Origin of the sequence: Tunturibacter gelidoferens (assembly GCF_040358255.1) — a bacterium.
In the GTDB taxonomy this organism is placed as follows: domain Bacteria; phylum Acidobacteriota; class Terriglobia; order Terriglobales; family Acidobacteriaceae; genus Edaphobacter; species Edaphobacter gelidiferens.
This window is the reverse complement of the sequence record NZ_CP132938.1, coordinates 2,421,133-2,536,475: the sequence shown is the minus strand read 5'-3', so window position 1 is coordinate 2,536,475 and position 115,343 is coordinate 2,421,133. Positions and strand designations below refer to the sequence as shown.

Genomic DNA, 115,343 nt, shown 5'->3' with positions numbered 1-115,343 from the left:
CGAGAGCGATCGGATCGTCGCCAGCCCGCCCGATTATCTGGTGAACGGAATGCATGTCACTATCCAACCAGCCTCTGGCGGCGAGAAGAGCTAAGGGGAGACCATGCGAAAACTAAGACACCGACACAAGTACGTCAGACGCTTGACGTCATTCGCATTGACAGGAGCGATGACCGTAATGATCGCGGGATGTATGGTTGGGCCTAACTATCACGTGCCATCCGCGCCGGTCCCACCAGCATTCAATGGGAGTACTACTGGAACATCCTCTGAGACCATCCCACCGGCTGCCATCTCATATAGCGATTGGTGGAAGGTCTTTCACGACCCGGTGCTCGACGATTTCGAGATCCAAAGCGACTCAGCAAATCGAGACATAAAAATTGCCATCGCGCATGTAGATGAAGCGACAGCCCTCACCGCTTCCGCGCGTTCTTATTTGCTCCCGACCGTGGGCGCTGCGCCTGGAGTCTCTCGTACACGCGAGGCGCAGAATCGTCCGAATAACGGAAATACCAACGGACATGCCGCAACTTATAACGATATTGTGATGCCCTTGGTTGCAAGTTATGAAGTCGACGCATGGGGACGCCTGAGGCGATCGCTTCAGGCCGCGCGTGCCACACAACAGGCATCGGAGGCCGACCTAAGATTCGTTCGCCTGGAGACCGAGACAACCATAGCCATCGATTACTACAGTCTTCGTGAGAGCGATCAGGAACTCCGGATTCTCGATCGGACGCTGGCTGACCTTCAGCAAGGATTCGATCTCACCACGAGCCGCTTTCAACATGGTCTGAGCAGTGACCTGGAGGTAGCGCAGGCAAAGACGCTTCTCGATCAGACAGCCGCCGAGAAGCAAGCGCTCGAGATTCAGCGCGCGCAGCTGGAACATGCACTTGCCGTCTTGCTGGGGCGCACAGTGGAGAGCCTGTCTGTTCCGATCCTGCCCGACAACCCTACGCCGCCAGAGATTCCAGTTGGATTGCCGGCTGATCTACTTACGAGACGACCCGACATCGCGGAGTCGGATCGCAATGTTGCTGCTGCGACTGCCCGCATCGGCGTTGCAAAGGCTGCATACTTTCCCCAGATCTCGCTTACAGGTCTGGTCGGCTACGAAAGCACCAACGCCGTCAGTCTGCTGAATTGGCAAAACACCATCGCATCTCTCGCCGCCTCTGCGACTGCTCCCATATTTACGGGAGGGAGGCTGCGAGCGGGAGTCGATCAAGCACAGGCAGCCTATCGCGAGTCACTCGCCCAATACGAGAAAACAGTCCTTGTCTCTTATCAGGAGGTCGAGGACCAGCTATCGGCGCTCCAGTACCTCTCTAACCAATCCCGTTCGCAGGCGCTGGCAGTGGCCGATTCCGAGCGCACAGAACAGATTGCGATGCAACGCTACAAGGCCGGACTCGTCAGCTATCTTGATGTCGTCTTTGCGCAGCAGAGCGTCTTGTCCAATGAGCGAACTTCTTCCCAGATCGCCGGCCAGCGAATGACTGCCTCCGTGGTCCTCATCAAATCTCTTGGCGGAGGATGGACCGGATCCAAAACACCCTAACCTTGTACCAAGGAAAGAGTCCAAACTCGGCAGTGATCGTCCGAAGCTGCTTGGTCACTGTTCCTCTCTCCGCGGACACATCAAAGTTTTCATCCCTGCTCCCCTATTTTCTCGATCGCGTCATCTTGTAGCCCTTGATCGGAGTGGGAGTTCCATAGGCTCGTAGAAAGACCTTTAAAACTCCAGCGACATGCTCCTGTTGTTTGTCTTTGGTTCGGGTTCCAGTCTGAAGGCCCAGAATACGCCAACGGACAAGGCCACCAGAGAGCAGACTAATCAAATGTTCTGCCATGGTCCATGGATCATCTCTCACCAGATGTCCCAACTTGATCTGCTCCTGAAAATAGCCCGCCAGAAATGTCTGCCCTCGCTTTGGGCCCAGTTCATAAAAGCGCTCACCCAACTCAGGGAAGCGTACGGACTCCATGGAGATGATCCGCAACAGGGTGATCTGCTCGTCTGAAAGAGCGAACCGTAGAAACCGGGTGCCATATTCTTTCAAAGCAACATCGATCGGCGATTCGGCCGGAAGAGGAGCTGTCACTTCTCCCAGCACAGTCTCCATTCGTCGTTCCATCACAGCGATGAAGAGCTTCTCTTTCGTAGGGAAGCGAGAGTAAAAGGTCGTCTTTGAAGAGTTCGAGAGTCTCGCGATTTCGTTCATACTGGCGCTGGCAAAGCCGTTCTCGAGAAAGACCTGGGAAGCAATGTCCAGCAGTTCTGCGACACGGCTGTCTTCAAGGCGCAAATCGGATCGAGATCCTGGGGGCGGTACTCTGCTGTTTGCTGGGTACTTTGCCACTGTCTTCTTCATGCTTCCATTCTAGTTTTTTCCTGAATCCTTATGGCTGATTGGCGATCCAATATATTTGTACGATACCATACGGTACTGTACTAATACGATGACTGAGGATGTTGAATGAACGCAACCGTAGGATACAAGCCAAAACATAACCCCTGGATCATCGCCGTGACCGTGACTTTGGCGACCATCATGGAGGTTCTGGATACGTCCATCGCCAACGTAGCCTTGCCTCATATCGCCGGATCACTCGGAGCATCGCAGGACGAGTCAACCTGGGTGATTACCTCTTACCTTGTGGCGAATGCAGTCGTACTTCCTGTAGGGGCCTACCTGGGCACCATCATCGGGCGCAAACGCTTCTACATGACCTGCGTCGCCGTCTTCGGTATTAGCTCATTCCTGTGCGGGCTGGCTCCGTCGCTTCCTCTCCTCTTGTTCTTCCGAGTCATCCAGCGTCTAGGTGGCGGAGGTCTGCAGCCGTCGGAGCAGTCAATCCTTGCCGACACGTTTCCGCCAGAGAAACGGGGACAGGCCTTCGCCGTCTACGGACTCGCCGTCATCACAGCACCCATCGTCGGCCCGACCTTGGGAGGTTGGATAACCGACAACTATGACTGGCGTTGGATCTTCTTCATCAACATCCCCGTCGCCATCTTGTCTCTCTTTCTCACCCATCGCCTCATTGAAGATCCTCCCGCGATCAAAGAAGAAGTAAAGGCGGCGCGCAGAGGAGGATTCAAGCTCGACTACGTCGGCTTCGGTCTGATCGCCCTGACATTCGGCTCGCTGGAGGTCGTGCTCGACAAAGGCCAGCAGGACGATTGGTTCTCATCGCATTTCATCGTCTCCTTCCTCGCGGTCACCGTAATCGGCCTCGCCTGTCTGGTGATCTGGGAGCTTCGACAGGAACGAGTTGAGAGCAAGCCGATTCTCGATCTCCGGCTCTTCACCCGAAGAAACTTCTCCGTCTCATTCCTGATGATGTTCGTTCTCGGCTTTACTCTCTACGCCACTACGGTCCTGCTGCCGCAACTGCTCCAATCGTTGATGGGATACACCGCCGAGAGCGCTGGGATGGCAATGTCCTCGGGTGGTCTGGCGACGATCATCTGCATGCCAATCGTCGGCATCCTGATCTCTCGCATCGATGGCCGCTACCTGATTATGTTTGGATTCGCCAGCATCGCCGTTGCGCTCTTTCACATGACCAGTCTCGATCTGCAGATGAGCTTTAGTTACGCCGCCGTCCTGCGCTTCTATCAATCCATTGGCTTAGCGTTTCTATTTGTGCCCATCAATTCAATGATCTATCTGGGAATAGATCCTCGTAAGAACAACGATGTCTCCGGGCTATCAAATCTCGCGCGCAATATCGGCGGCTCAGCCGGAACATCATTCTTCACCACCGTGCTCGCTCGTCATCAGCAGGTCCACCAGACGTACCTGGTACAGAATGTCGTCGGCAGCAGCCAGCAATGGATGAGTTCCGTACACGCACTCACGTCCAGCCTGCAACATGGCTCGGCCGCGCTCTCCGATGCGCAGAGAGGCGCCTGTCTGCGCATCTATCAAAGTCTGGAGGCACAAGCGAGCGTGCTCTCCTATATCGATGTTCTTAGTATGTTGGCCGTCTTCTGCGCATGCATGATCCCGATGGCACTCCTGATGCAGAAACCTCCCAAAGGAATGCAGGCGTCCGCTCACTAGCTCTATACATGTCGGCATTGCTGCGCGAGAGGAACGACATAATCGCGGAGCAAATAGCAAACGGGCAGTTGATATGGCGCATCTCGTGCGTTGCGGGCTAAACAGACTCTGGTTCCACACAATCTAAAAGCGACGCAAACCGCATCCGCTTCTAGCTCTATCCTCGCAACCCGCAAATCCAAACCAACCCATCCTCATCCCTCACTCGATATCGAAACGCATCCGACAAATGTGTAACGGTATCGGTTGCAAGTACAGTATGCTCATCCATCGCATGCGCTGCATAGTCCGCAGCCAGACCGTGCAGGTACACCGCTGTCTCCACGGCGCGAGCCACATCATTCGGAAACTGAGCAAGCATCGCGGCCACAATCCCCGTCAGAATATCCCCACTCCCGCCCTTCGCCATCGCCGGATTCCCACTCGTGTTCACGGCAATCGAACCATCCGGATGCGCAATAAGGGTTCGCCACCCCTTCAGCACCAGCGTCAGCTTGTGCTTCGTCGCAAACCTCCGTGCCAGCCCCACGCGATCCGCCTCCACCTCTTTCACCGTCATCCCAGCCAACCGCGCCATCTCCCCTGGATGCGGCGTCAGAACCATCACCCGTCCCTCCCCATTCAGCAAATCCGTCTTTCCCTCAAAAGCATTCAGCGCATCCGCATCGATCACCACCGGTACCGTGGTCTTCTCCACGATCTGTCGCGCAAATGCAGGAGCATCCCCCTCGGTCGACAGCCCAGGACCCACTGCCACAACCGAAATCCTCTTCACCAGCGCATCCAGCTTCGCCCCATCCAGATTCTTGAACGAAACCGCGCCCTTGGTCCCCTCCGCCAGCGGCACCATCATCAACTCCGGCGCAATCCGCGTCACAGAATCCAGGATGCTCTTCGGCACCGCAGCCGTCACCAGCCCTGCCCCCGCCCGCAAACACGCCAACGACGCCATCGCCGGAGCCCCCGCCTTCCCATAGCTTCCCCCCACCACCAACACGTGCCCGAACTTGCCTTTATTCGAATTCACATCCCGCGGCCTCTCTGCCAGCGCCTTCGAAGCACCCGCCCACGTCAACCCACTCGCCGAAACCACGGCATCCTCAGGAGACCCGATCGCCGCAACCACTACCGGCCCAAACGCCCCGCCGCTCTTTTCACTCCGCGTCAGGTGCCCAAACACATGCGCTATCTTCGGCGCCGTAAAGGTCACCACAGCGTCGGCCCGAAACGAGCCCTCTGCGGTCTGCTCCACCGAATTCGCATCCCACCCCGAAGGCAGATCCACGGCCACCACCGGAGTCTCCAGCTTCTCCACCATCTCCCGCAACAAAACCGCAAGCCCACGCAGCGGCGGCTTGAATCCAGTCCCAACCAACGCATCCAGCAACAACTCCGCCTCCCCCACAGCATTTGCGCAGGCCGTCAGCCCGGCCTCATCCCCCACCTCATCCACCTCAACAGACGAAAACTCCTTCATCAGCCGCTTCAGCGCCGTAGCCGCCTCTCCCCTGACCTCATCCACCCGTCCCAGCAAAACTACCCGCACCAATCGCCCCGCCTGCGCCAGCACCCGCGCCGCAACAAAACCATCCCCGCCGTTGTTGCCCTTCCCACACAACACCACCACCCGCATCGCCACCGGATACTGCCGCAGACAGAACTGAGCCACCGCCTCGCCAGCCGCCTCCATCAACTTATCCAGGGATACCCCAAACTCCTCCGCAGTCCACCGATCCACCGCCTGCATCTCTGTCGCCGTAAGAATCTTCATCTTTCCCTTCTACGCGATTCCCCCGCCGAAGCCAAGACGACGACCACCGCACCTTCACCGGGTCCAAATAGAAGTTTATTCCGCCCCCAACAAAGAAGATGTACGTGGGGCACACCGGCCCCGTCTCCACCGGTCGCCTCAGCGAATGGCGGCTCCATGATCACCCGGCTGCCACCGTGCCGCGAATGCTGGAACATCGACTACTACACCGCAGCCACAAAGCGATCAAAAGGAAAAGGCTCCACCTCACCGCGAGGCCGAGCCAGTCGAAATTCAAATCTCAGGAGGGATGAAGAGCAAATTAATTCAAAAAAAGTGGCACTTTTTTAGCAACTCAAAAAGACGCCGCCAGTCACCACGTCTCCACCACCAAAAACCACGCTGCCACCACGTTCTTACCAGCGTTTTCTACCATTCCGAGCCACAACCCTACTCAGAACCGCCCATAACCCCACTGGTTTCAACCGTCGGCTTCTGTAAAAAATAATCCTTGTCCCACAGCGCCCGGTAAAACTCCCCGGTCAACTCAGCCGCTTTTGGACCAAAGGTGGGCCGTCCGCCCTCCAGGAAAAATACAGTCACAATCTGCCCCTTCGGCGTATCCGCAAAAGACCCAAACCACCCGAATCGAGTGCCATTATTGGAGCAGGTACCCGTCTTGCCCATGACTGGAAACTGGCTGAAGTTAGCCCGCAGAGAACGCGCCGTTCCATACTGCACCGCACCTGACATTCCCACGGAAATCTCCGGAATCAGCGGAGCGATGTCCAGCACCCTCTTCACCTTGGGCTCAAACGTAGCCATGTCTGCCGCAGTCTCGGGATGTTGCAGATAATAAAGCGTTCCGCCATTGGCAATCGCCGAAACCAGAGCCCCCAGCTGCAGCGGAGTCATCGAAACGCTCTCGCCGAACGAGCACATTCTCCCCACACCACCCAACGACGCAGGCAATACCTCATCTGGATAAGTCCCGAGCTGCTCGCCCTGAATGTGGTATCCAGCCAGCTCGCCAAGCCCAAATTCATTGGCATAGTGCTTGACGCGCTCAAATCCGAGCTGCCGCCCAAGAGTCTCAAAATAAAGGTTATTCGAGTGAGCCAAAGCCTCGGTCATCGTTAGGTGATAGTGCCCGCCCAGATTCACCGGTGTATCTTTGCGAACGATACCTTCCTCCAGCGCAGCCAGAGCCACCGTCAGCTTGATCGTCGAGCAGGGCTCAGCCCCTCTCGACAGCGCCAGCTTCTGGTTTACCATCGCCAGAATCCGTCCCGTAGAAGGATCAATCGCGATCGCAGTGCCGTTCATATTGCCCAACGCCTCAATCGCCGCCGCCCGAACCAACGGGTCTTCTCCATCGACGATGTCGCCCAATGTGAGATTGTCAGCAAACGAACTTGCAGAAAAGTGTTCCTGATATCGTGTCCGCCGCACAGCCAGAGTCGGCCGGGCTCCTCGATGATGCCCCACAAACCCATGCGTTGCAACGACGTGCGTCGTACCCCTCGCGGCTGAGCGCGAAGCCCCCGAATGAGGTTTCACCGTAGTCGCAACCCGAGCCGTCCCAGCAGAGTGCCGCCTGGCCTTCCCAGTGGTACTCGTCGTTGCGTTAGCACTCACTCCAGCACCAAGGACAAGGCCGAAGAGAAGCGCGCCAAAAACCTTCATTGATCTCGACACAGGCGATCCCTCTTATTGATTTGACTGCAATCGAACTGCCATCGATCCACAATTCATCTAATAAAATACTAATTCAACACAATCCGTCGAGCAGCACCCTTCCCCATCCGTGCTACTCGTACAGAAATCAGTTGTACCATCAGTTCCCACGCCGCAAAAACGCGGGAATATCCAACTCATCCGGCTCCGCTTGATCCGCAGACGCCCCCGATGCACTCCCAAATGCTGGAACACGAACCTGGGAGTCCGCCACCTCGTCCGTCCCACCGCGAACGTCCTCCTGTTGGACGCGCACCGGCGCAGAAAAGTGAGTCACATCTCTAGCCCGGTCAACTTGTCCACCCTCCGGCCGATTTACCTCAGCAGCCCTCTCCCCCCGAGCCCCGGGAGCACGGAAGAAGTCATCATCAAACACCGACGCCGGCACCGGAACCAGCTCAATCGGGCCACTCATCTCCATCTTCCCGACCGGCTCTTTCACTTCGTTCGCCTCGTGCACCGGTCTGGCCGGTTCCATCTCACTCGCAAACCGTGTCGACGCAGGTCGAGGAGTCACCACGCGCGGCTGAATCGGCACGTCATACCGCATCGTAGGCAGCGTCGCCTCCGCCAGCATGCGCTCCCGCCGCTGCGGCATCTCCTGCTGCTTGAAGCCAGTCGCAATCACGGTGATCTTCACCTCATCGCCCATCGACTCGTCCTGCACCGCACCGAAGATGATGTTCGCATCCTCATGCGCCGCATTCTGAATAATGCTCGAAGCCTCGTTCACCTCACTCAGCTTCAAGCTGCTCGAGCCCGTGATGTTGATCAGTATCCCACGTGCCCCATCGATCGCTCCCGCCTCCAGTAGCGGCGAAGCCATCGCAGCCATCGCAGCCTCCACCGCACGATTCGCGCCCGACCGAACGCCCGTTCCCATCACCGCGTAGCCCATCCCCGCCATCGTCGTCTTCACATCGGCGAAGTCACGATTGATCACACCGGGAATCGTGATAATGTCCGAGATCCCCTGCACGCCCTGCCTCAGCACATCATCCGCAATCCGGAAGCTCTCAAAGAATCCAGCATCCTTCGCCACCGCCAGCAGCTTCTCATTCGGAATCACAATCACGGTATCGACCGACTCCAGCAGCTCCTGCATCCCGCGCTCAGCCTGCTGCATCCGCCGCTTGCCTTCAAACGCGAACGGCCGCGTCACCACCGCCACTGTCAGCGCGCCCATCTCACTCGCCAGGCTCGCAATCACGGGAGCAGCTCCAGTCCCCGTACCACCGCCCAGCCCCGCAGTCACAAACACCATATCCGCGCCCTCAAGCGCCTCGATAATCTTGTCCGAATCCTCCAGCGCCGCGCGCCTTCCCACATCCGGGTTTGCACCCGCGCCCAGTCCACTCGTCAGCTTCACTCCAAGCTGCAGCTTCACCGGCGCGTTCGAAACCTGCAGCGCCTGCACATCCGTATTCGCCGCAATAAACTCAACCCCAACCACATTCGCCGCGATCATGCGATTCACGGCATTATTTCCGCCGCCGCCCACGCCGATGACCTTGATCCTCGCTCCATGCGGTATCTCATCGTGATAGTGAATGCGGAGATCGTTCGGATCGTTAGGATCATTGGGCAGATTCGACATAGCAGCAGGACTCCTTGAAAGTTGTTTAATTCTCCCACCTCCTTGCCAAACACACGACCCCCGTTTTCCACCGCCCGTACCACGCATGGTTCCAAACCCTGCAAACTTGCACCGCTTTTGATATGGTGCGGCAGGCAGAGAGTGCCATCACCAATTCCGCGTCAGCGTCTGTCGTCTCGATTGGGGCAAGAACTAAGTCGCACAATCACGCATCCAACCCATCGCTCTTACAATCACAAATGATCCCGATTCAACAAATCAAGTTGCCGACCACAGGAATAGAAGAACTCCACGCCGAGGCAAAGAGAGACGGCTACGACTTCATCGACACGCTCGTTGACGAGTGGGCCAGCGGAGTCAATCGCTTCGAAGCCCCAGGCGAAGTTCTCTGCGGCCACCTCGACCACGGCCAACTCGTCGCAGTCGGCGGACTCACCATCGACCCCTTCACTTCCGAACCGGGAACAGGCCGTATCCGCCGCGTCTACGTTCGCTCCGCATGGCGCAACCAGGGAGTCGGCCGGGCTCTGGTCTCAACCCTCGTACAAGAAGCCCGAAAGAGCTTCCGCTGCGTCCGTCTCCGCGCCGAAAACGCCGGCGCAGCACGCCTCTACGAAAGAATGGGCTTCACTCCCATCGACGACCCAGACGCAACCCACGCTCTGTTCTTCGAAGATCTCGAAGATCGCGCCTGAAGCAGATAGCCCCCGCATCTAAAAAACGGTCCATAAATTCACGAACGAACTCCCTACGCAAAAGTCTGCAACCGTACCTGCGGTATGCTTGCAAACACTTAGGAGAGCCCCACCTCATGATCCTCGAAGCTGAGCTGGACCACGCCAACGCAACCACCGCCATCTTCCGCCTCACCGGACGCATGACCCTCGGCCTGCGCCTGCGCGAGGTCGAATCCAGGATCACCGCCGTCACCGACAAAGGCGTCCCCAAACTCATCCTCGAGCTCTCCGGCGTCGAGTTCCTTGACAGCGCAGGTCTCGGTCTCCTCATGATCCTCTACGGCAAGATGAAGACTCACAGCGGCGAACTACGCCTCGTCGCCCCCACCGACCGCGTCCTCGAGGTCCTCAAGATGACCTGCACCGACGCCATCCTCCCCATCGACCCAACTCTGGACGCCGCACTCGCGGCCTGAAAACACGAACCCTGAACCAGAAACAAAGAGAGCCTCAGCCCTCCCTTCGAACGTGACCAACAACACACTCGTTCCCAGGGAAACCTGAAGCTCATCAGCCGCACCAAACCGAACTAAACCTAAGCGACCAGCTCCGTCAGCCGATCTAGGCTCTGGCACCAACCCTGCGACATCCCCGCAAAGTATTGCGGCGCAGCAGTCGTTGTCTTGATCACACGAGCAACCAGCGATATCTCTGTTCCGCCACGCGCTTCGTTGAAGATCACCGTATTCATAACTTCGAACATAGGCTTGCCGTGCTCATCGATCGAAGCCGTCACAAACACCAGTCTGTGCGGCCGATCGATCGTCACAAACCGTCCCGACATCGGATACACCACACCATCCGGCGATCGCATATCGACTAAAATTGCGCCGCCCACACGCGCATCCACTTGGTACACCCGAGTGGTGAAGCCCTTCGGTCCCCACCACTTCGCCAGCTGCTCCCGATCGATCCACGCCGCAAACACCACCTCTGGCGAGGCTGCGACTCTCCGCGTCAGACAGACCTCAAGCAGCCCCGCCTCCATCACGCCTCCTTCAATGGCCATGCTTCACCTCGCGCAAAAACTCGTCCAGTTTCTCGAAGCTGCTGTTCCAGCCCTTCATATGCCCATCTCGATCTTCTTCAGTTACGAAGAAGGCCTGGTGAAAGTTCATCGTCGTTTTGCCTGCATGCTCTTCAAAGGTGATCGTAATCACGGTGTCGTGCTCCGGAAGCCCGCTGCCCTCTTCCCAGTGAAAGGTGAAGACAAGCCGTTCCGGCTCAATCAGTTCGAGGTATTCGCCACCCTGCCACACGTCGGCCGTCCGCCACTCGCCACTGCTGTCGGTGAATCCATCGCTGTGCAAACAGTCTCGCCACTTGCCGCCCGGTCGAACATCTGCGGTCAGGTTTCGAGCCTCAAACTGGCGTGGCCCGTACCACTGCTTCATCTGTGCAGGATCAGTCCACGCCCTCCAAACCAGCTCGCGTGGCGCATCGAAGACCCGAGTAATCTGCAGCTCATGTTGAGTCCTCACCTTCGGAGATACCGTCGCTGTACCCATCGCATTCCTCCTCGTTTTTTCAACCCCAGTGTCTAAGCCTTCGCTGTCGTCTCCACAAACTGGCCTGCCAGATAGTCCTCTAGCCTCTGGAACGCCTGCTTGGCGCCCTCAATCGAGCCGTAATCGCGCACATTCTGATCCCGAGCCTCAGCCGAGGCAAAGATTAGACGCATCGTGACCCGCGTCCCTCCCGCCTCCTCTTCAAAAGTCGTCGCTTTTTCAAACTGCACCATGGGCCCGCCCTTCCTTCCACCGGTCAACGTGTACACAAGCCGCTCATTTTGCACCACCTCGAGGAACACGCTCTCGTTCAGATAATCGGTGCCGTCGGGCCCGTGCAGCACCTGCTTCCACAAGCCCCCGGGCCTCACATCCATCTCTTCAATCGTCGTCGTAAAGCCTTTCGGCCCCCACCACAGCGCAACCTGTTTCGGATCGGTCCAGGCGTCCCATACCATCTGGCGCGGCGCATCGAACACTCGCGACAACACAATCTCCCGTTCAGCGGCGCTTTTTCCCACTTCCATTTTTGTTTCGGGCATCTTTCTTCTCCTTTATCTGTAGGGTTTTCAGATACTCATCTAATCGATCGAAACTCTCCTCCCAGAACCTGCGGTACTCATCCAGCCAGTCGGCAGCCTGCTTCAGAGGTTCTGCCTTCAGTTTGCAAGGCCGCCACTGCGCCTCCCGTCCGCGCGAGATCAACCCAGCCTTCTCCAGCACCTTCAGGTGTCGTGAGATCGCCGGCATGCTCATCTCGAACGGCGCCGCAATCTCCGTAACTGAGGTCTCTCCCAACGCCAGCCGCGCGAGAATCGCCCGCCGGGTTGGATCAGCCAATGCAGCAAACGTCGAGGTAATCTGATCGCTCATATCTTTATTAACAACTAAGTTAAATAACCATATCGTTAAATACAAAACCTGTAAACAAAAAAAACGATAAAACCAAAAAAAACGAGATCTCCCCTCCAAACAAATAACTTCAGGCTCGAACTTTCCACACCTCTATCGACCCGCGGAAATTTGCGGCCCTAAGAGGAACACCCACGCCCTGCTTCCAGGAACCCGCCTCCACCCGGGCGACGAAACATCAAACGGAATCCCTGTTGCGACAACAGCAACAGCTCCTTGCTCACGGAACTGTTCTAAGACCTCGTCCTGAATTGAAGCATTGTCAAAAAAAAGATGCAGATCCTCTCTCTGGTGCTCCGGGTCGTAGGCGTCGTTGCCGATAGCAGCCACAACATGCACCCGAGACGCATAAGCCCACGCGCATCGTATGTCGTTTCCTCGCGAGACCGAGGCGACCTTATCTCCCGCCTTCAAACCCATCTCCTGCAGGTATTCTGCGACCGCCCATTGCCCTCCGCTCTGCATATCTACTCGACCAACAGCCGATTGAACTGCCCCGGAGAGTTGCTTCGACGAATTGTAGACCGTAGCCACCACCAGAAGGACCAGCGCAGCTGTACGCAGTGCTGACCGCGTAGACCCACTCCATCCATCCAGCGCAAGATAGGGTGCCAGAAACAACACACAGAGAAATCCCGCCACATAACGCCCCTCCATGTGGACCAGCAAAAAGAAGAGAACGCCAAGCACGGAAGGCAAATACAGGACCCACGTACTTACAGATCGCGTCCCCGAGTCGCGATGAGATATGGCATCCCACAACACCAGACAGAAGCAGAGAGCGACCGCAAGAGTGACTGCGAGAGTCTCTCGAAGAACATCCTTCAAGGCGCGGAGATTTTCAAATACAACTCGAATTTCATTTCTGAAACTAAAGAATTGGCGATACCCCTGATACCAATACACCATGTTGAACTGCGGCGGGTAGGTCACATGAAAGGGCTCCCCGAACGCAAAGACCGGCGGATCGGTGCGAAGCAGCCGCACTGGATGAATCGGAGATCCTAACTCCTTCGGACCTCCCTGCCACCCCATCCAATGCTTCAGATGATTCACATGAAATGCATAGTTCAACGCTCCGGCCTCACCCAGCGTCGGTCGTCCAAGCGCCCACGATAGGCCCACGCTATATGAAACGACAAAGAGCAAAAACACTCCCACCGCACGAAGAAGCGAAGCCGAGACTCTGCGCCTGCTGGTCAAGACGATGGCAATCGCAAAAAATGTAGCGGCCAGTGTTAAAAAGATTGCCTTACACAGGAACCCCAAACCAAGCACGACCCCCCATAAGATCGCGTGCCCCGCGGTTCGTCGCGACAAGACCTTCAGCGCAAGCCCGGAAGCAAAGAAAAAGAGACAAGTCACCAATAGATCCGGGCCGACGGTAGATACTCGTCCTATTCCTGTCTGGACGGTGACAAAGATACAACCCGCGCAGACCAGAAGAAATGGCGACAATACAGCCGCTCGCTCTCCTGATAAATCTCCCTTTAGTCTTTGCGACATCAGACCCAGGAACCATAAAAACCCAACCCACGCGATGAAGTAAATCGATAAATTCAGCCAGAAGACAGCTGCCATCTCACCATGCGGCGTTGGCGAAAACAAACGCCGGAAAACCAATAGCAATAAAGGGTATCCGATACTCCAAAGAGGATTAAGTGCAGCTCGCCAATCTCCCTCACGAATCATATTTGCTACATCGAGATAGGAGATGTCATCGCCATATAACTCCGACTTCCCGTATCCACCCTCGATTGCCCCCGCCACCAGCACCGCGATGCTCACTAAAAGGCGCAACCATATGTACCACCCTCGAAGGATGGAACCATCCAGCCTCATCTCTCGCTCGTCGCTGCTGATTGAAGCTCAAGCGCCATATTCGCCGCCAGGAGCCGTCGATCGCGATCGCAGCTTTATCTCAGCTGAAATCTGGCTTCACTTCGAAGGAGTATTACAAGAGATTGGCTCGAAATCCAGATGCACTTATTTGCGCAAGCACTTCCCTGGCACTTAAAAGCGTGAAGCGGAGTTAATCGACACACTCAAAAGGTCTTGATCCTTCAACTCAGGAGTCTAGAAGCTTCCCGCAAAGATCGCCTTTAACTTAGCCCTCAGCCCCTGCTCTTCACTGGCGCGCCGCACCTGCGTCCGATGCGTATATAACAGCATCCCAATCGCCGCCGCAAACTCCGGCACAGCCAGCTCCGCAGGCATTCGCGAAAGCGGCACCGGATATCCAATACGAGCAGGCACCCGCAGCAGACTCTCCGCATTATCCAGCAATCCAGCCATATTCGCGCCGCCACCAGTCACCACGCAGCCCGCGCCCAACGCCTCCAGCACTCCACCCTGCCGCAGATTATCCCGCAGCATCGTAAACAACTCGCGCGCACGCGGCTCCAGAATCTCCGCCAGAAATCTCTGCCGCACCATCCGCGCCGGCTGCCCGCCAGAAAATGCAAGGTTCCCGCCAACTTCGATCTCGTTCAACTGCGGCACCGCCGTCACCACGCAGTGTCCATACATCTTCTTCAGATACTCGGCTTCCTCAACGGTCACATGCAGTCCCACCGCCAGGTCGTTCGTAAAATGATCCCCGCCAATCGGCAGCACAGCCGTATGCGCGATCGAGCCCTCAAAGAACACCGCAAGCTCCGTCGTGCTCGATCCGATATCCGCCATGCAAACGCCCAGCTCTCGCTCATCTGCGCTCAGCACCGCCTCAGCCGCAGCAATTCCTTCATACACCGTATCCATCACCTCGAGCCCGGCACGGTTCGCGCACGTAATCACGCTCTGCGCCACACCACCCGAGCAAGTCGACAGATGCAGATTCACCTCAAGCCTGTTCCCCACCATCCCCACCGGATCATGAATCCCTGGCTGGTCATCCAGGATGAACTCCTGCGGCAGCAGATGCAGCACCTCGCGGTCCGGGGGCAGCGCAACCGACCGCGCACGATCCACCGCAGCACGAACCTCCTCCCGCGTAATCTCCCGCATGCGGCTACCCATGCTGATGCCGCCGCGTGAGTTCACCCCGCGCACATGCGTCCCGCCAATCCCCACAATCGCCGTCTCAATTCCAGCCTTCGCCACGCGCTCTGCCGTAAGCGCCGCACGATTGATCGCCTCCGCTGCCGGCCCCAGCTCCGCAATCAAACCCTTGCGCATTCCACGCGACGGTTCCACGCCATGGCCGCGATACCGCAGCACGCCGTCCTGCAACTCGGCCACGAGCACGCAACTCTTCGTGCTTCCCGCGTCGAGCACGGTGATCAGATTGTCCTGCTTCTGATTCATGGTTGAACCGCCTGGGGAGGATGATACTGCGTCGAACCAGCCGATGGCTTACCAACAACCGGACGGTGCTTCGCAACGACAACATGTTTCTTGGCCTTCGGATCAACCTTCTTCGCCGGAGCCTTTGCCCCAGGTCTCTCCCCTACACCCGCATGTTTCACCGGCGCAGGATGTACCGCAAGCCGAGGCTTTGCAGCCACCTTCGCAACGGGCTTCGTCACTTGCTTCGCCTCAGCGGTCCCCGCATCCTGGGGCGTCGCTGCAGCCGCCTTCGAATCAGCCGCCATCACCGCCGCACCGTTCGGCGATGAAGCCACAGGCACACCCGCGCCCGGCTGCATCTCCAGCACCACCTGCCGTTCATACCGCATATCCACCGACGAAAGTTTTGGATAAACCGTCCGCCACTCCGGCAGATGTTCTTCAAATCTCTTGTACCGATCCAAAAAATCCGCGTCGCCAAAGTGAACAAGCACCTCACTCGACTTATCCGGAATCAGCGCCTTCACGTCCTCGGGGTTCGAAAGGTCCACTTCGCTCAACCCCTGCGAGATCTTCTCTCCCGATCCATCCAGCTCCGTCGTAAACCGCTCATAGATCTTCATCCGCGCCGAACGCGTCGACAAGGGATCGTCCGCCGAGATCCCCGTCACCACCGGAAACGAGTACTTCCCATCCGGCTTGGCCTCCACCGGCATATCCAGCAGCACGCCGTTCCCATCCACCAGACCAATATGATTTCCCTGCCGCACAAACGCCACCGGCGTCCGTTCCACAATCGACACGCGCATCCGGTTCGGCAGCAACCGCATCACCGTCGCATGCGCCACCCAGGGCAGCCGCTCCAGCTCCGCGCGCCTCTGCGCTAGCGACACGGTAAAGATATTCCGCTCCACATCTTCTCCAAAGACGCTCAGCAGCTGCGCCCGCGTCACATGCGCATTCCCCTGAAACTCAATCGATGACGATGCCGGAATCACAAATCGCTCATCGTGCAGCAGAAAGCTCCTCGCCATCGCAAACAACCCGGCGCAAACCCCGAGTAGAACCACCACCCCACAGCCCGCAGCGATCCTTCCCCACTTCGTGGCAGGCACACCGCGAAACCGCACCCGCACCCCAGCCTTGCGTCGTCCCACCGGAGCATCATCGTCCCAGTGCGGATCATCCGCAAAATCCTCGCTAAGATCGCGACGCAGCCTCCGCTCCGGCGAAGCCGACACCCGCCGCGGCCCTCTCGAACCTCGAGACTCCGAGACGTAGTTCTTTTCAGGCGCCTCTAGCACCGTTATTCCACCCCTCGAAACCGCATCGCTTTGTCGCACGCCTGAGCAAGGCCGCGAGAATCGCCATCCTGAGCATAACCCGCACGGTGCCCACCACTCTCAGACATCTTCAGCATGTACCCTTTCAGGAACTCACCCGTTCGTCGCCCCATTTTCAGATAAAGCTTCCAGCAGCGCCGCTCCCGCCTGCGATACGCTCCCCGCCCCCAGCGTCAAAATCACCTCTCCCGCCTTAGCCTCCCGCGCCAGCACGTCAACACCCTCAGCCACCGAAGCCGCATACTCCACCCGCACCCCACCCGTGGCCCGAATCGCCCTCACCAGCGCATGCGCATCCACACCCGCAATGGGAGTTTCACTAGCGGCATAAATATCCAGAACCTCAACCGTATCCGCATCTTCGAAAGCTCCCGCAAACTCCGCCATCAAGTCCCTCGTGCGCGTAAATCGATGCGGCTGAAATAAAACATGCACCCGCGAGTACCCACAATCCTTCGCCGCCCGCAGCGTAGCCAGAATCTCCGTCGGATGATGCCCATAGTCATCCACCACCGTCACACTCCGCACCTCACCCTTGATCTGAAATCGCCGATCCACCCCACGAAACGTCTCCAGCCCCGCAGCAATCTGGTCCGGAGCCACTCCCAACTGAACCCCTACCGCCACCGCAGCCGCAGCGTTCAGCACATTGTGCCGTCCCGGAACATGCAGCCGAAACGTTCCCAGCACCAGTCCCTTGTAGTTCACCGCAAACGCCGAGTGACACTCCGCATCCTTTGGCATCATCTCGACACGAAAATCCGCATCCACACTCTCGCCATACGTATAGACCTTCCGCCTCACCCTCGGCAGCACCGTTCGCAGCAGTGCATTATCAACACAAGCCGTAGTCGCTCCATAGAACGGCAGCTTGTCCATAAACTCCACAAACGCTCCCTCGACATCCTCCATATCGCGATAACAATCCATATGTTCGCGATCCAGATTCGTCACCACTGCCAACACTGGCGACAGCTTCAAAAAACTCCGGTCGCTCTCATCCGCCTCCGCCACCAGGTACTGCGAGTTCCCCAGCCGCGCATTCGACCCCAGTGCATTCACCCGCCCGCCCACCACCACCGTCGGATCCAACCCGCCTCCAGCCAAAACCGCCGCCACCATCGAGGTCGTCGTAGTCTTCCCATGCATCCCTGCCACAGCAATCCCATACTTCAGCCGCATCAACTCCGCCAGCATCTCCGCCCGCTGAATCACCGGAATCTTCCGCTCCCGCGCCTCCATCACCTCGGGATTGTCCTTCGCCACGGCCGAGCTGGTCACCACCACATCACTAGCCGCCGCATTGCTCGCAACATGCCCCTCGAAGATCCGCGCCCCCATCCCCAACAGACGATCCGTCACCGAACTCCGCCGCAAGTCGCTCCCCGAGACCGAATACCCCATCGTCAGCAGAATCTCCGCGATCCCGCTCATCCCAATTCCGCCGATCCCAATAAAATGAATCCGCTGCGACGGCGCAAACAAAAAATGCCCAGGCACAAACATGCTTTCGTAATCTCTACTTTCAAGACATCATTAACGCGAGTAATGATCCTCCAGACTATCAGCGTTCCCAGGCAGAACTGTTGTGAACAAGAGAACGATACGTTCCCGCGAAACGTGGCCGGCTTTCCTTCCGACCAACGGGAGGACCACACCCGAACACATCACGAAACAAGGTACACACGCCACGAAGTGGCCGCACCACGCGCAGTGGGCCCGTCCGGCAGCACAGCTTACAAGCAAGCACTCGTGATATATAAAATCCATGCCCGCCAACCCCGCCCGCCTCGCCGCCCTGGCCACCGCTGCCCTCCTCACCCTACCCGCCGCCGCCCAGCAAACCCAAACCCTCCTGGCCACTCCCACCACCGTAGCCTGGGGCTTCTACTCCGCCAAAGCCACCCCCGCCCTCACCGTCCACTCCGGCGACACGGTCACCATCCAGACCCTCTCCACCTGCGGCTCCCCCGACCGCCTCAAATCCCTCGGCATCGCCGCCTCCGACATTCCCCCCTACGTCGAAGACATCTACAAAAACTATCCCGCCTCCGAAAAAGGTCCCGGCGGCCACATCCTTACCGGCCCCATCGCCATCACCGACGCCGAACCCGGCGACGTCCTCGAAGTCCGCATCCAAAAGATCAACATCGACGTCCCCTGGGCCTGCAACGGCTTCAGCCCCGGCCGCGGCTTCCTCCCCAACGACTTCCCCTACAGCCGCACCCGCATCATCCCCCTCGACCGCGAAAAGATGATCGGCCACTTCGCCCCCGGCATCGACATCCCCCTCCACCCCTTCTTCGGCTCCATGGGCATCGCCCCACCCGAGTCCGCCGGCAAGTACAACTCCGCCCCACCCTGGATGCACGCCGGCAACATCGACAACAAGGAGATGGTCGCCGGCACCACCCTCTACATCCCCGTCAACGCCAAGGGAGCCCTCTTCGAAGCAGGCGACGGTCATGCCGGCCAGGGCAACGGCGAAGTCGACATCACCGCCCTCGAAACCCAGCTCACCGGCACCTTCCAGTTCATCGTCCATAAAGATCAACACCTGTTGTGGCCCCGCGGCGAAACCCCCACCGCCTACATTGCCATGGGCTTCGACGAAGACCTCAAAACCGCCACCGAGATGGCCGTCCGCAACATGATCACCTTCCTGTCAGAGGAGATACCAGACCAGATCCCCGGCCACCCCCCTCTCACCCGCGACGACGCCTACGCCCTCATCTCCACCGCCTGCGATGTCGACATCACCCAACTCGTCGACACCAAAAGCGGCGTCCACGTCCTCTGCCCCAAAAACCTCTTCGTCCGCAGTTCAAATCGTCACTAATTGCACACCAAATCGATCAAATCGCTACAACCTTTTCGCCCTGACTCATAAAGCGACACTATCAATATTTCGCAACAAAGCACCTGGAATCGTGTCTAATCAACTGAGCACTTGACCCGGAACAACCAGCCGGGCTGGAACTCATCCTTGCTCTCCGCGAAGTCCGCCGCACGACGCAACACCCGGATAAACGAAGGCTGAGCAGGAAGGTAGCGCTATGACGTTCACCCGCCTCTTCAGAAACTCCGTTGGAGCAGCAACACTCGCCGGCTTCACACTGGCCATGCCTCTTCTGGCCCAGGTTCAGCTGTACAACCCCAACGACCAGTACGGCTCGCCCGCCGCTCAGCAGGCTCAGCAGGATCCCCAATACGGAGCCGAGCAGAACAATACAGCACCCCCGCAATACGACCAGCAGTACGGTGCGCCGCAGCAATACGGCGACCCAAACCAGGGCGCCCCCCAGCAATACGGCGCACCGCAGCCCGGCCAACCTCAGGGCATCGAGCAGGCCCCACCCCCAATCCCCGACTACGAACAGCCCCCCGCCCCCGGCGACGGCTACATCTGGACCCCCGGCTACTGGGCCTGGACCGCTGACGGCTATCAATGGGTTCAAGGCGCCTGGGTAGCAGCTCCCTACACCGGAGCCCTCTGGACCCCCGGCTACTGGGGCTTTGACGACGGCTACTTCTGGAACGCCGGCTACTGGGGCCCCTACGTCGGCTACTACGGCGGCATCAACTACGGCTTTGGCTACTTCGGCATCGGTTTCTACGGCGGATACTGGGGCGGCGGACGCTTCTACTACAACCGCGCCTACTGCAACGTCGGCCGCGGCTGGCACGGCGGCAACTTCTACAACCACTCCTATAACGGATATTCCGGCCACCCCGGCGGCGCCAGCTTCACCCACGTCAACTCTGTCGCCAACCATGGCGGAGCTTCCAACGCCTACCGTGGCTCCAGCATCAACGGGCGCACCTTCGCTCAGACAAACGCTGGCCGCACCACTGCCCAGGGCTTCGGCGACCACAGCATACGTTCCACCCCCGGTGGCGCCAACACCTCTTATAACGGAGCCCGCGCCTACAACGGAGGCAACACCAACTACAACGCAAATGCAGGCCGTTCCTACACCGGAGGCAACGCCAACTACAACGCAAACGCAGGCCGCGCCTACACCGGAGGCAACGCTAACTACAACGCAAATGCAGGCCGTTCCTACACCGGAGGCAATGCCTACGCGGGAAGCGCCTACAGCGGCGAATCCCGCAGCTACTCGCAGCCGGCTGCCGTTCAAAGCCACAGCAACTACGCCAGTGCTCCCCACGCCTCATACTCTGGTGGAGGAAACTATGGTGGCGGTTCCCACGGCGGAGGCAGCAGCTACAGCGGTGGCGGCGGAGGAGGCTTCCACGGCGGTGGCGGTGGCGGCGGTGGATCACACGGCGGCGGTGGTGGTGGTCATCGCTGAAACCAGGCTGGCAAAATCGAAGGGCTGAGGAGCAAATCCTCAGCCCTCTTCTTTTGCTCGAAATAAATATTTCGTCGTCGCTCGTCATCCCGCTGTGTCTTCTTGTTGTCATCCAGTAGGGATCTGCTTTGTTTTTGCTCGTCATCCCCGGTAGTCCGCTTCCTTCGTTTTGCTCGTCATCCCGCGGCTATCTAATTTCCATCCCCCACCAAATAACCGTCATTTCGACCGAAGCGGACCACAGTTTCATCGTGGTCCGCGTAGTGGAGAACCCCGCATTTGCATTTGGGTTGGCAGTTTCACTTGCTCCTGCATTTGCCACTGCCGGCGTCTTTGCTCGTCATCCCCGGCGATCCGCTTCCTTCGTTTCGCTCGTCATCCCGCGGCTATCTAACTTCCATCCCCTCACCAAATAAACCGTCATTTCGACCGAAGCGGACCACAGTTTCATCGTGGTCCGCGTAGTGGAGAACCCCACATTTGCATTTGGGTTGGCAATTTCACTTGCTCCTGCATTTGCCACTGCCGGCGTCTTTTGGTGTCATCCCGTAGGGATCTGCTTTTGCATTACTAGCCCGAACCACCCTAAAAACCTTGTCAAGCCCTGAATCACCAAAACCCGCACCAATCCAGCACATTCACGTGGCGCATTAGTTATGCCCCAACCGTTATGCTGGATACACAGATCAAGGAAGCCTCGGCCGAAACCGGGGCTTTCCGCATTAAAGCCCGTAACCCCTTTGGTTGGAAGTATTTGGCCGCAACCCATTTAGAATGACTATTTTGCGATTTGACGTTTTTTGTAAGACTTTCATTCAAAGAGGGTTATGCCACGAGATGGGGGGAGGGGGGTACCCCCAAAAGGAGAGGTCGGTTGAGGAAGATCAGACGGAAGAATCAACGCCCTGCAAGTGTCGCCACCATCTGCCCAATCACCCGCACCGCATCCGGATGGGCCAGCCCCCGAACTCTCCGGCCCATCTCCGCCAGTCTCCCGGCATCCAGCAAAAGCCGCGAAAGATCGCTCAATAAAAACGCTTCCATCAGGTCGTCCGCAGCCTGTACTCGCAACTCGGCAGCGCCGACACGTGCGAAGGCCTCTGCATTCTTCATCTGGTGGTCATCCGCTGCTCCCGGAAACGGCACCAGCACCGCCGGTCTTCCCGCCGCGGCAAGCTCCGCGACCGTACTCGCACCGCTGCGGCAAAGAATCAGATCCGCATCGGCGAATCTCCTCGGCATATCGTCAAGATACGTAGCCACCTTCCAGCGAGAGGGGTCCGCGCCACTCGCCCCATACGCCTCCTCCGTCGACTCCGCCTGTCCCTTCCCTGTCTGGTGCAGAATCCTCAGTCCGGGCACCTCTTCGAGCAGCCCCTTTGCGATCCGCGGCATGACCGTATTGAAGACACGCGCCCCCTGGCTTCCGCCAAACACCAGCAGCCGCCGAGTCGATGTCAGTCCATCCTTCGAGATGCTACCTGCAGAAGACGCACGAGCCCTCTCCGCCTCGGGCAGCGGAGCTATCCCAAAAAACTCCCGCCGTACCGGAATACCGGTCACCGTCGCACCACGAAAGTACCTCCGAGTCTCCTCGAAGTTCACCGCGGCAGCCGACACGAACTGCCCTACCAGCCTGTTCGCCAACCCCGGCACCGCGTTCGGCTCGAACGCCAATGTAGGAACCTGCAACAGGATCGCCGCCATCATCGCGGGCCCCGAAGCATACCCTCCCACCCCCACCACGACATCCGGTTTGAAGCTCCGAACCAACTCCACGCACCGCACAACACCAAGCGGAAGATCCGCCAGCGTCCGCACCCGCGTCGCTAAACTTACATTCTTCAACTGCCCCACCCGAATCAACTCCAGCGGAAACCCAGCCTCCGGCACCAGCCGCGTCTCAAGCCCCCGCGCCGTCCCCACAAACCGCATCTCGGCCCCATGCTCATCGCGCAACTCCCGCGCAATCGCCAGCGCCGGAATAACATGCCCTCCGGTCCCACCACCCGCAATCAAAACCCGCAATGGCTGTCCCAATTCGCTCACCGAGCTCTACTCCGACCAACGGGAGGACCGACGCCACTCAACCCACGCAGAAAAGGTATACCCGTCACGAAGTGACCGCGCGAACCGGGGTCCCCGCAAACAGGTCTTCGTTTGCGGGGTGGCCGAGCGAAGTGGGCCCGTCCGGCAGGACACACGATCTGCCTCTCTTCCACCTCAATCGATCTCGCGCGTGATATTCAACAGCACACCGATGCTCGCCAGCGTAATAAAGATCGAAGTGCCCCCCGAAGAGATGAACGGAAGCGGAATACCCTTCGTCGGCAGCAGTGCCAGCACCACGCTCATATTGAAGAAGGCCTGGATCAGAATCGCAGTCGTCAGCCCGAACGCAAGAAACCGCGCAAACGGATCGGTCGAAAGAAACGCCGCCCGCAGCCCACGATACCCGAGCGCAACAAACAATCCAACCACCAGCAGCGCCCCAATCAGTCCCAGCTCTTCGCAGATATTCGCAAAGATAAAGTCCGTCTGAACCTCTGGCAGATAGAACAACTTCTGCCGCCCCTCCATCAACCCGAGCCCGCGAATCCCACCCGTCCCAACCGCAATCAACGACTGAAGAATGTGAAACCCGGTCCCGCGGGGATCAGCCTCAGGATTCACAAACGCCAGCATCCGCGCCCGTCGAAACGCAACATGAAACAGCATGAAGTAAAGAACAGGAGCCGCAAACGCCGCACCGACCGCAAAGTACTTCGTCTTCGCTCCGGCCAGATACAGCATCAACGCCGTAACCGCCATGCAGACCATGCCGGTCCCCAGATCCGGCTCCTTCAAGATCAAAGCCGTAAACGCCAGCGGCACCGCAACCGCCCGCAGAATCGTTCCCCTCCAGTCGTCCATCTGGTGGATTCGAGTCTGCAAAAAATAAGCAAGAAACAACACCAGCACAGGCTTAGCCAGCTCCGAAGGTTGAAACGTAAACAGGTTCCCAAACCGAACCCAGCGATGCGTCGCATGCGAGTCCTTCATCGCAAACACGCCGATCAACATCAGCATTGTCACCGCAACCGCAGGAAACACCACCTTGGGATTGTTATAAGTCCGATAGTCCACCTGCATCAACGCAACCAGCGCAATCAGCCCCAACACGGCCCAGATCGCCTGCTTCATCACATAAGGATAAGGAGACCCGAGACTCGACTGCGCCATCACCGCAGACGCAGAAAACACCATCACCAGCCCAAACAGCACCAGCAGCAGCACCACTCCGAAGAGCCACTTGTCCACCCCAACTCTCTTCGCCATGCATCACTTCCACTTCTTCACTAAATTAGTTCGTTCACCAACTGCCGGAACACGCGGCCGCGATGCTCATAGTTCTCAAACTGGTCAAAGCTCGAACAGGCAGGCGACAGCAGCACTACATCACCAGCCACCGCAGCCTTCGCCGCCTCGGCCACCGCAATCTCCAACGTTCCCGCTGCCACCATCTTCACGACTCCATGCAGCTGGTGCTCAACCTTTTCTGCTGCCGAACCAATCGTATAAACAGCCTTAACTCTCTCTTTCAGCAACTCGGCCATCAACCCATAGTCCGAGTCTTTATCCTTCCCGCCTAGAATCAGGTGAATCCCTTTGCTGAACGAAGCTACAGCCTTCATCGTCGCATCCACATTCGTCGCCTTCGAGTCGTTATAGAACTCCACCCCATTCAGCTTCCTGACCATTTCCAGCCTGTGCTCCACAGCCGTAAATGTCGCCACCGAAGCCCGAATACTCTCCGCCGAAACCTTCGCCAACCGCGCCACGCAAACTGCCGCCAACACATTCTCGATGTTGTGCGCACCCTTCAGATGCACCTCCGAAACCGGCATCACCGGCTCGGTCACTCCGCCCTCCTTCTCCACCCACACAATCACGCCATCCCTTACAAACGCGCCGCGTCGAACTGCCTTCGTCCCACTGAACCAGAACACCTCGCTCTTCGCCCGCGCCGCACACATCTGCGTCACGCGATCATCCCCATTCAACACCAGCGCGTCTCCAGCGCCCTGCCGCTCGAAGATTCGCTCCTTCGCCGCCACATACTTCTCGAAGCTGCCATGTCGATCCAGATGGTCTGGCGTGATGTTCAGGATCACCGCAATCCGCGGATGAAACTCCTCAATGGTCTCCAGTTGGAAGCTCGACACCTCCAGCACATTCACCGTCTCCGGCGTGCTCTTCGCCACCAGATCAATAACCGGCAGACCAATATTCCCACCCACCTGCGTCGGCAAACCTGCATCGCTGAGGATCTTTCCCACCAACGTCGTAGTCGTTGTCTTCCCATTCGACCCGGTAATCGCCACCACCTGCCCCTGCAGATAGCGACTCGCCAGCTCCAGCTCCCCAATCACCGTCAGACCAAACGCAACAACCTGCTTCACCTCAGGCGTATCCATCGGCACACCCGGCGATACCACAATCAGATCCTGCCGCCGAAACGTCAGAAGCCCATGCCCGCCGGACTCAACCATGATCCCCGCCTCCAGCAACGCAGGAATCTCCTGCGCCAGCGCCACCGCACTCCGCGTATCGCTCACCGTCACCCGGGCCCCCAGCCCACGCAGAAACATCGCCGCCGACAAGCCGGATTTCCCCAGCCCCACAACCAATACCCGCTTATTCTTCAAATCCATCATGCCTTCACACTCTCATCGCAGCTTCAAAGTAGTCAACGCGAACAAAGCAAACACCAGCGCCAGAATCCAAAACCGCGCAATCACCTTCGACTCCGACCAGCCCATCAACTCAAAATGATGATGTAGCGGAGCCATCTTGAAGATGCGCTTTCCATTCCTCAGCTTGTAGCTCCCCACCTGCAGCATCACGCTCACCGCCTCAAGAATGAAAACACCGCCAATAAACGGCAGCAACAACTCCTGCTTGATCACAACCGCCACCGTCCCAATTGCCCCACCGAGCGCAAGACTACCAACGTCTCCCATGAAAATCTCAGCCGGATGAGCGTTGTACCAAAGGAACCCAATGCTTGCTCCCACCATCGACCCACAAAATACCGTGAGTTCGCTCACCATCGGCATCCGTTGCAGCTCCAGATAATCCGAAAACACCACATGCCCACTCACGTAGGTCAGAACCGTGAGAGCCCCGGCCGCAATGATCGTACATCCGATCGCCAGCCCATCCAGTCCGTCGGTCAGATTCACCGAATTGCTTGCACCCGCGATCACGATCATCACAAAGACCACGAACGGCAAAAAAACCAGCCAGTGCATGTGCGGAATGTGCCCCATCCACTCCCACACCAGATCCGGCCTGAATCGTTTTGCAAACGGCACCATCAGCCGGGTCGAGTAGCCGCCGCGAATCTCCATCACAACCAGCGTTGCCGCCACTGCGGCGCTCACCACAAATTGCAGACCGAGCTTCGCCCTCGCCGTCAGTCCCTGGTTTTGTCGATGCACAACCTTGATATAGTCATCCGCAAATCCGATCGCCCCAAACGCAAGCGTGGACAACATCACCAGCCAGACATAAGGATTCGAAAGATCAGACCACATCAACGTCGGCACCAAAATCGAGATACAGATCAACACCCCGCCCATCGTCGGCGTCCCGCTCTTCTTTTGGTGCGACTGAGGTCCCTCTTCCCGGATATACTGCCCAATCTGAAACTCGCGCAGCTTCTCGATCACATACGGGCCAATCAGTAAACCGATCAGCAGCGCCGTAAGGCTCGCAAACACTGTACGAAACGTCAGATATCGGAAGATGCGAAACAGCCGAAAGTAAGGGAACAGCTTCTGGTACAGCAACCAATAGAGCAAAACGCCTCCGCCTTTTACTCGCAGCTTATGCCCGTTTTCTGTTGCGAGTCACGGCTATCTTAACAGCACCATCGCCCGGATCCTGTGGTTATCTCATCCGCGAACCAATCCGAATGCCGCCGAATCTCGAAATTCTCCGCTCAGAGCCCGTTCTCTAGCGCAAAGCAGAGCGCATCGGCAGCCATCGCAAGCTCGAACGCAAGATGAGCATCGTGATCCGAGTCCTCTGCCTGCCGCAATAACTCAACAGTCACCGGAAAAAGATCCGTCCCTTTGCCGCGCTCAGCGTGCTCAATCTTCCCCAATCTTTGATCCGCCTCCGCAATAAACCTTTCCAACCAGGCCGGTGAAGGCGACGCGACCTTCTGACGGTGTTTTTCCCGGGCAGCATAGAGCCCCGCCAGCGCTAGATGCTCCGCTGCACGCAAAACCCCGATCGCCCGTAACACAAACTTGTTCCCTTCTTCGCCCTCCGTTGCCCTGCGGTAGAGCTTCACTCCACGCTCCAGCAGATCCCTCAGGTCTTCCCCCGTTCCTTTTTCCATAAGCGAAATCACGACCGTAGCTCTCTGCATATGGTGAAACGCCGTCATAAGTCCATAATCAGTGGCATAAACAGCCCCGGAACCAGAAACCTTTTCTGCAGCTTTCTTCGCCGCTTTTTTAGCAATCTTCTTGGCGTGTTTCGCAGCGTGTTTTTTGGCAGCTTGCTTTTTAGCGGCGTGTTTAATCGCCTTCTTCGCATGCTTCTTCATCGCCGAACTGGAGTTTTTCCTCACCAGTGCATTCCCGTTGCTCGACATATATCTCTGCTCCGTATGATCTCGTTTCGCCAATCAATAAATCATCAGATGCTGTTTGATTTCGATGCGTCACCAGGCTTTCCCGCTAATACTGTCAAAGCTTTCTCCAAACGCACGCCCCGAGAAGCCTTCAACAACACTACGTCGCCCGCGCGCACATTCGCAACCAGCCACTCACCCGCTTCCTCGGGAGTTGTTACAAATAATGTTTCCACGCCGCCTGCCCTGGCCGCCCTTACAATGGATTCGGCCGCACCGCGCACTCCGAGCACAAAATCCACCCCGCGTTCCTTCATCCGCGCACCGCACGCAGCATGTAGCGCAGCCGAATCCGGACCAAGTTCCAACATCTCCCCCGCAACCACAATATGCCTCTCCGCCGGAATCGCCACCAACGCATCGATCATCGCGTTAAGCGCCGTCGGATTGGAGTTATAGCAGTCATTGATCAGCGTCGCCCCGCGCCACTCCAGAACCTCCCCACGCTTATCCCCTGCCCTCAGTTCGCCGACCACCGCCGCGCACTCCGCTAACTCCATCCCGCTTTGCAGGCCTGCAGCAATCGCAGCCAACGCATTAGGGATGTTGTGCCGTCCCAACATCTTCAACTGCACACTCGCGCGCTGCCCCTTCGCCTCCACCGTAAATACCACGCCCTCCGCGCCTACTTCAGCGACGTTGACAGCTCTTACCCCTGCTCCCTCACCAAACCCGTAAAACACCGCGCGTCTATCCAACCCACGGCCAAACGCCGCTACGTAAGCGTCGTCGAAGTTCAGAATCGCTATACCATCTGCAGGCAGCGCCTCAATCAACTCATACTTCGCCCGTGCAATTCCAATCAGCCCCTCCGGAAAGAACTCGAGATGCACCGGCCCCACGTTCGACACAACGGCCCAATCCGGCTCGGCAATCTGTGCCAGCGCAGCAATCTCTCCCGCATGGTTCATACCCATCTCGATCACCGCGACCTCATGCTTCCGCTCCAGCTTCAGAAGCTGCAACGGCAGACCAAACGCGTTGTTCAGGTTGCCGGCTGACTTCAACACCTTGAACTTCGCTCCCAGAACCTGTGCCACAGCCTCCTTGGTCGTAGTCTTCCCGGCCGACCCGGTCACTCCAATCACTCTCCCGCCCCACTCGCTTCGCACCGCATGAGCCAATTGCTGCAGCGCCCGCAACACACAATCGTCGCACTCTGCCACGCGCAGCAGTCGCCTCTCATCCACTTCAGCCGGCACAACCCATCGATTACTCACCACAGCAGCCACCGCTCCATTCGCGAGCGCCGCTTGAACGTACTCATGCCCGTCGAGTCTCTCGCCGCGAACTGCAAAGAAAAGCTCTCCGCCACCAATCGTTCGCGAGTCAATTCCATACCCCACCGCTTCGGACGAGGTATCAAACTCGCCATCCGCATGAATCCAGTCAGCAATCTTCCCCAAGGTCAGCTTCACGCGATCTCCCTCAAAACTCCAGCAGCTACAGCCACATCATCGAACGGCACCGTTCCCTCTCGCAGGATCTGCACCTTCTCATGGCCCTTACCCGCGATCAAAACAATGTCTCCAGCCTTCGCCGCACGAATCGCAATCTCGATCGCCGCGGCTCGATCCTGTTCTACTATGCACCTCGTCGCTGTCTCCCGAACTCCAGCCAGAGCCTCGTTGATAATCTCCATCGGATCTTCACTACGTGGGTTATCGCTCGTAAGCACAACGAGGTCGCTTCCCTCCCCCGCCGCCCGGCCCATCCGCGGGCGTTTCGTCTTATCTCGATCTCCGCCACAACCAAACAGAGTAATCACCCTGCCACTGCGTTCCTTCACTAACTCCCGCGCCAGCGAGATCAAATTCCGCAGAGCATCATCGGTATGCGCATAGTCCACCACCACCGTCATGTCATTGGAAGAAGGCACCACCTCAAAGCGGCCCGGCACCTGCGCTCCCGAAGCCGCTCCTGCCACGACCTCTTCGAGAGTCATTCCTCTGGCCAGCGCAGCACAAGATGCAGCCAGCAGGTTGTATACATTCACCCTTCCCGTCAGCGAAGACCTCATCAGCGCATCCCCATTCGGCGTCTTAAAGATAAACTGCGTCTCGCCCGCCTGCAGCCTGATATCTTCGGCCCGATAGTCTCCGTTCAACGGCTCCAACCCATATCTCATCATCTGAGACTGCCGGTTCTCCGTAATGAGACGCCGTCCATAACCATCGTCGCCATTGATCACAGCCACACGTGGCGCGGGTGATCCAACCCCCTCAAACAGCCTCGCCTTCGCTGCAAAGTACTTCTCCATCGTCCCGTGATAGTCCAGATGATCCTGCGTCAGATTCGTAAACATCGCTACATCTACCGCCAGGCCCCAGACGCGCTCCTGCTCCAGCGCATGAGATGACATCTCCATCACGGCCTCTGTTGCACCGACCTTCACACCATCCGCAAAAATCTCCAGCACATCCCGTGACTCCGGCGTAGTATGCGGCGAAACCCGCACCTCATCTCCAACATGCGTCTCAATAGTCCCAATCAACACGCACGTCCGCCCCACACTCCGAAGCATCGCCTCCAGTAAAAATGCCGTCGTTGTCTTCCCATTCGTTCCGGTCACCCCACTCAACGCAAGACCACGCTCCGGATGTCCCATCACCGCAGCACTGACCTCTGCCAGCGCCCGCCGTCTTCGCTCCACCAAAGCCGCCCCAACGCCTGCATGCTCTCGACGCAGCTTTTCGTAAGCCTCGCGAGAGTCCGTAACCACGGCCATCGCCCCCTTCGCGATAGCGGCCTCTATATAACGATTTCCATCCGTCGCCTCACCCCGCATCGCGACAAACACATCACCGCGCCCCATCCGTCGAGAGTCATACTCCACCCCCGAAACCTCTACCGCAGCACAAAAGCGTTCCACGGCACTAAGGCCGTCGCAAACAGTCTTCCAATTCATAGAGGGATGCTAGCCGAGAACCCGCATCTGTCACAGCACAAAACCATCATCGACTGAACCGCACCACGATCTCAGTCCCAGCCGGCACCATCGTGCCCGCCGCCGGCACCTGCTCTCTAGCCAAACCGCTCCCGACAGCCTGTACCCGCAAACCCGCCGAATCCGCCCGCTCCACTACACCCCGCAGCCCCGATCCCTCGAACGAAGGCACTGGCACACGCAGCCCCGCATCCACAACCACCGCGCCCTTCTCTTTTGCCTCAACGGCAGGCGCAGCCTTCTGCGGCATCGTTTGCGCAGACGCATCAGGTGCCGCCGAGCCAGTACCATCGCCCCCATGAAACGCCGCCACAACCTTCGCCGGCAACATATCCAAAATCCCTGAAGTCTTCCCGTTAGCAGGCGCCTTCTGCGTAACTGCAACCGGTTTCTCGATCGCCGCAACCTCAACAGGCGCAGCGTTCGCCGGCGCGCGCAGCGGATCATCCGCTGGCAAGCTATTCACATCATCGAACATCGCATTCAGATCGGCCGTGTTTTCGCTTGGCGCATCCCCGGCCTCCTCCGTCTTCGCCGCCACCGTCAACTCTTTCTTCGTCTTCAACGGCTGATCGTGCGGAACACCCAGATACTCCAATACCTGTTGCGCCACCTCAGCAAACACCGGCGCACTCGCCGCACCGCCGTAGTGCTGCACCTCGCTACCCGCCGTCGGAGTGTCGATTACGACCGCAACCGAGATCGCAGGATTGCTCACAGGCGCGAAGCCCGCAAAGCTCGCCACCAACTTCGTATGCGAGTAGGTGTGCGTCGCCGGATCAATCTTCTGCGCTGTGCCCGTCTTACCACCCGAGCTATAACCGTTCAGCGCCGCCTGTCGCCCCGTGCCCTCGGTCACAATGCCCTGCATCATCATCCGCATCTTCGCGGACGTCATCTCCGTAATCACCCGGTGCGCACCGTCCGGCAGGGTCGCCGGTAGCCCGTTCGAAGGCCGAAACGCTGCAGGCTTCAACCGCGGATCACCCTTCATCTCATCGGTCGACTGCAGCAGCACATGCGGAGGCATATAAACTCCGCCATTTGCAATTGTGCTCACCATCGTTACAAGCTGCACCGGCGTCACGCCCACCTCCTGCCCAATCGCCATCGACAGAATGCTCGTCGCCCCCCACTTCCTCGGATTCCGCAGCAAGCCGCGCGTCTCACTCGGCAGCTCGATCCCCGAGCGATCCCCAAATCCAAAGGCCCTCATATACTCATAAAACTTCAGATTCCCCAGCTTCAACGCCATCTTCGCCGCGCCGACGTCGCTCGAGTGCTCCAGCGCATATTGCACCGTCACCCGCCCGAAGTGATCGCTCCTGTCGTCATGCAGCGTGCGGCCGTACATCGTCATGGCGCCACCCTGACAATCCACAATGTCCGTAGGCTGCACTCCCGCCGCATCAATCGCCGCAGAATAAGTCACCAGCTTGAACGTCGATCCCGGCTCATACACATCGCTCACCGCAAGGTTCGTCAACACGCTCGAATCCATGTGTCTCTGATCGTTCGGATTGAACCGCGGAGACACCGCCAACGCCAGAACCTGCCCCGTGTGCGGGTCCTGCACCACCACCGTCCCATGCAGAGCCTTCACCTTCTCCACCTGTGCATCGAGCGCCCGCTCCGCCATGTACTGAATATTCGCGTCGATCGACAGCACAAGATTCTCACCCGGCATCGGCTGGCTCTCTTCACTGCCCAACACATGTCGCTTCGCATCAAGCGCAGTCAGCATATGCCCAGGCTCCCCGTGCATATCCTCATCGAACTGCCGCTCCAAACCACCCAGTCCAATATCGTCGGTGCCCACATATCCCAATACCTGCGCAGCCAGGTCGTTATTCGGATAGAACCGTTTGAACTCCTTCTGGAAGTACACGCCCTTCAAATTCAACTCGCGCAAACGGTCGACAATACCGGGATCGACCTTCCTCGCCACCCACGCAAAGTTCTTCGAAGCATTGAATCGAGCCAGCATCTGCTGCTGCGACGTAAAGTTGTCTCTCGGATCCGCGTGCACAATCTCTGCCAGTATCTCCGCCGCGCTCGCACGATTATCCCCAAGCTCCGACGGCACCGCATACACACTATCCACCTGCACCGTCACCGCAAGCTCCCGCAGATTGCGGTCATACAGCATCCCCCGCCGCGGAGCGACCTCGAACGTCCTCTGTTGCTGCAGCGCCGCCCGATGCACAAAGTCCGAGTGCCGCACCACCTGAAGCCATCCCAGCCGTACCGCGATCAGTGACGTCCAGGCGCAAAAAAACAGCGCTACATAAGCGAAACGGATCCTCCGTATTGGAGCGGTCAACGTCTGCCGTGGCGCTTTGTTCATCTCATCCCTGCTTTATCGTTAATGTACTTCCCGATCCCTCACCGTCAGACGTTCTACAAACTCGAACACACTGCCGACAATCCGCTACTGCGCAATCTGCATCGCCGGAGCACTAGCCTGCGCCAGCACTGGAGCATTCGGATCTCCGCCGCCCTCAGGCCGCACCACCTGTCCGGGCTGAGGCTCGCCCAAACCAAGCTGCTTGGCAATCCTGTCGATCCGGCCAGGATCCGTCAACTGCGCCTCATTCAACCGCAGTTGCCTATTCTCCTCCCGCAACTGCTCCACCTGTGCCTTCTGGGCCTCGACGTGATAACCAATCTCAATCGCCGAAAAGTGCTGCCAGACATAAACCATCACCAGCACAAACAACACACTCATCACTGCAGTAAACGTGCGCATCTCACGCCGTCGCTCCGGATCGTCCGCCTTCACAATGCGGCTGTTGTCGATGTGCTTCGTAAAGAAGACCTCGGGCGTAGGCCCACGCCGAGCACGCCGTTGCGTCTCATACAGCTCACGATTCCTCGCCGTCAGCGACTCCGCACGGCTCTGCGCCCGCGACCCTAGCATCTCTAACTGTTGTCCCGCCATCGCCGAAGCTGCCATCCTGCACCTCTCTCAACCCGCCACAAAATCCTGAGCCCAAATTCTTTTGCCACTCTCCTCTACGTACGAACCGGGCCGGGATCGCTATGGAGGAAGGGACTTTTTGTTGCAGAGTTGTCTTTCGCCTGAAAGAAGGTGGGACAACCCCGGCCCGATCACATGTTTTCTCTATCTATAGACTGCACCATTTTTTGTGCAATAGAGAATCTTGTACCTAAATTTTTTCTGCGGCCCTCAACTTCGCACTACGCGACCGCGGATTCCTCATCTGTTCCTGCTCAGCCGCCACAACCGGCTTCTTCGTCAAAACCTCAAATATCTTCGCGTCCTTCGCAGCCTTGAACGCATCCTTCACCAGCCGGTCCTCCAAAGAGTGGAAGCTGATCAACACCAGCCTTCCGCCCGGCTTCAACAGAGACCCCGCGCTCTTCAGCAGCGATTGAATCTCTCCCAACTCGTTATTCACTCGAATCCGGAGTGCTTGAAAGGTCCTGGTAGCCGGATGAATCTTCTCGCCTTTCATTGGTGGGGCCTCGGCCGATACGATTCGAGCCAATTCTGCTGTAGTCGTAATCGGCCGGGCCCTAACAATGGCTCTGGCGATTCTCCGCGACCTCCTTTCCTCTCCGAATTCGTAAATCAGGTCGGCGAGTTCGTTTTCGTCTTCCTGATTTACCACTTGCTCGGCCGTCTCCCCACTGCGCGTATCCATCCGCATGTCTAGTGGTCCGTCGGTCCGAAAACTAAATCCTCTGTGCGCCTCGTCCAGCTGCAGGCTGCTCACGCCAAAGTCAGCGAGCAATCCATCCAGGCTCCCCGCTTCAATCAGGCTCGAAGCCTCCGAAAACGCCCTCGGCTCGAACACCACCTCCGGCATCTCCTCACCAAGCTCAGCCCGTAAAACCTCAAGCCTTGCCTTAGCCATCTCCATCGCCTCCGGGTCACGGTCAAAGCCAATCAACTTGCCTTTTCCGCCCAGCCTCTTCGCTATCTCCGAAGAGTGCCCCGCCAGACCCAACGTCGCGTCAACCACCACGCCGCCCGGCCGCACATTCAAATACTCCAAAACTTCTTCTAAAAGAACCGGCACATGTTGCGGACTCTTCATCTGTCACCCGCCTTCTGTGCTGCCCCTGGGGGCCAACCTGCTACTACTAAGCAACAACCTTGGTCTTCTCTGCGAACGCCATCAGATCCACATCTGTCAGCTCAACAGCTCCACTGGCCTTCTTCATCTCGGCGTCGAACATCTCTGCATTTACAACTTCCAACAGCGTCTGCGACCCCAGAACATTCACCTCGCCCGTCACCTTCGCCAACTCCCGCAGCTTCTGCGGAATCAGCACCCGGCCCTGTGCATCCATCTCGGCCATCTGCCCATAGAAGTTCGTCACATCCTGAAACTTCTTTCGTACCGGATCCATCGGGGACATCTTCGACAGCGACGCCTCGATCTGCTCCCACTCCTTCAGCGGATAAACCTGCGCCCGCTTCCCATCCATGCTTGTTATGTAGAACTGGGGTCCGTACAGCTCATCCACACGGCGCTTGAACTCGGCAGGGAGTTTAAGTCTCCCTTTCTCATCAACGCGTGTTGGGTGATTTCCCCGAAACATAACGACCTCGATACCTCTCTCGCCTCATCTTTGGTTCAAAACCTGCTCCGCATCGTAGAATTTTGTTGCCAGGGAACCTAGTTTGGTCCACTAAACTCCAAAATCTTCTACTTCGCTCCACCAGCATCGCCGAGCTACCCAGCCCTGTAAAGGGCTAATTTGTACAACTTCTGTGCATTTCCCATATTGGAATGTGGAAAACTCAGCTACTTGTGTGTACCGAAGAGGTAACCGCTAGCTGTAGTGTTGGCTCTGGTGATTCATGCCATCTCCGTTACTTGCAGAGCGTGAATCGATCTGATAAGCGAAATAAAAGCGAAAACGCTAGCTCCCACCCAGCAGCTTCTTCCGTCGAAGCAGCCAGATCAGGTACGCAAGCACTGCCAGATTAATGACTAGCAGACTCAGGCGAGACCAATCCGGCTTTCGGACCAGCTCATACAACTCCCACGGCAGAAAAGACACCGTCAGAATCAGCGTCAGATACTCCGCCCACACCTTCTCCAGAAGCAGTCCGATCCCCTCCGTCAAAGCCAATGCGGAGTATCCGAACGTCCCCACACTGATCTGCCTTAACCGATGAGCATCGATCAGGTCAGCCTTGTGCAGCAACAAAGCAACCAGTCGGCTTTCCGGGTCAAACCTCAACTTCAGCGCCAGCCGCGTCACCTCATCACCAACATCTTTATGCAGCAGGTGAACCGCACCCGCACCGATACAGAAGAAGAAGATCGCCTTGGCCAGCTTGAAAAGCCCGATCAGCAACAAACCGCGATCGTGAGCACCGGCCGGGTGATCCCCCTGCTCCGGTGCCTGTATCAACTCGCGGCTACTTATCGGTTCTTTCAGCATCATCAGACCTTCAGTTGACGAGGACTCAATTGAATTGTCAACGCCCCCTTCGTGTGATGCACATCTTCACCGCATCAACATCTTCTCGCTAACCGTTAGGCGCACACAACCGACGTCGCAACGCTCTCTCTTCAGACGGCATATCACGAGCATGATGGAAATTAGACCAATCCAGTCCCCGCAAGCAGACGTAGATGCTTATGAGTGCCCCTGCAGGGAACCAACTTCTAAATGATCTGGAACGATAAAGGATAACGACAGTGAAGAAGACCTTCCTCGCAACCGTTGCAGTCGCCGCTCTGGCCATCACCTCAGTTACCGCACACGCCCAGAAGGACCCTGAAGTCGGCGGAGCTGCGATGTACCCCACCAAGACCATCGTCGAGAACGCCGTCAACTCACCCATCCACAAGACCCTCGTCGCTGCCGTCAAGGCCGGCGGCCTGGTCGATACGCTCAACAGCCCCGGGCCCTTCACCGTCTTCGCACCAACCGATGATGCCTTCGCAAAACTTCCCGCAGGCACCGTCGACACCCTCGTCAAGCCCGAGAGCAAAGACACTCTGGACAAAATCCTCACCTACCACGTAGTAGCCGGCAAGATCTCCTCGAAGGAACTCGCAAAGATGATCCAGAAGGGCGGCGGCAAAGCTACTCTTAAGACCGTTCAGGGCGAAGATCTCACAGCCACCATGTCCGGCGGCAACATCATGCTGACCGATGCCAAGGGCGGCATGGCCACCATCACCACAGCCGATGTCTTCCAGTCGAACGGCGTCATCCACGTCATCGACACCGTCCTCATGCCCAACTAAGTGTTTCCTCCGGTAATCCCTTGAGGCGCCTCATCACGAGGCGCCTTTTTTTCTTATCCCACAAAACACACTATGATTGGCAGCCCCTACACCACTCGCACTTTCTGCTGCAACACGCTATAAACCAACTCAACGATGCGCCACACCTTCCAATCCCAACAGTGGCTCCCCTACCCTGTTGAAGTAGTCTTCGCCTTCTTCTCAAATCCCGACAACCTCCCACGCCTCATGCCCGCGTGGCAGAAAGCCCGCATCGAAGAGATCTCCATCGCACCCCCGCCTCCCCACCCTGTCACATCCTCCAGACCCGGCAGCATCGCCGCAGGTGCCGGAACGAAGCTCACAATCAGCTTTCGCCCATTTCCATATTCCCCCATCAGACTCCGCTGGGACGCAGAGATCTCCGACTTCCTCTGGAACGATCACTTCTGTGACCGGCAACTCCGAGGTCCCTTCGCCTACTGGCACCATTGCCACCATGTAAAGTCAGAAACGCGAACAGAAAACTCCCGAGGCCCTGTCCCCGGCACTCTGCTCGAAGACAAAGTCGACTACGAACTACCGCTGGGAGTATTTGGAAATATCGCCAACAGCCTCTTCGTCGCTTTTCAGCTTCGTAGCACCTTTGCCTATCGTCACGCACGCACCACCCAGTTGCTTGGAGCCCGCATTTAATAATCCCATCACCTAATGCTTGGCGAGGACCTGCTCCATCAGCTTGCTGAGATAAGGTCTCGACCTCTCAAGCGCCGCCTCGGCCGTAAGGCCGTACTTCTCTCGCAGCGACTCCACCTTCCCATGCTCGATGAACGCATCCGGCCAGCCCACCCTCACCACCGGAACCTGCAGCTCAAGTTCGTTCAACGTCTCCATCACGGCAGAACCAAAACCACCCGCAAGAACATGATCTTCCAACGTAATCACCAACCCACAGCGGCCACCGAACTCTCCGACGCAATCACGATCTACCGGTTTCGCAAAACGCGGATTAATCACCGCTGCAGAAAACCCTTCCAGCTTCAACATCTCTGCCAGGCGGACCGCCTCGGGCAGCATCGCTCCTAAACCGAAGATTGCAACATCGGCTCCGTCGCGAATCACCTCAGCCTTGCCGATCTCAAGCGCCACCGGTTGCTCTTTCACAGCAACACCCGGACCAGTCCCACGCGGATATCGAATCGCGCTTGGCCCCTCGTGCAGCATCGCCGTATACATCATGTCGGCCAGTTCATCCTCATTCTTCGGCACCATATGCACCAGGTTCGGCACGCTGCGCAGATAGCTGATATCGAACAGCCCATGATGCGTCGGCCCATCATCACCGCTCAACCCGCCGCGATCCATGCAGAACACCACCGGCAGATTCTGCAGACAGACATCATGCACAATCTGATCGAAGGCACGCTGCAGAAACGTCGAATAGATCGCACAAAACGGCTTATATCCCTTCGTCGCCATTCCAGCGGCAAAGATGACCGCGTGCTCCTCAGCAATCCCCACGTCAAAGTACCTCTTCGGATGATGCGGCCTGAAGAGATCCAACGCGGTCCCATTCGGCATCGCAGCCGTAATCGCGACAACCTTATCGTTCATCGTAGCTAGCTTCGTCAACGATTCCGCAAATATCTCGGAATAAGTCTTCTGCCCCGCAGGCTTGGTCTCACCGGTCTGCGCATCGTAAGGCCCCAGCCCATGAAACTTCTTCTGCTTTTCTATCGCAGGCTGAAAACCTTTGCCTTTTTGTGTGATCGCATGCAGCACCACCGGCTTGTTCTGTTGCTTCAAAAAGTTGAATGTCTCGATCAGCAGTGGCAGATTGTGTCCATCGAGTGGCCCAAAGTAGCTCAGCCCAAACTCTTCGAAGAGCGTGCCCGGCCCAATCAAACCCTTCGCCGCCTCTTCCGCCTTGCGAGCAACATGCCGCACCGTCTTCCCACCAAAGCGCTCCAGCAGATCTGCCGCCCGATCATGCAAACTCGAGATCGTCGGATTCGTCACGATCTTATGAAAGTACTCAGCGATCGCCCCAACGTTCTTATCAATTGACCACGCATTATCGTTCAACACCACGATCAACCGCTTGGTCTGAGCCGCGATATTATTCAGCGCTTCAAACGAGATACCATTCGTAAACGCCGCGTCCCCCGCCAGCGCGACGATATGTTCTTTGCCGCCCGACATGTCGCGGGCAACAGCCATGCCCAGAGCCGCACTCAGCGCCGTTCCTGCGTGTCCCGCACCATAACTGTCATGCTCGCTCTCGGTGCGCAGCATAAACCCATTCAATCCACCCGGCTGCCGAATCGTATGAAACAGCTTCTCTCGCCCCGTCAGCAGCTTGTGTACATAGGCCTGATGGCTCACGTCGAAGACGAAGCTATCCGTCGGTGTGTCGAACACATAGTGCATCGCAAGCGTCAGTTCAACCACGCCGAGATTCGGACCAATATGCCCACCCGTCTTGGCAACCCCCACAATCAGACGCGCCCGAATCTCCTCTGCCAACTGGGTCAGCTCCGCAATCGAAAGCTTCTTGACGTCAGCGGGAGAGTTGATTGTCTCGAGAATATTGCTCATTCAAAACCTGTTCTGCAGTCTCGCTAACCGAGCGTCGCGTCCTGCCCAAAACACAGCTACACCCTCAACCCGGCGAAATGAGGTGACTTTTAAGTATATCAACCCACAACTTCGCGTGTTGCATTTTTCAAACCCGATTCTTAGACGTTCGTTTCCGTCATTCGATGTCTTTTCCGCATCGCGAGTCAGCAGAATGCCAGCGCCGGCAAGCCAAAGCGAACCTGAATTTGCTCCAACCAGCTCAGCCACTGCGATATGCTTTCCCTCACATGGTCCCCGCCGTCACCACCACAGGCCTCACCCGCCGCTTCGGCGAATTCACCGCAGTTCAGGACGTCAACCTTACAGTCGCCCCGGGCCAGTTCTTCGGTTTCCTCGGTCCCAACGGTGCAGGCAAATCCACCACCATCAAGATGCTCACCGGCCTCCTCGCACCGACCTCCGGCTCCATCCAGATCCTCGGCCTCGACGCTATTTCAAATCCTCTGGAGGTCAAGCGCCAGATCGGCGTAGTCCCCGAAGGCCTCGCCCTCTTCGGTCGCCTCACCGCCTCCGAGTACCTCCGATTCGTCGGCCGTATGTATGGCCTCGACGCCGCCACCACCGCCGCCCGCACCACCGAACTTCTCGAGTTCATGAGTCTTGCCGGCGAAACAAAAAAACTCATCACCGACTTCTCCCACGGCATGCAAAAAAAGCTCGCCCTCGCCGCCGCCGTCATCCACGGTCCCCGCATCCTCTTCCTCGACGAGCCCTTCGAAGGCGTCGACGCCATCGCCTCCGGCACACTCAAAGCCATGCTTCAGGGCATGATCGCTCGCGGCGCAACCATCTTCCTCACCTCCCACGTTCTCGAGATCGTCGAGCGCCTCTGCACCCACATCGCCATCATCGATCGCGGCCACCTCATCGCCAATGGCTCGCTCGAAGAGCTTCGCGCTGGTGTTCAGGCCCGAAACCCCGAAGACAACGGCGGCAACCAGATCCTCACCCTCGAGCAGATCTTTCTCAGCATCGTAGGCGGCGATCCCGCCACTACCCATCCCGAGCAGGAACTCTCATGGCTGGGCTAACCGACCCTCCGGGCCATCCTCCAAACCCACCCTGGACCTCAGCCCAAAGCCGAGCCCAGTTCGCCGCCCTCGCTCAACTTCGCTGGTGCATCTTTCGCAATGCCTTCCGCCGCAAAGGTGGGGTCGGCGAACTCATCGCCCGCATCCTGATCTTCCCCGTCCTCGCCCTCATCGCCATCTTCCCCATTCTCGGCGCAGGCTTCGGAGCCTACCTCTTCGTCTCCACGGATCGTCTCGCCATGCTCTCCTCAATCACCTGGGGAGTCTTCTTACTCTGGCAACTCGTCGTCCTCAACATCTCAGCGCCCGGCCTCAGCTTCGACATCAATACGATCATCCGCTTCCCACTCAGCTTTCCCCGCTACCTCACAGCCCGCCTCTTCTTCGGCCTGCTCTCTGCCGCCAATGTCATCGGCACTCTGGCCCTCATCGCCGCCGACATCGGTATCGGCGTAGCCAAGCCGTCGTTAGTTCCCTGCGCCACGCTGACCCTCTTCGTCTTCGCGCTGGCAAACATCTTTTTCACACGCATGGCCATCACCTGGGTCGAGCGCTGGCTCTCCACCCGCCGCGCCAGCGAAATATTCACCGCTCTCATCATCTTCGGCTCCCTCGGTTTCCAATACATCAACCTGAACTTCAACCCAGCCTTCCAAAATGGTCACGTCCACAAATCTCCCATCCTCATCAAAATCTTTAACCGTCTTCGCCCCGTTGCTGAACTCCTTCCCCCGGGTCTGGCCGCCACATCCATCGTCAGCTCTGCACAAGCTCGCCACTTCGACGCCATTGCCTCTCTGCTAGGCCTAGCAACCTTTGGGTGCATCTTCCTGGCTATCTACGCCTACCGTATGCATCGCGAGTTCCGCGGCGAAAATCTAAGTCAGGTCTCCCACCAACCCGCCGCAACCCGCATCCCACCGTCACAACGTATCTCCGGCCTGCAATCAGCAACGGCTCAGTCCACCCGCGGACCCCTCAGCTTAAGCCCCACCCTCTCCGCATGCCTCCACAAAGAGCTCATCTACCTCCGCCGCAACACCAATCAGCTTTACGGCTTCATCGCTCCCGTATTCATGGTCTTCCTCTTCGCCAACCGCATCGGAGCCAGCGGTGTCGGCGGTAGCCTCATCTTTCCTGCCTCCGTCGCCTACTCTCTGCTCGGCGTCTCCATCCTCTCCTATAACGGCCTCGGCATGGACGGCCCAGGCGTCCAGTTCTATTTCATCAGCCCCACGCGCATTCGCGACGTCTTCCTAGCAAAGAACTTGATTGGCTTTCTCCTCAGCCTTATCGAATTCATCCTCATCTTCGGAGTTCTCGCTTTCGGCGCCCGTACTCCGACTCCGCTCACAGCCGTCGCGACCCTCTGCTGGCTCCTCTTCACCACCTTCACCAACGGAGCGATAGGTAATCTCCGATCCCTCAGCGCACCAAAAAAAATCAACCTGTCGAAGATCAACCGCGCACAGACTTCGCAACTGAGCGCCATAATCGCCTTAGGCGTGGTTCTGGCCTGTTTCGCTATCGGCTTTGCAACTGTCCTCTTCTGCCAGCACCTCGGCCAACCTTGGCTTATGATCCCCATTCTCCTGGCCTTCGCCATAGCCGCCCTCATCTTTTACATCCGTGTTCTGAACCGTCTTGACGCAATAGCGCTGAACCATCGAGAAGCAATCGCTGAAGAACTGTGCAAAACCTAGGGCCCTGGTTTCACGCGAAGCCGTGTCATCTAACGAAGCCCGCATTAAGCGGATGCTGTCATTCCGCATTAAGCCTCCGCTGTGAGTCCCGTGTTGAGCCTTGGCTGTCATCCTGAGCGCAGCGAAGGATCCCGAATAACTCCGCCCGCCCAAGCCGCTCCGTCCCTTCCCACCCACCCACTTCACGGATCTGCTGTCTTCCCCAACGATCCACGAAACAGTTCATGACAAATCCCAGACAACACCTGCGCTACACTGGCTTTCTTCGCACACCAGGTCACCCACCGACGTCCAGGCGAACAATGCGTCAAAAACGGTAAGACCACACGAAGTATCGAAAAGGAAAGACAACGAGATGCAGATTAGGTGCCGCAAAACCGTAGTCCTTATCGCATTCGCAATAGCAACCACCTTTGCCTGCCTCCAGGTCACCGCCCAGACGCCCACAGAGCAGCCAGACAAATACCAGTGGCTCGAGGACGTCTCTGGCGACAAAGCCATGGCCTGGGTCAACGAAGAAAATGCCCGCTCGGCCAAAGTCCTCCAGGCAGACCCGCGATACCCCGTACTCGCCGAAACAGCCCTCAAAGTGCTTGAATCGCCCACTCGGCTTCCCTCCCCAGACTTCCGCGTCGGCGAGATATACAACACCTGGCAGGACGCCCAGCACGTCCGCGGCATTCTTCGCAAAACCTCCCTCGACAGCTACCTCACCGACCAGCCCGAATGGCAAACCGTCATCGACTACGACGCCCTCGCCGCAAAAGACAACGAGAAGTGGGTCGAGAAGGGCCTCAATTGCCTCTACCCCGGAGACGGCCTCTGTCTCGTCTCTCTCTCCGCCGGCGGCGAAGACGCCGACACCCTCCGTGAGTTCGACCTCAAAACCGGCAAGTTCGTTGAAGGAGGCTTCGTCCTTCCAAAGTCCAAGCAGGACGTGACCTGGGTCGACAAAGACACCCTCCTCGTCGCCCGCGACTGGGGCGAGGGCACCATGACTCAATCCGGCTATCCCTTCGTCGTCAAACTCTGGAAGCGCGGCCAATCGCTGGCTGAAGCCAAAGAGGTATACCGTGGCACCTCCGCTGACGTAGAAGTCGGCGCAACTGCAATTCACGATAGCCATGGCCACGTTGCCGTGGTGATTGATCGCGGAGTTAATTTTTTTGAGCGCGAAACCTACCTCTACACCGACAGCGGCCCCAAAAAAATCTTTGTGCCCGGCAAGTCCCAACTCCACGGCATGCTCGACGGTATGCTGATCGTCGAACTCAACCAGGACTGGAAGCCCGAAGGCCTCTCCCGAAAATTCCCCCAAGGCTCAGTCGTCGCGCTCGACCTCGAAGCCGTGAAGAAGGACCCCGTCCACCTCAAGCCCACCGTCGTATTCACTCCCACCTCCGAAGAGTTTTTCCAGGAGTCGGCCACCACCAAAGACCACCTCCTCCTCACCACGCTCGACCACGTCCAGGGCCGCGCCTACATCTACACCCACGAAGCCAACAACACGTGGACACGCAAGAAGCTCGACATCCCCGACAACTTCAGCGTCAGTATCGCCACCACCAACACCTCCGACAACAAATTCTTCCTCGAAACCACCGGCTTCCTGACGCCCTCCTCACTCCTCCTCGGCGACGCCCAATCAACAAATCTAAAGTCCGCCAAAACTCTCCCAGCCCAGTTCGACGCCTCCAATCTCATCGTCGAACAGCTCCAGGCCACCTCCAAAGACGGGACCAAAATCCCCTACTTCCTCGTCCGCCACAAAGACATTAAGTACGACAGCTCAAACCCCACTCTCATGAATGCCTACGGCGGCTTTCAAGTCTCCATGACGCCTCTCTACAACCCCATCCTCGGCAAGCTATGGCTCGAGCGCGGCGGCACCTTCGTCCTCGCCAACATACGTGGAGGCGGCGAGTTCGGCCCCGCCTGGCACGACGCCGGCCTCAAGATCCACCGCCAGCGCATCTACGACGACTTCGCCGCAGTAGGCCAGGATCTCTTCACCCGCAAGATCACCTCGCCTCGCCGCCTCGGTATCGTAGGCGGCTCCAACGGCGGCCTCCTCATGGGCGTCGAGTTCACCCAGCACCCCGAGATGTGGAACGCCGTCGTCATCCAGGTCCCCCTCCTCGACATGCTCCGCTACGAGCACATCGCCGCCGGAGCCTCCTGGGTCGGCGAGTACGGTACCGTCACCATCCCCGCCGAGCGAAAGTTCCTCGCATCCATCTCCCCCTACAACCAGCTGAACCCCAACACCAACTACCCCGAGCCGCTCATCTTCACCACCACCAAAGATGACCGCGTCGGCCCCGTCCACGCACGCAAATTCGCCGCACGCCTCGAAGAGCTTCACAAGCCCTTCTTCTACGACGAGATCGTCGAAGGCGGCCACGCCGCCGGAGCCAATCTCAAAGAGCAGGCAAACACCCGCGCCGAACAATACACCTACCTAACCCGAAAGTTGATGGACTAAAGCAGCCACGAGGCGGCGTAACACTCCCGAGCATCAGCGAAGTCGAACAGTGAACGATCACGACAACTGAAACCGTCATCCCAACCTTGAGCGAAGTCGCGCAACAACCGAAGTCGTCACCCTGAACCGAAGTCGCCATTTGAGTTGAGCTGTCATCCTGAACGTAGTGAAGGATCCCAACACATTCCACCTCCCCATACCGTTCGAACCCTCCAGCCCAAACACTCCAGCCGTCGCCTTCTTCGCCAACCCAAAAGTCTCGACCTAAGCAATCGAACCGTTGACTTTCAGAACTACCCAACCACACCCACCACGCTCAACATCCTCCCCGCAACACCCTTCTCCCCACGATGCGAAAAGTACTTCAGCTCCCCCACCGCATCCACCTTGCAAGCGGAACACTCCCCAACCACAGTGATGCGATCCTCGCCCACTCCGGCCTCTAGCAACTGCCTGCGATTTGCCTCCCAAAGATCCAGGTACAACTTCTCCTCCTCCTCACCCACGCCAACCCGGAAGAGCTCCTCACCATACGCAAATCGCTCCCTAAACTCCCTGTGAACCTCCCGGCCCACCGAGTAGCAGCAAGCCCCGATGCTCGGCCCCACCGCCGCCTCCAGGTCCTCCACCCGCGACCCGTACTCAGTCATCATCATCGCCACCCCACGCTCCACGATCTGCGCCACCGTCCCCCGCCATCCGGCATGAAACGCTCCAACCGCCCTCTTCTCCCGATCCACCACCAGCACCGGAACGCAATCCGCAGTCCCCACCCCCACCAGCACTCCCGGCACGTTCGTAATTAACCCGTCGCCCTCCAGCACAGCCCTCCCATCCGCCGTCTGCAACTTCCCATCGAGCGCCCCATCCGCTTCGCGAACGATGTGCACGACATCGGAGTGAATCTGCCGCACTCCCACCAGCACGGAACCACGTTTATCCCCCAAATCACCATCGACATACCGCAAAAAATTACGCCGATTCTCCGCCACCAGCGTTGTTTCATCCTCCTTGGTCCACCCTAGATTCAGCGATTTTCCCCCATAAATCGTAGAAATTCCTCCACCTCGGGTACTAAACCCATGTCTCAGCCACCCAAACCTCCGCCAGGCCCCAACCCGTATCGTTTCAATCCCATCGCTCACACTAACTCCTTTACTTCGAACGTCTACCTTAGCTTGGATCGTAGTGTCTCTCCCTACCAGGAGATTCACCAAACGATTCCGGAATCCGGGTCCGCTCAGTCATGTCATCGCGCATTCTTCCAGTGGAACAGTACCCAGTAACATTCTTCAAGATGCAGAGTCTACTTTTTATAGGTACCGCAACAAGGCTTCGCGCATCCAAAGAGACGGAAACAATTGACGATGCAGGGGCATGAACTAACCCCCTTATATTTCAACAAAAATTTGCATCCTTCCCCGCGGGTCTGTAATATACCGCGATTGTAGACATGAGAGTGAATGTGCCCACCGTAGCCCCCCAATTTCTTCGTTCCCGCATCGGCAAAGTCTGCGTGGCCATCATCGGCGGCACTCCCGTCGAGATGCTTGAAAAAGCCAGCGCCGTTGTCAAAGAGACCCCTTTCCTCGAGTTTCGCCTCGACTACCTGGAAAAGCCTCTCCTCGCCTTGCCTAAACTGAAACACTTCCTTAGCGAAAACACCGCCGTCACCGCTATCGCCACCTGCCGCCGCGCAGCCAACGGCGGTAAGTTTGCCGGCAACCTCGCCGCCCAGATGGAGATTCTTTCCAAGGCAGGAACCTCCGGCTTCCACCTCGTCGATCTTGAGCTCGAATCCGCTGAGAGTCTGAAAAAAGGCGAGATTCAAAAGCTTCGTGAGACAGGCGTCGCGCTGATCGTCAGCCACCACGACTTTACCGCCACCAAGGATCTTGAAAACATCTTCAAACGCATTGAGCCCTTCCAACCTGACTTCATCAAGATAGTCCCAACTGCCAAGACGCTCACCGACAACGTAACCCTCATGCGCTTCATCGAACGCATGGACGATCACTCCAACATCATCGGCATCTGTATGGGCGATGCCGGCATCATCTCGCGTGTCCTCGGCGTCCGCGCCGGCAGCGCCTTTACCTTCGCCGCCGCAACCACCGGCGAAGAGACCGGACCAGGCCAGATCGCAGCCCGCACACTCATCGAAACCTATCGCATCGATCAGGTCGACGCAGCCACCAAGGTCTACGGCGTCGCCGGCAATCCCATCCGAAGCTCGCTCTCGCCCATCATGATGAACACAGCATTCCGCCGCGAGACCGTCAACGCTGTCTATCTCGCGCTTCAGGCCAACAAACTCTCCGACCTCCTCAAGCTCGTCCACGAGATTCCCATCCAGGGCCTCAGCGTCACCATGCCGCTCAAGCAGGAGATCATGGCGCACCTCGAAAAGACCGATCCCCTCTCCGCCAAAATCGGCGCCTGTAACACGGTCCTCCGCCAGGACGGCAAGCTCTACGGGTTCAACACCGACGTCGCCGGCATTACAGGACCTATTGAGAAGCGCCTGTCTCTTCGCGGAGCAAAGGCCCTCGTCCTCGGGGCTGGCGGAGCCGCTCGCGCTGCTGTCTTCGGTATGCGTGACAAGGGAGCCGAGGTCTTCATTCTGAATCGCACCGCCGAAACAGCGCAAAAGCTGGCGAAGCAGTCCGGTTCAAAGACCATCAAGAAGGACGCCCTCTCCAAGACCACCTTCGACGTAATCGTCAATGCGACTCCCATCGGCATGACCGGCATCAAGGGCGCGCAAATCCTCGAAGCTGCAGATCTCAACACCAAGCTGGTCTTTGATCTCGTCTACAACCCACTCGAAACCCCACTCCTGCGCCTCGCACGCCAGCACAGCATCCCCATCATCACGGGCATCGAGATGTTCGTACAACAGGGAGCGCGCCAGTTCGAGATCTTCACCGGAAAACCTGCTCCAGAAGAGGAGATGCTGCGCGTCGTCATCCACGCTCTACGCCAGCAGGCCGAATCTGCCGCGGAGACTCCTGCACCCACAGCCAAGACGAAAAAAGCTTCCTGAAGAAAGTGTCCTGCCAGACGGGCCCACTACGCGTGGGGCGGTCACTTCGTGACTCGTCTACCGGTCTTGGCAACACCAGCACCACAGGTCCTCCCGCTGGTCGGCACCCATCCTCTCCGACCAGCGGGAGGACCAAAGCTTTTAACGCGACACAACAAGGTACACAAGTCACGAAGTGACCGCAGCCCGCGCAGGGCGCCCGTCCGGCAGGGACAAAAGTCGTTGTCAAGCCCCTAAGTCACATATCTCATTCATCACAATGCACTTACGCGTGGCGTATTAGTTATGCCGAATCAACTATGCTTATGAAGTAGAGGAAATAAAAACATCTAATCAGGCCGAAAACTCATAACGCTTTTAGAAAGACGAATTTACCCGCAACCCTTTTGTTTAGACCATTTTGCAAAAACGTAAATTCTTAACTCATTCATTTAAGGGAGCTTGCACGCAGATACCCCCCAGGGGGTACCCCCGGAAAGGGAATCTCTAAAAAGAAAAAAGCCGCCCGCAGGCGGCTTTTGAAGTTCTCGTGTGCTAGCTGCTCTTACCCTGAGCCGAAGCGATCTTCTCTTCAGCCTTCCGAGTAATCGCGTTAGCTTCGTCGTACTTCTCACCGTCGTCGCCAGCCTCGTTCCAGAGCTTCTGCCCCTCTTGAAGCTCCTTCTGAGCCTCGGCGGTGTCAATCTCGTTCGGATGCAGCGCGGTCTCCGCCAGAATCGTGACACGCTCCGGCAGAACCTCCACGAAGCCCCAGGCAACAAAGAACTTCTGATCGCCAGAGCTTCCACCATGCAACCGGACCTCACCAGCACCAAGCTCCGCAAGCAGCGGCGCCGCGCCATACAGCGCTTCGAGATACCCCGACATCGACGGCAACTCCACCGCCTCCGCCGTCGCATCCAGCAGAACACGGTCCGGCGTAACCAGCCGAACCGCTAACAAACCCGAATTGCTCGTCGTCTCTGCCATTGGTTATGCCGTCTGCTTCATCTTCTCTGCGGCAGCCTTCACGTCTTCAATGCCACCCTTCAGATAGAAAGCCTGCTCCGGAATATCATCATGCTTACCTTCGATGATCTCCTTGAAGCTCCGAACAGTATCAGCAACTTTGACATAAGCGCCGGGGATACCGGTAAAGATCTCCGCCACATGGAACGGCTGCGACAGGAACCGCTGCACCTTACGCGCACGCGCCACGGTGATCTTGTCCTCTTCCGAGAGCTCGTCGATACCGAGAATCGCAATGATGTCCTGCAGGTCCTTGTAGCGCTGCAGAATCTTCTTCACACCCTGCGCCACATCGTAGTGATCCTGGCCCACAATACGCGGAGACAGAATGCGCGAGGTCGAAGCCAGCGGATCGACCGCGGGATAGATACCAAGCTCCGACAGCGGACGCGAAAGTACGGTGGTCGCATCAAGGTGAGCAAAGGTCGTCGCCGGTGCGGGGTCAGTCAAGTCATCAGCCGGCACGTACACAGCCTGCACCGAAGTGATCGAGCCCTTCTTCGTCGAAGTAATCCGCTCCTGCAACTCACCCATCTCGGTCGCAAGATTCGGCTGATAGCCTACGGCCGAAGGCATACGGCCAAGCAGCGTCGAAACCTCAGAGCCCGCCTGCGTAAACCGGAAGATGTTGTCGATGAACAGCAGCGTGTCCGCTCCCTCTTCATCACGGAAGTACTCCGCAACCGTGAGCCCGGTTAGCGCCACGCGAAGACGCGCCCCTGGCGGTTCCGTCATCTGGCCATACACCAGCGCGGCTTTGCTCTTCGGCAGGTCTTTCAAATCAATAACGCCGGACTCCTGAAACTCCATCCAGAGGTCGTTGCCTTCACGAGTACGCTCACCAACTCCAGCGAACACGGAGAAGCCGCCATGATGACTCGCAACGTTGTTGATCAGCTCCTGGATGATGACCGTCTTGCCCACACCGGCGCCGCCGAAGAGACCAACCTTACCGCCCTTCATAAACGGCTGGATAAGGTCGATGACCTTGATGCCGGTCTCGAACATCTCTTCGCTGGTGGACTGCTCGTCAAACGCAGGCGCCTGCCGGTGTATAGGCATGTGAACCTTTGCATTGACAGGCCCAAGTTCATCTACTGGCTCACCCAACACGTTAAGCACGCGACCCAGCGTCTCGCGACCCACCGGCACCATAATGCCCGCGCCCGTATCGATCGCCTTCATCCCGCGAACCATGCCCTCCGTCGCAACCATCGCGATGCAGCGCACGCGGCCCTCACCAAGATGCTGCTGCACCTCGACAATGACATCGAGCGGGGTGGGAACGTCGAAGCCTTCGCTGACGATGCGAATCGCCTGAAAGATAGCCGGCATATGCGACTCTTCGAATTGAATGTCAACGGCCGGTCCGCTGATCGAAATTACTCTTCCAATATTCTCTGCCATAGGTCTCTTTCGTTATTGCGGCTCTCTCACTTACAGGGCAGCCGCACCACTCACAATCTCGATAATTTCTTTGGTAATTGCTGCCTGCCTTACGCGGTTCATGGTGAGGCTCAAGCTGTCAATCAGATCGCCCGCATTTTTCGTCGCAGCATCGGTTGCCGTCATGCGCGCTGCGTGTTCCGCAGCAGTAGACTCCAGCAAAGCATGAAAGATCACCGTCGTCACATAACGAGGCATCAGATGCCGGAAGAGTCTCTCCGGCGACTGGTCGAAGATGTAGTCGACATCGGCGGTGCCAAATTTCTTGGCTTCTTCTTCCATCTCGCTGGCTTCGGGCACGTGAACGCTGATGCCTTCCGATTGCGCCGCCCGAACAGCAGCATCGCGCTCCTCCTGGGTAGGCTCCAGGGAAGACTCAACGTTGTGAGCTCCAAGCTCGACAATCGGCAGCAGCTTTTCTACGACGATCCTCTGCTGCAGCACCGACTTGAACTCGTTGTAGACGAGATAAACAGAGTCAATCTCCGACCGTTCGTAACGTTCGATGATCGAGTGCGCCAGCTTGGAGACAGCCTCAAATTCGGTTTTAACCAGCAGGTCCGGATGCTCCGCCGCAACTTCGATCTGTGCTGCACGATGACGGATCGTATCGTAGTGGATTGCGAGATCGTTGTCGTAGTGCTCTTCGGTCTTCTCGTAGTTCGCCGCTGGAAACTTTCTCTTGTAGAAGCCAATCGCCTTCTTGCCAATGGGCTCAAGATCGATGTTCTGTCCTCTCGCTACGCGAGTATCGATGAACTTCTGCGCTGCCTTCCCCACATTGGAGTTGAAACCGCCTGCAAATCCCTTGTCACCGGCAATCACAACGACAAGTACGTTCTTCTCTTCACGCTCAATCAACAAAGGATGAAGAATCTCGCCGGTCTGCTCGTTGTAGATATCGGTGCGGCGTACCAGGGACTCCAGCACGTTGATCAGCATCTGCGCGTAGGGCCGAGCCTGCATGGCACGCTCCTGCGCGCGGCGCAGCTTAGCCGCCGAAACCATCTTCATGGCTTTCGTGATCTGCCGCGTGTTCTTCACACTGCGGATGCGACGCCGTAAATCGAGTACGTTTGCCATGGTTTACTTGGCCGCAGCCGTCTCTTTCTGTTGCTGGTTCTTGTCGGCGCGATCCGCCAGGAAGTTGCCCTTGTACTCTTTGATCGCCGCGGTCAAACGAGCCTTCAAATCGTCGTCCAGAGCCTTCTTCGTAGCGATGTCTGTAAGAATTGAAGCCTGCGCCGACTCGAGGTATGGATAGAATCCGTCCTCGAACGCACGCAGATCGCTCACTTCCACATCGTCCAGAAGTCCGTTCACACCAGCAAAAAGAATCGCAACCTGCTTCTCCGCAGTCAATGGCTGAAACTGAGGCTGCTTTAGCAACTCCGTCAGACGTTGTCCACGGTTGAGCTGCTGCTGCGTTACTTTATCCAGATCCGAACCGAACTGCGAGAACGCAGCCAGCTCGCGATACTGCGCCAGATCAAGCTTCAACGTTGCACCCACCTGCTTGGTCGCCTTGATTGCCGCCGAGAAACCCACGCGCGACACAGACAGACCAACGTTGACGGCAGGACGCACGCCCGAGTTGAACAAGTCTGTCTCAAGGAAGATCTGTCCATCCGTGATCGAGATCACGTTGGTCGGAATGTAAGCCGAAACGTCGCCAGCCTGTGTCTCGATAATCGGAAGTGCTGTCAGCGAACCACCACCCAACTTGTCCGAAACCTTCGACGAGCGCTCCAGAAGACGTGAGTGGAGATAGAACACGTCGCCCGGGTACGCCTCACGTCCAGGAGGACGACGAAGCAACAGAGAAATCTCGCGATAGCTTGCCGCATGCTTAGAAAGATCGTCGTAGATCACCAGCGCATGCTTGCCGCTATCTCGGAAGTACTCGCCCATTGCGGTCGCCGCAAAAGGAGCAAGATACTGCATCGGCGCTGGCTCTGAGGCAGTTGCAGCAACGACGATGGTATAAGCCATCGCACCATGTTCTTCAAGCGTCTGTACCACTTGCGCTACCGAAGAACGCTTCTGTCCAACCGCACAGTAGATGCAGATCAGGTTGTTCTTGGCAGAATTGATGATCGTGTCGAGCGCAATCGCGGTTTTGCCAGTCTGCCGGTCGCCGATCAACAGTTCGCGCTGGCCGCGGCCAATCGGAATCATCGTATCGATCGCCTTGATACCAGTCGCCATCGGCTCACGCACCGACTGACGATCAATGACGCCAGGAGCAAGCCGCTCTACCGGCAGATACTTGTCCGTGTTGATCGGACCTTTATCGTCGATGGGCTGACCCAGCGCATTCACGACGCGGCCGATCAAAGCCTCGCCCACTGGTACCGACATAATCTTCCCGGTCCGCTTTACCTGATCGCCTTCGCTGATCTCCGTGTAGTCGCCCAGCAGCACCGCGCCGACCTGGTCTTCATCGAGGTTCATTGCGAGTCCGGCAACGCCGTGCGGAAACTCAATCAACTCGCCGGCCATAACTTTATCCAGGCCATGTACACGCGCGATGCCGTCCCCCAACGAGATGACCGTTCCAACTTCATCCACCTGGATGCGCTGCTCGAAGTTCTCAATCTGCTGGCGAAGCAGCTCCGTTATCTCATCCGCCTTGATCTGTGCCATGTCTTCCTTCTACTCGATTCGTGTCAAATCTAAAAAAACTTAGCGCCGTCACCGGCAAGACTCTACGCGTTCACAAGCTTCTGCTTCAACTGCTGCAACTGTCCCCGGATCGACCCGTCATAGACGGTGGAACCAAGTCGCACCACAGCCCCACCCAACAAGGTTGCATCCTGGTGATAGGTAGCCCGAACGCGTCCCCCTGCAAGCTTCGCAACCTGAGCCTCGAGCTCCGCACGATCCTGGTCGTTCAGAGGCCGTGCACTCGTAATCTCCGCCTCAGCCATGTTGGATTGCTCGTCGGCAAGGACATGGTACTCACTGAGAATCTCGTTCAACTCATCGAGGCGCTGATGATCCATAATCACGGCAATAAAGTTCCGCACCTGCGGGAACATCCCAATGCGTCCGGCAATCGCATCGAGCACTCTCAACTTTTGCTCATTCGCGATCGAAGGATTCATCAACACTTCCCGCAGATCATGGCTCCCGGCGAGCGTTCCACTGAAATCACCTAGCTGCTGTTGAGCCGCAGCTGCGTTAAGGTGAGCAGAAGCGGCAACCGACGCAAACGCGTGTGCATATCGCAACGAAAGGACAGACATTAGTTTTGCCCTTTCTTTGAATCGTCGCCCGTCAGCCGCTGCGCAAAACTCTGCACCAGCAGACGGTCAGTCTCCGCCGTTACTACCAGCTTGCGTGCTGCCTGTTCGATAGCAAGTTCTGCCGCATACTGCTGAATCTGTCGCTGCGCAAGAGCCGTCGCGGCTGTGATCTCCTGCTCCGCAGCCGCTAAAATCTTCTGCTTCTCCTCTTCCACGCTCGCAGCGATGCGCCGCTCATCAAGCGCTGAATCCTTCTCTGCCTGGGCGCGCATCGCGGCGATTTCACCGTCGAGCTTACTCAGACGACCTTCCACACTGCTCAGCCGGGCATTGGCATCTTCGGTCGCCGAACGCGCGTCAACAAGCTGCTTCTGAATCGACGTGTTCCGATCGCGAAACGTCTTTGGCAAGGTCTTTGCCAGGAACCACCCCACGAGCCCAGCGAGGACCACAAAGTTGGCAACCGTAAACGCCGTGGCCGCCTGCTCAGCGTTCAAGCCAACCTTCGCCCCGAGAGCACGCACCATGGGCGAATGGAGATACTTGTCGTTCTCATCTTCTTCCTGCTGACTCTTCTCCGGCGACTGCGCCTCAGGTGCCTGCTGTCCGGCGTTTGCGCTCGGAACACTTGCATCCTGCGCCTTCACCTGGCAGGTCGGCGCAAATAGAAAACCAATCAAAATAACAACGGGCAAAAGCCTCTTTACAAAGGAAGTCTTCACTGTGCAACCTCCGTCGCATGAACGCCAGCCGGAAGCACCGCGTTGAGAATGCGCGAGCTTAACTCTTCGCTCATTTCTGCAATCTGGAGCCGCGCCTCATGGGCGCTCTGCGCAATCTCCTGCTTAGCTCCATGAACTCGATCCTGTGTATGCTGACGAACCTGCGCAAGTGCCGCCTCACGCTCCGCATTCCACTGCTTCAGTTTCTTATCGCGCATCTGAAAGATCTCGATCCTGGCGTTGCGCAGCCTTTCTTCGTAGGCCGCGGTCTCCGCCTCAGCAGCGGCGATCGACCTTCGAGCCTGTTCGATTGCGCCTGAGGTACGTGCCCGCCGCTCTGCCAGCACCCGATCCAACGGGCGCCGGACAAGCAGCCCATAAGCTGCCACCAACAGAATGAATAGAACAATCGTCGGCACAGAGCCGAGCACAAGTCCACCGAGTTGATTCAGTATCTGATCCATGAATGGGGTCGGCCGGGGCCGCTTGGATGTCCTGTCGTGAGCGGTCTCACACCGCTACTCTGTTCCAGAAACACTGGCTCAGGAGCTGCATGATGGTTCGAGGTACACCTAGTTTTAGCAAAGCGATTACAAGGGTGTCAACCAACCCGCCGATGAATATCGGCCACGCTGAACGATAATCGCACGACCATCGTCGCTCGCTATTACAAGGAATTATTTCCACCTTTCCTTTGACTTCCTGAAGCAAAGGACTAGACTTAAACGTACCACCTGGACCCTAAGCTCTGGGTCACATAGGTCGCGTGATTGAGGACACCACCTCCGCTCCTCGTCAGGCGGCCTATGCTAGTTAATGAGCCTTTTTAGATAATCAGCCCACCCGCTCGTGGAATCTTCTGAACCGGTTCAGCAGAGAAGCTGGCCCTCGCGCCGTAACGTACGCCAGATTTCCCTCGAACCGCTTTCCCTCCACCACCGCACCCGCCTCCAGAGCGGCCATCACAGCTCCCTCCGACTGCGGCAGACGAAACTGCATCTCAATCAGTGGATCCACAACTAATGCAGCATCGATCGCACCCAGCAAATGGTCCAGCCCGAGCTTTTTCAAGCCGGAGACTGCGATGCTTCCCGGCGCTCCCATAGGCATACCACCGTCGCTCCCGACCAGGTCAATCTTGTTCAACACTTCGATCACAGGCTTATTCGAAACATCCAGCTCGGCCAACACCTTCTCAACCTGCATCTTCTGCTCATCCACCATTGGACTCGACGCATCGCGAATATGCAGCAGCAGCTCCGCTCGCTCTACTTCCTCCAGCGTAGCCCGAAAACTCGTAACCAGCGTGTGGGGCAGATTGCGGATAAACCCTACCGTATCTGACAGCAAAATCTTCCTCCGCGAAGGCAGCGTCAACTGCCTTAGCTTGGGATCGAGCGTAGCGAACATTCGCGAAGACTCCAGCACTCCCGCCTCTGTCAGAGCGTTGAAGAGTGTGCTCTTCCCTGCGTTGGTATAGCCGACCAGCGCCACCACCGGCACCGGAACCGCCTCTCTCCTCTGCCTCTGTTGCCGGCGAATTCGCCGCACTGACTCGAGCTGCTCTTTCACATGATCAATTCGCAGATTGATCTTCCTTCGATCCGTCTCCAGTTGTGTCTCACCCGGTCCACGGGTCCCGATACCGCCGCCCAGTTGAGACATCGACTTCCCGCGTCCAGCCAACCGGGGCAGCTGATACTCCAGTTGTGCCAGCTCTACCTGTAGCTGACCTTCCCGCGTCCGCGCATGTCTCGCGAAGATATCCAGAATCAACTGCGTTCGATCGATGACCCGGCAAGGCAGCTTCGCCTCCAGATTCCGCAACTGCGACGGAGAAAGATCATGATCAAACAGCACCAGATCCGCTCCCGTCGAGGCAATCACCCCTTCGATCTCCTCCAGCTTTCCCTGTCCTACAAGTGTCGCTGGATCCGGCCTTGGCCGCCGCTGAATCAGGGTTGCAGCCACTTCGGCCCCGGCACTCCTCGCAAGCTCTTCAAACTCAGCCAAAGAAGAATCGAAATCAAGGTCAACTGTCGCCTTTGGTGTCGCGGACAGATCGACGGTCTCCAGCGCAGTACCAGCCGAAACCGCAGCCGCGGTCCTTGCCAGCCTCGCCGCCGCAGTCAGCTTGCGTCGCTCACCAGTAAATTGCACGGCAACCAGAACCGCGCGTTCCGCCTGGGACAGGACTACCCGCCCATGGTGCATCGCCGCCACTTGCGCTTCCACCAGACTGCGCCTCGTCGGCTTCACTCCATCGATCTTCACACCTTCGGTTGTCAACGGTTAACGGCCTTGTGTCCCTGTCGCCTCTGGTACCGGTGCACTTGTAGCAGGGGCAGAACCTACCGCCGCCCGCACCTCTGGCTTCGCGTCACTTCGCACATCACCATGCGCACCCGCTCGCCCACTCACCACAGTCGAGATCGCATGCTTGAAGATTAGTTGCTCCTGGCTATTGTTCTCCAGCAACACCGAGTATTTATCGAACGACCGAATCTTCCCTGTTAGCTTCACGCCGCTTACCAGGTAAATCGTGATCGGACTCTTGTCTTTTCGCACTGTATTGAGAAAAGTATCCTGAATGTTCTGTGCCGGCTTTGATTCCATGGGGCCGATCTCCTTTGTCAAGTGTTCACACTGCGATGAGGTTTTGCCGTGACCCATCGGCTTCAGAACAAAACTCAGCGTGTTCAACGGCTAAGTCTGAAGCCAAGACTGTCAACAATACGAGCATCCACGGCAATAATCAACCTGCGCCCTCAAATTGTAACGACGAACGCAATACTTCGTTAGACGCATTGCAAGACAGAACGAGAGTCTACCGCAGTCTCCACAGCTATATACCAGCGATATACCATGGCAGATGTGACCATCCGCGATCCGCAACCCGTTCCAATGCTTGACTTCTCCCGCCAGTTTGCCATCCTCCGACAGGAGATCCTCGACTCCATCGAAGCAGTCTGTGCCTCGCAACACTTTATCCTCGGACCCCAGGTCACCAGCTTCGAGCACGCCGCCGCCCTCGCCTGCGCTGTCCCTCACGCCATTGGCTGCGCGAGCGGTACCGACGCCATCTGGCTCGCCCTCGCAGCCGCGAACATCGGCCCCGGCGACGCAGTCATCACAACCCCCTTCAGCTTCTTCGCCACGGTCAGCGCGATCCTCCGCTGCGGCGCCACACCTCTGCTGGCCGACATCGACCCCGCCACCTTCAATCTCTCTGCCGCCTCGGTCGAAGAGGTGCTCCGCTCCACCGTGGGCAAAAACGTCAAAGCTGTCCTCCCTGTTCACCTCTACGGCCAGTGCGCCGACTGGGACGCGTTCGCCGCACTGAAACGAAACCACAACCTCCTGCTCATCGAAGACGCCGCCCAGGCCTTCGGAGCCACATGGAACAGCGTCCCAGCTGGAGCACTAGGAGACGCAGCCGCCTTCAGCTTTTACCCCACAAAGAATCTAAGCGCCATGGGAGACGCCGGCCTCGTCACCACCACGTCCGCCGCAATCGACGACCACGCCCGCGTCCTTCGCGCCCACGGTATGCGCCGCCGTTACTATCACGACGAGATCGGCTGGAACTCCCGCCTCGACTCCATTCAAGCCGCCGTCCTCGAGGTCAAGCTCCGCTACCTACCCAAATGGAACCAACAGCGCCGCGACCACGCCGCCCGCTACGACCAGCTTTTCCATGCAGCGAACCTCACCGCATCCAACGTCAGCGAAGGCATCGTTCTACCGATCACCGACCCGCGCGCCGGCCACGTCTTCCACCAGTACGTCATCCGCACCTCTCGTCGCGACGAACTCCGCCAATATCTCGCAGAGCGCAAGATCGGCAGCGAAATTTACTACCCCGTCCCGCTTCACCTGCAAACCAGCCTCTCTCAACTCGGCTACAAGCAGGGTGACTTCCCCATCAGCGAAGCCGCCGCCCACGAGGTCCTCGCACTTCCTATGTACCCCGAGCTACGCGAAGACGAGCAGCAGACTGTAGTCGACACCATCGCCACCTTCTACGCCTGAGCAACCCGCACTGGTTCCTTTCCATATATCGCGGCTCCTGGGTCGTCGTGACCTGTCTGTCTTTTGGTTGTCAACCTCTCACGCTGCGATCGATCAAGCCCATATCCATCACAAAGCGGCGTAGTCGCAAGCCGTCCGTGGCAGGTTCTCCACCAAAGGTCTGCGCCGCATAAGCCACGTCCCACAGAACGGATCTTGGCCCACTCCTATCCCAATCGATGAAGACTCACGATCTCCGCCGCGCACCAGATTCCAAAGAGAGGTTCCAGAAGCGATCCGACGCTGCGAGTCACCGGAAGTCACAGGCTTGCGAACCGTCGGCCCGCCACGGACCACCGAAGCCGCTACATTGCCACCGTAAAGCCGTTGCTCAATCGCTCATTGTCACTTTGACTCACGCGCGGAATCGGTATCAGGCCGCCCTACCGCTTCTTCTTTCCTTTGCCACCCTTCGCAGCGGCAGCCTTCTTTTTGTCCGACACCGGCTGTGGATGGGCCTCTCCCGCCGCAGTCGTCCCCGGCTGAATGACCCGCCGCACCAAGTTGCCCTCCAGCCGATAAGTCTTCACCACTGTCTTCCCCGGCACAATCGCTCCGGTCACAGGATCCGGAACGACCGGCCCCGCCTCATCCGACAGCACTCGATACGAGAAGGTGGGCGCCGGCGTAGTAGCCGTAGGCGACTTCCCATAAGGATCTGTCGCCATCGTCACCGTAACCGGCAGATACCCCTCGATATTTCTGTCGCGAAAGCCAGTCTCGTAGCGATGCTTCTTTATATTCCAAGTAAAGACTCGAACCTGATCGAAGTCATAGGTTAGCCCTGCTTTATATGGGCTCAACACCGTCACATAGATCGGAATGTTCTTGTCATCCTGCTCCGCCTCCGGGTCATTAACTTTAGTCAGAACATACGAACCGACGATCCGCTGCCCTTCGGAGTACCGCGTGATTGCATCGGGAGCATCCACATCCATCATCCTGCTAAAGAGCCAACCCGTGTCGCCCTTCGAGTCACGAACCAGCCACCAATCTTCCATCGCCGGTGGCGCAGGTTCTTCCGGAATGGTCGGAGCAGCAGTCGCAAGAGCCTTTTCCCCAGAACCGGTCGTCGTGGCAACTGGACTTGGAACAGGTGCAGCCTTCGCCACCCGCGTTCCCGGCGGCAAAGGCTTGGCCAACGTAGCTCGAGCCAGCAGTTTCAGCTTTTCGCCTTCCGCCAGCCGGAAGAATCTCTCCGTGTCGCGGCCAGGCTTCGCATGCATATAAACCTCGTCCCGCACCACCGCAGACGCAACCACTGGATCAGCCTTGTGATCCTGCTTCAGCTTTTCAAACTGGTCGAAAATATCCTGGGTCGCAACGACTTTCTCATCGATCCAACCCTGCTCCCCCTTGGCTGTTTGTACCTTCACAAACCGCCGCCCGCGGTCCAGTACCTCGAGCCGATCCCCATTCTCCACCGTAGCTGTGCGGTTCGACACTGCCGCCACGCGGTCACGCAGAAACGTCTGCTTCGCCGTCACATACACATACTGTGCCGCGGGCTTAGGCCGCAGCCGCGAGCACCCGCTCACCCCAGCCACCAAAAGCACCGAAACCGCCACTACGCTGCAAATCCGCGAAAAGCGCCGCACAAAACCGAATTGTCCAGATGAAGAAACGATAGCCTTGAAACTCCGCGTCACAGCACACCACTTACTCCATACTAACGGCGGCCTCGCCAAATCCATAACATGTCGGCATCAACTCGAACACCTCTACCCAGGTCAGGAAACGAACTAGTGAGTCAGCGCGATCGCGATAGCCCCAGCAGGATCAGCATCTGTAGCAATACTGGTTGCCGGATCGAGTTTGCCCGGAGTCGTAATGTCGAAGCTGTACATCGTTAGATCCGGACTGCCCCCTTGCGACGCCCCCAGCAGATACTTCCCGGTTCGATCAATCCCCAGCGACTGCACCGACGTCCCGCTCTTATAGGGCGATCCGCTCAGCGGTGTCAACGACAAAGCCGCCGGCGTAGTCCCCGCTGCAATCGTATATCCAGAGATCGTGCCATCGGTACGGTTTGCCGCGTAAGCATAGGTTCCGGTACCGTCCAACACCACCGAAAAGGTTCCGCTCCCCGCTGCGAACGGCGACCCCGTGACCGCATTCAGGGCACCTCCCGATCCAATGGAGTACACTCCGACTCCCCCGCTGGTCCCACTCCGCGCGATATAGAGATAGGCAGTCTTCGGGTCCACCGCCAGCCCATAATCACCAGTGCTCGCATTCACGTTGGCTAGACTCTGGCTCTGAACAGCCGCGCCGGTCGTTGTGTTAAACGTAAACACGACATCTCCCGCAGTTCCAAGCGCAGCAAAGATCAGCGTCCCATCCGGCGACACCCGCACCATCGATGGCTGCCACGTTCCCGCTCCCGAATGAAGCGAATAAGCCGCAGGCGACTCAGCCGCAGCCGTCAGCGCACCCGTCGTGGCGTTGATCTCGAAGAGATCAAGCTGCTGCGTAAAACTGTCCAGCGCAATTAACCATTGGCCGTCCGGTGAAACAGCCAGTGAATTCGCAGTCACCGCAACCTGCACAGCGCCGCCGCTCGGAGCGCTCAACGATCCGTTGGCATTGATCAGGTACAAGCTGATTGACCCTTGCCCTGCAATATAAAGAAACGCATCGTTTGGGGATACAACCTCTGCAAATGGCGATATCGCAAGCGCCACCGGCGAGCTATTCACCGCAGTCAAGGTCCCCGTACCCACCACGAAGCCACTTACAGACTTCGTCGTCTGATTCAGCACATACACCTGGTTTCCGGTCGCTCCGGTACCGCCACCAGAGTTATTGATCGGAGGAAAGAATCCCGAACACCCCGTAAAGCCCAGCAACATCATCGCAGCGCCCGCCATCGTCCATCGCCGCAAGCTTCCCCGTCGTTCCATCGTCACCAAAGCCTCTTCTCTATCTTGCAGCAGCCAAAGCCAACGCAGAATAACTCAATTGGCGTTCCTCTATAATTTTCTCAATGTATTCCTCGAAGCTCTTATATTTTCTGCCCTGGGCCGCGATTCTGTTGACACAAACTCTTCCCTCCACATCACAAGCACAGCAGTCTCACTCCTTCGACGCAGCAGCCCGGCAAACAGTATCGCTCTCTACCACGCTGCAACAGGAAGTTCACGCAGATATGAACTTTCTCGCCGACGATGAACTTCACGGCCGCGGCTCAGCCACGCGCGACGAGCACATCGCCGCCCTCTTCGTCGCCTCACAGCTTCAATCCCTCGGCCTCGAACCCGGCGGAGATAATGGAACCTTCCTCCAGAAATCCGCCCTTCCCGATCCTCTGCCCGCAAGAACCCAGCAACGTATAGCAAAATTTCAGGACGTCCCACGCAAAGAGACTTGGAACGCCGTCGCCGTCCTTCGCGGCACTACCTCACCCAACGAGGTCATCCTTCTCACAGCGCATCTCGACCATCTGGGCATAGGTCCCGCCAACAGCTCCGGCGACACCAACTACAACGGAGCCGATGACGACGCATCCGGCACCACCGCCGTGCTGACCCTGGCCCACATTCTCGCCACAGGTCCACGCCCGAAGCGCACTATCGTCTTCGCACTCTTCGGCTCCGAGGAACTCGGCGGCTTCGGCAACCGCGCCTTCCTTGCCCATCCGCCGGTACCGCTCACCAGCATCGTCGCCAACCTCGAGTTCGAGATGATCGGTCGACCCGACCCGGCAGTACCCGCTGGAACCCTCTGGCTCACCGGCTTCGACCGCTCCAACCTTGGCCCCGAGCTTGCAAAACACGGTGCCCATCTGGTCAACGACCCTCACCCCAAAGAAAACTTCTTCCGCCGTTCCGATAACTACGCGCTCGCCCAGCAAGGCATCATCGCCCAAACCGTCTCCAGTTACGGCCTGCACAAGGATTACCACCAGCCCAGCGACGAGATCCGCACCATCGACTTCACCCACATGACCAACGCCATCGCCTCCATGGTCAATCCCATCCGCTGGCTGGCCGACTCCACCTGGAGACCCGAATGGAACCCAGGCCGCAGACCCGAAGCCAATCCCACGGGCCCAACACCTTAAAAGTCCTGCCGGACGGGCTCGCTGCGCGCGAGGCGGCCACTTCGTGGCGCGTATACCCTGTGATGGCGAGTGAAGGACAGTCGTCCTCCCGTTGGTCGGAAAGAGAGGTGATGCCGACCAACGGGAGGCCCTAATGCAGATCATCCCGCCGAGAAAAGGTACACGAGTCACGAAGTGACCGCCTCGCGCGCAGCGAGCCCGTCCGGCAGGACGTATCCTCTAAAAGAAAAAGGGCAACCGGTAAGGATCGCCCTTATTCTGTAACTGAATCGATTACTTATGCACCAACCAGCTCTTCCTTCTTCACAATCTCTTCGATCTTGCGTCCGATAGCCTTGGCAACGCCTTCGCCGTACTTCGGATCGCACTTGTAGAAGTGATTGATCTGCAGGTCCTGGATCCGTGTCTCAACCTGACCCAGCCCGGCCGCGATATTCCCGCACAGCCGCTCCTGCGCATCCGGCGTCATCAGACGGAACAGGTTCCCCGGCTGCGTGTAGTAGTCGCCATCATGCTCGCGATGGTCGTAACGTCCCACGGTCGCCGTGTTGTACGTCACCGGACGCTCAAGATACTTCTTGTCCTGCGTGGGTCCGCCGAAGCTGTTCGGCTCGTAGTTCGGGCCGTTGCCGCCGTTCTCACCAAAGCGCATGCTGCCATCACGGTTGTACGTGCTGTACGGGCACTTCGGCTCATTGATCGGAAGCAGGTTGTAGTTCACCCCGATGCGATACCGGTGTGCATCCGGATAGCTGATCAAACGGCCCTGCAGCATCTTGTCCGGCGAGAAGCCCATGCCCGGAACAACGTTCTTCGGATCAAACGCCGCCTGCTCAACTTCAGCAAAGTAGTTCACGGGGTTGCGGTTCAACTCCAGTTCGCCGATCTCGATCACAGGGTAGTCCGAGTGCGGCCAAACCTTCGTCAGGTCGAACGGATTGATGTGATAAGTCTCCGCTTCAGCCTCCGGCATGATCTGGATCTGCACCGTCCACTTTGGAAAGTCACCCTTCTCGATCGCTTTGAACAGGTCACTCTGCGAGTGGTCCATGTCCACCGACTTCATATGGTCGGCCTCTTCGCGAGTGAAGTTCTTGATCCCCTGCTTCGTCTTGAAGTGATACTTCACATAGAACAGCTCATTCTTCGCGTTGATCAGCGAAAACGTGTGGCTGCCGTATCCATTCATGTGGCGATAGCCATCCGGAGTACCGCGATCCGAAAACAGAATCGTCACCTGGTGCAGGCTCTCCGGCGAAAGCGACCAGAAATCCCACATCATCTTCGGCGACTTCAGGTTTGTCTCCGGATCGCGCTTCTGAGTATGGATGAAGTCCGAAAACTTCAAAGGATCACGAATGAAGAACACCGGCGTATTGTTGCCCACCAGGTCCCAGTTGCCCTCTTCCGTGTAGAACTTCAGCGCAAACCCACGCGGATCGCGCTCAGAGTCAGCAGAACCTTTTTCACCGCCAACGGTGGACATGCGCAGGAAAGTCGGTGTCTTCTTACCCTTCTCAAACACCTTCGCGGTCGTGTACTTCGCCATATCAGGATGGGTACAGGTAAAGGTGCCATGCGCTGCCGAACCCTTCGCATGAACCACGCGCTCAGGAACACGCTCACGGTTGAAGTGCGCCATCTTCTCAAACAGCAAATAATCTTCAAACACGATCGGTCCACGATTACCCACCGTGATGGAGTTCTGGTTATCGCCAACCGGTCGCCCGGCATCCGTAGTCATCTGCTTGCTCTTCAAGTCTTCTGCCATAAATCACCTCTTACACTCGTTAGGAAAATCGCCCTAAGCTTGCTGGCACTTCGCACAAATGCCAATCACATCCACTGCATACCGCTCCACCAGAAATCCGCCGGGCAGTTTGTCCTGTTTCGACAACAGCCCAAGCTCTTTTTCTCCAATGTCGGTAATCGCCTTACACTTCGAGCACACCATGTGGTGATGCGATTCATCGTTCATCTCCACGCGCAGCGAGCCGTGATGCATGCTCACTTCGCGGAAGACACCGCTCTCCACAAACAGATGTATGTTTTTGTAAACGGTAGCCAGCGAGATAGCCGGCACCTTCTTCTTGACCTGCGCATAGACCTCTTCCGGACTCGGATGGCCATGCATTGTCTTCATCACTTCGTACAAGACCTGCCGTTGGTGCGTCACCGCAATGCCGTTCTCCTGGCAAAGCTCACGAAACGATCTGGCCTCATTCACCAACATGAGAGAAGTATAAACGATAAATATTATCGTTCAATAAATTTAGTTATCCACAGCAGAGTAATCGGCCACCGCGACCTAATTCAATCGTTCTGTCTTGCCAAACCGCGAGTCCAGAGGCTTTCTGCCGTCGAAGCCTTCTTCCTCGGTATGCCAGTGAGTAATCGCCGGCTCGCCCAGCTTCCAGCAAAGCAGCACCGTTCTCCCATCCATCACGTAAGGAAAGTCCAGCAGGCCCTCCTCGAGATCTTTCACCTGAACTCCGATCGAGTCGATCTCAGCCAGAGTATCCTTGGCCAACTGCACCGCTTTATCCCGTTCCGCCCGGCGCCGAGCAGCAACACTCACATCCACATGCATCCCACCAGACAGAAAGATCCTGTGACTCAACTGCTGCATCTCGTACTCAAACTCCGCGGCCCGAGCCTGTCCCTCCCGAGCCTTTCTTAGCAGAGCCTCTACCACTGGCAACAGTGTCTGTGCCTCGCCCAACGTAAACGTCTTACTCAAATCCTGATCTCCAGCATCCTGTCGAGCGCAACGCGCGCCCACTGCTTCACATCATCGTCCACCTTGATGCGATTCACAACCCGTCCCTCAATTAGATTTTCCAGAGCCCACGCCAGATGCTGCGGAGAGATCCGGTACATCGTTGTGCACAAGCAGCCCGAGTCATCGAGCGTAATCACCCGTTTGCCCAGCGGCGCAAACCGCTTCGCCAGCCGGTTCACCAGGTGAATCTCCGTCCCAACCGCAAAGCTCGAGCCCTCCGGCGCCCGCTCAATTGCCTGAATAATATGTTCGGTCGAACCCACATCATCCGCCTTCTGGCAAACCTCCCAGCGGCACTCCGGGTGCACAATCACCTGCATCCCAGGCTCCTCCCGGCGCACGCGATCGACATGCTCCGGCAGAAACCGCTGATGCACCGAGCAGTGTCCCTTCCACAAAATCACCTTAGCCGCCTTCAACCGATCCGGACTAACCCCACCATTAATCTGATAAGGATCCCAGACCACCATCTCGTTCAGCGGTATCCCCATCGCAAACGCGGTGTTCCGTCCCAGATGTTGATCCGGCAAAAACAAGATCTTCCCCGCACGTGCAAACGCCCACTCAAACGCCCCGCGAGCGTTCGAAGACGTACACACCAAGCCGCCCCTCTCGCCGCAGAAAGCCTTGATCGCAGCAGCCGAGTTCATATAGGTCAGCGGAATCAATCCACCCGAAGCCTCATCAGTAATCCCCGCGCGCTCCAGCGAATCCCAGCAGTCTTCCACCTGCCCGATCTCCGCCATATCGGCCATCGAACAGCCTGCGTTCAAATCGGGCAGAATTACCTGCTGCCACGGACGCCCCAGCACATCCGCCGTCTCCGCCATAAAGTGCACGCCGCAAAACAGCATGTACTTTGCATCCGTCTCTGCCGCCACCTTCGAAAGCTTGTAGCTGTCGCCGGTAAAATCAGCAAATCGAATCACCTCATCCCGCTGATAATGATGACCCAGCAGAACAACGTCTTTGCCGAGCTTTTCGCGAGCAGCAGCGATCCGGGCATCCATCGTATGGTCCGGCTGCGCAAGGTAGTTGTCTAAGGAACACGAATCTGCAACGTTCTCCGCCACGGCCTCAGCCGGTGCGATATCCAATAGTCCGTTCAAAGTACTCCGCCTTCAGTCTCGCAAGGTCGTCTGGCAGCGGCTTAGCCGATACCGTCTTTTCGCCTCTGAGACGGGGATGTTGAAAGCATGCACTGCTTGAGTTGCAGTGGATTCACTGTGTCGACTCTTGCAAGTCGACACCCAACCCACGGGGGTGTTGCAACTCCTACCACTTCTCTACTCGCGACCCGTTAGATCGCTCGTTCACAATTAGACGCAGTCTGTAATCAGACGATGCGCCTTTCTTCAAACGATCCTGCTGCCCTACACCAGAAATTTTACAACAGCATCAATGCCCTCCATCCATTTGTTCCGTCAACTCGTAAGCCGTATCATGGGACTGACTTATGCCTAGCTTTCAGGACAGCGCCGTCATCTTCTTCCTTGCCCTGCTTCTCTTCGGCCCGAAGAAGCTGCCCGAACTCGCCCGTCAACTGGGCAAGCTCATGGCCGAGTTCCGGCGTGCCTCCAACGAGTTCCGTATGCAGATGGAAGACGAGCTCCGTGTTGCTGACCAGGAAGAGCAGCGCAAGAAGATCGCCGCCATGGAGGCAGCCGCCCCCGTCAAACCCGCCATTACCTCTGGTGAAGACACCATCGCACCGCCCGCACTCACCGAGGCCTCCACCTCAGACGTAACCCCCGAACGCATCGCCCAGCTCACCCATGAGCTGGTAGAAGACCACCCCCACATGCCGCCCCCACCCTCCGCGCCTATTCCCATCGCAACCTCCGGTGAACTCAACCTCATGCCCCCGTCCACCGGCCTTCCTGTCAGCAACTCGGCCCTCTCGCCCATCCTCGACGCCATCCCTCACACACCTGAATCTGAATCGACGGCCGAAGTAACCGCCAGCGAGGCCACCCAACATGGCTGACCTCGTCGACAGCGTCCGCGCAGCCGTTACCGACCGCGCCGAGCTCCCAGGCATGAGCCTGATGGAGCATCTCACCGAGCTCCGCAAGCGCCTCATCCATGCCACCGTTTATCTGCTCATTGGATTTGCCGTCGCCTACGCCTTTCACGAGCGCCTCTATGGCTTCGTCCAGAAACCCCTCGACGACCTCCATATCGCCCTCAACTTCACCCATCCCACCGATGGCCTCAACCTCTACCTCAAGACCGCCCTGCTCGGTGGAGCGATCCTCGCATCTCCCTTCATCCTCTACCAGCTGTGGCTATTCATCTCGCCCGGCATGTATGCCAACGAGAAGCGTTATGTTGTCCCGTTCATGGCTGCAACCATCGGGCTCTTCCTCGCTGGAGCATGGTTCGGCTACCACTGGGTCCTTCCCGGCGCCATCAAAGTCCTCGTCCTCGACTTCGGCAAAAAATTCAATCCTATCCTCACCATCGAGGACTACACCCAGTTCTTTCTTGCCGTAATCCTCGGCCTGGGCATCTGCTTCGAACTGCCGATCCTCATATTTTTTCTCTCCCTCTTCGGCATCGTCGACGCCAAATTCCTGCTCAAACACATCCGATACGCGATCCTCGTCATCTTCCTCATATCGGCCATCATCTGCCCGCTGCCCGATCCCTTCAGCATGATCCTCTTCGCCAGTCCCATGCTCGTGCTCTACTTCCTCGGCGTGGGTGTCGCCTATTTCGTTCACCCCTCGCGTCGCAAAGCCAAAGAGGCCAATAAAGCCGCATGACAAAAAGCCTGAAGACCTCCTCGCTCCGTGCCTACCTGCATTCGTCTTCCCTTTTCTGGTTGTCATTCCGTAGCGAAGCGCAGGAATCTGCTTTTCTCTCACCAAACCAAATGAAGTGTCCTCCTGAGCGAAGTGGTTCGCGCACTTTGCGAACCACGAAGTCGAAGGACCTGCATTGGCTTTTGCTTTTGCTCGTCCTCCTCATCCCAATCACCGCGCTCCAGGCCCAAACGCCATCCGCCCACTTCAGCGGACAAGCCGCCTTCACCCTCACCAAGCAACTCCTCGACGTAGCCCCCAAGCGCTTCAACGGCTCCCCCGGCCACGCCAAAGCCGAAGAATTCCTCAAACAGCACTTCGCCCCCGAAACCGCCAAAGGCAACTTCGTCGCCGACACCTTCACTGCCACAACCCCCGCCGGTCTCCAGACGATGACCAACTACATCGTCAAATATCCTGGCAAAAAAGACGGCATCATCGTCCTGGCCTCTCACTACGAGACGAACTACCCCCTCCGCGATATCAACTTCTACGGAGCCAACGACGGCGCCGCCACCTCCGCCCTGCTCATCGAGATCGGCACCATCCTCCGCGCCCATCCCCCCGAAGGCTACTCCGTCTGGCTCGTCTTCGATGACGGCGAAGAGGCCGTCAAAAGCTGGAGCCCTTCCGACTCTCTCTATGGCACCCGCCACCTTGCCGCCAAGTGGTCGCAGGACGGCACCCTCGCCAAAATCAAGGCCTTCCTCGTCGCCGACATGATCGCCGACAAGGACCTCAATATCGACTACGTAGAAAACTCCACCCCATGGCTGCTCGACCTGCTAAAAGTCGCCGCCAAAAACACCGGCCACTCCGCCTACATCTTCAAGTATCGCGAAGCCGAAGAAGACGATCATCTACCTTTTGCAGCGCGCGGCATCCCCGTCCTCGATCTGATCGACGCCCACTACGGCCCCGTCACCGACGCCATGCCCGACGGCTACCACCACACCGACAAGGACACCCTCGACAAGATCAGTGCCCACTCCCTCCAGATCTCCGGCGACATCTTCCTCGAGATGATCCGTTTAATCAACCAGCGCCCGTAAACGATAATGTCCTGCCGGACGGCCTCCTGCGCGGAAGCGCGGTCACTTCGTGACTTGTATACCTTGCGTCGCTAAATCGGAAGGCATGCGTTCTCACGCTGGTCGAATGAGAATTTTTCCCCCGACCAGCGGGAGGACCCATGCAGCCCTACTCGGCAAGCAAAGATATACGCGTCACGAAGTGACCGCTCCGCGCGAAGCGGGCCCGTCCGGCAGGACCGTCTTTACTTGGTGCAGCTCTTTCCGTGGTCCCCGTGCGCGCCTTTAGCCTTCGCATCGGCCTCGGACATGTAAGCCCCTTCCTTCGTCTTCCCGTAAAAATCCGTCCCGTAGCAGTGGTAGACGTTGCTCGACGTATTCACCCACACCAGGCCGGGACCACCGCCCGCAGCCTGCGTACGAGCCGCCGCCTTCTGCGATGGAGACATCTTCCCTGATGTCCCGCCCGACGAAGCCGGAGCAGAAGCCGCAGCAGCAGGTGCGGTGGACGCGGCAGCAGCAGGCGCAGAAGCCGCAGTAGCTGGAGCCGTCTTAGCCGCAGCAGCAGGTGCCGTAGCAGCCGCAGTAGCCGGTGCCGTCGCCGCATACCACTCCTTCACTCCTTGGTGGCCTCGACATGCCCCCTGTTTACTCGCGGCCGTCGAATAGGTTCCGTCCTTGCACATCCCCGTAGATCCCGCCGGTGGCGCTGCCTGGGCCACAGCCAAATGTGTACCGACCAGCCCTGCCGCAACCGCCATCAAACAGATTGCAATCTTCATAAATACTCCCGATGATTTAAATTTAGGTGGCCCGAATACCGCCAAATCCTACCCCATCCGGCCTACCCTGTCATCAAAAACCCCGAAAAACGGTATCACCCCCCCCAAAACAGGCCCAATTGTGACCCAAACGAGTTACAAACTACTGCATTCGAGGGATGGCACCTGGCTAATGCTCCCCCTAGTCTTGGCCGATAGGAGGGACCATGCAGACACCATCGTACGCAGACATACACAACCGATACAGAGAACTAACCACCCGCACCGCTCGTCAGAACAATGCAGACGGCTTCCTCGAGACCCATCACATAGTCGATATCGCGCGCAGCCTGTTCCTGTCCTCCCTCCTGTGGATGGCGCTCGCAATTATCGTCTACACGGTCTATTCGATGGTCGCTGGCGCACGCTAGCCAGTCGTCCATCATGGCAAGGCCGTAAGCTGCGGCTGCCGAAAGCTCCGTCAAACCCTCCCCAGACGAGCCCCGGCAACACCGACGACCCCCCGATCAGCCCCGCACTGTAGCATCCAAAAGAGATGCTCGACGCGACCCCCATCAGCCACTGGATAGGTTTTCACCTCTTCATCCTCATCCTCCTCGGGGCCGAACTACTCTACGTGCGCCACCGGGGCCCCTCCAAAACTCAATCCACCTCGGTCGCCGCCACCATCCTCTGGATCGCCGCCGCCCTCGCCTTCGCCCTCTTCCTCTTCCGCTCCATGGGCGGCCAATCCGCCACGCAATACCTCGCCGGCTACGCCATCGAAGAGTCGCTCTCCATCGACAACCTCTTCCTCTTTCTCCTCCTCTTCCGTGTCTTCAAGATCGAGCCCGCCAATCAGCCCAAAGCCCTCTTCTGGGGCGTCCTCGGCGCCATCCTCATGCGCGGAGCCTTCATCGCCGCCGGTCTCGGTCTCCTGGCCCGTTTCGAGTGGGTCAGCTACGTCTTCGCCGCGATCCTGCTCGTCGCCGCCATCCGCCTCGTACTCCCAGGCGCGGAAAAGCCAAAAACCGAAACGCCCCGCTGGATCGCCTGGCTCTCCCGCCTCCATCCCGTCAGCCTCCGTCAGGACAAGTTCTTCGTCTTCGAGAGCGGCCAACGCATGATCACCGTCCTCTTTCTGGCCTTAATCGCCATCGAACTCACAGACGTCATCTTCGCCCTCGACTCCATTCCCGCCGTCCTCTCCATCACTCGCCACCCGTTCCTCGCTTACACCTCGAACATCATGGCCGTCATGGGTCTCCGATCGCTCTACTTCCTTCTCGCTCACCTGCTCGCCAAGCTGCGTTTTCTCCACTTCGGCCTCGCCGGAGTCCTCGCCTTCGCCGCCTTCAAGATGCTCGCCGTCCACTGGATTGAGATCGGCCCTCTGCTCTCGCTTGCCACGATCGTTACCATCCTGGGAATCACCATCGTTCTGTCGCTTCTCTCGAAAGCGACCAACCAGCAATCCTGAACCGTTCGCTTTAATCTGCCCGCAAATCCATCCTAGGAACTCAAACGGTATCGATCGCAGGAGAAGCCGACAAATGAGGCAACATTTGCCTATCTCGTATGGAAAAAGAGTTCCTCTCCTTTGGAGCAGAAGGTCGAAACCTCGAGTTAATTCATAAACTTTGAATCCATCTTCAATGCGAACTCCTTATCGGGGATCCGGAAACTCCCCCTAAAAAATGCCGGAAGAGTCCCACCTCTCAAATTCTTCTACAAAGTGCTGAGCAATATACGAAGCGCACGAAAGCCTAACTAGGACTGAAGTTATCGGATATCAATTTATTGTGTAAAAAAGACTTAATGTCCTCTTCCCATACCCTTTTGAAGTACACCAGGCTCGTTCACCTCTATCTCGGTGTCTTCATTGCACCTGCCCTGCTCTTCTTCGCCTTCACCGGAGCGCTCCAGACCTTCAGCCTCCACGAAACCGCTCGCGGCAGCAGCTACAAGCCACCCGCCTGGGCCGTCACGCTGGGCCAGGTCCACAAGAAGCAGACCACAATCGTTCCAGCAAGAAAATTTCCGCCGCCGGACAGGTCTCCAGACAGATCACCAGACAGGCCTTCAAACAAAAGCGGCGACACTCAGCCTGAAAAATCCCCATCTGCCGCCACAGAGCCGGCGCAAAGCCTGTCGCCCCAATCATCGGACACACCCGCGCCAAAGCCGCACAACGCGCTGCCCCTCAAGATCTTCTTCCTTCTCGTCTCCATAGGTCTGTTCATCTCGACCATCTCAGGCATCTACATATCCTACAAATACATCCGCCGCAGAGGTCTGATCACGATCCTCCTGATCGCCGGTGTCGTTCTTCCCGTACTTCTAACCGTTTTTTAGTCACGATCCGTGCTTTACCGAAAAGCTCCAGAGTCGGAGCAGCTCTGGGCTCCAGCTCCCGTTGTTCACGGCCACTCGCCCATCGCAAAAGAAACACCAGCACCATCACCGCAACGATGCCGCCCCCAAATAGTCCGGCCATAGCCGCCGCCAGCGCCACAGGGCCACCATGGAAGAATCCGTTCACCCTGACATCCGCAATCTTGCAGTAGATCGGCACCGCAACCACGCAAAAACTCAACATCGCCCCGACAAGCGATGCAACCAGTTGCTGAAGACCCCGTCCCCGACTCAAGCCCAAACCTCCTTTCACTCCCAATCTGTACCCACAACAACCATCCCCATCTCAAGCAACAAACTCTAGCCTCCCCTCCTGCATCACCGAGTGCTTCGCAACCTCCTCCCGCAGAGGAAAATCATTTCGGAAATGCGCTCCCCGGCTCTCCTCCCGCCCCAGCGCCGAAGCCACGATCAACTCCGCCACGACATGCAGATTCCTCGCCTCTACTGCCCGCCGGGTCAACCCCTTAGGCATAGCCGCCGCCAACGCAACCAGCCCGCGCTTAGCCTGCTCCAAACCATCCTTATCCCGCAACAGCCCGGCATCCTTCCACATCAGATCGCGCAGCTCCTTGATCCATCTCTCCGTCGCAGCCTCAGGCGTCACACCCCCACTCGCAGCCACCACCGAAGCGCTAGCATCAAGCTCGGTCAACGACGTCTCCGCAACCATCGTCTCTGCCGCCAGCGCACCAAACACCAGCCCCTCCAGCAGCGAGTTGCTCGCCAGCCGATTCGCTCCATGCACCCCCGTGCACGCCGCCTCACCGGCCGCATACAATCCCGACAGCGAAGTCCTTCCCTGCACATCCGTCCTTACCCCACCCATCAGGTAATGCGCCGCAGGCCGCACCGGAATCAGATCCCGCCCCAACTCCATTCGATACTTCGCCAGAAACTTCGAGATCCCCGGAAACCGCGTCTGCAAATCTCTTGCAGTCGGACTCGAAGCCACATGCCGCATATCCAGATACACCGGCCCGTCCATCCCCTCCCGTGTAATCGCCCTCGCCACCACATCTCGCGGAGCCAGTTCCAGCAGCGGATGATACCGCTCCATGAACCGCTCCCCCTTCGCATTCACCAGGTAAGCGCCCTCACCCCGCAGCGCCTCACTCAGCAAAAATCGCGGCGCCCCCGGCTCGCTGAAAGCAGTCGGATGAAACTGATAAAACTCCATATCACTCACCGCCGCTCCAGCCCGATAAGCCATTGCGATCCCATCCCCCGTAGCCACCGCCGGGTTCGTCGTATCGCTATAAACCTGTCCCGCCCCACCGCTGGCCAGCAACACCGCCCCGGCCCGCACCACCCTCAGCCCACCCTCTCCATCCAGCAGCGTAGCCCCCACTACGCGCCCACCCTCAACCATCAGATCCACACTCGTAGTCCACTCCATCAACTCTATCGACCCCCCATCGTTGCCAGCCTCCCGCACATGCCGCAGCAGCGACACAGCAATCTCCTTCCCCGTCGCATCGCCATTCGCATGCAGAATCCGAGACAGGCTGTGCGCCCCCTCACGCGTCCGCATCAACTCCCCGCCATGCTCCTTCTCGCCCTCCGGATAACGATCGAACGCCGTCCCCCACTCCAGCAGTTCCTCCACCCGCTTCGGCCCCTCAGTCACCAGCACCGCCGCCGCCTCACGATTCACCAGCCCGTCCCCAGCCGCCATCGTGTCTTCCAAATGCAGCGCGACATCCTCGTCGCCCCCCATCGCCACCGCAATCCCGCCCTGCGCATAAGCCGTATTCGACTCAGCCAGCTCTTCCTTCGTCACCACCAGCACCGTGCCCGTCTCCGCCAACCGAATCGCCGCGCTAAGCCCCGCAATCCCCGCTCCAATTACCAAAAAGTCGAACCGTTCCATACATCGATGCTAGATCATTATTTGATTTGCCGACCAACGAGAGGCCCGCAGACGTCCTTCTACCGACACAAGTTAAAAAGGCGTGCGAACGCCCGCCCCGCGTGTAGCGGGCTCGTCCGGCAGGACATAATCCTAAAAAATACATGCGATACGATGAAGACACAGTGCCCGTCATCCCCGTCAATACGCCCTCCGCAAACTACGACGTCATCATCGCCTCCGGCCTCCTCGGCACCCTTTACCCGCGCCTAAGCAAGCTCAACCCCGGCAAACCCTTCCGCCCCTTTGTCATCACCTCGCCCAACATCTGGGCCCTCTGGTCCAAGCCTTTCCTCGCCAGCTTCAAAAAACCGCCAACCGTCCTCTTCCATCCCGCAGGCGAATCCCACAAGCGCCTCGCCGCTGTCGAATCCCTCGCCCAGCAACTCTCCACCGCCGGAGCCGACCGCGACGCCCTCCTCCTCGCCTTCGGTGGCGGCGTCATCGGCGACATCACAGGCTTCCTCGCCGCCATCTACATGCGCGGCATCCGCTACGTCCAAATCCCCACCACCCTTCTCGCGCAGGTCGACTCCTCCATCGGCGGCAAGACCGGCGTCAACCTCGCCGCAGGCAAAAACCTCATCGGCAGCTTCCACCACCCCCAAGCCGTCCTCGCCGACACCGACCTCCTCCGCACTCTTCCCCCAGCCGAGCTCCGCGCCGGCCTCCAGGAGTCCATCAAAGCCGGAATCATCTACGACGCCAAGCTCTTCCGCTACATGGAACAGAACGCCGAAGCCATCCTCAGCACAAAACGAAACGCCGACACCAAAGCTCTGACGAAAGTAGTAGCCGCCTCAGTCCGCGTCAAAGCCGACGTCGTCAGCAAAGACGAAAAAGAGTCTGGCCTTCGCATGATCCTGAACTTCGGACACACCATCGGCCACGCCGTCGAAGCCGCCACCAACTACCAGCAGCTCCTCCACGGCGAAGCCGTAGCCTGGGGCTCGATCGCCGCGCTCAACGTAGCCATCGCACGCAAAACCATCAAGCCCAAAGAAGCCGAGCGCATCACCAAACTCATCCTCCGCTACGGCCCGCTCCCCACCTTCAAAGCCACCGCCGAAAAACTAGTCGCCCTAACCTCCCGCGACAAGAAAAATCGCAGCGGCATCCGCTCCTTCGTCCTACCCACCGCCATCGGCAAGGTAGAAATAGTCCGCAACGTAACCGAACCCGAACTCCTAGCCGCCACCAACTCCATGCTCACCCTGATGCGCCAACACTCTGTCGCGGCGAGCCCAATGAAGAAACGCAACTCATGAGTGGCCCGGAAATCAAACCCGAACACGAACGCTCCACCGGAGCGCGCCCCGCCGGCATCACCACCGAGCAAGCCGCCGCCACCTCCGTCCAGCAGATGTTCGACACCATCGCCCCCACCTACGACCGCGCCAACCACCTCCTCTCCGTTGGCATCGACCGTTACTGGTGGAACCGCACCGCTCGCCTCTTCCGCCCCATTCTCCAGCATCCCGAAGCCGTCATCCTCGACCTCTGCTGCGGCACCGGCGACATGACGATGGCACTCTACAAACACCGCCCCAAAGGCTCGGGTGTCCCATCCTTCGCAGTCTCACCGCGAAGGGTGGGAGACGAAGGGTCCAACCCCGCCCAAACCCAAATCGTCCCCATCCTCGCCGTAGACTTCTCCCACCAGATGCTCTCCCGCGGCGCAGAAAAGTTCGCCCCCCACAACATCGTTCCCATCGAAGCCGACGCCCTCCACCTCCCCATCGCCGACGCCTCCGTCGACCTCGTCACCTCCGCCTTCGGATTCCGCAACCTCGCCAACTACGAAGAAGGCCTCGCCGAACTCCACCGCATCCTCCGCCCCGGCGGCCAGCTCGGCATCCTCGAAGCCAACCAACCCGAAGGCCTCACCGGCACACTCTACAATCTCTACTTCAAATCCATCCTCCCCCGCCTAGGCGGCCTCATCTCCGGCAAACCCGCCGCCTACAGCTACCTTCCCGCCTCGGTCGCACGCTTCCCCCGCCCTCCACGCATGCTCCAGCTCATCAAAGCCGCCGGCTTCACCAACGCCACCTGGACCAGCTACACCTTCGGCACCGCCGGCCTCTACCACGCCACCAAACCCTGACCACCTACCGCATCGACACAGTCGAAGCCGGCGGAGCCACAGGCACGCGGGTGCTATGCATGAACACAATCTTCCAAGCCCCACCGCGTCTCTCAAGGAACGCCGACTCAAGCCAGCTCTGCGCTCTAGTCCCTGACTCATCCGTCACGGCGCCTTTATTCACATAAGCAATCCACGCCGTGTCGCCGATGACATGTACATCGGGCTCTGTAACATTCCACTCATACCGTCTCCCCTTCGCATGTTCTGCCTTGATCAAGGTCATAATCGCGTCCCCATCAAATCGCGCCCCCGCATCGTAGATGTAAAACCCAGGCACAATCACCGCATGAAACTTCGCAAGGTCATCGTTCGCAGCTGCCGAGAAGATCGCCTTCACCGCATCGACAACCTGCGCCTGATCCGCATTCGAGGCTCTCTGCTGACCGCTGGAGCTATATACGGCGACGAAAAACATAAGCGACAGCAAAGTCGCAGCCAAAATAATTCGAACCTTCAGCGACATCGAAACCTCCAGAGCCTTCACCCAATCAAGCGACCATACAACAAGACACGCACCCCTCAATCCACCTCCGGTGATATATTTCCCTCAGTTCCCCACCCCCTAATCGCACGCTCCACCCGCTCGATGAGATGAAACTCCAATGGCCTCGACTCCGCCCCCGATCCTCGACGGGCCTCTAGTCTCACTTGACGCAGCCATCGGCGCATCCGCGATGCGCAAAGCTACCCTCCATCTGATCCCACTCATCGCCCTCGGCTACGGCGCAGCCTACATGGACCGCGTCAACATCAGCTTTGCCTCACTCCAGATGAACCGCGACCTCCACTTCAGCGCCACAGTCTATGGCTTCGGCGCCGGCCTCTTCTTTCTCAGCTACGCCGCCTGCGAGATTCCCTCAAACCTCCTCCTCTACCGCTTCGGAGCCCGCCGCTGGCTCGCCCGCATCATGGTCACCTGGGGAATCCTTGCCATGGCCATGCTCTTCGTCCGCACTCCCTGGCAGTTCTACACCGCGCGCTTCTTCCTCGGTGTCGCCGAAGCCGGATTCTTTCCCGGCGTCATCTTCTATCTCACGCAGTGGTTTCCGCAGGAGCTGCGCGCCCGCGCCATCAGCCGCTTCTACATCTCCCTGCCGCTCAGCTTCGTCTTCATGGGCCTCATCGCCGGCGCACTCCTCAACCTCGACGGCCACCTCGGCCTCCGCGGCTGGCAATGGCTCTTCCTCGTCGAAGGCATCCCTCCCATCCTGCTAGGCATCGCCTTCCTCTACCTGCTCCCCGACTGCCCCCAGCAGGCCAAGTGGCTCACCGAAGACGAACGCGCATGGATCATCCACCACGTCCACAACGATCCTTCTCTAAGCGGCCAGCGCAGCCACGATCTTAGCGCCGCCCTCCTCGATCCACGCGTCTGGCAGCTCGGCCTCTTCATGTTGCTGATGCTGGCCTCCTCCTACGCCTACACCTTTGTCGCTCCCGACGTCATCCAGCGAGCAACCCATCTCAGCACATCAAAGGTCGGCTACCTCATCGCAACCCTCAGTCTCCTCGGAGCAGCCGCTATGCTGATCAACGGCATCTACTCCGACCGCATCCAGCGCCGCACGCCACACAGCAACCATCCCCGCTACATGCACATCATCCCCTGGGCCTTCCTTATCTCCGCAGGCTTCTTCGCTTGTGGCCTCTCAACAAATCCAATCAACGTCGTCACCGCCATCGGCGCGATCATCATCGCCTACAACGCCATGCAGGGTCCCCTCTGGTCTCTGCCCGGAAGCTTCTTTCAAGGACGATCCGCAGCCGCCGGCATCGCCACCCTCAATATGATCGGCATGATCGGCGGCTTTCTCGGCCCCTACTTCGTCGGCTTCGCCAAAGACCTCACCGGCGACTATCAACGAGGGCTCCTCTTCATGAGCCTCCCCATGCTCCTCGGTGCAGCCATCATGTTCTATCTCCGTGCCGAAACACGCCTCCGAAGCACAGCACTCCGTACGGAAAACCCTGTACCATCGTCCTGATGAGCACTACGGCCCAGCCCGAACAAGCCGCGACCCCTCATAGCGCCAAGCGTTCCGCCGCGCTCTTCTCCGTCCTCGCCGCCTTCGCCGTCACCCTCCTCAAACTCCTCACCGGCCTCCTTACCGGCTCTCTCGGCATGCTCTCCGAGGCCGCCCACTCCGGCATCGACCTCATCGCCGCCTCCATCACCCTCTTCTCCGTTCAGGTCTCCGACCGCCCCGCCGACGCCGACCACACCTACGGTCACGGCAAGATCGAAAGCCTCTCCGCTGCCATCGAATCCGTCCTCATGCTCGGCTCCTGCGTTTGGATCCTCACCGAAGCCATCCGCCGCATCGCCCACCGCCAGCATCTCGCACTCAACTTTTCCCTCTGGCCCTTCCTCGTCCTCCTGCTCTCCATCACCGTCGACTACACCCGCTCCCGCAAGCTCCACCGCATCGCCGCCGAAACCAGGAGCGAAGCCCTCGAAGCCGACGCCATCCACTTCCGCACCGACATCTGGTCTTCCATCGCCGTCCTCCTCGGCCTCGCCGCCAGCTACATAGGCGAGCGCTTCCAAATCCCCCAACTCGAACTAGCCGACCCCATCGCCGCCATCATCGTCTCCGGCATCATCCTGCACGTCACCTGGAACCTCGCCCGCCGCACCATCGACGCCCTCACCGACGCCACCCCCATCGAAACCCGCTCGCAGACCCGCGACATCGCCCGCGACATCGCCGCCATCGACGGCGTCCTCTCCGTCGACCGCATCCGCACCCGCCGCGCCGGCCCCAACTACTTCGCCGACCTCACCCTCGGCCTCCCACGCAACCTCACCTTCCAGCGCTCCGAGCAGATCACCATGGCCGCCACCGCCGCCGTCCGCCGCCATCTCCCCGGAGCCGACGTCGTCGTCCACTCCATCCCCACCGCCTCCATCGCCGAAAGCCTCCACGACCGCATCCGCGCAGTAGCCGCCCGCTCAAATCTGGCAATCCACGACGTAGCCGTGCAGGAGTACAACCACGAGCTCCACGTCGAGCAGCACCTCGAAGTCTACGAGAACATGTCCCTCAGCGCCGCACACGCCCTCGTCACCCAACTCGAGTCCGACATCCGCCGCGAGATCCCCGAGATCTCCACCATCCTCACTCACATCGAAAGCGAACCCGCCACCATCGAGCGTCCCGCCTCCCTCGAGCGCGATCGCCAGCTCGAAGTCCGTCTCCGCCGCGCCGCTCAAGCCTTCCCCGAGATCCTCGACATTCACGAGGTCTTCGTCACCCGCGCCCACAACAACGGAGCCGATCGCATCCAGGTCAACTGCCACTGCACCCTCCCCGACGACCTCCCCATGTCGAAGGTCCACGAGATCATCACCGCTCTCGAGAACGCCTTCAAACTCGACTGCCCCGAAGTCTCCCGCCTCCTCATCCACCCCGAGCCCGCCACCGACAACCGCCGCTGATCCGACTCTTCGATCTTCTTCCGATCAGGTCAACCGAGTGAGTGACGTTATCGCACCTTCGTTTCAACTCTCTACCCATTTAAGCGCGAGATAATGACCCATGCCCTCGTCCTTCCCCCTCTGGATTAGAAGATCGCCCGCACCTCGCATCCGAAGGCTGGCCCGATGACGGGTGCCGGAGTGCAGGCCGTACAAGCGGTCTTCCTTCTTCTTCTATTCTTCGTGGCGGTCTTTGCCGGGTTGGCCCGACGACTCAAAGTACCGTATCCGATCCTGCTCGTAATTGCCGGCCTTCTCTTGAGTTTTCTGCCAGGCATGCCTCGCATCGGCCTCGATCCAGACCTGGTCTTTCTGGTCTTCCTTCCTCCTCTGCTTTACTCCGCCGCGTGGACCCTGTCATGGAGAGAGTTTCAGCGCAACTTTGTCAGCATAGCCATGCTTGCCGTCGGCCTGGTGCTGTTCACCATCCTAGGGCTCGCGATGGTCGCGGGGTCTCTCCTTCCTGGATTCGACTGGAAGTCCGCCGTGCTACTTGGTGCGGTAGTCGCAGCCACTGACGCCATCGCAGCCACATCGATCGCGCGAAGAGTGGGCCTTCCACAACGAATCGTCGACATACTGGAAGCCGAAAGCCTCGTCAACGACGGCACCGGCCTCCTCGCTCTGCAATTCGGCCTCACTCTGCTGGTCACAGGCCGAACGCCATCACTCATCGAAGGACTCGGTCAACTCGTCTTCCTGACCTGCGGTGGAGTAGCCGTGGGGCTGGCCATCGGAGCTGTCGTCGCGTGGTTTGAAAAATGGGTGGACGATGGGCCAATCGAGATCGTAATCAGCATCCTGGTGCCCTACGGGGCTTACCTCTTAGGCGCCCGCATGCATGTCTCCGGTGTAATGGCAGTCATCGCCTGCAGTATGTACATGAGCCGCAAAAGTCCCGAGTACATGTCGCCCCAGGTCCGCCTGCAGGCGACCGCTGTCTGGGATGCACTGACCTTCATCCTCAACGGCATCGTCTTCGTTCTCATCGGACTCCAGCTTCCCTATGTCATCGGGCAGATCGTCGGCATGAGCCGCCCGGTTCTCCTTGAATATGGAATCGGCTTCTCCGCGCTGATGATCTGTCTGCGCATGGCGTGGGTCTTCGCAGAAACCTACGTCGCCTACGCGCTCCGGCGATGGGTCCGGAAGTTGGACGTACAGCCACCCCGGCCGCGACAGATGTTTGTCATTGGGTGGGGTGGCATGCGCGGTGTGCTATCGCTCGCAGCGGCCATCTCGCTCCCGTACGCTCTTCCAGGCGGCAGAACCTTCTCGCAGCGCAGCATGATCATCTATCTGGCGTTCTGCCTGATCGTAGCAACGCTGGTCGTGCAGGGCCTGACGCTGCCCTGGCTGATTCGAATCATGGGCCTCTCCGAGTCGGGACACGCAGACCGCGAGGAACAAGAGGCGCGACGTGTCCTGGCTACCGAGGCCATCATCCATCTGCACCGCACCCGCTCGAAAAATCGCGACCAGTCTTCACTCTTCCAGGAGTTGATTGACGGCTACCAGAAGCGACTGGATGCGATGCCGTTGGAACGCGATCGGACTCCGACGGGACTTATCAACCAGGCTCGACGAAACGATGCAATTCTGACCGCACTGCAGGCCGAACGCGAAGCGCTGATCAGACTGCGAGATGAGGAGCAGATCGACGATGAAGTCCTGCGTACCTTGCAGAGAGAGCTCGATTTGGCGGAAAGCCGTGTGCACACCGGATCAACCATCCGCTGATTCCGGCAGCAGCCGATCTTTGAACCTAGAGCAAAGTAGCGGTTGGCGTAGAGTCTGCCGTGCCCTTTTGTTGTCATTCCCGAAGGGAATCTGCTGTTGCCTTCCGCACCAACAGCAAATCCGCTTAGTCGTCTGAGCCATCCGTGACAATCCGTTGACAAAGGTTCGCTACAATGAAAGCCGTGCGACGCCTCATCGCCATCACGTTACTTCTCCTCTTCAGCTCACCGCTGATCTCGCCCCTGCTGGCTCTTACCGCCAGCACTGCTGCGAATCTTCCGGCCTGTTGCAGACGGAACGGCGCGCATCACTGCACGATGAACACGCAGCAGACAGAGTCCTCCAGCTCGAGCATCAACGTCTCGACGATCCCGCAAAAGTGCCCCGCATACCCAGCGGCCGTCACTCCGATCCAGCACGGAGATCTCTCGTCCCACACTGCCTCCCTCATCTTTGCAGAGATCGTAAGCCACCCCTCCGTCACCACCCAGACCGAAGCCCGCGCCCGCGTAGCTTTCGATCGCTCCCGCCAAAAGCGCGGCCCTCCCTCCTACTCCCTCTAAGCGACCCGACCAGCAGCCGACACACCTCCCGCAACAAAACGGGAGCCATCGCCCTGCCGTCCCGTTCCGCAGCTCCAACTCCGTCAGCCTCTCTGACGAGGGAAGTCCGAAGCCCCATGCGCAAGCTCGCTCTACTCTGTCTTTTCTCATCTCTCGCCGCCATCACCGCTCGAGCCACCATCTTCAGCCAGCTCCACGGAGTCGTCCACGACCCCCAACACCGCCCCATCGCCAACGCATACATCGAACTCCACGCAGCAAACTCAGCCTTCACCAAATCCACCACCACCGCGCAGGACGGCTCCTTCACCATTCCATCCCTCCCCCTCGGCGACTACACCATCACCATCTCGCAACCAGGCTTCGATACAGCAAAACAATCCCTTACGTTAGCCTCCGACACCGCACCCATCCTCCACATCGAGCTCCACCTCGGCACCGTCGAGCAAACCACCTCAGTCACCACCGACGCCAACACCGCCAACATCAACACCGTCACCCCCACCACCCTCATCAGCCGCGACGACATCACCCAGACCCCCGGCGCCGACCGCACCAACTCCCTCGCCATGATCACCGACTACGTCCCCGGCGCCTACATCACCCACGACATGCTCCACATGCGCGGCGGCCACCAGGTCTCATGGCTCCTCGACGGCGTCCAAATCCCCAACACCAACATCGCCAGCAACCTCGGCGCGCAGATCGACCCCAAAGACATCGACTACATCGAAATTCAACGCGGCAGTTATACCTCCGACGTAGGCGACCGCACCTACGGCGTCTTCAACGTAGTCCCCCGCACCGGCTTCGAGCGCAACCGACAGGCCGAACTCATCCTCAGCGCCGGCAGCTTCCTCCAAACCAACGACCAGCTCAACTTCGGCGACCACACCGAAAAGTTCGCCTACTACGCCAGCCTCACCGGCAACCGCAGCGACTACGGCCTCTCCCCACCCACCGGAGTCGTCATCCACGACGCCACCAACGGCTACGGCGGCTTCGCATCCCTCCTCTACAACCGCACGCCGAAAGATCAACTCCGCCTCATCACCCAACTCCGCGCCGACTACTTCCAGATCCCCTATGACCCCGACCCCAACAGCCCGGGCAACCAGCAGTTCCAGTCCAGCGGTCTCCGCGACGGCCAGCACGAACTCGACGGCACCGTAGCCTTCTCCTGGCTTCACACCTTCAACCCCGCCACAGTCCTGCAAGTCTCACCCTTCTTCCACTACAACCGCGCCGACTACGAATCCAATCCCAACGACATCTCCGTAGCCACCACCTCCGACCGCAGCTCCACCTACGCCGGAGCGCAAGCCAACATCACCACCGAAATCGCCCGCAACACCCTCCAGGCCGGCTTCTACTCCTTCGGCCAGCACGACAACTACCTCTTCGGCGCCATCTTCAACGACGGCACCAACACCCCCGCCTTCTCCACGCCAGATTCAGCCTCCGGCGGCGTCATCGAAGAGTTCATTTCCGACAACTACAAACCCACCTCCTGGCTCACCCTCATCGCCGGCCTGCGCCAAACCCACTTTCAAGCCGAGTTCACCGAGAACTACACCGCCCCACGCTTCGGCGTAGCTCTCCGCATTCCCAAACTCAACTGGGTCTTCCGCGGCTTCTACGGCCGCTTCTACCAACCCCCGCCTCTGCTCACCTTCGGCTGCACTGCTGCCTCCATCGCTGACGGAACCTGCAACCTGCAAAACTTCGCCCTCAGCTCCGGCACCAGCTTCGCCCCACTCCATGGCGAGCGCGACGAAGAGCATCAGTTTGGCGTCCAAATCCCCTACCGTGGCTGGCTCCTCGACGCCGACACCTTCAAAACCCGCATCAACAACTTCCTCGACCACTCCAACATCGGCGACTCCAGCATCTACTTCCCGGTCACCGTCGACGGCGCTCTAGTCCGCGCCTGGGAGCTCACCCTCCGCAGCCCGCGTCTCTGGAACTTCGGACAGGCCCACCTCGCCTACTCCAACCAGATCGCCGAGCAGCGTGGAGCCATCACCGGCGGCCTCATCTGCTCTCCTCCCACCTCAGCCGAGTGCGACGTCAACCCCAACTACACCCCCGTCGACCACGACCAGCGCAACACTCTCAACGTAGGCTTCAACGCCACCCTCCCCTGGCGCACCACCGCCTCCACCAACGTCTACTACGGCTCCGGCTTCACCAACGGTGGCTTCAACCCCGACGGCCCGCCAGCCGACCCACGCTACCCCAACCCCTACCTGCCCCAACACACCACCTTCGACCTCTCTATCGGCAAAACCTTCACCGAAAAACTAACCGCCTCCATCACCGCCACCAACGTAGCCAACCGCCGCGTGCTGCTTGACAACAGCCTCACCTTCGGCGGCTTCCACTTCAACGACCCACGAGAGATCTTCGCCGAACTACGCTACCGCTTCAAATACTGAGAGAAAGGCCCGCGACGCGCGGGGCGGTCACTTCGTGACGCGTATACCGGTCGTGGCACCGTCATCAACCAAGGTCCTCCCGCTGGTCGGCCCGAGCATCGCGAGGACCCAAGCCGCTCATCCCACCAAGACAAGGTACACAAGTCACGAAGTGACCGCCTCCCGCGCAGGGAGCCCGTCCGGCAGGACAAAGATATACTCTGAAAACGCATGAAGCTCCGAATCCCCAGAAAAGTCACCCGAAGCATCAATCGCTTCTTCAACATCGTTCTGGGCGCCCTCGCGATGCTCACTGTCGCGCTCGTCTCCGCCTTTATCACCATGCGCCTCGCCATCCACGGCCACGAGGTCAAGGTCCCCGACCTCACCAGGCTCACCCTCTCCGAAGCCAGCAAGCAGACCAGCTCCCTGGGCCTCGTCCTCAGCCTCGAAAACCGCTTTTACTCTCCCAACACCCCACCCGGCCGTGTCCTCGCACAATCCCCCGCCCCGGGGCTCACCGTCCGCCGCGAGTGGCCCGTCCGCGTCACCGAAAGTCTCGGCGCGCAACAAGTCGCCATCCCTGACCTCCTCGGCCAGACCGAGCGCACCGCCACCATCAACATCCGCCGTCTCGGCCTCGAACTCGGTGCCGTCTCCCACATCGCCGCCCCCGGCGAACCCGGCGTCATCATCGCCCAAACCCCCACCCCCAACGCCATCGGTGTGGACCGTCCCCGCGTCAGCCTCCTCCTCAGCGACCCCGAATCCACCAGCTCCGCCGAAGCCTTCGTCATGCCCTCCCTCGCCGGCCTCACCCTCACCGCCGCCGCCGCAAGAGCCACATCCGCCGGCCTCCACATCGCCAGCGCCGAAGACCTCAACCTCAACTCCACCTCAGACTCCGCCCCACTCACATCTCAATCCCCACCCAGCGCCACCACACCGTCTTTCACCGAACCCATCGCCCACACCGTCTCATCCATCGGCACCGTCATCGCGCAAACCCCACCCGCCGGCCACCGCGTCGTCAAAGGCGACCCAGTCCACATCACCCTCACCGATTAATTGTCTGTTCCCTATTCTTGAAATCCCAACCAGCCCCAAGCCATCGGGTGCCCCATCCATCGCAGTCTCATCGCGATGGATGGGAATGTATTCCTCTTCCCAGCAATCCTTTGTGTTGTCGTTGTTGTCGTTGTTGTTGTTGTTGTCGTCGTTGTTGTCTTTGTTGTTGTCTTTGTTGTTGTTGTCGTTGCCGCGGCTGGTTTCTCCCACCCCACACAAAAACCATGTCATCCTGAGCGAAGTGGCTCACGGCATTTTGTGAGCCACGCAGTCGAAGGATCCCTGTATTTGCTTTTGGTTATTCCCCAGCTATGTCCGACGTTGCCTGTACTCCTTAGGCTGAAGCGATTCCCGGGGTGCCCCATCCTTTCGCGGTCTCATCGCAATAGGGCACTGGCGCCGCAGTGCGAACCGTCTTCTTAAGCCCGCTCCAACATCACCGCATAAAACCCATCGTCCCCATGCACTCCAGGCAGCGTCCGAAGCGCCCCATCTCTCACCGCTGAACTCAACTCCTCTGGGTGCCGGGTGCCCATATCTCGATTTTGAGATGTGGGCCTTCGCGCACCGCGCAAACCGCCTTACCTATTCAACCGCCTACTTCCGCTCCAACATCACCGCATAAAACCCATCGCCCCCATGCACACCAGGCAGCGTTCGAAGCGCCCCATCCCGCACCGCCGAACCCATCTCCCCACTCAAAACCCCACGCTCCGCAAGCTCCGCCATCACCCCATCCACCGGCACCCTCACCACCCCACCCGCCCCAACAACCGCATCCACCACACCCTCACACTCCTCCGCCTCCAGCGAGCAAGTCGAATAGACCAGCCGCCCACCCCGAGCCAGCCGCTTCAACGCCCCCTTCAAAATCGTCCTCTGCCTCTCCGCTTGCCGCACAAACTCCTCCACCTTCAGCCGATGCCGAATCTCCGGATTCCCCGCCATCGTTCCCGTCCCCGAGCAGGGCACATCGCACAAAATCAGATCAAACTCCCCCGCAACACTCTTAGCATCCGACGCATCGGCCACGGAAAACCTAACTCGCTCCGCATACGCATACCGCCGCAGCCTCGCCTCCGCCTGAGCCAGTCGCTTCACACTCACATCACTCGCCACAATCTCCGCACCACCCAACCGCTTCGCCAAAATCAAAGTCTTCCCCCCAGGGGCAGCGCAGCAATCCCAAACTCTCTTCGCCTCAGGCATAGCTGCCGCAGCAATCTCCCCCACCAGCCGCGACCCATCATCCATCACCGGCCAATCCCCACCGCGCTCCACAAACATCCCACCCTCCGCCGGCTCCTGCTGATCCGCCTCACAGATCTTCAACGCCGCCTCGCGCCCATAAGCCGCCACCCATCGCTCCACCAGCCATCGCGGATGCCCCAGCCTCTCCGCAAACGCCGCTACCGATTCATGCATCCGCACTCCCGGCTTCTGCGTCCCCGCCAGCTTCCGAAGCACCGCATTCACCATCCCCGTCGCATGTGGCTCCCCCGCTGCCCTGCACAACTCCACGCTCTCACTCAACGCCGCATGCGCCGGAATCCTCTCCAGATGCAGCAACTGAAACGCCCCCATCCGCAGCGCAATCGCCACCGGCTCCGCCAGCCTCTGCTCCGGCCTCTGCAGCAACCCCCTCACCCGCGCATCCAGCGCAATCTGCCATCGCAGCACCCCCATCACCAGCGCAGTCGTCAGGTTCCGATCCTCCGGCGACAAGCCATCCACCCGCGGCGAATGCAGCAACTCGTCGCTATGACCCTTGTTCTCCCCCACCAGCTTCAAAATCTCAAACGCAGCCAGCCGAGCCGGCGTTATCTTCGCAACCGCAGCCTCCACCGAAGCCGTAGGCCCAGCCGACACAGGCCTCTTCCGCGCCACCACCGCCTTACCCGAAACCGCCTTCACCGCACCAGGCTTTCCCGCACCAGCACCCCGCTTCCGTTTTCCTCCTCCAGACGTCGACTCGTCCTTCATAGCCCCAACCGTTCGCCGCTCTTCACCTGATACCCACGCAAAAACTCAGCAGCACTCATCCGCTTCTTCCCCTCCATCTGCACCTCAAGCAACTCCGCCACCGTCCCACTACCGCAACCAACCAGCATCTGTTCTCCGTCCGCCAGCAACTCCCCCGCAGCAACCGAGCGCCCACTACAAATCCCCATCTTCGACACGATCAGCTTCTTCCCCCGCAGCGTCGTATGTGCTCCCGGCCACGGCTGAAACCCTCTCCACCTGTCATAAATCTGTTTCGCCGACCGGGAAAAATCCACCAGCCCATCTTCCCGCTTCAGAATCGGAGCCAGCGTAGCCAGCGAGTGGTTCTGCTCCTCCGGACAGATTGTCCCCGCCTCCAGCCGCCTCAGTGTCTCCACCATCAGCTCCGCGCCCAGCGGAGCCAGACACCCATACACATCCACCGCCGTCTCCTCCAACCCCACCGGGCACACCGCCGCCAGCAGCATATCGCCCGTATCAAGACCCGCATCCAGCCGCATCGTCGTCACACCCGTCACCACCTCGCCGCAAGCCACCGCCCACTGAATCGGAGCAGCCCCGCGATACTTCGGCAGCAGCGACCCATGCAGATTGATATTCCCAAACCGCGGCAGTTCCAGCATCCACTGCGGAATGATCCGCCCATACGCAACAACAAGAATCGCATCCGGCGCAATCTCCTCCAAACGCGCGCGCAACTCCAGATTGTTCTTGATCTTCTCCGGCTGCACCACAGGCAAACCGTGTGTCACGGCCGCTTGCTTCACCGGAGGAACATGCACCTCCAGCCCGCGCCCCGCCGCACGATCCGGCTGCGTCACCACCAGCGCAACCTCATGCCCTGCTGCAATCACGGCTTGAAGCGTAGGTACTGCAAACTCCGGCGTGCCACAAAAAACTAATTTCATTTTGATAATCCTCTGTCCTGCCGGACGGGCCTCCTGCGCGGAGGGCGGTCACTTCGTGACGCGTATACCGGTCAAGGCACCATCATCCGCGTAGATCCTTCCGCTGGTCGGCCCGAGCATCGCGAGGACCCAAGCCGCTCATCCCACCAAGACAAGGTATACCCCCCACGAAGTGGGCGCGCCGCGCGTAGCGGGCCCGTCCGGCAGGACACCATCACCATTCTCCGTTTTTGATGAGCTTCTTTATCTTCCGAATCACCAGATCCCGCTTCAAACGACTCAACCGATCAATAAACAGCACCCCCTCCAGATGATCGATCTCATGCTGCATCGCTCGCGCCAGCAACTCCGTCCCCTCAATCTCAAACCACTTCCCCGTCACATCCTGCGCCTTCACCTTCACCCACTCCGCGCGCGAAACCTTCTCACGAATCTCCGGCAAACTCAGGCACCCCTCCTCCTCCACCTGCTTGCCCTCGCGCTCCACAATCTCCGGATTGATCAGCACAATCTTCTCCTCCGGATTCTTCCTGAAGCTCACATCGATCACCGTTATCCGCTGCGAGATCGCAATCTGCGGCGCGGCCAGCCCAATCCCCTGCGCCGCATACATGCTCTCGAACATCTCCTCAGTCAGCTTCTTCAGCTTCGCGTCGAACACCGTCACCGTCGCACCCGGCTTCGCCAGCACCGGATCCGGCCACTTCACTACCTCATGAATCTTCGTCTTCTTCTCGCTCACTTTTCCCGTCACTCAATACGCTCGAATCTGCTCACAATAGCCATTGAAATTTCGCTGCATCTCACGCAGCGAGTCACCGCCAAACTTCTCCACCACCAGCCGCGCTACCGTCAGCGCGACCATCGCCTCCGCCGCAACACCAGCCGCAGGCACAACACACACATCGCTCCGCTCATACGCAGCCTTTACCGGCTCCCGCGTCTCAAAACTCACCGACCCCAGCGGCCTCCGCAACGTAGAAATCGGCTTCAAATACCCCCGCACCACCACATCCTCGCCATTCGAAATCCCGCCCTCAATCCCCCCAGCATTATTCTGCTCCCGCGAAAACTTCGTAAACCCGCGCCCCTCCTCAGGAGCACCCTCATACCCAATCGCATCATGCACCGCCGACCCCACCGACTCCGCCGCCGTCACCCCCCGCCCCAGTTCCACCGCCTTCACCGCCTGCAGACTCATCACCGCTTGCGCCAGCAGACCATCCATCCGCTCATCCCAGTTCGCATGCGTTCCCACACCCGGAGGCAGACCATGCACCACCACCTCAAACACCCCACCCACCGTATCCCCCGTCCTCAGCACCGCATCCACCTCAGCCTTCATCCGAGCCTCGGCCTCAGCATCTACGCAGTTCAACAAGACCTCATCCTTCAACTGCAGCGCCGCAATCTCCTCCCAAGTCGCCGCCCGCCCAAGCTCCGCCTTCCCAACGCGAATCACATGGCTAGCCACCTCCACACCCAGCGCCCGCAACAACATCTTCGCCATAGCCCCCGCCGCCACCCGAGCCGCGCTCTCCCGAGCACTCGCCCGCTCCAGCACATACCGCGCATCCGGAAAGTCGTACTTCAAACTCCCCGCCAGATCCGCATGCCCCGGCCGCGGCGAAGCGACAGCCTTATGCTTTGTGGCGTTCCCAACTTCTACAGGCAGTATGTCGACCCAGTTCTTCCAATCGTTATTCGCCAGCACCATCGCAATCGGCGACCCGATCGTCTTCCCATGCCTCACGCCACTCAGAATATGCGCGGTATCCTTCTCAATCCGCATCCTTCCACCGCGCCCATAACCCTTCTGCCTCCGCCACAGCTCGCGATCAATAAACTCCTGATCCACGGCCACACCCGCGGGCATCCCACTCACCGTCGCCACCAGGCTCTCCCCGTGGCTCTCTCCCGCCGTAGAAAATCGCAACATCTGTATCAATCCCTCAGGAAACAAACACCCAAACCTAAATTGTAACAACCCATTCCACCCACTCCGCGATTGCATTCGTAACCTCACGCGCTACACCGGCTACCCCTGCCACGAGCAGCTCCTTCCATCTGATATCCCATCTCACGAACAATCGGTCCCGCAAACACAACTCGCCCCTCTCCTCCGGAATCGAAATAAAGTGATCCAGGAGAAACACATGTCCCTAAGCAAGTCGTTCGCCCTCTCTGCTCTCGCCGTTGCGCTGGTGAGCAGCGTTTCCGTAGCACCCGCCCAGGTCTCCATCAGCATCGGAGCCGCTCCGATATGCCCTTACGGATACTTTGACTACGCTCCATACCCCTGTGCTCCGTACGGCTACTACGGACCCGACTGGTTCACCGGAGGAGTCTTCATCGGCGCCGGCCCCTGGTATCACGGTCACGGCAACTTCTACGGCCACGTCGACAACCGCTACGATCCTCATCACGGATACGCAGGTCCAATGCCGGAGCGCGGCGCCCAGCCCTTCAACCACTTCCAGGCGAACGAAGCCCGCGACCCACAAGGCCACGTCGGCAACGCCGGCCACGAACCCACCAACGAACACAGCGCCGGATATCAAGGCGGTGGTCACCCCGGCGGCGGCAGCAGCCATGGCGGCGGAGATCACGGCGGCGGCGGCCATCACTAAGCCCCAGCCAACCAGGCAATCGTGGCCCGCTTCCACAAGCGGGCCACTTCTTTTTCGCGACGCAACACTCCCAAATCGCGCAGCTCCCTGCTCCAAATTCGGCCGGACAAGGAAGCCGTCTGAACTCAGCTCGCCACAGTCAAAACTTCCATACCACCTGCTATAACAAACCAATGCGTAAGGATTATGCTCCCAGCGCCGCGCACATCAGATGGCTCCTCGACTCTGACCCGGCCATCCGTTGGCAAGTCATGCGGGACCTCACCGGCGAAGCTCCCAACGCTGTCGCAGCCGAACGGTCGCGCGTCGCAACTGAAGGCTGGGGAGCCCAGCTTCTCGCACGCCAATCTCCCACCGGCGACTGGGGCGGCGAGACAAAGTGGGATCTCATCACTCTCTGGAGTCTCGTCGTCCTCAAGGACCTCGGTCTCGACCCCGCCAGCAAGCAAGCCCGCAAAATGATCGATCGCGTCGACAAGGGGCTCGTGTTCAAGCCGCTCAACAATCGGCCCTTCCTTCACGGCGAAACCGAGCCGTGCATCAACGGCAGAATCCTCGGCATCAACGCCTATTTCAAAGAACCGAACGACGCACTCGCCAATCAACTCCTGCGCGAGCAGCTCGAAGACGGCGGCTGGAACTGCGAAGCGCCTAAAAGCCAGCGCTCTTCGTTCCACACCACCATCTGCGTGCTCGAAGGTCTGCTGGAACACGAACGAGCAGGAAACAAATCAGCGGCCATCACCAGGGCCCGCAAGCGTGCAGAAAACTATCTGCTCGAGCGCCACATGTTCCGCTCGCTTCGAACTGGCAAAGTCATCAACAAACGCTGGCTGCGCTTCTCGTTCCCGACGTTCTGGCACTACGACGTCTTGCGCGGACTCGATTATCTGCGAGATGCGGGAATCAAACCCGACGGCCGCGTCAGCGAAGCCATCGAAGTCGTGAAGGAGCGCAGCCATCAGAATGGACGCTGGCCCCTTAACCTCCTTCATCCCGAACATATTCCATTGGAGATGGAGATCAGCATCGCCAGGGCAAGCCGCTGGAACACCCTGCGCGCTCTCCGGGTTCTACGCTGGTACGACAACGCAACTCAGTCGTGACTCGTGACAACTTTCCATTTCAATAACAAACTCACGTCCGTGGTTTACCAAGAAAATCCAGCGTCGACTCCATCCGCTGCCGAACAATATCTTCTCGTTCATTCGCGAGAGCATTGCGCAAGGGTACGATCGCCTCTGGCCTCTTGAGCCAACGAAGTCCTTCACAACTCTCCAGTCTCACCCGGAGATCGGCATCGGTCAGCATTCCCACCAGAAGGTTAAGCACAACCCCCGTCTCCTCTTCCGTTCTGTCATTGAGTTGCGAGAGAAGATACAGAGCCCCAATCCGACTGTCTGGACTTGCCGATGGAAGCATCATATCGGCGACTGCCCTGAAGCAGGCGTGATCCCGCTTGTCGAACACGTTCCGTGCTGCGTTCTGGCGCACGTAAAAATCTAATGTCTGATCCAGACACATCTCTTTGAGTAATCCCAGCCCCTCCGAGGAGCCCAACCACGTTGCGGCGGCAGCGATATTCACCTTCGTCGGCTCGTTCCGCTCAGCCGCGCCGGCTCGCAGGATCTCTGGAAGACTATCCGTCGCCTTCCACTCAGCTAACTCCGCAGCAGCCAGCCCACGCACCTCCTTATCAGGATTCCTCAGTGCCTCAATCAGAGACGGCTTCGTAAGAACTATGCCATGACGACTTAGAGCCTGAGAGAATGTCTCCGGAGCCTGACACAATCCGCTCCCAACCGAAGCGAGAACGAACAACACTCCGACCACAAGCCTGACACGAGAAGCGACATCGTCAGCGCGGACCATTCCATTCACCCCGTTTGCTATAGCAATAGACACCAAGCACCCGGATTTCGGCCGCCCCGTAAAATCAAGACCACAATCTATGAGCCCCTCGCGCCATCCCATCATCGCAACCCTCACCCTCCTCCTCGCCACCTTCGCACAGGCCCCCGCACAATCCGGCGATCTCTCCATCGACCCCACCCTCGCCGCGCAAATAGCCACAATCCCTGCCATCGACAATCACGCCCACCCCACGCTGTCTCCGCCCGCCTACGCCACCGACCGCAACTTCGACGCCCTCCCCGTCGACAATATGGAACCGTACACGGACCCCGTCGGCATGCGTCCCGATCTAGCAAAGCTCCACGACGCATGGCAGACCCTCTTCCACTTCAACGGCCAGCCTCCACTCGACGCCGCCGGTCTCACTCAGCTTGAAGCAGCCCGCGAAAGCATCCGCACAAAACAAGGCACCAACTACTCCGCCTACATCCTCGACAAGTCCAACATCGCCACCATGCTCGCCAACCGCGTCGCCATGGGCGTCGGAGTTCAACCACCGCGCTTCCGCTGGGTCCCCTACATCGACACCCTCCTCTTCCCGCTCGACAACACCACCCTCGCCGCCGCAACCCCCGACCGCAAACAGTTCTTCCCCCTCGAAGACGCTCTACGCAAAAAGTATCTGCAACAAGTCGGCCTCAGAGCACTCCCACCCACCCTCAACGCCTACCTCAAGCAACTCGTCACCCCGTTACTCGAACAACAAAAAGCCAACGGCGCGGTAGCCGAAAAATTTGAGATCGCCTACCTCCGCTCCTTCGGCTTCGACGACGTCCCGCAACCCGAAGCAGACCGCATCTACGCCTCGCTCCTCCACCATCCGCACCCCAACCAAGCCCAATACAAGCGCCTGCAGGACTTCCTCTTCCGCTACATCGCCGTCGAGTGCGGACGCCTCAATCTCCCCGTCCACCTCCACACCACCTCAGGCGGAGGCGGCTACTTCTCCATCGCCGGCGACAACCCGCTCCTCCTCGAACCTCTCTTCAACGACCCGCGTCTGCGTCACACCAACTTCGTCCTCCTCCACGGCGGGTGGCCCTTCGTCCACGAGATAGGAGCGCTCCTCCAAAAACCCAACGTCTACCTCGACCTCTCGCAACAATCCCTTATGATCAGCCCACGCACCATGTCCGCCTGGCTGCGCGAGTGGCTCGAGCTCTATCCCGAAAAAGTCCTCTACGCCACCGACGCCTATCCCTACTCCTCCTCCATGGGCTGGGAAGAGGCCGCATGGATCGCCAACCGCAACCTCCGCGAGTCCCTCGGCATAGCCCTGACCGGCATGCTCCGCGACAACGAGATCACAGACACCCGCGCCACAGAACTAGCCAACATGGTCCTCCACAAAAACGCCGAATCCCTCTACAAGTTCTAGGACATCGGTTGTTTATTTCAATTGCCATTCTGACCCTGAGCTTGTCGAAGGGAAGAACCCCGTATTCCCCTTTGCTTTTGCCGTTGCCTGTCCTTTTGTTGTCATTCCGCAGCGCAGCGGAGGAATCTGCTGTTGCACTTGCTCTTGCCTGTTCCTGAGATCCGCTTCTGCTTTTAGGTACAGTGGGGCTTCAGTCCCGCGTCTAAGCCAGCCGCAGCGGCCACCACTCTGCCGCACGCCGGCGCGAAGCCCGAAGGGCAGAGCGACTAATTCACGGCCTTTGCCGTTGCCGCTGCTTTTCCAAATCCACCCAAAATAAAGTTCAAAACCGTGTCACATTTTTAGCGGCCAGAAATATGGCGGCGAAACACCACGTTCTCACCAGCAATCCACCACAACCACACCATGATTTACCACCACAAAAACACCCATTTTTCGCAAAAACCCCCGCAAAAACGCCACTCCACCACGTTCCATATTTTTTCCCGATTCAAATCGAAAAAACCACCTACTCGTCCTTCAAATACCCTTGGGTATTCAGCAGTGGCCGATCCATACTCCTCACCCAATCAGTCACCTCGCCGCTGCTCTTCCCACTCGCCACCGCCGCCGCAAACTCATTCCGCATAGCCTGCATCTTCGCCTCAAGATCGTCCAAAGCACTCAAAAGAATAGCCTCCGGCGTCATCGGCAGCTTCGGCGAACCAAACTCATACTTCCCATGGTGGCTCAGAATCATATGCTCCACCAGCACCCGCAGCTTCTCCGGAAACGGCGCCAACTGCTGCACCTTCTCCCGCAGCATCCCCTGCGCAATGCTGATATGGCCAATCATCTGGCCCTCCAGCGTATAGCTGAAGCTTGACTTCCACTCCAACTCACGAACCTTCCCAATATCGTGCAAAATTGCGCCCGTAACCAGCAGATCCGCATCCACCTCCGGATAAAACGGAGCCGTCCCCAGGCACACGCGCACCAGCGTCAACACATGCTCCAACAGCCCCCCAAGCCACGCATGATGCAGCCTCTTCGCAGCAGGAGCCGCCTTGAACGCAGGCCCAATCTGCTCATCATCAAGAAACGCAAACACCAGCCGCCGCAGCTCCGCGTTCTTGAAAGCAGAGACATATCCCCGCAACTCCCGCCACATCTGCTCGACATCGAACTTCGTCGAAGGCTGAAAATCCTTCGGATCGATCTCCGATTCAGCTGCCAGCCGCAACTTCTTCAACGTGATCTGAAACTTCCCTTGATACTTGGAGATATCCCCCTGCACCTTTACATAGCAACCTTCATCGCAGGTCGCTATCGCCTCCGTCACGTCATCCCACATACGTGCCTCGAGCGAGCCCGTCTTGTCACTCACCTTCAACGCAAGGAACTGTCCACCCTGCTTCTTGTCTCTCACCTGCATCGACGTCAAAACAAAATAAGTCGTCACTGTCGCGTTATCGAACCGCGCCGCATCTTCAATAAAAAAGTCTTTCATCTCAACCAGAATACCGCGCACCACCTCGATCACCACAAACAGAAACGCGAGAGCCGCAGCCCTCGCGCTGTAAACCAAACGTCCATTTTATTGTGGTGGTGGAGTCGGGGTCGGCGACCCTGGCGTAGCCGGAGGCTGCCCCCCATCCGGAGGATTACTCGCCGGAGGCGCAGTCGCCGGAGGCAGCGTCGTCTTATCACTCGCCTTCGGTGCAGGAGTGCCCGTCCCGTGAACTCCTTCGAGTGGAGTACCGCGGTCAGGAGCCTTCGACGGCGTCTCCTCTGGCGCGGCAGCCTTCGGTGCAGGAGGCTTATCCTGAAGCCGCTCCTTCTTCGCGCCCTTCACCTTCTTCTTTTTCTTCTTCTTGGCTGTATCTCCGTTCAGTCCCAGCGGTGCAGCCTGGGTCTGCTGGGTCGCCTTCTCTTCGGCACTCGCAGGGGCAGGCGCAGCTGCCGCCTTCTCCTTCACCTTCTTCACCTTTGCCGTCTTCTTCGCCGCCGCATCAACCTTCGCGCGGTCACTCATGCGGGTCTTACCAACTACAGGCGCAGTCGCTACTAGGGGATTCGGTCCCACATCGGAGCTCGACTCCTGCGCACCCGTTTCCAGAGGTGCAATCGCCGTCCCGGGAGCAGCGGCCTGCGCAGGGGCAGCAGAAGCCGACGCCGCGCCAGCACCTACATCACTTCCCGAAGCCGTCTCCTCGGGCCCCGCCGGCAAAGAGTTGCGCGGAGCCTGTCCAAACCGGACCTTCTCCCGCTTCACCTTCGCCGGTTTAGCAGCCTTGCCGTTCTTCGTTGTGGTAGTAGTCGTCGGAGTCGTCACCACTGCAACCGGCGTAGCCACAGGCGCCGCCGTCGTCTTCGCGGCAGTGGAGAACTTCGTACCCCGATCAAATCTCTTCTTCTGCTGAACCGTCTTCTTTTTCGCGACCGGCGGAGCGTACGCCGTAAACACCGGCTTGGTCTGCTTCGCGCTTGCGCCCGAATCCACATACCCAGCGCGAATGTCGATATAAGCCTCTTCCCTCAGCTTCGTCAGGTACGCGCGCAACGCAGGTTGCATCTGCTCCGAGTACATCGCCTCTTGAATCTGCGGCTCTACCTCCTTCAGCGGTGGCACACCGGGAGATACATGGTCGGTGACCTTCAAAATCACAAATCCCTGCCGCGTCCGAATCGGCGCCGTCCACTCCCCCGCCTTCAGATCGAACGTCTGGTCCTCGAGCACCTTCGCCAGCGCTCCGCGCTTGTAAAGTCCCAGATCCCCACCCTTATCCGCCGTGGGCCCACCCGAAAACGCCTCAGCCAAATCCTCGAACTTACTGCCCGCCTTCAGCTTTGCCTCAATCGACTCCGCCTTCGCCTTCGCCTGCGCGACCGCAGCATCATCGGCATCGGCAGCTGTAGGAATCAAGATCTCGCTCAGCTTGATCTGCTCCGGCTGAGTAAACTCCTGCTTGTGCGCGTCGTAGTAAGCCTGTTCCTGACCCTGCGTAATCTGCAGACGGCGGCCTACCTCATCCCGCACCACCTGCTGGGTAATCACGCTATCGCGAATCCCCGCCTTGAAGTCCTCGAACGAGACGCCCTGCTGCCGCGCCGCCTTCTCCAGGTCCTCCATCGTGTCCAAGTGGTTTTGCTTGCGAATCTCGTCCAAACGCCGAATCACATCGGCGTCCGCGTTGATTCCCAGTTCCTTGCCACGCGAGAGCAGCAGCTGCTTATCGATCATGTCGCGCAGCAGGTTCTTCTGCCTCTCGTTTACGTCAGCAGCACTCACTCCGGTCTGCCGGGTCTCTTCGGCAAGCTGCTGTTCTGCCCGCTCCACGTCGCTCCGGCTGATGATCTGGTCGTTCACATGCACGACCACATCCTCCACCACGGTTCCATTCGGCGTAATCGGCTGGGTAACTGGCAGCGTCAGCACAGGTTGCGGCGCGTTCGGAACGCTCAAAGGGCTCTGGTACCGCGGCGCTTGTGCTTGCACCACTCCCGGCAGTGTCAGCAAACCTAGCCCGCACACCACCGCAAACTGCGAAATTCTCAAGGTCATCGTCACTCGTATCTTTATCAACATCCCAACATCAAAATCCCAGCCATATACCGGGTCCGAACCCTTATCGCCCAACACGTCCCCCCGGTTTTTTAGACTCAACCCAGGATTGGACGGTATCCGTACCCAATTCTAACTGCCATGCCCCGAACAAGCGAATCCCTCTTTCGAGCGCAGCCCCGGCTCACCCCAGGATGCTATACTCCGTCCAAGATAGGACGTCTGTCCCAGCGCATCCTTAAGCGCCGTCTCCACCCTTTGAGGTAACCCAAGCCCATGGCTCCCCGTACTCGCCGCGCACTCTTCTCTGCTACCGTCTTTCTGGCCACCTGCGCCGTCATCGGCTCCTTCATCAACCAGAAGGTAGCCGCCCAGTCCGCCAGCGATGAGTCCACCCTGCGCGACTCGCTTCACTCCTTCACCAACGTGTATTCCCTGGTCGAGCAGAACTACGCCGAGCCCCTCAACACCGACAAGACCGACAAGGCCATCTACGACGGTGCGATCCCAGGCATGCTCCACGTCCTCGATCCTCACTCGAATTTTTACGACCCCAAGGCCTTCGCCCAGATGCGGGAGGACCAGCACGGCAAGTACTACGGCGTTGGCATGACCATCCAGCCTCAGCCAACTGCCAGCGGCAAGACCAAGATCGTCGTCCTCTACCCCTTCGAAGGAACTCCCTCGTATAAAGCCGGCATCCGCCCTGGTGACGAGATCCTCACCGTCGACGGCAAATCCACCGAAGGCATGGACTCCGCCGCAGTCGCCACTCTTCTCAAAGGTGCACGCGGCACCCACGTCTCAGTCACCATGATCCGCGAGGGCGCCGCCCGTCCCCTGGTCTTCGATCTCGTCCGCGATGAAATCCCGCGCCCCTCAGTCGATCTCGCCTTCTTGCTGAGCCCCGGCGTCGGCTATATCCACGTCTCCAGCTTTATCGAAACCACCAGCCACGAGGTCGGCGACGCACTCGACAAGTTCGGCGACATCCATGGCCTCGTTCTCGACCTCCGCGGCAACCCCGGCGGCCTGCTCAACGAAGCCGTTAATATGTCCGACAAATTCCTGCAAAAGGGACAGATCGTAGTCTCCCAACGCGGCCGCGCCTTCCCTGATCAGGTCTATCGCGCCACCCGTGGCGAAGAGGGTCCCAAGTTCCCCATCGTCGTCTTGGTCAACCGCAACACCGCCTCAGCCGCTGAGATCGTCTCCGGCGCCCTCCAGGATCACGACCGCGCCCTGATCGTCGGTGAAACCACCTTCGGCAAGGGCCTCGTGCAGACTGTCTTCCAGATCACCGAGAACACTGGCCTCGCCCTCACCACCTATCACTACTACACGCCGTCGGGCCGTCTCATCCAGCGCAACTACGACCATGTCTCGCTCTATGACTACTACTACGTGCGCGACGACTCCGACAAAGCGAAGAACAAGAACAACTTGGAGGTCAAACTCACCGACTCCGGACGTACCGTTTACGGCGGCGGCGGCATCACCCCCGATGAGAAGATCGACAACCAGAAGTTGAACCACTTCCAGGACAATCTCCTCATCCACTACGCCTTCTTCAACTTCAGCAAGCACTACCTCGCCAGCCACACCGTCACCAAAGACTTCGCGGTCGACGACGCAGTCTTTCAGCAGTTCAAAGCCTTCCTCAAGGACAATCAAATCGACTACACCGACTCCGACATCGCAGGAGTCAGCGACTGGGTTAAGGAGAGCATCAAGAGCGAGCTCTTCACCTCGCAGTTCGGTCAACTCGAAGGGCTCAAGGTCCGCGCCGAATGGGATCCGCAGATCGCCAAGGCAGTTACCTTCCTGCCCGAAGCCCAGACCCTCGAAGATCACTCCAAGCTGGCTCAGAAGAACACCGCCAGCCGCTAAACTTCAACTCATCGCAAAAATAGAAAAAGGCGTTCAAGCATCAGCTTGAGCGCCTTTTTCTATGCTTCGCAAATCTGGAGCGGGAGACCGGGATCGAACCGGCGACATTCAGCTTGGGAAGCTGACGTTCTGCCACTGAACTACTCCCGCATCGAATCCCATTATACGCAAAAAGATTCAGGTAAGACTCGAACGCCTCCCCGCTTCACGGAGCTTCCCTCAAACAGAAATGCACCTGGCATAGAGGCTGCATATCCCCATCTCAAACTCCGAGGCCTATCATGGACCTAAATCATGATTCGCAAGATCGTTCACGTAGATATGGACGCGTTCTATGCCTCGGTCGAGCAGCGTGATGATCCAGGGCTGCGCGGAAGACCCGTCGTCGTAGCATGGCGCGGCAACCGGTCGGTTGTGTGTGCCGCCTCCTACGAGGCGCGACGCTTCGGGGTTCATTCTGCAATGCCCGCCACCCGCGCCGAACGACTATGCCCGGACGCGATCTTCGTTCCTCCCGACTTCATTCGCTACCGCGCCGTCTCCCGCGCAGTGCGAGAGATCTTCCAGCGACACACCGATTTGATCGAGCCTCTCTCACTCGACGAAGCCTATCTCGACGTCACCGAAAACAAGACAGGCCTCCCCACTGCAACGCGAGTAGCCATCACCATCCGGCAACAGATTCACGACGAGTTGCACCTGACCGCATCCGCAGGCGTGGCGCAGAATAAGTTCCTCGCCAAGATCGCCTCCGACTGGCGCAAACCAAACGGTCTCTTCGTCATTCAACCCGAAGAGGTTCAGACCTTCCTCCCTCCACTTCCCGTCGCACGTATTCCAGGCGTCGGAAAGGTCACCGAAACCCGGCTGAAGCAGATCGGCATTATGACCATCGCCGACCTGCGGGCTCTGGAGCCGAGCCAACTGGAAGCACACTTCGGACGCTACGGAATACGGCTCTACGAGCTCGCCCGTGGGATCGATCACAGTAAGGTCATCCCAGATAGACCAACAAAATCCATCTCTGCCGAAGACACCTTCGAACGCGACATCCGGCTGTCCGAAACCGAGGAGTTGATCCGACGGCTCGCAGAAAAAGTCTGGACCGCTTCCCGCCAGGATGGCCGAGTGGCTCGCACTGTGGTTTTGAAACTGAAGACCAGCGAGTTTAACATCCTCACGCGCAGCCACACTCCGCCTATTCCTCCGGAATCCTGCGAGGAACTCACAGCAATCGCTCTCTTCCTCCGAGAGCGTATAAATCTCGAACCAGCTCAACGTTTTCGTTTGGTGGGCGTCGGCCTGAGTAACTTTCGAGACGCTGAAGGTCTGCAATCTCCCCTGTTCGAATAGAACCACCACAAGAAGGTGGCATGGCTGTGGCAGCAGCGTTCTCTCCACCTGGCTTGAGTTAGCCGCTGTAAAGCTCCTCGCAACCACCAGCGTTACACCCCAAAAATTTCTCCTGACAAACCTGCCGCCATTTGAACGTCATCCCCATCTAACGCGGTGAATGTCATAAACGAAACAAAATGTTTCGCAACGTCAATCAACAATGGCTGGATTGGTTTAACATCCTACTCAGACCCTTGGCTTTAGTGATGCTCCTTCAACCTGTTGCGTATCGAGGTCATACCGCCTTGTCTCCTTTCGCCAAACCCTCGCCGGCAGATATCCCTAAAACCAAGACCATGCCTGCATGGATCTTACGGAGAGCGGTGTGCGGCGTGTCTTTGCTTACCGGCACAGCCTACGCCCAATCTCCCACCAACATCTTCGATCCTGCCGGCACGCCGGCGCGCTCTGCCTTCGGCCTGTCGATGTTAGTTCTTTCCATCACGCTGGTCATATTTCTCATCGTCGCCGGACTCTTGCTCTATGCCCTCATCCGCTTCCGGCACCGCCCCACAGACTCCAATCGCGAGCCCGCCCAGATCTACGGCAGCAACCAGATCGAACTCTCCTGGACCGTCATCCCGATCCTGATCGTCGTAACGCTCTTCCTCACGACCACGCGCGTCATCCTCGGAACCGAGGCGATTCCCAAGCCCGCGAGTGCACTCGACGTAACGATCATCGGCCACCAGTTCTGGTGGGAGTACCGCTATCCCAAGTCCGGCGTCGTTACAGCCAACGAGCTCCACGTTCCCATCAGCGACCCAGCATCGCCAACCCCGACCTATCTGACGATGTCCTCGGCCGACGTCTCCCACAGCTTCTGGATACCTCGTCTCGCCGGCAAGATGGACCTGATTCCAAACCGCGTCAACACCATGTGGATCGACCCTGAAGCGACGGGCCTCTATCTCGGCCAGTGCGCCCAATACTGCGGAACCCAACACGCAAAGATGCTCCTCCGCGTCTACGCGCAGACCCCGCAAGACTTTGCCGCCTGGCTCGACCAGCAAAATAGGCCCGCACAGAAGGACTTCCCCGGCAACGCCGCGGCAACCGAGGGTCAGGCCGTCTTCATGAAAGACGCCTGCATCAACTGCCACGCCATCAAAGGAACCGTCGCCACCGGCCGCTTCGGCCCCGACCTGACCCACCTCGCTAGCCGCGACACCATCGCCTCCGGGCCGATTCAAAACACGCCCGCAAATCTGAGGCGGTGGGTCGATGACCCGAACTCCATGAAGCCCGGTTCCTTAATGCCGGCGATGCATTTGAACGATCACGATCTCGACGTCATCACCGCTTATCTCTCTCAGCTTCACTAACCCTTTACCGGAAAGAAGCGAAGCATGACCACAACTCCTGTATTGGAAGCAGTCGACGAGACACTGGAGACTCAGAGTCGACCACCGCTCAACGTCATCTACGAGTGGCTAACGACAGTCGATCATAAAAAAATCGGGCTGATGTACATCGTGTACGCCCTGATCTTTCTCGTCATCGCTGGCTTCGAAGCGATCCTGATGCGAATTCAGCTCGCAATTCCCAACAACCACTTTGTCTCGCCTCAGGTCTTCAACCAGCTCTTCACCATGCACGGCACCACCATGGTCTTCTTCATGGGAATGCCCATCCTCTTCGGCATGGGGAACTATCTTGTCCCCCTCATGATTGGCGCGCGCGACATGGCCTTCCCGCGGCTGAACGCCTTCAGCTTCTGGATCTCCGCCTTCGCCGGCCTCCTGCTCTACTTCAGTTACATCGGCGGCAGCGGCCTCTACGCCGCAGGCTCTGCGCCCGACGTCGGATGGTTCGCTTACGCCCCTCTCACCTCAAAGGTCTTCTCGCCCGGTCACAGCACCGACTACTGGACGCTCGCCGTCTTTCTCAGTGGTGTAGGAAGCATCGGCACTGCACTCAACATCGTCACCACCATCCTCTGCATGCGTTGCAAAGGCATGAAGATGAGCCGCATGCCGCTGCTCCCGTGGCTCTACCTCGTCATGTCCGGCATCGTCTTCGTTGCCGTCAGTCCGCTCACCGCAGCGCAGATCATGCTCACGCTCGACCGCTACCTCGGCGCTCACTTCTTCGACACGCAGGCCGGCGGCTCCGCCATCCTGTGGATGCACTTCTTCTGGATCTTCGGCCACCCCGAGGTCTACGTCCTCGTGCTCCCCGCCTTCGCCTTCGCCAACGAGATCATCCCCGTCTTCTCCCGCAAGGCCATGTTCGGCTACCCCGCGATGGTGGCGGCCTCAGTCTCCATCGGCTTCATCAGCCTCAGCGTCTGGGCGCACCACATGTTCACCGCTGGCCTCGGCCCTGCGGGCAACACCTTCTTCGTCTTCGCCACCATGGTCATCTCGGTTCCGACCGGAATCAAGATCTTCAACTGGCTCGCGACCATATGGGGCGGCAAGATCATCTTTGCTGTCCCCATGATGTTCATGATCGGTTTTCTCTTTCAGTTCCTCATCGCGGGCCTTACCGGCATCATGCTCGCCGCCGCTCCGTTCAACTGGCAGCTCAGCGCCTCCTACTTTGTCGTCGCTCACTTCCATTACGTACTCGTCGGAGCAATCGTCTTCTCGCTCTTCGGCGCCTTCTACTTCTGGTACCCCAAAGTCACCGGCAGGATGATGAGCGAGACGCTTGGCAAGTGGCACTTCTGGCTCTTCCTCATCGGCTTCCATCTCACCTTCGACTTCATGCACGTCCCCGGCATCCTCGGCATGCCGCGACGTATCTACACCTACGAAGCGGGCCGCGGCTGGGACACTCTGAATCTCATAGTCGGCATCGGAGCTATCTTTCAGGCAGCAGGCACCATCGTCCTGGTCTACAACATGATCTACTCCTACTTCAAAGGCAAAGAGGCTGGCCACGATCCATGGGACGCCTGGACCCTCGAATGGTCCGTCCCTTCGCCGCCGCCGTCCTATAACTTTGCCATCGAACCAACCGTCAGCAGCCGCCGGCCACTATGGGATCTGAAACACCCTGAAGATCCAGACTCGGACTACGAATGATGACAACCGTAACCACCGCAAGCAGAATTCCAATCGACGGGCCGATCGAAACCCCATGGAAGCTGCCTTACCGCGGCACCGTCGGCATGGCGTGTCTCATCATCGCCGAGTCTGCGATCTTCATCATCTTCGTCGTCGCCTACATCTACTACATCGGCAAGAGCCTCAGCGGGCCAACCCCCGCGCAGGTGCTCGAGCTCCCCATCTTCGGCACCATCTGTCTGCTTTCCAGCAGTATCTTCGTTCACTTCGCCGTCAGCAATCTGCGCAAAGATAACCTCCGAGGCTGCACCCTCAATCTCGCCGCCACCGTCCTGCTTGGCACCATCTTTCTCGCCACCACCGCCCGCGAGTGGTATCACCTCATCCACGACGAGGGCCTCACCATCAAGACCAACCTCTTCGGTACCACCTACTACTCTCTGGTCGGCCTCCACGCGACCCACGTAGTCGTCGGCCTCATCATGCTCTCTCTCACCCTCGGGCTCTCGCTAACCGGCCACGTAAAAGAAGAGCACTCCGAGAAGCTCGAAGTCCTCTCCCTCTACTGGCACTTCGTCGACGCAGTCTGGGTCGTCGTATTTCTCGTCGTCTATGTCTTAGGCAGATAACTTCCGGAGAGGAGGAGCACGATGCAGGAAGAACAAATCACGCAATCCGCACAAGGTCACCAGCACGAGCACCGGTCAGACACCGTCATCCTTCCGGCACCAACGCCGTGGCCCATGGTCCTCGCGCTCGGTCTCTCGCTCATGATCACCGGCATGGTCACCCACTGGGTCATCAGCCTCTTAGGACTCCTCCTGGCTCTGCGTTCCATGTTCGGATGGTTCTTCGACATCTTCCCGCACGAACTTCACGTCGCCGTCCCCGTACAAACCGGCGTCATGCAGATCTCGAGCACCCGCACCACCCGCGAGCAGCTTCCTGTCGGCGCAACCCACCGCCAGCTATTGCCGGTCGAAACCTTCAGCATCACCTCCGGCATTAAGGGCGGCATCGTAGGCGGCATCGCGATGATCATTCCCGCAGCTCTCTTCGGCCTCCTCAAATATCACAGCATCTGGTACGCCGTGAATCTACTCGCCGCAGGCGGCTTTGTCAGTTGGGGGAGTGAGAGCACCGCCTTCCTCACCCAATTTCACCTCGAAGGGCTTCTCGCTGCAACCGGCATCCACGCCTTCACCTCCGTCCTGATCGGTCTTCTCTACGGAGCCATGTTGCCGATGTTTCCTAGAAAGCCAATCCTCACCGCCGGCTTCGTCGCTCCCTTACTCTGGACCGGCCTTCTCTATTCGGCGCTCGGAATCATCAGTCCTGTCCTCAACGCCCGCATCAACTGGCTGTGGTTTGTCATCTCACAGATCGCCTTCGGCCTCGTCTGCGGCTTCGTCGTTAACCTTCAGGTCAAGGTGCGCACTCCGCAGTTTCGATCCCTACCCTTCGCCGTTCGCGCCGGTATCCACAGCGATGTACCTCTTACGAAAGACGACGAACAATGAGCAAACAACAATGAGCAAACAACAATGAGATCCGCCCCTCACAGACTCGCAGTGTTCGGCACCCTCATGCTGTCGGCTGTCTGCATCACCACCACCGGTTGCAGTCGCATCCCCGGCCGCCCCGGACCAGGTCCTGAAGTCGTACGCCCCGATGAGGTCCTGGACTTCGCAACCCTCTACAAACAAAACTGCGCGGCCTGCCACGGGAACAACGGCAAGAACGGCGCAGCGATATCGCTCGCAAACCCCGTCTACCTCGCAGTAGCCGGAGAGCAGACCATACACCAGACCATCGCCCAAGGCGTCCCCGGCGGCCTGATGCCTGCCTTCGCCAAAGCCTCCGGCGGATCGCTCACCGATCAACAGGTCACCATCTTGGCGCAAGGCGCCATGCAGCAGTGGAGCGCCTCCGATCAACTCGCAGGCACGACCCTTCCACCCTATGCCGCCACGCTGCAGGGCGATGCCAACCGCGGACAGCAAGCCTACTCCGCAGCCTGTGCCCGATGCCACGGCGCAGACGGCGAAGGCACCTCCGCCGATTCTAAAACCAGCGATCCCAAAGCCACCGCAGGCAAACTTGGCTCCATCGTCAACCCATCCTATCTCGCCCTCATCAGCGATCAGGACCTGCGCAGCATCGTCATCGCAGGCCGTCCCGACGAGGGCATGCCCGACTGGCGCTCTGACTCCGCCCAGCCCCTCAACGACCAGCAAATCACCGACATCATCGCCTGGCTAGCCTCCAAACGCGTCGCCGAGCCCGGCCAGCCCTATCACTCCCACTAAGCACTCACTCTAGATTCGGACGATCAGAAGAATTGAAAACGAAGCAACGCAGGAGCAGCAAGCAATGATACCGAGTGAACAGCTCCCACCAACCGATCAAACCTTGACCGAGCCACACCCCGACTCCGTCAAAGACCCGAGCATCGCCGCAGGCCACTCCCGTCGCGTCTTTCTCTTCAAGCTGGCTCTCGCGGTCAACGGGCTGGTAGGCTTCGTCCTTGCCATCCCAATCGTCGGCTATCTTCTCGGCCCCGCGCTCAAGAAGACCTCGACCGACAACTCCTGGATCAACCTCGGCCCGCTCGCCGACTTCCCGGAAGGCGAAACCCGCCTCGTCAACTACCGCAACCCCATCACCAACGAATGGGACGGCCAGACAGGCGACATCCCCTGCTGGGTCCGCCGCGTCTCCGGCGACACTTTCCAGGTCTTCGCCATCAACTGCGCCCACCTCGGCTGCCCAGTCCGCTGGTTCGCCCAGTCCAAACTCTTCCTTTGCCCCTGCCACGGCGGTGCCTACTACGCCGACGGTGCCCGCGCCTCCGGACCACCCGAGCGGGGCCTCTTCGAGTACCAGCACAAAGTTTCGAACGGCACCCTCATGATCAGCGCCGGCAGAATGCCAACGCTAGCCAATGAAGCAAAGATGGTCACTCCCCTAACCCAGATAGAGACCCAGATCGATGGCAGCCCCGCAGCACGGATCGCCGCCCGCCTTAACACCAATGACCAACCCCAGCCGAGGTGCAGCTCATGCCAGACCTAAAGCAACGCAGCCTCGAGGTCTACAACTGGTTCGAAGCCCGGCTCGGACTCGGCACCCCTCTCATCGAAACAGCCGAGCACGAAGTCCCCGCCAACACCGCCAGTTGGTGGTACGTCTTCGGCAGCGCCGCCACCGTCATCCTCGTCCTGCAGATCATGACCGGCGTCCTGCTCGCGCTCGTCTACGCCCCCACCGCCAGCAACGCCTGGAACAGCCTCCAGTTCCTCGACCACAACGTCAAGCTCGGCTGGTTCCTCCGCGCCATGCACGGCTGGGGCTCGGACTTCATGGTCGCCATCGTCCTCATCCACATGGTGCAGGTCTTCCTCTTCGGAGCCTACAAGTTCCCCCGCGAACTCACCTGGATCATCGGCGTCTTCCTCCTCCTGTTAACCCTCGGCATGGCCTTCACCGGCCAGGTTCTGCGCTTCGACCAGGATGCCTACTGGGGCCTCGGCATCGGCGCCTCCATCCTCAGCCGCGTCCCGCTCATCGGCGGCCCACTCGTCGGACTCATGCTCGGCGGCCCCATTATCGCGGGGAATACCCTCTCCCGCTTCTTCGCCCTCCACGTCTTCGTCATCCCCGGCATCCTGCTTGCGCTGGTCGGCATGCACGTCTGGATGGTCCTTCGTCTCGGCATCAACGACTGGCCCATGCCCGGTCGCCTCGTCAAAAAATCCACCTACCAGCGCGAGTACCACGAGCTCGAGAAGAAGACCGGTATCCCCTTCGTCCCCGACGCCGCATGGAAGGACGCCGCCTTCGCCGCCGCCATCATGCTGGCCGTCATCGCCTGCGCGCTCTGGTTCGGCCCCTTCGGTCCCAGCGGCCAGCCCGACCCCACCATCATTGAAACCGCGCCCAAGCCCGACTACTTCTTCCTCTGGCTCTACGCCGTCCTCGCCTACCTCCCGCCCGCCCTCGAAACTCCCGTCCTCTTCATCATGCCGGTCGTCGGCATCGCCGCTCTCATCCTTCTCCCGCTTCTCTCGGGAGAAGGCGAAAAGCATGTGTCCCGCCGACCCGCAGCCGTCTTGATCGTATCTGTCCTCGCAGTCTCGCTCGGCGTCTTCACCCACCTAGGCACCTACACGCCGTGGAGTCCCATCATGAACGCGTGGACCAGCGATCCCATCCCCGCGTCCTACCTGCACAACCGCACCCCACTCGAACGCGAAGGCGCGCTCGTCCTCCAGAACAAGCAATGCCGCAACTGCCATTCGATCGGCGGCGAAGGCGGTCTTCGCGGCCCGGCACTCGACACCGTAGCCTCCCACATGACCGAAGATCAGATCATCCGCCAGGTCCTCCAGGGCGGCGGCAACATGCCAGCCTACGGCAACGCCCTCAACCCGTCAGAGACCACCGCACTCGTCAAATTCCTCACCACGCTGCGCGGCAATGATCTGCAACCCGCCATCGACGCCTCACGCCACCTGGCCCTCACCACGGAACACACACCGCCCTCCAGTGCCCCGTAGACCGCACGAGAAAAGAGCTTGCATCCATTCCGTCGTGGCTTTGATCCAGGTACGTCGAGGTTTGATCCAGTACGCCAAGACTTCGCATCCAGCACGCCAGGGCTTCTCATCCAAGTACGCCGTGGCGTCGCATCCAGCTACGCCGGCACATTGCATCTAGGTACCCCAAGGCTTTAGCCTTGGGTTTCTCCATCAGCGCTTGACGTGGGGCTTTAGCCCCTGGGGTATGCATTCCCATCCCAGCCGAAGTCTCCGTTCCGCAACAATCGCCAAACACGAATCAACCCCGCATATAACCTACTCAAATGCCTCCTGAATACAGGGCGATCTTCGACGAATGGTCCCCTCCGCTCTTCCTCACCACGGCGCTGCTCCTCAGCGTCGTCCTTTACACACGCGGCTGGTACGCCATCCGCAAGACGAGGCCCGCACTCTTCCCCACCTGGCGCCTCGTCTGCTTCAACCTCGGCATCGCGACCATCTGGGTCTCCATCGCCTCACCCATGGACGGCTTCGCCGACGCGCTCCTCAGCGCCCACATGGTCGAGCACCTCCTCCTGATGTCCTTCGTCCCACCGCTTCTTCTCCTTGGCTACCCACAGGTCCCACTCCTCCGCGGCCTTCCCCACGACATGACTGTCCATTTGCTCGCCCCCTTCCTGCGCATGAAATGGCTCCGAACCCTCGGCCACTTTCTCACTCGGCCGCTCGTAGCATGGCTCGCGATGAACCTCACCTTCCTCCTCTGGCACATCCCCGCCGCCTACGACTTCGCCCTCGAGCACGAACACTGGCATGAGTTCGAGCACATCTGTTTCCTCTCCACATCGATCCTCTTCTGGTGGCCGCTCATCCGCCCCTGGCCCACCAGCGCCCGCTACCCCGGCTGGATCATGCTGCCCTACCTGGTCCTGGCGGACATCGTCAACACGGCACTCTCCGCCTTCCTCGCCTTCTGCGACCGCCCCGTCTACACCTACTATCTCGAGCGCCCAAACCCCTTCCACATCGACCCCATCGCCGACCAGCGCGCCGGAGCCGTCATCATGTGGGTCCTGGGCTCGCTCATCTTCCTCATCCCAGCCATCTTCGTAACCTTCCGCCTCCTGCACCAAGAGAAGACCCGCCTCTCTTAGAGGCGCACCCAACCTCTACCTCCGACCAACGGGAGGACCAGGCACTCATCGTGCCGAGACAAGGTAGACGAGTCACGAAGTGACCGCCGCGCGCAGCGGACCCCGTCCGGCAGGACATTTGCCTCAAAAAAAATTATCTATGAAGTTATTTCTATGGTGGAGCTGAGCGGGATCGAACCGCTGACCTCCTCGTTGCGAACGAGGCGCTCTCCCAACTGAGCTACAGCCCCCCACCAAACTCGCCTCACGCACCACTTTCGCAGGCCCGAGACAGCCGAAACAACATCTCCGAGTGTATCAGCAACCAACCTCACACTCAAACCGAGGAGACCTTACAGTAAAGGGTCAGTTTGAATTTCCAGACCTATTCGGAATCGCCGTAGGCGGTACGAGGTTGGAACCAGGAGCCTCCCCCAAATGGACTCTTACTCGCAAAATCCGGAACGGGCAACAGGTACCCGCCCTGAATACTTGAAGTCTCCTGCATCCAACGCAGGTCGTACCCGACTTGCTGCCCTTCCTCAGACCAACTGCAGGCGAGATGCCCACTCTCCGTTTCCCATGATCTCTTCATCGCAAATCCCTCCGGCATCTGCCTAGGACTGATAAAAGGCTATATCTTTTCCGCCTCACGCCAAACCCACTCACGGCAAAACACCCACCCGCCCCATCACAGCAGTCCCAGCAGCCAGCGGTTTCTCCACCACATGCCACACCTCACCCGCATCCATCACCACCCCAAGCACCGGAACCACCAGCCGAGCCCCACTCCGCGCCACAGCCTCCAGCACCCCGACGTCCCCGGCAACAAACTCCGTCCGATCCAGCGCCATCTGCCAACGCTGCCGCCCCGCCACGCGAGACTCCTCACGAATATCAATCACCTCAGCCGCAAAGGAACTCACCGTGCACTCGCCGAAGTAGCCGCCGGACTAACCGCCGCCACCAGCGCCTCCATCTCCCGCCTGCTCCCCACACAAAACGGCGTCCTCTGATGGATCCCCTCCGGCTTGATATCCAGAATCCGCCCCGCACCATATGTCGCCATCCCACCCGCCTGCTCTGCAATAAACGCCAGCGGATTCGCCTCATACAACAGCCGCAACTTTCCCTTCGGCTGCTTCAAAGTAGGCGGATACAAAAACACCCCCCCCTTCAACAGCGTCCGATGAAAGTCCGCCACCAGACTCCCGATATACCGCGAGCTATACTCCTTCTTCAACCCACCCGTCCGCAGCATCTCCACATACCCGCGATACTCCTCCGGCCACCCCGCCGCATTCGCCTCATTCACCGAGTAGTAGCTCCCCTGCTCCGGCATCATCATCTTCTCGTTGCTCAGCACAAACGCCCCAATCGTCGGATCGAGCGTAAAGCCATGCACCCCATTTCCCGTCGTATACACCAACACCGTCGACGGCCCATACACCACATACCCCGCCGCCACCTGCCGAAACCCAGGCTGCAGAATCGACTCCTCCAGCGTCCCCAACTCCGCAGGCATCCTCCGCAGCACGCTGAAGATCGTCCCGACATTCACGTTCACGTCAATATTGCTCGACCCATCCAGCGGATCGAACACGATAATGTACTTCCCCGTCTCCGCATCCCGGTTGAACGTCACCGGCTCCTCATCCTCTTCGCTCACCAGCGCCGCAACGCTATCCCGCAGTCCCAGGCAATGCAGCAGCGCCTGATTCGCATAAACATCCAGCTTCTGCTGCTGCTCCCCCTGCACATTCTCCGCGCCAAACGCGCCATACACATCGCTCAATCCCGCCGACCGAATCTTTGCCTCAATCATCTTCGCGGCCAGCGTAATCCCACTCAGCAACCAGCTGAATGTCCCCGTAGGCTCACGCCCCGTAGACTTCAACATCTCCTGTTGCTGCTGCAAAATATGCTGCTGCACCGTCGTAATCATCGCCATGCTCACGTCTCGCATTTGAAATTTTGGTCTGCTCGGATCCCAGAATCGAAGCCTATCATCCGTGCAATATTCAGTACAGTAAGCCGATTATCGCGCTGCTAACTGGGACCAGCCCGCACTTTACACGCCATCCATGGAGTGTTATCTTTTCCCCCTCATCAGGTAACACTCCCTCCCCGGGTCTTCCAGCCTTCCCTCATCGTCGACACCATCTTGGGCCACGCTCTCAAATCCTGCACCCAATCTCTATCCAGGAGCCTCCCATGATCCAGACCCTTGGCAACACCACCAACTTCACCATCAACTACCAGGACACCAACTACAGCACCAATCCCCCAACCCCTTTCGTCAACGTCCTGCAACGCGCCCAACAGCTCAAAGCAACCTGTGAGGCCGACTTCACCCAGCTGAGAAGCTGGTTCGCCATCCACGACGGCTTCGGACCAACTAATCTCGTCACCCTCCAGATTGAACCTGACTCCTATGCGCACAACTTCGGCTACAAGTCTGACGGCACCACCTTCGTCCGCATGAACCCCTTCGACTCCTCCACCAATCAAGATCAGGCCAACGACGCCGTCCAAGCTCTTTTTGTGGCTGAGATCATCGAGGTCCTGATGGACTATCGCAACATCAAAGCAGGCCCGGGTAATATAACCTGGCATCCTTCCCAGAGCGACGGAGAGGGGCTCTCCCGCTTCGCTGCTGCACTCCTCCATCCCGTCGGCTACTACAACATTCTCGGCGCTCCTTTCGTCAACACCTGGCTGCAAAGCACCCGCCCGGACTGGGTCACCAAACTCGGGGCTTCCGACACGGACCTGCCCAGCTTAGGTTGCTCCCTCCTCTTCCTCTACTACCTATACGATCAACTCGACCTCACCATTCCCAGCATCATCCAAAAAGGCGGGGCAACCCTTGAGCTGACCTATGAAAATCTCACCGGCCAGAACGGAGGCTTCACCCCCTTCAAGCAGCTCCTCGACACCTACCTGCCCTACAACTCAGCCCAGCACTACACCAGCCTCCTCTCCGACAACCCTTTCCCGATCCTGCAAGGCAACAACAGGAGCATCTTCTTAAGCTTCTCCGAAGACCTGATCAAATCCGTAGCCGAGCCGCTGGTCGATCCAAGGGTCACCGTCAGTCCTTTCCTCACCTGTCCCGCAAAAGACTACCGCTACTCCGTCCTCGATCTCACCTGCAAGCTGCATTGCGTCGCCTCGGTCACCGGCTTTGCCCAACCCAAATTCTCCTGGCACGTCAACAGCCTGCAGGCCGACAACGGCGGCTCCATCAATATCACGATCCCCGTCACCGTAGACCTCGCCGCCCATCCCGAAGCCCCACAGAGCACCACCGGTCAGGACAACCTCTACTGGAGCATCCCGACAAACTCCTCCACCTACACCGGACCGGCTGGCGAGCTCGACCTCACCAACACCGGCTCCCCCCACCCCGGGCACGAGCACCTCACCATCCAGGTCGATGTAACCGAGGCCTTCGGCTCAACCGACTCGGTCTCCCAGATAGGGAGCGGCACCCTCGACACCAAAAAAATCGTCTACGAGCCCAGCTTCTACACCGACCGCCAACAATGCCTCCACAACTTCGTCCACGAGCTAGGCAAATACAAACTCGTCAACCGCATCCCCCTCATCTTCAACTTGCCCGATCCTCCTCCCGAGCTCGGCGACGGCATCCGCATTCTGGTCGAGATCATCCAGGAACTCCAGCTGCTTCGAGGCGAAAACAGCAAGCTCGCCGCTACAACCACCAAATACCTTTCGCAAAAGTTCCAGATCCCGCAGTCGATCCTCAGCGTACCTCTCGCCGCTCTACCCCCGGAGGCCGGCGGACCCGTCATAGGGTAGATCAGTGCGCCTGCCGAGGAAGGGACCGACTGAATCCCTTCCTCGACACACATACCGTCGCAACCCCACATCCGCACTGGCAAGTCTGCATGCGAATCAATTCCCTTGCATGATCACCCGCTATAATCGCGCATGCCCTCCAGACGACGCTTCCTTCTGTCCGCTACAGCAGCAGCAGCCACCTCGTCTCTTTCGGTCCCAGCGCCTCCTCTCCTAGCGCAACGCCTCTCGGCCCCATCAACCTCAGAAGCCTCGCTCCCACCCGCTATCTCCGCTCTCACTAACCGACGCGCCGAAGCCGTCCCCATCACCCTCGCCGAGCGCGAACAGCGTCTCGACCGGGCCCGCGCCCTCATGCACCAGAACAAGATCGACGCCATCGTCATCACCACCGGCACCTCGCTCACCTACTTCACCGGCCTCCGCTGGGGCCAGTCCGAGCGCTTCTTCGCCTGGTCCCTCCCCGCCACCGGCGCTCCCTTCATCGTCTGCCCCGTCTTTGAAGAAGGCCGCGTTCGCGAACGTATGGAAGCCAAACCCGCAGCTCTGCCCTCCGCCTCCACCACCCGCGTCTACACCTGGAACGAAGACGAAGACCCCTATCAACTCCTCGCCAAAGCACTCAACGAATCTGGCCTAGCCACCGGACAGATCGGCATCGAAGAGCGCACCCAGTTCGTCTTCGCCAACGGCATCGCCCATGCCAGCCCCGCGCTCACCACCACAAGCGCCACCCCCATCACCTTCGGCTGTCGAGGCATCAAGTCTCCCGCCGAGCTAGCCCTCATGCAGCTAGCCAACAACATCACCCTATCCGTCTACAAAGCCTGCTATGAGTCGGCGCAGCCCGGCATGACTAACCGCCAGTTCAGCCAGATGGTGGACCTCGCCTACACCCGTTGCGGTGTCACCGGCGACGCTAGCTGCCAGGTAGGCGAGTACTCCGCGCTTCCCCACGGGTCGTTACAACCGCAAGTAATCCGCGAGGAAGAGATCATCCTCATCGACGACGGCTGCACCGTCGAAGGCTATCAATCTGATATCTCCCGTACCTTCGTCCTCGGAGACCCCACCATCCCCAAGCTCGACAAAGCCCGCAAGGTCTTCGACATCGTCTTGAAGGCGCAATCCGCAGCCCTCGCCGCCGCCCATCCCGGCGCACCCTGCCACACCATCGACGCCGCCGCACGCGACCTCATCGCCGCCGCCGGCTACGGCCCCGACTACAAGTACTTCACTCATCGCGTAGGCCACGGCATCGGCATGGACGGACACGAGTGGCCCTACCTCGTCCGCGGCAACACCACACCCCTCGCCACAGGCATGTGTTTCTCCGACGAACCCGGCATCTACCTCCCCGGCGAGTTCGGCGTCCGCCTCGAAGACGACTGGCACGTCACCGAAGACGGCGGCAAAATGTTCACCCCGCAAAGCCCCTCGCTCGAACACCCCTTCGCATAA

98 protein-coding genes and 2 tRNA genes (1 of these 100 running past the window's edge) are annotated in these 115,343 nt (G+C 58.8%); 44 read left to right on the top strand and 56 right to left on the bottom strand.

Features of this window, described 5'->3' with window-relative positions; all coding sequences use genetic code 11:
* Both RBB81_RS11305 and RBB81_RS11300 read left to right on the top strand, forming a co-directional pair.
* Positions 1 to 94, top strand: the end of a protein-coding gene (locus RBB81_RS11305; RefSeq protein WP_353073761.1) for an efflux RND transporter periplasmic adaptor subunit. It extends 1,091 nt beyond the left edge of the window; 94 of the gene's 1,185 nt are visible here — the last part of the coding sequence; its start codon lies beyond the left edge, outside the window; it ends in the stop codon at positions 92 to 94.
* Positions 95 to 169: 75 nt separating this feature from the next.
* Entirely contained in the window at positions 170 to 1,567 is a 1,398-nt protein-coding gene (locus tag RBB81_RS11300; RefSeq protein ID WP_353073760.1) for an efflux transporter outer membrane subunit, read from the top strand.
* Positions 1,568 to 1,670: 103 nt separating this feature from the next.
* Here the strand turns inward: RBB81_RS11300 and RBB81_RS11295 are convergent, their stop codons facing one another.
* Positions 1,671 to 2,381, bottom strand: coding sequence for a TetR/AcrR family transcriptional regulator (locus tag RBB81_RS11295; protein WP_353073759.1), 711 nt, complete (start codon positions 2,379 to 2,381; stop codon positions 1,671 to 1,673).
* Positions 2,382 to 2,486: 105 nt separating this feature from the next.
* Here RBB81_RS11295 and RBB81_RS11290 point away from each other — a divergent pair, with 105 nt between their 5' ends.
* Positions 2,487 to 4,079, top strand: a complete 1,593-nt coding sequence (locus tag RBB81_RS11290) for a DHA2 family efflux MFS transporter permease subunit (protein WP_353073758.1) — start codon at positions 2,487 to 2,489, stop codon at positions 4,077 to 4,079.
* Positions 4,080 to 4,236: 157 nt separating this feature from the next.
* Here RBB81_RS11290 and RBB81_RS11285 read toward each other — a convergent pair whose 3' ends face one another.
* From RBB81_RS11285 to ftsZ, 3 genes are all read right to left on the bottom strand, one after another.
* Positions 4,237 to 5,850 carry an NAD(P)H-hydrate dehydratase gene (locus tag RBB81_RS11285; protein ID WP_179582008.1) on the bottom strand — a complete coding sequence of 538 codons (1,614 nt, stop codon included), beginning with the start codon at positions 5,848 to 5,850 and terminating at the stop codon, positions 4,237 to 4,239.
* Between the two features lie 429 nt (positions 5,851 to 6,279).
* Positions 6,280 to 7,515 (bottom strand): penicillin-binding transpeptidase domain-containing protein, encoded by a 1,236-nt coding sequence (locus RBB81_RS11280; RefSeq protein WP_353073757.1) that lies wholly within the window; start codon positions 7,513 to 7,515, stop codon positions 6,280 to 6,282.
* A gap of 151 nt (positions 7,516 to 7,666) precedes the next feature.
* Positions 7,667 to 9,163, bottom strand: a complete 1,497-nt coding sequence (gene ftsZ, locus RBB81_RS11275; RefSeq protein WP_353073756.1) for a cell division protein FtsZ — start codon at positions 9,161 to 9,163, stop codon at positions 7,667 to 7,669.
* A 239-nt stretch (positions 9,164 to 9,402) separates the two neighbouring features.
* On the opposite strand from ftsZ, the gene RBB81_RS11270 reads away from it, so the two are divergent.
* Together RBB81_RS11270 and RBB81_RS11265 are read left to right on the top strand one after the other, a co-directional pair.
* A complete protein-coding gene (locus RBB81_RS11270; protein ID WP_353073755.1) occupies positions 9,403 to 9,858 on the top strand; it encodes a GNAT family N-acetyltransferase in 456 nt (151 codons plus the stop codon).
* Between the two features lie 116 nt (positions 9,859 to 9,974).
* Positions 9,975 to 10,316: an STAS domain-containing protein gene (locus tag RBB81_RS11265; RefSeq protein WP_179582004.1), complete on the top strand. Its 342-nt coding sequence runs from the start codon at positions 9,975 to 9,977 to the stop codon at positions 10,314 to 10,316.
* 119 nt (positions 10,317 to 10,435) lie between these two features.
* Here the strand turns inward: RBB81_RS11265 and RBB81_RS11260 are convergent, their stop codons facing one another.
* From RBB81_RS11260 to murC, 8 genes are all read right to left on the bottom strand, one after another.
* Complete coding sequence (locus RBB81_RS11260; protein ID WP_179582003.1) at positions 10,436 to 10,909, bottom strand: SRPBCC family protein; 474 nt, start codon at positions 10,907 to 10,909, stop codon at positions 10,436 to 10,438.
* Complete coding sequence (locus RBB81_RS11255) at positions 10,899 to 11,408, bottom strand: SRPBCC domain-containing protein (protein ID WP_183789170.1); 510 nt, start codon at positions 11,406 to 11,408, stop codon at positions 10,899 to 10,901. The genes RBB81_RS11260 and RBB81_RS11255 overlap by 11 nt, the downstream gene beginning before the upstream one ends.
* Positions 11,409 to 11,440: 32 nt before the next feature.
* Positions 11,441 to 11,950, bottom strand: a complete 510-nt coding sequence (locus RBB81_RS11250; RefSeq protein WP_353073754.1) for an SRPBCC family protein — start codon at positions 11,948 to 11,950, stop codon at positions 11,441 to 11,443.
* Positions 11,910 to 12,281, bottom strand: coding sequence for an ArsR/SmtB family transcription factor (locus RBB81_RS11245; RefSeq protein WP_183789173.1), 372 nt, complete (start codon positions 12,279 to 12,281; stop codon positions 11,910 to 11,912). Before RBB81_RS11245 ends, RBB81_RS11250 begins: the two co-directional genes overlap by 41 nt.
* A 132-nt stretch (positions 12,282 to 12,413) precedes the next feature.
* Complete coding sequence (locus RBB81_RS11240) at positions 12,414 to 13,469, bottom strand: hypothetical protein (protein ID WP_353073753.1); 1,056 nt, start codon at positions 13,467 to 13,469, stop codon at positions 12,414 to 12,416.
* A gap of 927 nt (positions 13,470 to 14,396) precedes the next feature.
* Positions 14,397 to 15,626, bottom strand: coding sequence for a cell division protein FtsA (ftsA, locus tag RBB81_RS11235; RefSeq protein WP_179581998.1), 1,230 nt, complete (start codon positions 15,624 to 15,626; stop codon positions 14,397 to 14,399).
* The gene (locus RBB81_RS11230) at positions 15,623 to 16,912 is read right to left on the bottom strand and encodes a cell division protein FtsQ/DivIB (RefSeq protein ID WP_353073752.1); all 1,290 of its coding nucleotides are present in this window, start codon (positions 16,910 to 16,912) and stop codon (positions 15,623 to 15,625) included. The genes ftsA and RBB81_RS11230 overlap by 4 nt, the downstream gene beginning before the upstream one ends.
* A gap of 132 nt (positions 16,913 to 17,044) precedes the next feature.
* Complete coding sequence (gene murC / locus RBB81_RS11225) at positions 17,045 to 18,457, bottom strand: UDP-N-acetylmuramate--L-alanine ligase (RefSeq protein ID WP_353073751.1); 1,413 nt, start codon at positions 18,455 to 18,457, stop codon at positions 17,045 to 17,047.
* A 262-nt stretch (positions 18,458 to 18,719) separates the two neighbouring features.
* Here murC and RBB81_RS11220 point away from each other — a divergent pair, with 262 nt between their 5' ends.
* Entirely contained in the window at positions 18,720 to 19,790 is a 1,071-nt protein-coding gene (locus RBB81_RS11220) for an acetamidase/formamidase family protein (protein WP_353073750.1), read from the top strand.
* Positions 19,791 to 20,007: 217 nt separating this feature from the next.
* Positions 20,008 to 21,267, top strand: a complete 1,260-nt coding sequence (locus tag RBB81_RS11215) for a YXWGXW repeat-containing protein (protein WP_353073749.1) — start codon at positions 20,008 to 20,010, stop codon at positions 21,265 to 21,267.
* An 897-nt stretch (positions 21,268 to 22,164) separates the two neighbouring features.
* Here the strand turns inward: RBB81_RS11215 and murG are convergent.
* The 12 genes from murG to RBB81_RS11155 all read right to left on the bottom strand — a co-directional run bounded on the left by murG (position 22,165) and on the right by RBB81_RS11155 (position 36,329).
* Positions 22,165 to 23,316, bottom strand: coding sequence for an undecaprenyldiphospho-muramoylpentapeptide beta-N-acetylglucosaminyltransferase (murG, locus tag RBB81_RS11210; RefSeq protein ID WP_353073748.1), 1,152 nt, complete (start codon positions 23,314 to 23,316; stop codon positions 22,165 to 22,167).
* Between the two features lie 174 nt (positions 23,317 to 23,490).
* Positions 23,491 to 24,585, bottom strand: a complete 1,095-nt coding sequence (ftsW, locus tag RBB81_RS11205; protein WP_353073746.1) for a putative lipid II flippase FtsW — start codon at positions 24,583 to 24,585, stop codon at positions 23,491 to 23,493.
* Between the two features lie 20 nt (positions 24,586 to 24,605).
* Positions 24,606 to 25,961: a UDP-N-acetylmuramoyl-L-alanine--D-glutamate ligase gene (gene murD / locus RBB81_RS11200; RefSeq protein WP_353073919.1), complete on the bottom strand. Its 1,356-nt coding sequence runs from the start codon at positions 25,959 to 25,961 to the stop codon at positions 24,606 to 24,608.
* Between the two features lie 15 nt (positions 25,962 to 25,976).
* Positions 25,977 to 27,113, bottom strand: coding sequence for a phospho-N-acetylmuramoyl-pentapeptide-transferase (mraY, locus tag RBB81_RS11195; protein WP_353073745.1), 1,137 nt, complete (start codon positions 27,111 to 27,113; stop codon positions 25,977 to 25,979).
* 140 nt (positions 27,114 to 27,253) lie between these two features.
* The gene (locus RBB81_RS11190) at positions 27,254 to 27,916 is read right to left on the bottom strand and encodes a hypothetical protein (RefSeq protein ID WP_353073744.1); all 663 of its coding nucleotides are present in this window, start codon (positions 27,914 to 27,916) and stop codon (positions 27,254 to 27,256) included.
* A 44-nt stretch (positions 27,917 to 27,960) separates the two neighbouring features.
* Positions 27,961 to 29,373, bottom strand: coding sequence for a UDP-N-acetylmuramoyl-tripeptide--D-alanyl-D-alanine ligase (locus RBB81_RS11185; RefSeq protein ID WP_353073743.1), 1,413 nt, complete (start codon positions 29,371 to 29,373; stop codon positions 27,961 to 27,963).
* A complete protein-coding gene (locus RBB81_RS11180) occupies positions 29,370 to 30,863 on the bottom strand; it encodes a UDP-N-acetylmuramoyl-L-alanyl-D-glutamate--2,6-diaminopimelate ligase (RefSeq protein ID WP_353073742.1) in 1,494 nt (497 codons plus the stop codon). Before RBB81_RS11180 ends, RBB81_RS11185 begins: the two co-directional genes overlap by 4 nt.
* A 46-nt stretch (positions 30,864 to 30,909) precedes the next feature.
* Complete coding sequence (locus RBB81_RS11175; protein ID WP_353073741.1) at positions 30,910 to 33,249, bottom strand: penicillin-binding protein; 2,340 nt, start codon at positions 33,247 to 33,249, stop codon at positions 30,910 to 30,912.
* Positions 33,250 to 33,333: 84 nt separating this feature from the next.
* Positions 33,334 to 33,858 (bottom strand): cell division protein FtsL, encoded by a 525-nt coding sequence (gene ftsL / locus RBB81_RS11170; protein ID WP_179581989.1) that lies wholly within the window; start codon positions 33,856 to 33,858, stop codon positions 33,334 to 33,336.
* Positions 33,859 to 34,072: 214 nt separating this feature from the next.
* Positions 34,073 to 34,966 carry a 16S rRNA (cytosine(1402)-N(4))-methyltransferase RsmH gene (gene rsmH / locus RBB81_RS11165; RefSeq protein ID WP_179581988.1) on the bottom strand — a complete coding sequence of 298 codons (894 nt, stop codon included), beginning with the start codon at positions 34,964 to 34,966 and terminating at the stop codon, positions 34,073 to 34,075.
* Between the two features lie 46 nt (positions 34,967 to 35,012).
* Positions 35,013 to 35,474 carry a division/cell wall cluster transcriptional repressor MraZ gene (locus tag RBB81_RS11160; RefSeq protein ID WP_183789194.1) on the bottom strand — a complete coding sequence of 154 codons (462 nt, stop codon included), beginning with the start codon at positions 35,472 to 35,474 and terminating at the stop codon, positions 35,013 to 35,015.
* A gap of 324 nt (positions 35,475 to 35,798) precedes the next feature.
* Complete coding sequence (locus RBB81_RS11155; RefSeq protein WP_353073740.1) at positions 35,799 to 36,329, bottom strand: DUF2127 domain-containing protein; 531 nt, start codon at positions 36,327 to 36,329, stop codon at positions 35,799 to 35,801.
* Between the two features lie 257 nt (positions 36,330 to 36,586).
* On the opposite strand from RBB81_RS11155, the gene RBB81_RS11150 reads away from it, so the two are divergent.
* Together RBB81_RS11150 and RBB81_RS11145 are read left to right on the top strand one after the other, a co-directional pair.
* Positions 36,587 to 37,141 (top strand): fasciclin domain-containing protein, encoded by a 555-nt coding sequence (locus tag RBB81_RS11150; RefSeq protein WP_179581985.1) that lies wholly within the window; start codon positions 36,587 to 36,589, stop codon positions 37,139 to 37,141.
* Positions 37,142 to 37,276: 135 nt separating this feature from the next.
* A complete protein-coding gene (locus RBB81_RS11145) occupies positions 37,277 to 37,816 on the top strand; it encodes an SRPBCC family protein (protein WP_353073739.1) in 540 nt (179 codons plus the stop codon).
* A 12-nt stretch (positions 37,817 to 37,828) separates the two neighbouring features.
* Here the strand turns inward: RBB81_RS11145 and dxs are convergent, their stop codons facing one another.
* Complete coding sequence (gene dxs / locus RBB81_RS11140; protein WP_353073738.1) at positions 37,829 to 39,718, bottom strand: 1-deoxy-D-xylulose-5-phosphate synthase; 1,890 nt, start codon at positions 39,716 to 39,718, stop codon at positions 37,829 to 37,831.
* Between the two features lie 269 nt (positions 39,719 to 39,987).
* Here dxs and RBB81_RS11135 point away from each other — a divergent pair, with 269 nt between their 5' ends.
* From RBB81_RS11135 to RBB81_RS11125, 3 genes are all read left to right on the top strand, one after another.
* Positions 39,988 to 40,791: an ABC transporter ATP-binding protein gene (locus RBB81_RS11135; protein WP_179581982.1), complete on the top strand. Its 804-nt coding sequence runs from the start codon at positions 39,988 to 39,990 to the stop codon at positions 40,789 to 40,791.
* Complete coding sequence (locus tag RBB81_RS11130; protein WP_353073737.1) at positions 40,779 to 42,494, top strand: hypothetical protein; 1,716 nt, start codon at positions 40,779 to 40,781, stop codon at positions 42,492 to 42,494. Before RBB81_RS11135 ends, RBB81_RS11130 begins: the two co-directional genes overlap by 13 nt.
* A gap of 355 nt (positions 42,495 to 42,849) precedes the next feature.
* The gene (locus tag RBB81_RS11125) at positions 42,850 to 44,979 is read left to right on the top strand and encodes a prolyl oligopeptidase family serine peptidase (RefSeq protein ID WP_353073736.1); all 2,130 of its coding nucleotides are present in this window, start codon (positions 42,850 to 42,852) and stop codon (positions 44,977 to 44,979) included.
* A gap of 293 nt (positions 44,980 to 45,272) precedes the next feature.
* Here RBB81_RS11125 and pgeF read toward each other — a convergent pair whose 3' ends face one another.
* Complete coding sequence (gene pgeF / locus RBB81_RS11120; RefSeq protein WP_353073735.1) at positions 45,273 to 46,124, bottom strand: peptidoglycan editing factor PgeF; 852 nt, start codon at positions 46,122 to 46,124, stop codon at positions 45,273 to 45,275.
* A gap of 320 nt (positions 46,125 to 46,444) precedes the next feature.
* Here pgeF and aroE point away from each other — a divergent pair, with 320 nt between their 5' ends.
* Entirely contained in the window at positions 46,445 to 48,025 is a 1,581-nt protein-coding gene (gene aroE / locus RBB81_RS11115; protein WP_353073734.1) for a shikimate dehydrogenase, read from the top strand.
* A 534-nt stretch (positions 48,026 to 48,559) separates the two neighbouring features.
* Here aroE and atpC read toward each other — a convergent pair.
* The 9 genes from atpC to hfq all read right to left on the bottom strand — a co-directional run bounded on the left by atpC (position 48,560) and on the right by hfq (position 57,065).
* Entirely contained in the window at positions 48,560 to 48,994 is a 435-nt protein-coding gene (gene atpC, locus RBB81_RS11110; RefSeq protein WP_179581978.1) for an ATP synthase F1 subunit epsilon, read from the bottom strand.
* A gap of 3 nt (positions 48,995 to 48,997) precedes the next feature.
* Entirely contained in the window at positions 48,998 to 50,440 is a 1,443-nt protein-coding gene (gene atpD / locus RBB81_RS11105; RefSeq protein WP_353073733.1) for a F0F1 ATP synthase subunit beta, read from the bottom strand.
* Positions 50,441 to 50,470: 30 nt separating this feature from the next.
* The gene (locus tag RBB81_RS11100) at positions 50,471 to 51,562 is read right to left on the bottom strand and encodes a F0F1 ATP synthase subunit gamma (protein ID WP_179581976.1); all 1,092 of its coding nucleotides are present in this window, start codon (positions 51,560 to 51,562) and stop codon (positions 50,471 to 50,473) included.
* A gap of 3 nt (positions 51,563 to 51,565) precedes the next feature.
* The gene (gene atpA, locus RBB81_RS11095; protein WP_183789209.1) at positions 51,566 to 53,125 is read right to left on the bottom strand and encodes a F0F1 ATP synthase subunit alpha; all 1,560 of its coding nucleotides are present in this window, start codon (positions 53,123 to 53,125) and stop codon (positions 51,566 to 51,568) included.
* A 62-nt stretch (positions 53,126 to 53,187) separates the two neighbouring features.
* Complete coding sequence (gene atpH, locus RBB81_RS11090) at positions 53,188 to 53,727, bottom strand: ATP synthase F1 subunit delta (RefSeq protein WP_353073732.1); 540 nt, start codon at positions 53,725 to 53,727, stop codon at positions 53,188 to 53,190.
* Positions 53,727 to 54,449, bottom strand: coding sequence for an ATP synthase F0 subunit B (locus RBB81_RS11085; RefSeq protein ID WP_353073731.1), 723 nt, complete (start codon positions 54,447 to 54,449; stop codon positions 53,727 to 53,729). Before RBB81_RS11085 ends, atpH begins: the two co-directional genes overlap by 1 nt.
* A complete protein-coding gene (locus RBB81_RS11080; protein WP_353073730.1) occupies positions 54,446 to 54,913 on the bottom strand; it encodes an ATP synthase F0 subunit B in 468 nt (155 codons plus the stop codon). The genes RBB81_RS11085 and RBB81_RS11080 overlap by 4 nt, the downstream gene beginning before the upstream one ends.
* Positions 54,914 to 55,283: 370 nt before the next feature.
* The gene (gene hflX / locus RBB81_RS11075; RefSeq protein WP_353073917.1) at positions 55,284 to 56,663 is read right to left on the bottom strand and encodes a GTPase HflX; all 1,380 of its coding nucleotides are present in this window, start codon (positions 56,661 to 56,663) and stop codon (positions 55,284 to 55,286) included.
* Between the two features lie 78 nt (positions 56,664 to 56,741).
* On the bottom strand, positions 56,742 to 57,065 hold the full coding sequence (hfq, locus tag RBB81_RS11070; RefSeq protein WP_353073729.1) for an RNA chaperone Hfq: 324 nt from the start codon (positions 57,063 to 57,065) through the stop codon (positions 56,742 to 56,744).
* 249 nt (positions 57,066 to 57,314) lie between these two features.
* Here hfq and RBB81_RS11065 point away from each other — a divergent pair, with 249 nt between their 5' ends.
* On the top strand, positions 57,315 to 58,481 hold the full coding sequence (locus tag RBB81_RS11065; protein ID WP_353073728.1) for a DegT/DnrJ/EryC1/StrS family aminotransferase: 1,167 nt from the start codon (positions 57,315 to 57,317) through the stop codon (positions 58,479 to 58,481).
* A 422-nt stretch (positions 58,482 to 58,903) separates the two neighbouring features.
* On the opposite strand, the gene RBB81_RS11060 is transcribed toward RBB81_RS11065, so the two are convergent.
* Both RBB81_RS11060 and RBB81_RS11055 read right to left on the bottom strand, forming a co-directional pair.
* On the bottom strand, positions 58,904 to 60,088 hold the full coding sequence (locus RBB81_RS11060; RefSeq protein WP_353073727.1) for an SH3 domain-containing protein: 1,185 nt from the start codon (positions 60,086 to 60,088) through the stop codon (positions 58,904 to 58,906).
* A 174-nt stretch (positions 60,089 to 60,262) separates the two neighbouring features.
* Entirely contained in the window at positions 60,263 to 61,423 is a 1,161-nt protein-coding gene (locus RBB81_RS11055; RefSeq protein ID WP_183789217.1) for a lactonase family protein, read from the bottom strand.
* An 83-nt stretch (positions 61,424 to 61,506) separates the two neighbouring features.
* Here RBB81_RS11055 and RBB81_RS11050 point away from each other — a divergent pair, with 83 nt between their 5' ends.
* On the top strand, positions 61,507 to 62,583 hold the full coding sequence (locus RBB81_RS11050; RefSeq protein ID WP_353073726.1) for a M28 family peptidase: 1,077 nt from the start codon (positions 61,507 to 61,509) through the stop codon (positions 62,581 to 62,583).
* 277 nt (positions 62,584 to 62,860) lie between these two features.
* Here RBB81_RS11050 and RBB81_RS11045 read toward each other — a convergent pair whose 3' ends face one another.
* From RBB81_RS11045 to nadA, 4 genes are all read right to left on the bottom strand, one after another.
* Positions 62,861 to 64,354: a catalase gene (locus RBB81_RS11045; RefSeq protein WP_353073725.1), complete on the bottom strand. Its 1,494-nt coding sequence runs from the start codon at positions 64,352 to 64,354 to the stop codon at positions 62,861 to 62,863.
* Between the two features lie 33 nt (positions 64,355 to 64,387).
* Positions 64,388 to 64,759, bottom strand: a complete 372-nt coding sequence (locus RBB81_RS11040; protein WP_423248058.1) for a Fur family transcriptional regulator — start codon at positions 64,757 to 64,759, stop codon at positions 64,388 to 64,390.
* A 132-nt stretch (positions 64,760 to 64,891) separates the two neighbouring features.
* Positions 64,892 to 65,323 carry a DUF2203 domain-containing protein gene (locus RBB81_RS11035; RefSeq protein ID WP_353073723.1) on the bottom strand — a complete coding sequence of 144 codons (432 nt, stop codon included), beginning with the start codon at positions 65,321 to 65,323 and terminating at the stop codon, positions 64,892 to 64,894.
* Positions 65,320 to 66,438, bottom strand: a complete 1,119-nt coding sequence (gene nadA, locus RBB81_RS11030) for a quinolinate synthase NadA (protein WP_423248079.1) — start codon at positions 66,436 to 66,438, stop codon at positions 65,320 to 65,322. Before nadA ends, RBB81_RS11035 begins: the two co-directional genes overlap by 4 nt.
* A gap of 383 nt (positions 66,439 to 66,821) precedes the next feature.
* On the opposite strand from nadA, the gene RBB81_RS11025 reads away from it, so the two are divergent.
* The 3 genes from RBB81_RS11025 to RBB81_RS11015 all read left to right on the top strand — a co-directional run bounded on the left by RBB81_RS11025 (position 66,822) and on the right by RBB81_RS11015 (position 69,224).
* Positions 66,822 to 67,352 carry a twin-arginine translocase TatA/TatE family subunit gene (locus RBB81_RS11025; RefSeq protein ID WP_353073721.1) on the top strand — a complete coding sequence of 177 codons (531 nt, stop codon included), beginning with the start codon at positions 66,822 to 66,824 and terminating at the stop codon, positions 67,350 to 67,352.
* Positions 67,345 to 68,133 carry a twin-arginine translocase subunit TatC gene (gene tatC / locus RBB81_RS11020; protein WP_353073720.1) on the top strand — a complete coding sequence of 263 codons (789 nt, stop codon included), beginning with the start codon at positions 67,345 to 67,347 and terminating at the stop codon, positions 68,131 to 68,133. The genes RBB81_RS11025 and tatC overlap by 8 nt, the downstream gene beginning before the upstream one ends.
* A gap of 146 nt (positions 68,134 to 68,279) precedes the next feature.
* The gene (locus RBB81_RS11015; RefSeq protein WP_353073719.1) at positions 68,280 to 69,224 is read left to right on the top strand and encodes a M28 family peptidase; all 945 of its coding nucleotides are present in this window, start codon (positions 68,280 to 68,282) and stop codon (positions 69,222 to 69,224) included.
* Positions 69,225 to 69,448: 224 nt separating this feature from the next.
* Here RBB81_RS11015 and RBB81_RS11010 read toward each other — a convergent pair whose 3' ends face one another.
* Positions 69,449 to 69,985 (bottom strand): DUF3761 domain-containing protein, encoded by a 537-nt coding sequence (locus RBB81_RS11010; protein WP_353073718.1) that lies wholly within the window; start codon positions 69,983 to 69,985, stop codon positions 69,449 to 69,451.
* Between the two features lie 206 nt (positions 69,986 to 70,191).
* On the opposite strand from RBB81_RS11010, the gene RBB81_RS11005 reads away from it, so the two are divergent.
* From RBB81_RS11005 to RBB81_RS10995, 3 genes are all read left to right on the top strand, one after another.
* Entirely contained in the window at positions 70,192 to 70,395 is a 204-nt protein-coding gene (locus RBB81_RS11005; RefSeq protein WP_179581962.1) for a hypothetical protein, read from the top strand.
* Positions 70,396 to 70,520: 125 nt separating this feature from the next.
* Positions 70,521 to 71,444: a TerC/Alx family metal homeostasis membrane protein gene (locus RBB81_RS11000; protein WP_183789229.1), complete on the top strand. Its 924-nt coding sequence runs from the start codon at positions 70,521 to 70,523 to the stop codon at positions 71,442 to 71,444.
* A 338-nt stretch (positions 71,445 to 71,782) separates the two neighbouring features.
* A complete protein-coding gene (locus RBB81_RS10995) occupies positions 71,783 to 72,319 on the top strand; it encodes a PepSY domain-containing protein (protein ID WP_353073717.1) in 537 nt (178 codons plus the stop codon).
* A gap of 346 nt (positions 72,320 to 72,665) precedes the next feature.
* Here RBB81_RS10995 and nadB read toward each other — a convergent pair whose 3' ends face one another.
* Positions 72,666 to 74,252, bottom strand: coding sequence for an L-aspartate oxidase (gene nadB / locus RBB81_RS10990; RefSeq protein ID WP_353073716.1), 1,587 nt, complete (start codon positions 74,250 to 74,252; stop codon positions 72,666 to 72,668).
* A 143-nt stretch (positions 74,253 to 74,395) separates the two neighbouring features.
* Here nadB and aroB point away from each other — a divergent pair, with 143 nt between their 5' ends.
* Entirely contained in the window at positions 74,396 to 75,559 is a 1,164-nt protein-coding gene (aroB, locus tag RBB81_RS10985; RefSeq protein WP_353073715.1) for a 3-dehydroquinate synthase, read from the top strand.
* Positions 75,556 to 76,398 (top strand): ubiquinone/menaquinone biosynthesis methyltransferase, encoded by an 843-nt coding sequence (locus tag RBB81_RS10980; protein WP_183789237.1) that lies wholly within the window; start codon positions 75,556 to 75,558, stop codon positions 76,396 to 76,398. The genes aroB and RBB81_RS10980 overlap by 4 nt, the downstream gene beginning before the upstream one ends.
* 4 nt (positions 76,399 to 76,402) lie before the next feature.
* Here RBB81_RS10980 and RBB81_RS10975 read toward each other — a convergent pair whose 3' ends face one another.
* The gene (locus RBB81_RS10975; RefSeq protein WP_183789240.1) at positions 76,403 to 76,903 is read right to left on the bottom strand and encodes a nuclear transport factor 2 family protein; all 501 of its coding nucleotides are present in this window, start codon (positions 76,901 to 76,903) and stop codon (positions 76,403 to 76,405) included.
* Positions 76,904 to 77,042: 139 nt separating this feature from the next.
* Here RBB81_RS10975 and RBB81_RS10970 point away from each other — a divergent pair, with 139 nt between their 5' ends.
* The 6 genes from RBB81_RS10970 (at position 77,043) to RBB81_RS10945 (ending at position 85,706) form a co-directional block, all read left to right on the top strand.
* Positions 77,043 to 78,425: an MFS transporter gene (locus RBB81_RS10970; protein WP_183789242.1), complete on the top strand. Its 1,383-nt coding sequence runs from the start codon at positions 77,043 to 77,045 to the stop codon at positions 78,423 to 78,425.
* A complete protein-coding gene (locus RBB81_RS10965) occupies positions 78,425 to 79,879 on the top strand; it encodes a cation diffusion facilitator family transporter (RefSeq protein ID WP_353073714.1) in 1,455 nt (484 codons plus the stop codon). The genes RBB81_RS10970 and RBB81_RS10965 overlap by 1 nt, the downstream gene beginning before the upstream one ends.
* 165 nt (positions 79,880 to 80,044) lie before the next feature.
* Positions 80,045 to 81,658 carry a Na+/H+ antiporter gene (locus tag RBB81_RS10960; RefSeq protein WP_183789244.1) on the top strand — a complete coding sequence of 538 codons (1,614 nt, stop codon included), beginning with the start codon at positions 80,045 to 80,047 and terminating at the stop codon, positions 81,656 to 81,658.
* Between the two features lie 173 nt (positions 81,659 to 81,831).
* Entirely contained in the window at positions 81,832 to 82,221 is a 390-nt protein-coding gene (locus tag RBB81_RS10955; RefSeq protein ID WP_179581952.1) for a hypothetical protein, read from the top strand.
* A 116-nt stretch (positions 82,222 to 82,337) separates the two neighbouring features.
* A complete protein-coding gene (locus tag RBB81_RS10950; protein ID WP_353073713.1) occupies positions 82,338 to 84,659 on the top strand; it encodes a TonB-dependent receptor in 2,322 nt (773 codons plus the stop codon).
* 210 nt (positions 84,660 to 84,869) lie between these two features.
* Entirely contained in the window at positions 84,870 to 85,706 is an 837-nt protein-coding gene (locus RBB81_RS10945) for a PASTA domain-containing protein (RefSeq protein ID WP_353073712.1), read from the top strand.
* Here RBB81_RS10945 and RBB81_RS10940 read toward each other — a convergent pair.
* The 5 genes from RBB81_RS10940 to aroC form a co-directional block, all read right to left on the bottom strand.
* Complete coding sequence (locus RBB81_RS10940) at positions 85,617 to 85,937, bottom strand: hypothetical protein (RefSeq protein ID WP_353073711.1); 321 nt, start codon at positions 85,935 to 85,937, stop codon at positions 85,617 to 85,619. The genes RBB81_RS10945 and RBB81_RS10940 overlap by 90 nt on opposite strands.
* Before the next feature lie 366 nt (positions 85,938 to 86,303).
* On the bottom strand, positions 86,304 to 87,689 hold the full coding sequence (locus tag RBB81_RS10935; protein ID WP_353073710.1) for a transcription antitermination factor NusB: 1,386 nt from the start codon (positions 87,687 to 87,689) through the stop codon (positions 86,304 to 86,306).
* On the bottom strand, positions 87,686 to 88,618 hold the full coding sequence (gene fmt, locus RBB81_RS10930; protein WP_353073709.1) for a methionyl-tRNA formyltransferase: 933 nt from the start codon (positions 88,616 to 88,618) through the stop codon (positions 87,686 to 87,688). Before fmt ends, RBB81_RS10935 begins: the two co-directional genes overlap by 4 nt.
* A 214-nt stretch (positions 88,619 to 88,832) precedes the next feature.
* Entirely contained in the window at positions 88,833 to 89,372 is a 540-nt protein-coding gene (def, locus tag RBB81_RS10925; RefSeq protein WP_348641573.1) for a peptide deformylase, read from the bottom strand.
* A complete protein-coding gene (aroC, locus tag RBB81_RS10920) occupies positions 89,373 to 90,557 on the bottom strand; it encodes a chorismate synthase (protein WP_353073708.1) in 1,185 nt (394 codons plus the stop codon).
* A gap of 217 nt (positions 90,558 to 90,774) precedes the next feature.
* Here aroC and RBB81_RS10915 point away from each other — a divergent pair, with 217 nt between their 5' ends.
* Together RBB81_RS10915 and RBB81_RS10910 are read left to right on the top strand one after the other, a co-directional pair.
* Positions 90,775 to 91,248: a hypothetical protein gene (locus RBB81_RS10915; RefSeq protein WP_179581945.1), complete on the top strand. Its 474-nt coding sequence runs from the start codon at positions 90,775 to 90,777 to the stop codon at positions 91,246 to 91,248.
* A 173-nt stretch (positions 91,249 to 91,421) separates the two neighbouring features.
* A complete protein-coding gene (locus RBB81_RS10910; protein WP_353073707.1) occupies positions 91,422 to 92,354 on the top strand; it encodes a hypothetical protein in 933 nt (310 codons plus the stop codon).
* A 31-nt stretch (positions 92,355 to 92,385) separates the two neighbouring features.
* Here the strand turns inward: RBB81_RS10910 and RBB81_RS10905 are convergent, their stop codons facing one another.
* The gene (locus RBB81_RS10905; protein WP_353073706.1) at positions 92,386 to 93,120 is read right to left on the bottom strand and encodes a HEAT repeat domain-containing protein; all 735 of its coding nucleotides are present in this window, start codon (positions 93,118 to 93,120) and stop codon (positions 92,386 to 92,388) included.
* Positions 93,121 to 93,199: 79 nt separating this feature from the next.
* Between RBB81_RS10905 and RBB81_RS10900 the strand changes: the two genes are divergently transcribed.
* On the top strand, positions 93,200 to 94,540 hold the full coding sequence (locus tag RBB81_RS10900) for an amidohydrolase family protein (RefSeq protein ID WP_353073705.1): 1,341 nt from the start codon (positions 93,200 to 93,202) through the stop codon (positions 94,538 to 94,540).
* A gap of 508 nt (positions 94,541 to 95,048) precedes the next feature.
* Here RBB81_RS10900 and RBB81_RS10895 read toward each other — a convergent pair.
* Complete coding sequence (locus RBB81_RS10895) at positions 95,049 to 96,107, bottom strand: 3'-5' exoribonuclease YhaM family protein (RefSeq protein ID WP_353073704.1); 1,059 nt, start codon at positions 96,105 to 96,107, stop codon at positions 95,049 to 95,051.
* 9 nt (positions 96,108 to 96,116) lie between these two features.
* Entirely contained in the window at positions 96,117 to 98,084 is a 1,968-nt protein-coding gene (locus tag RBB81_RS10890; protein ID WP_353073703.1) for a peptidylprolyl isomerase, read from the bottom strand.
* Between the two features lie 276 nt (positions 98,085 to 98,360).
* On the opposite strand from RBB81_RS10890, the gene RBB81_RS10885 reads away from it, so the two are divergent.
* A complete protein-coding gene (locus RBB81_RS10885) occupies positions 98,361 to 99,974 on the top strand; it encodes a S41 family peptidase (protein WP_179581940.1) in 1,614 nt (537 codons plus the stop codon).
* 75 nt (positions 99,975 to 100,049) lie between these two features.
* Here the strand turns inward: RBB81_RS10885 and RBB81_RS10880 are convergent.
* A tRNA-Gly gene (locus RBB81_RS10880) sits at positions 100,050 to 100,124 on the bottom strand.
* A 144-nt stretch (positions 100,125 to 100,268) separates the two neighbouring features.
* On the opposite strand from RBB81_RS10880, the gene dinB reads away from it, so the two are divergent.
* From dinB to RBB81_RS10835, 9 genes are all read left to right on the top strand, one after another.
* Positions 100,269 to 101,327, top strand: coding sequence for a DNA polymerase IV (gene dinB / locus RBB81_RS10875; RefSeq protein ID WP_183789266.1), 1,059 nt, complete (start codon positions 100,269 to 100,271; stop codon positions 101,325 to 101,327).
* Positions 101,328 to 101,701: 374 nt separating this feature from the next.
* The gene (coxB, locus tag RBB81_RS10870; protein ID WP_353073702.1) at positions 101,702 to 102,694 is read left to right on the top strand and encodes a cytochrome c oxidase subunit II; all 993 of its coding nucleotides are present in this window, start codon (positions 101,702 to 101,704) and stop codon (positions 102,692 to 102,694) included.
* Between the two features lie 24 nt (positions 102,695 to 102,718).
* The gene (gene ctaD, locus RBB81_RS10865) at positions 102,719 to 104,401 is read left to right on the top strand and encodes a cytochrome c oxidase subunit I (protein WP_353073701.1); all 1,683 of its coding nucleotides are present in this window, start codon (positions 102,719 to 102,721) and stop codon (positions 104,399 to 104,401) included.
* A complete protein-coding gene (locus RBB81_RS10860) occupies positions 104,398 to 105,012 on the top strand; it encodes a cytochrome c oxidase subunit 3 (RefSeq protein WP_353073700.1) in 615 nt (204 codons plus the stop codon). The genes ctaD and RBB81_RS10860 overlap by 4 nt, the downstream gene beginning before the upstream one ends.
* Positions 105,013 to 105,033: 21 nt before the next feature.
* Positions 105,034 to 105,903, top strand: a complete 870-nt coding sequence (locus RBB81_RS10855) for a hypothetical protein (RefSeq protein ID WP_353073699.1) — start codon at positions 105,034 to 105,036, stop codon at positions 105,901 to 105,903.
* A 24-nt stretch (positions 105,904 to 105,927) separates the two neighbouring features.
* Positions 105,928 to 106,692, top strand: coding sequence for a c-type cytochrome (locus RBB81_RS10850; RefSeq protein ID WP_353073698.1), 765 nt, complete (start codon positions 105,928 to 105,930; stop codon positions 106,690 to 106,692).
* A gap of 64 nt (positions 106,693 to 106,756) precedes the next feature.
* The gene (locus RBB81_RS10845) at positions 106,757 to 107,458 is read left to right on the top strand and encodes a ubiquinol-cytochrome c reductase iron-sulfur subunit (protein ID WP_353073697.1); all 702 of its coding nucleotides are present in this window, start codon (positions 106,757 to 106,759) and stop codon (positions 107,456 to 107,458) included.
* The gene (locus RBB81_RS10840; RefSeq protein WP_353073696.1) at positions 107,446 to 108,942 is read left to right on the top strand and encodes a cytochrome b N-terminal domain-containing protein; all 1,497 of its coding nucleotides are present in this window, start codon (positions 107,446 to 107,448) and stop codon (positions 108,940 to 108,942) included. Before RBB81_RS10845 ends, RBB81_RS10840 begins: the two co-directional genes overlap by 13 nt.
* A 305-nt stretch (positions 108,943 to 109,247) precedes the next feature.
* A complete protein-coding gene (locus tag RBB81_RS10835; RefSeq protein WP_353073695.1) occupies positions 109,248 to 110,078 on the top strand; it encodes a cytochrome c oxidase assembly protein in 831 nt (276 codons plus the stop codon).
* Positions 110,079 to 110,232: 154 nt separating this feature from the next.
* On the opposite strand, the gene RBB81_RS10830 is transcribed toward RBB81_RS10835, so the two are convergent.
* From RBB81_RS10830 to fbp, 3 genes are all read right to left on the bottom strand, one after another.
* A tRNA-Ala gene (locus RBB81_RS10830) sits at positions 110,233 to 110,308 on the bottom strand.
* A 414-nt stretch (positions 110,309 to 110,722) separates the two neighbouring features.
* On the bottom strand, positions 110,723 to 110,983 hold the full coding sequence (locus tag RBB81_RS10825) for a hypothetical protein (protein WP_179581918.1): 261 nt from the start codon (positions 110,981 to 110,983) through the stop codon (positions 110,723 to 110,725).
* Positions 110,980 to 112,023 carry a class 1 fructose-bisphosphatase gene (gene fbp, locus RBB81_RS10820; protein WP_353073694.1) on the bottom strand — a complete coding sequence of 348 codons (1,044 nt, stop codon included), beginning with the start codon at positions 112,021 to 112,023 and terminating at the stop codon, positions 110,980 to 110,982. The genes RBB81_RS10825 and fbp overlap by 4 nt, the downstream gene beginning before the upstream one ends.
* A gap of 248 nt (positions 112,024 to 112,271) precedes the next feature.
* On the opposite strand from fbp, the gene RBB81_RS10815 reads away from it, so the two are divergent.
* Both RBB81_RS10815 and RBB81_RS10810 read left to right on the top strand, forming a co-directional pair.
* Entirely contained in the window at positions 112,272 to 113,882 is a 1,611-nt protein-coding gene (locus tag RBB81_RS10815) for a hypothetical protein (RefSeq protein WP_353073693.1), read from the top strand.
* 132 nt (positions 113,883 to 114,014) lie between these two features.
* Entirely contained in the window at positions 114,015 to 115,343 is a 1,329-nt protein-coding gene (locus tag RBB81_RS10810; RefSeq protein WP_353073692.1) for a M24 family metallopeptidase, read from the top strand.

Coding starts and splice junctions, on each gene's coding strand:
- RBB81_RS11280 (WP_353073757.1), bottom strand. CDS start 7,515: ATGAAGGTTTTTGGCGCGCTTCTCTTCGGCCTTGTCCTTGGTGCTGGA.
- ctaD (WP_353073701.1), top strand. CDS start 102,719: ATGACCACAACTCCTGTATTGGAAGCAGTCGACGAGACACTGGAGACT.
- RBB81_RS11055 (WP_183789217.1), bottom strand. CDS start 61,423: ATGGAACGACGGGGAAGCTTGCGGCGATGGACGATGGCGGGCGCTGCG.
- RBB81_RS10840 (WP_353073696.1), top strand. CDS start 107,446: ATGCCAGACCTAAAGCAACGCAGCCTCGAGGTCTACAACTGGTTCGAA.
- RBB81_RS11190 (WP_353073744.1), bottom strand. CDS start 27,916: ATGTCGAGCAACGGGAATGCACTGGTGAGGAAAAACTCCAGTTCGGCG.
- RBB81_RS11285 (WP_179582008.1), bottom strand. CDS start 5,850: ATGAAGATTCTTACGGCGACAGAGATGCAGGCGGTGGATCGGTGGACT.
- RBB81_RS11270 (WP_353073755.1), top strand. CDS start 9,403: ATGATCCCGATTCAACAAATCAAGTTGCCGACCACAGGAATAGAAGAA.
- RBB81_RS11245 (WP_183789173.1), bottom strand. CDS start 12,281: ATGAGCGATCAGATTACCTCGACGTTTGCTGCATTGGCTGATCCAACC.
- RBB81_RS11100 (WP_179581976.1), bottom strand. CDS start 51,562: ATGGCAAACGTACTCGATTTACGGCGTCGCATCCGCAGTGTGAAGAAC.
- atpA (WP_183789209.1), bottom strand. CDS start 53,125: ATGGCACAGATCAAGGCGGATGAGATAACGGAGCTGCTTCGCCAGCAG.
- atpD (WP_353073733.1), bottom strand. CDS start 50,440: ATGGCAGAGAATATTGGAAGAGTAATTTCGATCAGCGGACCGGCCGTT.
- RBB81_RS11065 (WP_353073728.1), top strand. CDS start 57,315: ATGGCAGATGTGACCATCCGCGATCCGCAACCCGTTCCAATGCTTGAC.
- RBB81_RS11180 (WP_353073742.1), bottom strand. CDS start 30,863: ATGAATTGGAAGACTGTTTGCGACGGCCTTAGTGCCGTGGAACGCTTT.
- RBB81_RS11250 (WP_353073754.1), bottom strand. CDS start 11,950: ATGCCCGAAACAAAAATGGAAGTGGGAAAAAGCGCCGCTGAACGGGAG.
- aroB (WP_353073715.1), top strand. CDS start 74,396: ATGCGATACGATGAAGACACAGTGCCCGTCATCCCCGTCAATACGCCC.
- murC (WP_353073751.1), bottom strand. CDS start 18,457: ATGTTTGTGCCTGGGCATTTTTTGTTTGCGCCGTCGCAGCGGATTCAT.
- RBB81_RS10835 (WP_353073695.1), top strand. CDS start 109,248: ATGCCTCCTGAATACAGGGCGATCTTCGACGAATGGTCCCCTCCGCTC.
- ftsW (WP_353073746.1), bottom strand. CDS start 24,585: ATGGCGAAGAGAGTTGGGGTGGACAAGTGGCTCTTCGGAGTGGTGCTG.
- dinB (WP_183789266.1), top strand. CDS start 100,269: ATGATTCGCAAGATCGTTCACGTAGATATGGACGCGTTCTATGCCTCG.
- RBB81_RS11125 (WP_353073736.1), top strand. CDS start 42,850: ATGCAGATTAGGTGCCGCAAAACCGTAGTCCTTATCGCATTCGCAATA.
- RBB81_RS11255 (WP_183789170.1), bottom strand. CDS start 11,408: ATGGGTACAGCGACGGTATCTCCGAAGGTGAGGACTCAACATGAGCTG.
- RBB81_RS10995 (WP_353073717.1), top strand. CDS start 71,783: ATGTCCTCTTCCCATACCCTTTTGAAGTACACCAGGCTCGTTCACCTC.
- rsmH (WP_179581988.1), bottom strand. CDS start 34,966: ATGAAGAGTCCGCAACATGTGCCGGTTCTTTTAGAAGAAGTTTTGGAG.
- RBB81_RS10955 (WP_179581952.1), top strand. CDS start 81,832: ATGAAAGCCGTGCGACGCCTCATCGCCATCACGTTACTTCTCCTCTTC.
- nadB (WP_353073716.1), bottom strand. CDS start 74,252: ATGGAACGGTTCGACTTTTTGGTAATTGGAGCGGGGATTGCGGGGCTT.
- RBB81_RS10845 (WP_353073697.1), top strand. CDS start 106,757: ATGATACCGAGTGAACAGCTCCCACCAACCGATCAAACCTTGACCGAG.
- RBB81_RS10950 (WP_353073713.1), top strand. CDS start 82,338: ATGCGCAAGCTCGCTCTACTCTGTCTTTTCTCATCTCTCGCCGCCATC.
- RBB81_RS10935 (WP_353073710.1), bottom strand. CDS start 87,689: ATGAAGGACGAGTCGACGTCTGGAGGAGGAAAACGGAAGCGGGGTGCT.
- aroC (WP_353073708.1), bottom strand. CDS start 90,557: ATGTTGCGATTTTCTACGGCGGGAGAGAGCCACGGGGAGAGCCTGGTG.
- RBB81_RS11145 (WP_353073739.1), top strand. CDS start 37,277: ATGCGCCACACCTTCCAATCCCAACAGTGGCTCCCCTACCCTGTTGAA.
- tatC (WP_353073720.1), top strand. CDS start 67,345: ATGGCTGACCTCGTCGACAGCGTCCGCGCAGCCGTTACCGACCGCGCC.
- RBB81_RS11080 (WP_353073730.1), bottom strand. CDS start 54,913: ATGGATCAGATACTGAATCAACTCGGTGGACTTGTGCTCGGCTCTGTG.
- RBB81_RS10810 (WP_353073692.1), top strand. CDS start 114,015: ATGCCCTCCAGACGACGCTTCCTTCTGTCCGCTACAGCAGCAGCAGCC.
- ftsZ (WP_353073756.1), bottom strand. CDS start 9,163: ATGTCGAATCTGCCCAATGATCCTAACGATCCGAACGATCTCCGCATT.
- hfq (WP_353073729.1), bottom strand. CDS start 57,065: ATGGAATCAAAGCCGGCACAGAACATTCAGGATACTTTTCTCAATACA.
- RBB81_RS10965 (WP_353073714.1), top strand. CDS start 78,425: ATGAGCACTACGGCCCAGCCCGAACAAGCCGCGACCCCTCATAGCGCC.
- RBB81_RS11295 (WP_353073759.1), bottom strand. CDS start 2,381: ATGAAGAAGACAGTGGCAAAGTACCCAGCAAACAGCAGAGTACCGCCC.
- RBB81_RS10885 (WP_179581940.1), top strand. CDS start 98,361: ATGGCTCCCCGTACTCGCCGCGCACTCTTCTCTGCTACCGTCTTTCTG.
- RBB81_RS10860 (WP_353073700.1), top strand. CDS start 104,398: ATGATGACAACCGTAACCACCGCAAGCAGAATTCCAATCGACGGGCCG.
- RBB81_RS10940 (WP_353073711.1), bottom strand. CDS start 85,937: ATGACATGGTTTTTGTGTGGGGTGGGAGAAACCAGCCGCGGCAACGAC.
- RBB81_RS11135 (WP_179581982.1), top strand. CDS start 39,988: ATGGTCCCCGCCGTCACCACCACAGGCCTCACCCGCCGCTTCGGCGAA.
- RBB81_RS11300 (WP_353073760.1), top strand. CDS start 170: ATGACCGTAATGATCGCGGGATGTATGGTTGGGCCTAACTATCACGTG.
- RBB81_RS10970 (WP_183789242.1), top strand. CDS start 77,043: ATGGCCTCGACTCCGCCCCCGATCCTCGACGGGCCTCTAGTCTCACTT.
- RBB81_RS11010 (WP_353073718.1), bottom strand. CDS start 69,985: ATGAAGATTGCAATCTGTTTGATGGCGGTTGCGGCAGGGCTGGTCGGT.
- ftsA (WP_179581998.1), bottom strand. CDS start 15,626: ATGAATCAGAAGCAGGACAATCTGATCACCGTGCTCGACGCGGGAAGC.
- RBB81_RS11265 (WP_179582004.1), top strand. CDS start 9,975: ATGATCCTCGAAGCTGAGCTGGACCACGCCAACGCAACCACCGCCATC.
- RBB81_RS11290 (WP_353073758.1), top strand. CDS start 2,487: ATGAACGCAACCGTAGGATACAAGCCAAAACATAACCCCTGGATCATC.
- RBB81_RS10945 (WP_353073712.1), top strand. CDS start 84,870: ATGAAGCTCCGAATCCCCAGAAAAGTCACCCGAAGCATCAATCGCTTC.
- hflX (WP_353073917.1), bottom strand. CDS start 56,663: ATGCACCATGGGCGGGTAGTCCTGTCCCAGGCGGAACGCGCGGTTCTG.
- RBB81_RS11175 (WP_353073741.1), bottom strand. CDS start 33,249: ATGAACAAAGCGCCACGGCAGACGTTGACCGCTCCAATACGGAGGATC.
- RBB81_RS11025 (WP_353073721.1), top strand. CDS start 66,822: ATGCCTAGCTTTCAGGACAGCGCCGTCATCTTCTTCCTTGCCCTGCTT.
- RBB81_RS10975 (WP_183789240.1), bottom strand. CDS start 76,903: ATGTCGCTGAAGGTTCGAATTATTTTGGCTGCGACTTTGCTGTCGCTT.
- RBB81_RS10815 (WP_353073693.1), top strand. CDS start 112,272: ATGATCCAGACCCTTGGCAACACCACCAACTTCACCATCAACTACCAG.
- RBB81_RS11000 (WP_183789229.1), top strand. CDS start 70,521: ATGCTCGACGCGACCCCCATCAGCCACTGGATAGGTTTTCACCTCTTC.
- RBB81_RS10855 (WP_353073699.1), top strand. CDS start 105,034: ATGCAGGAAGAACAAATCACGCAATCCGCACAAGGTCACCAGCACGAG.
- RBB81_RS11045 (WP_353073725.1), bottom strand. CDS start 64,354: ATGGCAGAAGACTTGAAGAGCAAGCAGATGACTACGGATGCCGGGCGA.
- RBB81_RS10905 (WP_353073706.1), bottom strand. CDS start 93,120: ATGGTCCGCGCTGACGATGTCGCTTCTCGTGTCAGGCTTGTGGTCGGA.
- RBB81_RS10910 (WP_353073707.1), top strand. CDS start 91,422: ATGCGTAAGGATTATGCTCCCAGCGCCGCGCACATCAGATGGCTCCTC.
- RBB81_RS10850 (WP_353073698.1), top strand. CDS start 105,928: ATGAGATCCGCCCCTCACAGACTCGCAGTGTTCGGCACCCTCATGCTG.
- RBB81_RS11215 (WP_353073749.1), top strand. CDS start 20,008: ATGACGTTCACCCGCCTCTTCAGAAACTCCGTTGGAGCAGCAACACTC.
- dxs (WP_353073738.1), bottom strand. CDS start 39,718: ATGAGCAATATTCTCGAGACAATCAACTCTCCCGCTGACGTCAAGAAG.
- atpC (WP_179581978.1), bottom strand. CDS start 48,994: ATGGCAGAGACGACGAGCAATTCGGGTTTGTTAGCGGTTCGGCTGGTT.
- ftsL (WP_179581989.1), bottom strand. CDS start 33,858: ATGGCAGCTTCGGCGATGGCGGGACAACAGTTAGAGATGCTAGGGTCG.
- RBB81_RS11160 (WP_183789194.1), bottom strand. CDS start 35,474: ATGTTTCGGGGAAATCACCCAACACGCGTTGATGAGAAAGGGAGACTT.
- RBB81_RS11155 (WP_353073740.1), bottom strand. CDS start 36,329: ATGATGCTGAAAGAACCGATAAGTAGCCGCGAGTTGATACAGGCACCG.
- RBB81_RS11050 (WP_353073726.1), top strand. CDS start 61,507: ATGTATTCCTCGAAGCTCTTATATTTTCTGCCCTGGGCCGCGATTCTG.
- fbp (WP_353073694.1), bottom strand. CDS start 112,023: ATGCGAGACGTGAGCATGGCGATGATTACGACGGTGCAGCAGCATATT.
- RBB81_RS10980 (WP_183789237.1), top strand. CDS start 75,556: ATGAGTGGCCCGGAAATCAAACCCGAACACGAACGCTCCACCGGAGCG.
- RBB81_RS10915 (WP_179581945.1), top strand. CDS start 90,775: ATGTCCCTAAGCAAGTCGTTCGCCCTCTCTGCTCTCGCCGTTGCGCTG.
- RBB81_RS11260 (WP_179582003.1), bottom strand. CDS start 10,909: ATGGCCATTGAAGGAGGCGTGATGGAGGCGGGGCTGCTTGAGGTCTGT.
- RBB81_RS10960 (WP_183789244.1), top strand. CDS start 80,045: ATGACGGGTGCCGGAGTGCAGGCCGTACAAGCGGTCTTCCTTCTTCTT.
- fmt (WP_353073709.1), bottom strand. CDS start 88,618: ATGAAATTAGTTTTTTGTGGCACGCCGGAGTTTGCAGTACCTACGCTT.
- RBB81_RS10900 (WP_353073705.1), top strand. CDS start 93,200: ATGAGCCCCTCGCGCCATCCCATCATCGCAACCCTCACCCTCCTCCTC.
- RBB81_RS11130 (WP_353073737.1), top strand. CDS start 40,779: ATGGCTGGGCTAACCGACCCTCCGGGCCATCCTCCAAACCCACCCTGG.
- RBB81_RS11220 (WP_353073750.1), top strand. CDS start 18,720: ATGCCCGCCAACCCCGCCCGCCTCGCCGCCCTGGCCACCGCTGCCCTC.
- RBB81_RS10890 (WP_353073703.1), bottom strand. CDS start 98,084: ATGACCTTGAGAATTTCGCAGTTTGCGGTGGTGTGCGGGCTAGGTTTG.
- murD (WP_353073919.1), bottom strand. CDS start 25,961: ATGGATTTGAAGAATAAGCGGGTATTGGTTGTGGGGCTGGGGAAATCC.
- atpH (WP_353073732.1), bottom strand. CDS start 53,727: ATGTCTGTCCTTTCGTTGCGATATGCACACGCGTTTGCGTCGGTTGCC.
- RBB81_RS11005 (WP_179581962.1), top strand. CDS start 70,192: ATGCAGACACCATCGTACGCAGACATACACAACCGATACAGAGAACTA.